The 114,578-nt window shown below is 68.7% G+C and carries 92 protein-coding genes, 1 tRNA gene, 1 pseudogene and 1 riboswitch (2 of these 95 running past the window's edge); of the genes and pseudogenes, 44 read left to right on the top strand and 50 right to left on the bottom strand.

Features of this window, described 5'->3' with window-relative positions:
* The 3 genes in view from QT382_RS12790 to glnE are tightly spaced (each overlapping or abutting the next) and all read right to left on the bottom strand, a layout consistent with a single transcriptional unit that may run on beyond the window.
* Window positions 1–401 carry the 5' portion of a glutathione S-transferase family protein gene (locus tag QT382_RS12790; RefSeq protein ID WP_289254410.1) on the bottom strand. It extends 262 nt beyond the left edge of the window, so 401 of the gene's 663 nt are visible here — the first part of the coding sequence; its start codon is at window positions 399–401; its stop codon lies beyond the left edge, outside the window.
* Complete coding sequence (locus tag QT382_RS12785; RefSeq protein ID WP_289254409.1) at window positions 398–964, bottom strand: rhomboid family protein; 567 nt, start codon at window positions 962–964, stop codon at window positions 398–400. The genes QT382_RS12790 and QT382_RS12785 overlap by 4 nt, the downstream gene beginning before the upstream one ends.
* Window positions 943–3,687 (bottom strand): bifunctional [glutamate--ammonia ligase]-adenylyl-L-tyrosine phosphorylase/[glutamate--ammonia-ligase] adenylyltransferase, encoded by a 2,745-nt coding sequence (gene glnE / locus QT382_RS12780; protein ID WP_289254408.1) that lies wholly within the window; start codon window positions 3,685–3,687, stop codon window positions 943–945. Before glnE ends, QT382_RS12785 begins: the two co-directional genes overlap by 22 nt.
* A gap of 120 nt (window positions 3,688–3,807) precedes the next feature.
* Here glnE and QT382_RS12775 point away from each other — a divergent pair, with 120 nt between their 5' ends.
* From QT382_RS12775 to QT382_RS12760, 4 genes are read left to right on the top strand one after another with little or no spacing between them, the layout of a single operon-like run.
* On the top strand, window positions 3,808–7,887 hold the full coding sequence (locus QT382_RS12775; RefSeq protein ID WP_289254407.1) for a YhdP family protein: 4,080 nt from the start codon (window positions 3,808–3,810) through the stop codon (window positions 7,885–7,887).
* Window positions 7,884–8,702, top strand: coding sequence for a carbon-nitrogen hydrolase family protein (locus QT382_RS12770; RefSeq protein WP_289254406.1), 819 nt, complete (start codon window positions 7,884–7,886; stop codon window positions 8,700–8,702). The genes QT382_RS12775 and QT382_RS12770 overlap by 4 nt, the downstream gene beginning before the upstream one ends.
* 15 nt (window positions 8,703–8,717) lie before the next feature.
* Window positions 8,718–9,290 carry a hypothetical protein gene (locus QT382_RS12765; RefSeq protein WP_289254405.1) on the top strand — a complete coding sequence of 191 codons (573 nt, stop codon included), beginning with the start codon at window positions 8,718–8,720 and terminating at the stop codon, window positions 9,288–9,290.
* 4 nt (window positions 9,291–9,294) lie between these two features.
* A complete protein-coding gene (locus QT382_RS12760; RefSeq protein WP_289254404.1) occupies window positions 9,295–10,257 on the top strand; it encodes a M14 family metallopeptidase in 963 nt (320 codons plus the stop codon).
* Between the two features lie 100 nt (window positions 10,258–10,357).
* Here the strand turns inward: QT382_RS12760 and QT382_RS12755 are convergent, their stop codons facing one another.
* The 3 genes from QT382_RS12755 to metX all read right to left on the bottom strand — a co-directional run bounded on the left by QT382_RS12755 (window position 10,358) and on the right by metX (window position 12,521).
* Complete coding sequence (locus QT382_RS12755) at window positions 10,358–10,726, bottom strand: VOC family protein (protein WP_289254403.1); 369 nt, start codon at window positions 10,724–10,726, stop codon at window positions 10,358–10,360.
* Window positions 10,727–10,803: 77 nt separating this feature from the next.
* Window positions 10,804–11,388, bottom strand: coding sequence for a methionine biosynthesis protein MetW (gene metW / locus QT382_RS12750; RefSeq protein ID WP_289254402.1), 585 nt, complete (start codon window positions 11,386–11,388; stop codon window positions 10,804–10,806).
* A complete protein-coding gene (gene metX, locus QT382_RS12745; protein WP_289254401.1) occupies window positions 11,385–12,521 on the bottom strand; it encodes a homoserine O-succinyltransferase MetX in 1,137 nt (378 codons plus the stop codon). The genes metW and metX overlap by 4 nt, the downstream gene beginning before the upstream one ends.
* Window positions 12,522–12,567: 46 nt before the next feature.
* Window positions 12,568–12,643, bottom strand: a riboswitch (SAM riboswitch).
* Window positions 12,644–12,695: 52 nt separating this feature from the next.
* On the opposite strand from metX, the gene QT382_RS12740 reads away from it, so the two are divergent.
* The 4 genes and pseudogenes from QT382_RS12740 to QT382_RS12725 all read left to right on the top strand — a co-directional run bounded on the left by QT382_RS12740 (window position 12,696) and on the right by QT382_RS12725 (window position 16,169).
* A complete protein-coding gene (locus tag QT382_RS12740) occupies window positions 12,696–13,325 on the top strand; it encodes a TetR/AcrR family transcriptional regulator (protein ID WP_289254400.1) in 630 nt (209 codons plus the stop codon).
* 2 nt (window positions 13,326–13,327) lie between these two features.
* A complete protein-coding gene (locus QT382_RS12735; protein WP_289254399.1) occupies window positions 13,328–14,278 on the top strand; it encodes an HlyD family secretion protein in 951 nt (316 codons plus the stop codon).
* Window positions 14,275–14,958: pseudogene (locus tag QT382_RS12730) on the top strand (ABC transporter ATP-binding protein); the annotation flags it as partial. The gene QT382_RS12735 and the pseudogene QT382_RS12730, both read left to right, overlap by 4 nt.
* A 77-nt stretch (window positions 14,959–15,035) precedes the next feature.
* Window positions 15,036–16,169, top strand: a complete 1,134-nt coding sequence (locus tag QT382_RS12725; protein WP_289254397.1) for an ABC transporter permease — start codon at window positions 15,036–15,038, stop codon at window positions 16,167–16,169.
* On the opposite strand, the gene QT382_RS12720 is transcribed toward QT382_RS12725, so the two are convergent.
* Together QT382_RS12720 and sppA are read right to left on the bottom strand one after the other, a co-directional pair.
* Window positions 16,166–18,295, bottom strand: coding sequence for a prolyl oligopeptidase family serine peptidase (locus tag QT382_RS12720; protein WP_289254396.1), 2,130 nt, complete (start codon window positions 18,293–18,295; stop codon window positions 16,166–16,168). The genes QT382_RS12725 and QT382_RS12720 overlap by 4 nt on opposite strands.
* Before the next feature lie 22 nt (window positions 18,296–18,317).
* Window positions 18,318–20,180 (bottom strand): signal peptide peptidase SppA, encoded by a 1,863-nt coding sequence (gene sppA, locus QT382_RS12715; RefSeq protein WP_289254395.1) that lies wholly within the window; start codon window positions 20,178–20,180, stop codon window positions 18,318–18,320.
* 119 nt (window positions 20,181–20,299) lie between these two features.
* On the opposite strand from sppA, the gene QT382_RS12710 reads away from it, so the two are divergent.
* Both QT382_RS12710 and QT382_RS12705 read left to right on the top strand, forming a co-directional pair.
* The gene (locus QT382_RS12710) at window positions 20,300–21,946 is read left to right on the top strand and encodes an FMN-binding glutamate synthase family protein (RefSeq protein WP_289254394.1); all 1,647 of its coding nucleotides are present in this window, start codon (window positions 20,300–20,302) and stop codon (window positions 21,944–21,946) included.
* 101 nt (window positions 21,947–22,047) lie between these two features.
* Complete coding sequence (locus tag QT382_RS12705; RefSeq protein ID WP_289254393.1) at window positions 22,048–22,710, top strand: response regulator; 663 nt, start codon at window positions 22,048–22,050, stop codon at window positions 22,708–22,710.
* A gap of 21 nt (window positions 22,711–22,731) precedes the next feature.
* On the opposite strand, the gene QT382_RS12700 is transcribed toward QT382_RS12705, so the two are convergent.
* From QT382_RS12700 to QT382_RS12685, 4 genes are all read right to left on the bottom strand, one after another.
* Complete coding sequence (locus QT382_RS12700) at window positions 22,732–23,361, bottom strand: glutathione S-transferase family protein (RefSeq protein WP_289254392.1); 630 nt, start codon at window positions 23,359–23,361, stop codon at window positions 22,732–22,734.
* Between the two features lie 175 nt (window positions 23,362–23,536).
* Window positions 23,537–24,820: an amidohydrolase family protein gene (locus QT382_RS12695; RefSeq protein ID WP_289254391.1), complete on the bottom strand. Its 1,284-nt coding sequence runs from the start codon at window positions 24,818–24,820 to the stop codon at window positions 23,537–23,539.
* 1 nt (window position 24,821) lies between these two features.
* Window positions 24,822–25,361 (bottom strand): cytochrome b, encoded by a 540-nt coding sequence (locus QT382_RS12690; protein WP_289254390.1) that lies wholly within the window; start codon window positions 25,359–25,361, stop codon window positions 24,822–24,824.
* A gap of 22 nt (window positions 25,362–25,383) precedes the next feature.
* A complete protein-coding gene (locus tag QT382_RS12685; RefSeq protein ID WP_289254389.1) occupies window positions 25,384–26,124 on the bottom strand; it encodes a substrate-binding periplasmic protein in 741 nt (246 codons plus the stop codon).
* Between the two features lie 139 nt (window positions 26,125–26,263).
* Here QT382_RS12685 and purB point away from each other — a divergent pair, with 139 nt between their 5' ends.
* Together purB and QT382_RS12675 are read left to right on the top strand one after the other, a co-directional pair.
* Window positions 26,264–27,631, top strand: coding sequence for an adenylosuccinate lyase (gene purB / locus QT382_RS12680; protein WP_289254388.1), 1,368 nt, complete (start codon window positions 26,264–26,266; stop codon window positions 27,629–27,631).
* Between the two features lie 81 nt (window positions 27,632–27,712).
* Window positions 27,713–28,954, top strand: coding sequence for a DUF418 domain-containing protein (locus tag QT382_RS12675; protein ID WP_289254387.1), 1,242 nt, complete (start codon window positions 27,713–27,715; stop codon window positions 28,952–28,954).
* Here the strand turns inward: QT382_RS12675 and QT382_RS12670 are convergent, their stop codons facing one another.
* Window positions 28,955–29,632: a YciI family protein gene (locus QT382_RS12670; protein WP_289254386.1), complete on the bottom strand. Its 678-nt coding sequence runs from the start codon at window positions 29,630–29,632 to the stop codon at window positions 28,955–28,957.
* The gene (locus QT382_RS12665) at window positions 29,610–30,185 is read right to left on the bottom strand and encodes a GNAT family N-acetyltransferase (RefSeq protein ID WP_289254385.1); all 576 of its coding nucleotides are present in this window, start codon (window positions 30,183–30,185) and stop codon (window positions 29,610–29,612) included. Before QT382_RS12665 ends, QT382_RS12670 begins: the two co-directional genes overlap by 23 nt.
* Before the next feature lie 72 nt (window positions 30,186–30,257).
* On the opposite strand from QT382_RS12665, the gene pyrF reads away from it, so the two are divergent.
* From pyrF to ypfH, 3 genes are all read left to right on the top strand, one after another.
* Window positions 30,258–31,079 (top strand): orotidine-5'-phosphate decarboxylase, encoded by an 822-nt coding sequence (gene pyrF / locus QT382_RS12660; RefSeq protein ID WP_289254384.1) that lies wholly within the window; start codon window positions 30,258–30,260, stop codon window positions 31,077–31,079.
* Between the two features lie 158 nt (window positions 31,080–31,237).
* Window positions 31,238–34,519 (top strand): PAS domain-containing hybrid sensor histidine kinase/response regulator, encoded by a 3,282-nt coding sequence (locus QT382_RS12655; protein ID WP_289254383.1) that lies wholly within the window; start codon window positions 31,238–31,240, stop codon window positions 34,517–34,519.
* Between the two features lie 20 nt (window positions 34,520–34,539).
* Complete coding sequence (ypfH, locus tag QT382_RS12650) at window positions 34,540–35,271, top strand: esterase (RefSeq protein ID WP_289254382.1); 732 nt, start codon at window positions 34,540–34,542, stop codon at window positions 35,269–35,271.
* A 22-nt stretch (window positions 35,272–35,293) separates the two neighbouring features.
* On the opposite strand, the gene QT382_RS12645 is transcribed toward ypfH, so the two are convergent.
* Entirely contained in the window at window positions 35,294–37,000 is a 1,707-nt protein-coding gene (locus tag QT382_RS12645) for a M14 family metallopeptidase (RefSeq protein WP_289254381.1), read from the bottom strand.
* 99 nt (window positions 37,001–37,099) lie between these two features.
* Window positions 37,100–38,284, bottom strand: a complete 1,185-nt coding sequence (locus tag QT382_RS12640; RefSeq protein WP_289254380.1) for an FAD-dependent monooxygenase — start codon at window positions 38,282–38,284, stop codon at window positions 37,100–37,102.
* A 61-nt stretch (window positions 38,285–38,345) separates the two neighbouring features.
* Here QT382_RS12640 and QT382_RS12635 point away from each other — a divergent pair, with 61 nt between their 5' ends.
* Together QT382_RS12635 and QT382_RS12630 are read left to right on the top strand one after the other, a co-directional pair.
* Entirely contained in the window at window positions 38,346–39,326 is a 981-nt protein-coding gene (locus tag QT382_RS12635; RefSeq protein ID WP_289254379.1) for a potassium channel beta subunit family protein, read from the top strand.
* Between the two features lie 75 nt (window positions 39,327–39,401).
* On the top strand, window positions 39,402–42,482 hold the full coding sequence (locus QT382_RS12630; protein WP_289254378.1) for a ligand-binding sensor domain-containing diguanylate cyclase: 3,081 nt from the start codon (window positions 39,402–39,404) through the stop codon (window positions 42,480–42,482).
* A 6-nt stretch (window positions 42,483–42,488) separates the two neighbouring features.
* Here the strand turns inward: QT382_RS12630 and QT382_RS12625 are convergent, their stop codons facing one another.
* From QT382_RS12625 to QT382_RS12580, 10 genes are read right to left on the bottom strand one after another with little or no spacing between them, the layout of a single operon-like run.
* The gene (locus tag QT382_RS12625) at window positions 42,489–43,715 is read right to left on the bottom strand and encodes an EAL domain-containing response regulator (protein ID WP_289254377.1); all 1,227 of its coding nucleotides are present in this window, start codon (window positions 43,713–43,715) and stop codon (window positions 42,489–42,491) included.
* Window positions 43,712–44,803, bottom strand: coding sequence for a protein-glutamate methylesterase/protein-glutamine glutaminase (locus tag QT382_RS12620; RefSeq protein ID WP_289254376.1), 1,092 nt, complete (start codon window positions 44,801–44,803; stop codon window positions 43,712–43,714). The genes QT382_RS12625 and QT382_RS12620 overlap by 4 nt, the downstream gene beginning before the upstream one ends.
* On the bottom strand, window positions 44,800–45,315 hold the full coding sequence (locus QT382_RS12615; RefSeq protein ID WP_289254375.1) for a chemotaxis protein CheD: 516 nt from the start codon (window positions 45,313–45,315) through the stop codon (window positions 44,800–44,802). Before QT382_RS12615 ends, QT382_RS12620 begins: the two co-directional genes overlap by 4 nt.
* A gap of 14 nt (window positions 45,316–45,329) precedes the next feature.
* Entirely contained in the window at window positions 45,330–46,133 is an 804-nt protein-coding gene (locus QT382_RS12610; protein ID WP_289254374.1) for a CheR family methyltransferase, read from the bottom strand.
* Between the two features lie 18 nt (window positions 46,134–46,151).
* A complete protein-coding gene (locus QT382_RS12605; protein WP_289254373.1) occupies window positions 46,152–46,682 on the bottom strand; it encodes a chemotaxis protein CheW in 531 nt (176 codons plus the stop codon).
* 15 nt (window positions 46,683–46,697) lie between these two features.
* On the bottom strand, window positions 46,698–48,353 hold the full coding sequence (locus QT382_RS12600; RefSeq protein ID WP_289254372.1) for a methyl-accepting chemotaxis protein: 1,656 nt from the start codon (window positions 48,351–48,353) through the stop codon (window positions 46,698–46,700).
* Between the two features lie 39 nt (window positions 48,354–48,392).
* The gene (locus tag QT382_RS12595; protein ID WP_289254371.1) at window positions 48,393–50,588 is read right to left on the bottom strand and encodes a chemotaxis protein CheA; all 2,196 of its coding nucleotides are present in this window, start codon (window positions 50,586–50,588) and stop codon (window positions 48,393–48,395) included.
* A gap of 22 nt (window positions 50,589–50,610) precedes the next feature.
* Window positions 50,611–50,901, bottom strand: coding sequence for an STAS domain-containing protein (locus QT382_RS12590; protein WP_289254370.1), 291 nt, complete (start codon window positions 50,899–50,901; stop codon window positions 50,611–50,613).
* Window positions 50,902–50,911: 10 nt separating this feature from the next.
* A complete protein-coding gene (locus QT382_RS12585; protein WP_289254369.1) occupies window positions 50,912–51,280 on the bottom strand; it encodes a response regulator in 369 nt (122 codons plus the stop codon).
* 17 nt (window positions 51,281–51,297) lie between these two features.
* Window positions 51,298–52,446 (bottom strand): methyl-accepting chemotaxis protein, encoded by a 1,149-nt coding sequence (locus tag QT382_RS12580; RefSeq protein ID WP_289254368.1) that lies wholly within the window; start codon window positions 52,444–52,446, stop codon window positions 51,298–51,300.
* 328 nt (window positions 52,447–52,774) lie between these two features.
* Here QT382_RS12580 and QT382_RS12575 point away from each other — a divergent pair, with 328 nt between their 5' ends.
* Entirely contained in the window at window positions 52,775–55,936 is a 3,162-nt protein-coding gene (locus QT382_RS12575; protein ID WP_289254367.1) for a ligand-binding sensor domain-containing diguanylate cyclase, read from the top strand.
* Here QT382_RS12575 and murU read toward each other — a convergent pair whose 3' ends face one another.
* Both murU and QT382_RS12565 read right to left on the bottom strand, forming a co-directional pair.
* Window positions 55,937–56,626 carry an N-acetylmuramate alpha-1-phosphate uridylyltransferase MurU gene (gene murU / locus QT382_RS12570; RefSeq protein WP_289254366.1) on the bottom strand — a complete coding sequence of 230 codons (690 nt, stop codon included), beginning with the start codon at window positions 56,624–56,626 and terminating at the stop codon, window positions 55,937–55,939.
* 27 nt (window positions 56,627–56,653) lie between these two features.
* Complete coding sequence (locus QT382_RS12565; RefSeq protein WP_289254365.1) at window positions 56,654–57,241, bottom strand: hemerythrin domain-containing protein; 588 nt, start codon at window positions 57,239–57,241, stop codon at window positions 56,654–56,656.
* Window positions 57,242–57,353: 112 nt separating this feature from the next.
* Between QT382_RS12565 and tkt the strand changes: the two genes are divergently transcribed.
* The 3 genes from tkt to QT382_RS12550 all read left to right on the top strand — a co-directional run bounded on the left by tkt (window position 57,354) and on the right by QT382_RS12550 (window position 62,633).
* Window positions 57,354–59,411: a transketolase gene (gene tkt, locus QT382_RS12560; protein ID WP_289254364.1), complete on the top strand. Its 2,058-nt coding sequence runs from the start codon at window positions 57,354–57,356 to the stop codon at window positions 59,409–59,411.
* A 60-nt stretch (window positions 59,412–59,471) separates the two neighbouring features.
* Window positions 59,472–60,470: a type I glyceraldehyde-3-phosphate dehydrogenase gene (gene gap, locus QT382_RS12555; RefSeq protein WP_289254363.1), complete on the top strand. Its 999-nt coding sequence runs from the start codon at window positions 59,472–59,474 to the stop codon at window positions 60,468–60,470.
* A 150-nt stretch (window positions 60,471–60,620) separates the two neighbouring features.
* Window positions 60,621–62,633 (top strand): S8 family serine peptidase, encoded by a 2,013-nt coding sequence (locus QT382_RS12550; protein ID WP_289254362.1) that lies wholly within the window; start codon window positions 60,621–60,623, stop codon window positions 62,631–62,633.
* A gap of 16 nt (window positions 62,634–62,649) precedes the next feature.
* Here the strand turns inward: QT382_RS12550 and QT382_RS12545 are convergent, their stop codons facing one another.
* From QT382_RS12545 to QT382_RS12535, 3 genes are read right to left on the bottom strand one after another with little or no spacing between them, the layout of a single operon-like run.
* Entirely contained in the window at window positions 62,650–63,360 is a 711-nt protein-coding gene (locus tag QT382_RS12545) for a hypothetical protein (RefSeq protein ID WP_289254361.1), read from the bottom strand.
* A complete protein-coding gene (locus QT382_RS12540) occupies window positions 63,360–64,229 on the bottom strand; it encodes a biotin--[acetyl-CoA-carboxylase] ligase (protein WP_289254360.1) in 870 nt (289 codons plus the stop codon). The genes QT382_RS12545 and QT382_RS12540 overlap by 1 nt, the downstream gene beginning before the upstream one ends.
* A gap of 23 nt (window positions 64,230–64,252) precedes the next feature.
* Entirely contained in the window at window positions 64,253–64,726 is a 474-nt protein-coding gene (locus QT382_RS12535) for an SET domain-containing protein (RefSeq protein WP_289254359.1), read from the bottom strand.
* Window positions 64,727–64,849: 123 nt separating this feature from the next.
* Between QT382_RS12535 and QT382_RS12530 the strand changes: the two genes are divergently transcribed.
* The 4 genes from QT382_RS12530 (at window position 64,850) to QT382_RS12515 (ending at window position 71,705) form a co-directional block, all read left to right on the top strand.
* The gene (locus QT382_RS12530) at window positions 64,850–67,462 is read left to right on the top strand and encodes a DNA topoisomerase III (protein WP_289254358.1); all 2,613 of its coding nucleotides are present in this window, start codon (window positions 64,850–64,852) and stop codon (window positions 67,460–67,462) included.
* A 47-nt stretch (window positions 67,463–67,509) separates the two neighbouring features.
* Window positions 67,510–69,360, top strand: coding sequence for an ATP-binding protein (locus QT382_RS12525; protein ID WP_289254357.1), 1,851 nt, complete (start codon window positions 67,510–67,512; stop codon window positions 69,358–69,360).
* A 10-nt stretch (window positions 69,361–69,370) separates the two neighbouring features.
* Window positions 69,371–70,354: an AEC family transporter gene (locus tag QT382_RS12520; protein ID WP_289254356.1), complete on the top strand. Its 984-nt coding sequence runs from the start codon at window positions 69,371–69,373 to the stop codon at window positions 70,352–70,354.
* A gap of 67 nt (window positions 70,355–70,421) precedes the next feature.
* The gene (locus QT382_RS12515; protein ID WP_289254355.1) at window positions 70,422–71,705 is read left to right on the top strand and encodes a glutamate-5-semialdehyde dehydrogenase; all 1,284 of its coding nucleotides are present in this window, start codon (window positions 70,422–70,424) and stop codon (window positions 71,703–71,705) included.
* A gap of 24 nt (window positions 71,706–71,729) precedes the next feature.
* Here the strand turns inward: QT382_RS12515 and QT382_RS12510 are convergent, their stop codons facing one another.
* Window positions 71,730–74,855, bottom strand: coding sequence for a M30 family zinc metallopeptidase (locus tag QT382_RS12510; RefSeq protein ID WP_289254354.1), 3,126 nt, complete (start codon window positions 74,853–74,855; stop codon window positions 71,730–71,732).
* Window positions 74,856–75,163: 308 nt separating this feature from the next.
* Here QT382_RS12510 and queC point away from each other — a divergent pair, with 308 nt between their 5' ends.
* Window positions 75,164–75,910 carry a 7-cyano-7-deazaguanine synthase QueC gene (gene queC / locus QT382_RS12505; RefSeq protein WP_289254353.1) on the top strand — a complete coding sequence of 249 codons (747 nt, stop codon included), beginning with the start codon at window positions 75,164–75,166 and terminating at the stop codon, window positions 75,908–75,910.
* Window positions 75,910–76,449 carry a LemA family protein gene (locus QT382_RS12500; RefSeq protein ID WP_289254352.1) on the top strand — a complete coding sequence of 180 codons (540 nt, stop codon included), beginning with the start codon at window positions 75,910–75,912 and terminating at the stop codon, window positions 76,447–76,449. Before queC ends, QT382_RS12500 begins: the two co-directional genes overlap by 1 nt.
* A 1-nt stretch (window position 76,450) precedes the next feature.
* Here QT382_RS12500 and QT382_RS12495 read toward each other — a convergent pair whose 3' ends face one another.
* Both QT382_RS12495 and folE read right to left on the bottom strand, forming a co-directional pair.
* Window positions 76,451–76,873 carry a BLUF domain-containing protein gene (locus QT382_RS12495; protein ID WP_289254351.1) on the bottom strand — a complete coding sequence of 141 codons (423 nt, stop codon included), beginning with the start codon at window positions 76,871–76,873 and terminating at the stop codon, window positions 76,451–76,453.
* Between the two features lie 29 nt (window positions 76,874–76,902).
* A complete protein-coding gene (folE, locus tag QT382_RS12490) occupies window positions 76,903–77,613 on the bottom strand; it encodes a GTP cyclohydrolase I (protein ID WP_289254350.1) in 711 nt (236 codons plus the stop codon).
* A gap of 134 nt (window positions 77,614–77,747) precedes the next feature.
* Between folE and rsmB the strand changes: the two genes are divergently transcribed.
* The 7 genes from rsmB to QT382_RS12455 all read left to right on the top strand — a co-directional run bounded on the left by rsmB (window position 77,748) and on the right by QT382_RS12455 (window position 85,055).
* Complete coding sequence (gene rsmB, locus QT382_RS12485; RefSeq protein WP_353957270.1) at window positions 77,748–79,061, top strand: 16S rRNA (cytosine(967)-C(5))-methyltransferase RsmB; 1,314 nt, start codon at window positions 77,748–77,750, stop codon at window positions 79,059–79,061.
* Window positions 79,062–79,076: 15 nt separating this feature from the next.
* Window positions 79,077–79,664 (top strand): DUF4390 domain-containing protein, encoded by a 588-nt coding sequence (locus QT382_RS12480; protein ID WP_289254348.1) that lies wholly within the window; start codon window positions 79,077–79,079, stop codon window positions 79,662–79,664.
* A complete protein-coding gene (locus QT382_RS12475) occupies window positions 79,661–81,940 on the top strand; it encodes a sensor histidine kinase (RefSeq protein WP_289254347.1) in 2,280 nt (759 codons plus the stop codon). Before QT382_RS12480 ends, QT382_RS12475 begins: the two co-directional genes overlap by 4 nt.
* Window positions 81,941–81,952: 12 nt before the next feature.
* The gene (locus QT382_RS12470; RefSeq protein ID WP_289254346.1) at window positions 81,953–82,660 is read left to right on the top strand and encodes a response regulator; all 708 of its coding nucleotides are present in this window, start codon (window positions 81,953–81,955) and stop codon (window positions 82,658–82,660) included.
* 98 nt (window positions 82,661–82,758) lie between these two features.
* Window positions 82,759–82,834 (top strand) — tRNA-Phe (locus tag QT382_RS12465).
* A 269-nt stretch (window positions 82,835–83,103) separates the two neighbouring features.
* Window positions 83,104–83,442, top strand: coding sequence for a hypothetical protein (locus QT382_RS12460; protein ID WP_289254345.1), 339 nt, complete (start codon window positions 83,104–83,106; stop codon window positions 83,440–83,442).
* A 176-nt stretch (window positions 83,443–83,618) separates the two neighbouring features.
* Window positions 83,619–85,055 (top strand): hypothetical protein, encoded by a 1,437-nt coding sequence (locus tag QT382_RS12455; protein ID WP_289254344.1) that lies wholly within the window; start codon window positions 83,619–83,621, stop codon window positions 85,053–85,055.
* Window positions 85,056–85,089: 34 nt separating this feature from the next.
* Here the strand turns inward: QT382_RS12455 and QT382_RS12450 are convergent, their stop codons facing one another.
* The 6 genes from QT382_RS12450 to QT382_RS12425 form a co-directional block, all read right to left on the bottom strand.
* Window positions 85,090–86,028, bottom strand: a complete 939-nt coding sequence (locus QT382_RS12450; protein WP_289254343.1) for an alpha/beta hydrolase — start codon at window positions 86,026–86,028, stop codon at window positions 85,090–85,092.
* Window positions 86,029–86,116: 88 nt separating this feature from the next.
* Window positions 86,117–86,821, bottom strand: a complete 705-nt coding sequence (locus QT382_RS12445; RefSeq protein ID WP_289254342.1) for a haloacid dehalogenase type II — start codon at window positions 86,819–86,821, stop codon at window positions 86,117–86,119.
* A gap of 19 nt (window positions 86,822–86,840) precedes the next feature.
* Window positions 86,841–88,952 carry a penicillin-binding protein 1C gene (gene pbpC, locus QT382_RS12440; RefSeq protein ID WP_289254727.1) on the bottom strand — a complete coding sequence of 704 codons (2,112 nt, stop codon included), beginning with the start codon at window positions 88,950–88,952 and terminating at the stop codon, window positions 86,841–86,843.
* Between the two features lie 5 nt (window positions 88,953–88,957).
* The gene (locus QT382_RS12435) at window positions 88,958–94,660 is read right to left on the bottom strand and encodes an alpha-2-macroglobulin family protein (protein ID WP_289254341.1); all 5,703 of its coding nucleotides are present in this window, start codon (window positions 94,658–94,660) and stop codon (window positions 88,958–88,960) included.
* A gap of 87 nt (window positions 94,661–94,747) precedes the next feature.
* Window positions 94,748–95,398: a hypothetical protein gene (locus QT382_RS12430; RefSeq protein ID WP_289254340.1), complete on the bottom strand. Its 651-nt coding sequence runs from the start codon at window positions 95,396–95,398 to the stop codon at window positions 94,748–94,750.
* A gap of 78 nt (window positions 95,399–95,476) precedes the next feature.
* Window positions 95,477–95,713 (bottom strand): hypothetical protein, encoded by a 237-nt coding sequence (locus QT382_RS12425; RefSeq protein ID WP_289254339.1) that lies wholly within the window; start codon window positions 95,711–95,713, stop codon window positions 95,477–95,479.
* Between the two features lie 4 nt (window positions 95,714–95,717).
* Here QT382_RS12425 and QT382_RS12420 point away from each other — a divergent pair, with 4 nt between their 5' ends.
* Window positions 95,718–96,026: a DUF427 domain-containing protein gene (locus QT382_RS12420; protein ID WP_502929870.1), complete on the top strand. Its 309-nt coding sequence runs from the start codon at window positions 95,718–95,720 to the stop codon at window positions 96,024–96,026.
* On the opposite strand, the gene mltA is transcribed toward QT382_RS12420, so the two are convergent.
* On the bottom strand, window positions 96,016–97,149 hold the full coding sequence (gene mltA, locus QT382_RS12415; protein WP_289254337.1) for a murein transglycosylase A: 1,134 nt from the start codon (window positions 97,147–97,149) through the stop codon (window positions 96,016–96,018). The two genes, QT382_RS12420 and mltA, sit on opposite strands and share 11 nt — an antisense overlap.
* Between mltA and QT382_RS12410 the strand changes: the two genes are divergently transcribed.
* A complete protein-coding gene (locus QT382_RS12410) occupies window positions 97,148–97,279 on the top strand; it encodes a hypothetical protein (RefSeq protein WP_289254336.1) in 132 nt (43 codons plus the stop codon). The genes mltA and QT382_RS12410 overlap by 2 nt on opposite strands.
* A 4-nt stretch (window positions 97,280–97,283) precedes the next feature.
* Here QT382_RS12410 and tlpB read toward each other — a convergent pair whose 3' ends face one another.
* Together tlpB and apaG are read right to left on the bottom strand one after the other, a co-directional pair.
* Complete coding sequence (tlpB, locus tag QT382_RS12405; protein ID WP_289254335.1) at window positions 97,284–99,287, bottom strand: transporter-like protein TlpB; 2,004 nt, start codon at window positions 99,285–99,287, stop codon at window positions 97,284–97,286.
* Window positions 99,288–99,304: 17 nt separating this feature from the next.
* Window positions 99,305–99,679 carry a Co2+/Mg2+ efflux facilitator ApaG/CorD gene (apaG, locus tag QT382_RS12400; protein WP_289254334.1) on the bottom strand — a complete coding sequence of 125 codons (375 nt, stop codon included), beginning with the start codon at window positions 99,677–99,679 and terminating at the stop codon, window positions 99,305–99,307.
* Between the two features lie 47 nt (window positions 99,680–99,726).
* On the opposite strand from apaG, the gene QT382_RS12395 reads away from it, so the two are divergent.
* From QT382_RS12395 to rpe, 4 genes are read left to right on the top strand one after another with little or no spacing between them, the layout of a single operon-like run.
* The gene (locus QT382_RS12395; RefSeq protein ID WP_289254333.1) at window positions 99,727–100,479 is read left to right on the top strand and encodes a substrate-binding periplasmic protein; all 753 of its coding nucleotides are present in this window, start codon (window positions 99,727–99,729) and stop codon (window positions 100,477–100,479) included.
* Between the two features lie 6 nt (window positions 100,480–100,485).
* A complete protein-coding gene (locus QT382_RS12390) occupies window positions 100,486–100,866 on the top strand; it encodes a hypothetical protein (RefSeq protein WP_289254332.1) in 381 nt (126 codons plus the stop codon).
* Between the two features lie 20 nt (window positions 100,867–100,886).
* A complete protein-coding gene (locus tag QT382_RS12385) occupies window positions 100,887–101,504 on the top strand; it encodes a DNA-3-methyladenine glycosylase I (protein WP_289254331.1) in 618 nt (205 codons plus the stop codon).
* Window positions 101,505–101,541: 37 nt separating this feature from the next.
* Window positions 101,542–102,219: a ribulose-phosphate 3-epimerase gene (gene rpe / locus QT382_RS12380; protein ID WP_289254330.1), complete on the top strand. Its 678-nt coding sequence runs from the start codon at window positions 101,542–101,544 to the stop codon at window positions 102,217–102,219.
* On the opposite strand, the gene QT382_RS12375 is transcribed toward rpe, so the two are convergent.
* The 5 genes from QT382_RS12375 to QT382_RS12355 form a co-directional block, all read right to left on the bottom strand.
* The gene (locus QT382_RS12375; protein ID WP_289254329.1) at window positions 102,220–103,692 is read right to left on the bottom strand and encodes an amino acid permease; all 1,473 of its coding nucleotides are present in this window, start codon (window positions 103,690–103,692) and stop codon (window positions 102,220–102,222) included.
* Between the two features lie 99 nt (window positions 103,693–103,791).
* Window positions 103,792–106,911, bottom strand: coding sequence for an efflux RND transporter permease subunit (locus tag QT382_RS12370; protein ID WP_289254328.1), 3,120 nt, complete (start codon window positions 106,909–106,911; stop codon window positions 103,792–103,794).
* Entirely contained in the window at window positions 106,908–108,137 is a 1,230-nt protein-coding gene (locus QT382_RS12365) for an efflux RND transporter periplasmic adaptor subunit (protein ID WP_289254327.1), read from the bottom strand. Before QT382_RS12365 ends, QT382_RS12370 begins: the two co-directional genes overlap by 4 nt.
* A 120-nt stretch (window positions 108,138–108,257) precedes the next feature.
* Window positions 108,258–109,172: a pseudouridine-5'-phosphate glycosidase gene (locus QT382_RS12360; protein ID WP_289254326.1), complete on the bottom strand. Its 915-nt coding sequence runs from the start codon at window positions 109,170–109,172 to the stop codon at window positions 108,258–108,260.
* An 11-nt stretch (window positions 109,173–109,183) separates the two neighbouring features.
* The gene (locus QT382_RS12355) at window positions 109,184–110,266 is read right to left on the bottom strand and encodes a carbohydrate kinase family protein (protein WP_289254325.1); all 1,083 of its coding nucleotides are present in this window, start codon (window positions 110,264–110,266) and stop codon (window positions 109,184–109,186) included.
* A gap of 77 nt (window positions 110,267–110,343) precedes the next feature.
* Here QT382_RS12355 and QT382_RS12350 point away from each other — a divergent pair, with 77 nt between their 5' ends.
* On the top strand, window positions 110,344–111,231 hold the full coding sequence (locus QT382_RS12350; RefSeq protein WP_289254324.1) for a DUF3034 family protein: 888 nt from the start codon (window positions 110,344–110,346) through the stop codon (window positions 111,229–111,231).
* A 12-nt stretch (window positions 111,232–111,243) separates the two neighbouring features.
* Complete coding sequence (locus QT382_RS12345) at window positions 111,244–111,666, top strand: group I truncated hemoglobin (RefSeq protein WP_289254323.1); 423 nt, start codon at window positions 111,244–111,246, stop codon at window positions 111,664–111,666.
* Here QT382_RS12345 and QT382_RS12340 read toward each other — a convergent pair whose 3' ends face one another.
* Window positions 111,667–112,692 (bottom strand): transporter, encoded by a 1,026-nt coding sequence (locus QT382_RS12340; protein WP_289254322.1) that lies wholly within the window; start codon window positions 112,690–112,692, stop codon window positions 111,667–111,669. It lies immediately after the preceding gene.
* A gap of 80 nt (window positions 112,693–112,772) precedes the next feature.
* Window positions 112,773–113,207, bottom strand: coding sequence for a hypothetical protein (locus tag QT382_RS21090; RefSeq protein ID WP_353957269.1), 435 nt, complete (start codon window positions 113,205–113,207; stop codon window positions 112,773–112,775).
* 189 nt (window positions 113,208–113,396) lie between these two features.
* Between QT382_RS21090 and speB the strand changes: the two genes are divergently transcribed.
* Entirely contained in the window at window positions 113,397–114,359 is a 963-nt protein-coding gene (gene speB / locus QT382_RS12330) for an agmatinase (protein ID WP_289254321.1), read from the top strand.
* A gap of 8 nt (window positions 114,360–114,367) precedes the next feature.
* Window positions 114,368–114,578, top strand: partial view of an aldehyde dehydrogenase family protein gene (locus QT382_RS12325; RefSeq protein ID WP_289254320.1) — the 5' portion only. 1,253 nt of this gene lie beyond the right edge of the window; 211 of the gene's 1,464 nt are visible here — the first part of the coding sequence; the start codon lies at window positions 114,368–114,370; its stop codon lies beyond the right edge, outside the window.

Genomic DNA, 114,578 nt, shown 5'->3' with positions numbered 1-114,578 from the left:
TTCTTGGTGAGGACCTTGCGGACGCGCTGCTGATTGCTTTCGCTGCAGCTGCCGCCGAAGAAGGCCTGGCCGTAGAGCTCGCGGCCCACCAGCTCCAGGTGCAGCTCGACGAAGGTGACCAGCTCGCGCACCTTGGCGGCTTCGAAGGCGTCGACCGGCAGCAGGCGCGGTTCGGGCTGGATCTGCTCCAGGTATTCGCAGATCACCTCGCTCTCGCACAGCGGGCGGCCGTCTTCCAGGCGGATGAAGGGAATCTTGGCCAGCGGCGAGGCTTCCAGCACCTCGGGCGCGCCCGAGAAGGTCTTGACCAGCTCCTCGCGGAACGGCAGCCCCTTCTCCAGCAGCACCAGCTTGACCTTGTTGTAGTAGTTGGACAGCGACATGCCGTACAGCGTGATCATGGGTCTTGTCTCCTGGAAGTTCGAAGCGGCCAGTATCGCGTGAGCAGGGCCAGGCTGGCGCCGATCAGGCTGCCGGCGAGATGGGCAAAGGGGACGGGGGCGAAGCCCCAGCCCGGGTCAAAGGCCGGTGGGGCGAAGGGCTGCTCCAGCAGCAATTTGGCCCCCAGGCCGGCCAGCAGGACGGCGCCGATCAGGCGCTCACGCCCGGTCCTGGCCAGCAGGCTCACGGCGATGAGGGCGGCGCCGCCATGCAGCCAGCCGGAAAGCCCGGCAAAGCGCTCCAGCGGCGGCCCCAGCAACAAGGCGAACTGAGCCAGCGGCCAGGCCAGCAGCCACGCGAGCGCCTCGGCGGTGCCCATCCGGGCCCGCCAGCCCAGCCAGCCGAGCACGGCGCAGCCGGCCAGGTTGGCCAGCAGATGGCGTTCGTTCAGATGCACCAGGGCGGCCAGCGGCGAAGCCACCGGCGGCCTGAGCGTCAAGGGGAACAGGACCAGCGCCGCAAGGGCGGCGAGGCCAGCCAGCAGCGGCCAGGCCTGCTCCGTCAGCCGAAGACCGCGCGCCACAGCGCCAGCACCGCCTCACGGTGGGCGGCCAGGCCCTTGTCGGTGAGCAAGGCTTCCTCGACCTGCGTCGGCTGCTCATTCAGCCGCGCCCGGTGCTGGACCCGGCGCAGCTCGCGGTAGGCATCGGCGGCGGCGGCGCCCACTCCGACCGGCAGCAGGCCGGCGTCCTCTGCGCGCTGCAGCAGGGCGATGGCGCCCTTGTTGTCCAGCAGCTCAGGATGCTGGCCGGCCTGGGCCAGGATGAGGAACTGCAAGGCAAACTCGGCGTCCATCATGCCGCCGGGGCTGTGCTTGACGTCGAACAGCCCGGCCTTGACCGGCCGTGCCTCGCGCACCTTCTCGCGCATGGCCTGCACCTCCTGTCGCAGCGCTGCGTGGTCGCGCGGCGCGGTCAGCACCGTGCGGCGCACGGCCTCGAAGCGCTCGGCCAGGTCTGCATCACCGGCGCAGAAGCGCGCCCGCGTGATGGCCTGGTGTTCCCAGGTCCAGGCGGTGTTGCTGCCACGGCCTTCCTGGTAGTTGGCGAAGCTGGACAGCGAGGTGACCAGCAGGCCCGAATTGCCGTTGGGCCGCAGCGCCGTGTCTATGTCGAACAGCTCGCCGGCCGCGGTGCGCAGCGTCAGCCAGGTGATCAGCTTGCGGACAAAGGCGCCGTAGATCTCGGGCGCGTTCTCGTCCTCGTCGTCGAACAGGAAGACCACGTCCAGGTCGCCGCCATAGCCCAGCTCCTTGCCGCCCAGCTTGCCGTAGGCGATGACGGCCAGCCGCGGCGCCGGCCGGTGGGCCTGCTTGAGCCGGGCCCAGGCCCAGTTGATCGCGCATTGCAGAGTGGCATCGGCGAGCGCTGACAGCTCGTCGGCCACCTGCTCGACCGTGATCTGGCCTTCCACGTCGCGCACCAGGGTGCGGAACACCTCGGCATGGTGGGAGCGGCGCAGCGTGTCCAGCAACGCTTCCTCGTCGGCCTCGCCGTGGCGGGCCCAGGCAGCATGGCGTTCTTCCAGGTCGGCGACGAAGGCCGTGCCGTCGAAGCGCTCGTTCAGCACCCGGTTGTCGGCCAGCTCGTCGATCACGCCAGGATGCAGCATCAGGTAGCGCATCGGCCAGCGCGCCAGGCCCAGCAGCGAAAGCAGACGGGCCTGGACCGTGGGCCGTTCCACCAGCAGGGCCAGATAGCTTTCGCGGCGCAAGAGCGGCTCGACCCAGTCGACGAAGCGTATCGCCGCCTCCAGCGTGCTCTTGCCTTCCTTGACCGCCGAGGCGGCGCGGCCGACCAGCTTGGCCAGGCGCAGCCGCGATTCCTCGCGCAGGTTCTGCACCCGCGGCTGCTTGGCCCAGCGGCGCACCGCCTCGGCCAGCTCGGGCTGCAGTTTCTCCAGGAATTCCTCGGCATCGATCGGCAGCGGCGGCCCGCCGCAGCTCTTGCAGCCGTTGCTGCTGCCGGGCTGGGGCGCCTGGCCGTCGTGCAGCAGGGCGTCGAATTCGGTGGCGACCAGTTCGCGCACCTCGCACAGCCGGTCCAGCAGCTCGCAGGCGTCGGCCCGGCAGGCCAGCTGCAGGCTGCTGGCGATCCAACCCAGGTCCTCGTCGCCGGCCGGCAGCGCATGGGTCTGCTGGTCGTCCAGATACTGAATGCGGTGCTCGACCTGGCGCAGGAAGCGGTAGCCCTCGGCCAGCTTCTCGGCCGTGGCCGGTTTCATCAGGCCGCGCGCCGCCAGGCTGCGCAGCGCCTTGACCGTCGAGCGGGTGCGGATCTCGGGGAACTGGCCACCGCGCACCACCTGCAAGAGCTGGACGGTGAACTCGATCTCGCGTATGCCGCCGCGCGACAGCTTGACGTCATTGGCCCGCTCGGGCCGGCCAGCGGCGCGTTTGCTGGCTTCGTCGCGGATCTTGCGGTGCAGCTGGCGCAGGCCTTCGAACACGCCGTAGTCCAGGTAGCGCCGGTAGACGAAGGGTGTCACCAGCTGGCGCAGCGCCTGGGCGCGCTGCAGGGCCTCGGGGGTCAGCGGTGCGACCACGCGGCTCTTGAGCCAGGCGAAGCGCTCCCATTCGCGGCCCTGGACCAGGAAGTATTCCTCCAGCATGGCCAGGCTCACTACCGGCGGTCCCGAATTGCCGTTGGGCCGCAGCGCCAGGTCGACGCGGAACACCTGACCGTCCTCGGTCAACTCGCCTATCAAGGCATAGAGCCGGCGCGCCAACAGCGCGAAGTATTCGTGGGCGGTGATCGCGTTGGGGCCGTCGGTCTGGCCCTCGTCGTCGTAGACGTAGATCAGGTCGATGTCGGACGAGACATTCAGCTCGCGGCCGCCCAGCTTGCCCATGCCGACGACCCAGAACTCGATGCGCTCGCCGGCCTCGTTGCGCGGCACGCCGTTGATCGCGTCCTGCTCGATGCGGGCCTGTTCCAGGGCCAGGCACAACGTGGTCTCGGCCAGCAGGGTCATCACCTCGGTGATGTCCTTGACCGCCGCAGCCTGCTCGACGTCGAGCACGGCCAGCCGCTCCAGCACCAGGTGACGGGCCACGCGCATGGCCGAGGCCAGGTTTCTGCCGCCCTGCTGCAGGGCGGCGACCAGGCCCTGGATCTCGGTCCGTCCGGGCAGGCCGGGCGCCAGCAGGTCCAGCTCGGCCGCATAGCGGCGCCGGATGCGCTGGACGAAGCGGCTGTGCTCGGCGCGAGCCGCTGTCGTGATGAGGGAGGAGGAGGCCTCGGTCATTGCTTGATCTGCGCTGTGCTAGATTTGCTGCGCCCCCAGGGAGCCGCACCGCCCGGAGGCGGACATGCGGCGACCCGGCGTGAGCCGGGGCAGATCGCGGCTCCAGGGCGAGCTTTTTTCATGCCAGTGCCAGCAACCCTTTCCGCCGCCGCCAAGAACGCCGTCCTGCGCCCCTACCGCATCATGCTGCGGCTGCTGCGCTGGGCCTTGCGTCTGGTGATGCTGGCCTGGGTCCTGGTCCTGCTGAGCTGGTTGCTTCTGCACTGGGCAATTTTGCCGTACGTCGACGATTGGCGCCCTTCGGTAGAACGCCAAGCCTCGCACGCTCTGGGCCTGGACGTGCGCATAGGCCGCATCGAGGTGCGCTCCGGGGGCTGGATTCCGGCCGTCGAGCTCAGCGATGTGCGGTTGCTGGACCGGGCGCAGCACGAGGCCTTGCGCCTGCCGCGCGTGGTGGCGGCGCTGTCGGCCCGCTCCTTCCTGACCCTGTCGCCCCGCTTCGAGCAGCTGCTGATAGACAGCCCGGAGCTGGAAGTGCGCCGCGACGCCCAGGGCCGCGTCTTCGTGGCCGGCTTCGACCTGAAGCCCGACCAGCAGGCCGAGGCCGGCGGCGACCTGGCCGACTGGTTCTTCTCCCAGCATGAGTTCGTCATCCTCAAGGGCCGAGTGCGCTGGGTGGACGAGGTACGCAAGGCCGCGCCGCTGGCGCTCTCGGACCTGAACCTGGTGCTGCGCAACGGCCTGCGCCGCCACGACCTGCGCCTCGACGCCACGCCGCCGGCCGAGTTCGGCGAGCGCTTCAGCCTGCGCGGCCGTTTCACCCAGTCGCTGCTGAAGCGGGCCGGCGAGATCCGCCACTGGAGCGGCCAGCTCTATGCCGAGCTGCCGCGGGCCGACGTGAGCCAGCTGCGCCGCCATATCGACCTGCCGTTCGAGCTGAGTGCCGGCGATGGTGCGCTGCGCGCCTGGATAGATATCCGCAACGGCCTGCCCGAGAAGGCCACGGCCGACATCGGCCTGCGCCAGGTGGCCTTGCGCCTGGCGGCCGAAGCACCGGTACTGGATCTCGAACGCATAGAAGGCCGGCTCAGCCTGGCGCGCGGCAAGGACCTGGTCACGCTGTCGGCCCAGCAGCTGGGCTTCGAGGCCGCCGACGGCCTCAGCTGGCCGCGCTCCGATTGGTCGGTCACGCTGCGCCAGCCCGGCGGCGTGGGCCTGGACATCGATTTCGGCAAGCTCGACGGCGGTGCGCTGTCGGCCCAGCGCCTGGACTTCGCCCTGATGGCCCAGATCGCCGAGCGCGCACCGCTCTCCAGCGAGCAGCGCGAATGGCTGAACGAGCTGGCGCCGCGCGGCGTGCTCAGCGACATGGCGCTGAGCTGGGAAGGCCCGTTGGCCGCTCCGCGCAACTACCGCGCCAAGGCCAAGGTCGAGGGCCTGCTGCTGAATGCCCTCGCTCATGAGGGCGGTGGCATAGGCCGGCCCGGCGTGCGGGGTGCCAGTGCCGAGATCGAGGCCAGCGAGCGTGGCGGCGAGGCCCGCTTCAAGCTGGCCGATGGCGAGCTGGAGCTGCCGGGCCTGTTCGAGGAACCGGTGATTCCGCTGCAGCGCCTGGCCGGTACCTTGAAGTGGTCGGTCGAGCCGCGCGCCGGCAAGCCACCGCAGCTGGACTTCCGGCTGGCCAACCTGCAATTGGCCAACAGCGACCTGCGCGGCGAGTTCGACCTGCAGTGGCGCAGCGGCGCGGGCGAGGGCCGCGGCAAGGGCGGTCGATTCCCCGGTCTGCTGAAGCTGACGGGCAAGGTCGACAAGGCGCCGGCGACGCGAGTCGCGCGCTATCTGCCGCAGGTGATGGACCCGTTCACTCGCGTCTACCTGCGCGATGCGCTGCGCGCCGGCGAGGCCCGCGCGGTCACGGTGCGGCTCAACGGCGACCTGGCCGAGTTCCCGTTCGATTCGCCGCAGAGCAACGGCCAGTTCCGCATCACCGCCACGGCCCAGGACGTGGAACTGGCTTACGTGCCCAGCCATCCGGCCACCGAAACCCAGCCGGCCTATGTCTCGCCCTGGCCGGTGATGGAGCAGCTCAACGCCCAGGTCGTGATCGACCGCGGCAGCCTGCAGATCAAGAACGGCGCGACCCGGGTGCTGGGCTTCGAGCTCAGCGGCGTCAATGGCGGCATCAAGGACCTGATGCACCACAAGCCGGTGCTGGAGCTCGAAGGCGGCGGCCGCGGCTCGGTCGAATCGCTCCTGCATTTCATGAAGGCCAGCCCGGTCTCCACCTGGACCGGCCATGGCCTGGACAACGCCACCGGCACCGGCCAGGCCAGCCTCAAGCTGGGCCTGCAGCTGCCGCTGGCCGAGATCGCCCGCAGCACGGTCAAGGGCCAGGTGCTGCTGGCCGGCAACGACCTGAAGCTCACGCCCGATGTGCCGCTGCTGGCCAATGCGCGGGCCCGGGTCGATTTCGACCACAAGGGCATGCAGATCAGCAATGGCGCGGCCCGCGTGGCCGGTGGCGAGGCGCAGTTCGAAGGCGGCAGCCAGAGTGACGGCAGCCTGCGATTCACCGGCCAGGGCGTGGCCAGCGCCGAGGGCCTGCGCCGCTCGCCCGAACTCGGCATCGCCTCCAAGCTGGCCGGCGCGCTGCAAGGCCAGGCGGCCTACAAGCTGCAACTTGGCCTGGTCAAGGGCCATACCGAGCTGGAACTCACCAGCACGCTGCAGGGCATGGTCTCCGAGCTGCCGGCGCCGCTGAAGAAGGATGCCGAGGCAGCGCTGCCGCTGCTGCTGCGCATCAGCCTGATCGACGCCAGGCATGACGAGCTGCGGGTCGAGCTGGGCCAGACTCTCGTGCAGGCCCATTACCAGCGCGAGTTCGGCGAGGCCGGGACTAGGGTCCAGCGCGGCAGCCTGTCGGTGCTCGACAACCTGGGCGAGCTGCCCGACAGCGGCGTGCGGGCCACGGCCAATCTGGCGGCGGTCAATGTGGATGCCTGGAGCAATGTGGTCCAGCGCCTGTTCAATATCCAGGCCGGCGAGGGCACGGGCGATGGCGGCGGCTACCTGCCGGCCAACATCAGCCTGCGGGCGCAGTCGCTGCAGGTGGCTGGCCGGCCGCTCAGCCGCGTCATCGCCGGCATTTCGCTGGCGCCCGACCAGCAGACCTGGCGCGCCACGCTGGATGCCCAGCAGCTCAGCGGCTATGTGGAGCTGCGCCCGCCCCGTGCACCGCAGCCCGGCACCGTCTATGCGCGGCTGGCCCGGCTCTCGCTGCCGAAGAGCGAGGTCGACAGCGTCAGCCAGATGCTGGACCAGGCGCCCAGCAGCGTGCCGGCGCTGGACATCGTGGTGGACGACTTCGAGCTGCGCGGCAAGAAGCTGGGCCGCCTCGAAGTGCAGGCCCGCCACCAGGGCCCGAGCCGCGAATGGAAGCTGGAGAAGCTGCAGATCCGCCACCCGGATGCCCTGCTCAATGCCACCGGCACCTGGGCCGCCCAGCCGGGCCAGGCCCAGCGACGCGCCGAGATGGACTGGAAGCTGGAGGTGGCCGACGCCGGCCAGCTGCTGGAGAGCCTGGGCCATGGCAAGGTGCTGCGCGACGGCAAGGGCCTGCTGTCGGGCCAGATCGGCTGGTCCGGCTCGCCGCTGAGCCCCGACTACCCCAGCATGTCGGGCCAACTCAAGCTGCACCTGGATGCCGGCCAGTTCCTCAAGGCCGACCCCGGCGTGGCGCGCCTGCTGGGTGTGCTGAGCCTGCAGTCGCTGCCGCGCCGCTTCCTGCTGGACTTCCGCGACGTGTTCCAGGAGGGCTTCGCCTTCGATGGCGTCGAGGGCGACATCAGCATCACCAAGGGCGTGGCCCACAGCAAGAACCTGCGCATGCGCGGCGTGCAGGCCATCGTGGCGATGGAGGGCGAAGCCGACCTCGCGGCCGAGACCCAGAACCTGCGCATCGTCGTGCTGCCCGAGGTCAATGCCGGTGGCGCTTCGCTGGCCTATGCGGCGGTCAACCCGGCTGTGGGCCTGGCCACCTTCCTGGCCCAGTTGCTGCTGCGTCGGCCGATGACCGAGGCCGGCACGCGTGAATTCCTGGTCACCGGCACCTGGGAGGACCCCAAGGTCGAGAAGGTCGAGAAGGCCGAGCCCAAGTCCCAGAATGCGCCGGAGCCAGCCGCCTCGGGAGCCTCGAAATGAAGATTGCCGCCGTCCAGCTGGTTTCCAGCCCCGACCTGCACCACAACCTGGCCCGCGCCCGCCACTGGCTGGAGCAGGCCGCCGCCGGTGGGGCCCAGCTAGCCCTGCTGCCCGAGTACTTCTGCCTGATGGGCCAGCAGGACGACGACAAGCTGCGCATCGCCGAGACTTTCGGCGACACGAGCGCGCCCATCCAGGCCATGCTCTCGAAGACCGCGCGCGAGCTGGGCCTGTGGCTGATAGGCGGCACGCTGCCGCTGCGCACGCCCAATCCGGCCAAGGTGCGCAACAGCTGCCTGGTCTATGGCCCCGAGGGCCAGCTGGCGGCGCGCTACGACAAGATCCATCTGTTCCGCTTCCAGACCGAGCGCGAGGCCTATGACGAGGGCCGGGTGCTGGAGGCCGGCAACGAGCCGGTGGCGGTGCAGGCCGGTCCGCTGCGCGTGGGCCTGAGCATCTGCTACGACCTGCGCTTTGCCGAGCTCTATCGAGCCCTGAGCTTCACGCCGGGCCAGCCGCCCTGCGAGCTGATCAGCGTGCCGGCGGCCTTCACCTACACCACCGGCGAGAAGCACTGGGAGCTGCTGCTGCGGGCACGAGCGGTCGAAATGCAGGCCTTTGTCCTGGCTTCGGCCCAGGGAGGCCGGCATGAGAATGGGCGTCGCACCTGGGGCCACAGCATGATCGTCGACCCCTGGGGCGAGGTGCTGGACGTGCTTCCCGAAGGCGAGGGCCTGGTCCAGGCCGAGCTGGACCTGCAGCGGCTGGCCGCTGTGCGCAGCCAGCTGCCGGCCTTGCAGCACCGACGACTCTGAACGAGGTGTAAGGCCATGGCTGCTTCTTCTGTGCGTAGATCCGGAATCCTGCTGCTCGCGGCGCTGGCGCTGCTGGCCGGCTGCGGCACGCCCTCGGAGCCGCTGACCATGGGCCTCACGCCCGCCGATGCCCTGCAGATGCGCTCCTGGGTGCCGGATGCGCTGCGCCAGAACGTGAGCCTGGGCCCGGTGAGCGGCGGCCAGGCCACCAACCGCTGGTGGGGCTCCAAGGTCAGCAGCCAGGCGCTGGAGCAGGCCTTCGAGGACTCGCTGCGCTCGGTCGGCATGTTCCCGCAGACCCGCGAGGCCGGCCGCTACCAGCTGGACATCAAGCTCACCGACCTGGATCAGCCCATGGTCTCGCTGGACACCACGGTGCGCCTGGCCATCAGCTATACGCTGATAGACCGCACGAGCAAGGCGGCGCTCTACCAGCGCACCTTGCGCAATGCCGCCACGGTGGAGCTGACCGACAAGCTGATGCCGGTCGAGCGCCTGCGCCTGGCCAACGAGGCCGCGATTCGCGACAGCATCAGGCAGGTGCTGCGCGACCTGGTGGCCCTGAACCTGAACGCGCCGGCGCGCTGAGCCAATGAGCGAGCAAGCGCTGGAGCTCAGCCCGCCCGACATCTCGCGCTGGCGCGAGGGCGGCAGCGGGGTCGACTACGTTCATGTGTTCGACTCGGGCCGGCCCGGCAAGACCGTGATGGTGCAGGCCCTGACCCATGGCAACGAGCTGTGCGGCGCGATTGCACTCGACTGGCTGCTGGCCGAGCACAGCCGGCAAGAACTGACCCCGGCTAGCGGCCGGCTGATCCTCAGCTTCGCCAACGTTGCGGCCTACCGGCGTTTCGACCCGCTGCGGCCCAATGCCTCGCGCTGCGTGGACGAGGACCTGAACCGGGTCTGGGACGACGCCCAGCTGTTCGGCGAGCGCGACTCGCTGGAACTGCGCCGGGCGCGCGAGCTGCAGCCCTTCGTCGATGCGGCCGACTGGCTGCTGGACATCCATTCCATGCAGGACGCCTGCCGGCCGCTGATGGTCTGCGGCCTGCTGGACAAGGGCGCCGAGTTCGCACGCCAGCTGGGCATGCCGGGCGACCTGCTGATCGACACCGGCCACCCTTCCGGCCTGCGCATGCGCGACCGCGGCGGCTTCGGAGACCCGCAAAGCCCCAAGAACGCCCTGCTGATCGAATGCGGCCAGCATTGGGAGCGTTCCTCGGCCGAGGTGGCCATCGACTCGGTGGTGCGCTTCCTGCGGCTGACCGGCGTGGTAAACGAGGCCTGGGCCGGCCCGCGCCTGCGCCTGCCGCTGCCCGAGGTCCAGCACCTGGTGAGGGTGGACGAGGCGGTGACCGCGCGCTCGTCCGGCTTCCACTTCCTGTTCCCGGTCCACGGCCTGCAGGTCATAGACCAGGCCGGCACCGCCTTCGCCCAGGACGGCGAGCAGGTGTTTCGCACCCGCTATGAGCGGACGGTGCTGGTGATGCCATCGACCCAGCATGGGAGGCCGGGGAACACGATGGTGAGGCTGGGGCGATTTGAAGACTGAGCAGAGCCCAGTACTGCCATGACCCCAGCTTGGCCGCGCGAGACGCGGCCAGGCGTTCATGAGGCGTCGGACAGTCCTCAGGACTGTCCTCGGTCCTCATTCACCCCATAAAGAAGACGTTGAGCTTGTTGCCGTCCAGGTCGCGGAAATAGCCGGCATAGAAGCCTTCGCCGCGGGGGCCGGCGGCGCCTTCGTCCTTGGCACCCAGCGACAGGGCCTTGGCATGGACGCGGTCGACCTTCTCCTTGCTGTCGACCACCAGGGCGATCATCACGCCGTTGCCTACCGTGGCCGGGTTGCCGTCGAAGGGCAGGCCCACGCCCAGGGCCGGCTTGTCCCAGGCCACGCCCCAGGCGATGCTGCGGCCGAAGTCCATCATGCGTTTGATGCCGATCTCGCCCAGCAGGGCGTCGTAGAAGGCGGCGGCGCGCGGCAGGTCGTTGGTGCCGACCATGGCGTATCCGATCATGGCTGTCTCCTTGCGAAATGACTCGAGGCGGCCATTTCAGCACGCCTTGGACGGCGCGCCAAAACGCAAGAGCCCTGTCATCCGCGGTCGAACTTGAACACCGCCATGCTGGCCAGCAGGTTGGGCAGGGTCCTCACGACGCGGCCGTCCTGGATGCCGAAGCTGTCGCGCACCTGCAGGCCGCATTTGCCGGCCAGCACCTGGAAGTCGGCATAGGTGCCGACGCGGATGTTGGGCGTGTCGTACCACTGGTAGGGCAGGACGCGGGTCACCGGCATGCGGCCCATCAGCACCTGCAGCCGGTTGGGCCAGTGCGCGAAGTTGGGGAAGCTGACGATGCCGCTGCGGCCCACGCGGGCGGTCTCGCGCAGCATGGCCTCGGTGTTCCGCAGATGCTGCAGCGTTTCCAGCTGCAGGACCACGTCGAAGCTCTGGTCCTCGAAGATGGACAGGCCTTCTTCCAGGTTCAGCTGGATCGCGTTGACGCCGCGCTTGACGCATTCCAGCAGATTGGCGTCATCCAGTTCCACGCCATAGCCGGTGCAGCCGCGATGCTTCTGCAGATAGGCCAGCAGCTCGCCGGTGCCGCAGCCCAGGTCCAGCACGCGCGAGCCCTCGGGCACCAGGGCTGCGATGTTCTCCATCACTCCGGCGGCGCTCATGCGAATTCCCCTGCGATGCGGTTGAAGTAGGCGCGCAGCATGCCGTGGTAGCGCGGGTCCTCGAGCAGGAAGGCGTCGTGGCCGTGCGGGGCATCGATCTCCGCATAGGACACGTCGAGCTTGTTGTCGAGCAGGGCCTTGACGATTTCGCGCGAGCGGGCCGGCGAGAAGCGCCAGTCGGTGGTGAAGCTGGCGAGCAGGTACTTGCAGCGGGCCGCGGCAAAGGTGCGGCTCAGGTCGCCGCCATGCTCACGGGCCGGGTCGAAGTAGTCCAGCGCCCGCGTGATCAAGAGATAGGTGTTGGCGTCGAAGTACTCGCTGAACTTGTCGCCCTGGTGGCGCAGATAGCTCTCGATCTGGAACTCGATCTCCTGGGTCGAATAACCCAGCTCGGCGGCGCGCAGCTCGCGGCCGAACTTCTGCTCCATCACGTCGTCGCTGAGGTAGGTGATGTGGCCGATCATGCGGGCCACGCGCAGGCCGCGCTTGGGCACGACGCCATGCTCGTAGTAGTGGCCGTCGTGGAATTCGGGGTCGGTGACGATGGCACGCCGCGCCACCTCGTTGAAGGCGATGTTCTGCGCCGACAGATTCGGCGCGGTCGCAATGGCAATGCAGTGGCGCATGCGCTCCGGATAGCGCAGCGACCAGTCCAGCGCCTGCATGCCGCCCAGCGAGCCGCCCAGTACGGCGGCCAGCTGGGCGATGCCCAGCCGGTCCAGCACGCGGGCCTGGGCATCGACCCAGTCCTGCACCGTGACCACCGGGAAGTCGGCGCCATAGGCGCGGCCCGTGGCCGGATTGACATGCATGGGGCCGGTCGAGCCGAAGCAGGAGCCCGGGTTGTTGATGCCGATGACGAAGAAGCGGTTGGTGTCCAGCGGCTTGCCGGGGCCAATCAGGTTGTCCCACCAGCCTTCGCTCCTGTCCTGGCCCTCGTAGCTGCCGGCCACATGGTGGCTGGCATTGAGGGCATGGCAGACCAGCACCGCGTTCGAGCGGTCGGCGTTGAGCTGGCCATAGGTCTCGTAGTGCAGCTCGTAGGGTCCTAGCTGCGCACCGCTACGCAGCCGAAGCGGCTCCTCGAACTGCATGCGCTGCGGCTGGACGAAGCCGACGCTTTGCGGGGTCATGTTCACGCCTTCCAAAAAGAAAAAACCGGTGCCGCTGACAAGACGGAACACCGGAGGGCGCCCCTGTTTAGCGGAATTTTTAGAGCGCCCGCAATCCGGAACAAATCGGCGCTGTGGGCGGCATTGTAGCCGCCTGCCTTGCAATTACTAAACGACTGTTCAATAATCGCCGCCATGCCACGCCCCTCTCAAGCCCAGGACCAGGCCCTGCTCGCCGCAGGCCGCGAGCTCTATGCCGAGCTCGGCTGTGCCGGCCTGTCGGTGCGGCGCCTGGCCGAGGCGGCCGGCGTCAACCCGGCCATGGTCCATTACCACTTCGGCAGCAAGGACGGCTTCCTGCGCACGCTCCTGCAGCAGATGTACGAGGACATGTATGCCGGCCTGAGCCACGAGGTCGAGGGTCCCGGCGACCCGCTGGACAAATTACAGGCCGCGCTGCGCAGCCTGGCCCGCTTCGTGCGCAGCCACCGGCCGGTGATCGCCCGCATCTGGGCCGATGCCCAGGCCGGCGAGTTGGTGGCCCAGGAGTTCATGCGCGCCAATGCGCCGCGCCACCTGGGCCTGCTGATGGAACTCACCCAGGCCGCGGAAAAGGCCGGCCAGCTGCGCAAGGTGCCGCCGCTGCAGCGCTTCGTCTTCCTGATGGGTTCTGTGGTCGCGCCGCTGGTGATTGCCGGCGGCGTGCAGGTGCTGGGCGTGCTGCCGCCGGTCGTGGCCGAGGGCATGCAGGAGCAGGCGCTGTCCGACGCCGCCATCGATCAACGGATTGCGTGGGCGATTGCCTCGCTGCGCAAGGAGTCCTGAGCATGAAGACGACTGTCTTGATTCTTTCGCCGCTGCTGCTGGCGCTGGCCGCCTGCAGCCCACCGCCGCAGACCGGCTGGTCCGGCTACGCCGAGGGCGAGACCCTCTACCTGGCCGCCCCGGTGGCCGGCCGGCTCAGCGAGCTGGCGGTGCACAGCGGCGACACGGTGCAGGCCGAGCAGGCCTTGTTCAAGCTGGAAGACAGCCTGGAGCGCGCCGCCGATGCCGAGGCCCAGGCGCGCGAGCGCAGCGCTGCGGCCCAGGCCCGCAACGGCGACAAGGGTCGGCGCCGCGAGGAGCTGGCCATCACCGAAGCCCAATTGCGCCAGGCCCGCGCGCAGGCCGAGCTGGCCCGCAGCGAGCTGGCACGCCAGCAGCAGTTGCTGGCCCAAGGCTTTGTGCAGAAGGCGCGGGTCGACGATGCCGTCTTGCAGTCGCGCCAGGCCGATGCCCGCGTGGCCGAACTGGACGCCGCCGTGCAGACCGCCCGCCTGCCGGCCCGCGACGACGAGCGCGCGGCCGCCCAGGCCCTGGCCCAGGCGGCAGCCCAGGGCCGCGCCCAGACCGACTGGCGTCTGCAGCAGAAGGCCCAGCGCGCGCCCCAGGCCGGCCTGGTCACCGATGTGTTCTACCGGCCCGGCGAATGGGTCAATGCCGGCGCGCCGGTACTGTCCCTGCTGCCGGCCTCGCAGCGCAAGGCGCGCTTCTTCGTGCCCGAGGCCCAGCTGGGTGCCATCAAGGCCGGCCAGCTGGTGCAGCTGCGCTGCGATGGCTGCGGCGCACCGATTGCCGCGCGCATCAGCTACATCGCGCCGCAGGCCGAGTTCACGCCGCCGGTGATCTATTCCAATGCCCAGCGCGCCAAGCTGGTCTTCATGGTCGAGGCGCGGCCGGAGAAGGCCGAGGACGCGCTGCGACTGCATCCGGGCCAGCCGCTGGATGTTCAGCCGTGACGGCCGCACTAGCCATTGATGTGCGGGGCCTCAGCAAGCGCTTTGGCGGCCGTGCCGTGGTGGACCAGGTCGACATGCAGGTCGGCCGCGGCCGCATCGTCGGCTTCCTCGGCCCCAACGGCAGCGGCAAGACCACGACCATGCGCATGCTCTGCGGCCTGCTCACGCCCGATGCCGGCGAAGGGCTCTGCCTGGGCCTGGACTTCCGCCGCGACGCGCTGCAGCTGAAGCGCCAGGTCGGCTACATGACGCAGAAGTTCGGCCTCTACGAGGATTTGTCGATACGCCAGAACCTGGACTTCGTGGCGCGGCTGTTCGAGCTGCCCGCGCGGCGCAAGGCCGTGGATGCGGCGCTTGAGCGGCTGGGCCTGGCGACGCGGGCCGAGCAACTGGCCGGTTCGCTCTCCGGCGGCTGGAAGCAGCGTCTTGCCCTCGCGGCTTGCCTGCTGCACGAGCCGCAACTGCTGTTGCTGGACGAGCCCACGGCCGGCGTCGATCCCAAGGCCAGGCGCGAGTTCTGGGACCAGCTGCACCGCCTCGCGGCCGAAGACGGCATCACGGTGCTGGTCGCCACCCACTACATGGACGAGGCCGAGCGCTGTGACGAGCTGGTCTTCATCGCCTACGGCGAGGTGCTGGCCCAGGGCACACAGCAAGAGGTCCTCGCGGCCGCCGGCGTCAACGAAGGTGAAGGCAATCTCGAAGACGCCTTCATCAAGCTGATCGCGAAGGCCCGCGACAACTTCGAGGCGGCACCATGAAAGCCTTCTCGCTGGCCCGCACCGCGGCCATCTTCATCAAGGAATGCCAGCAGATGCTGCGCGACCGCCTGACCTTCGCGATGGCGGTGGGTGTGCCCATCATGCAGCTGCTGCTGTTCGGCTATGCGATCAACACCGACCCCAAGGGCCTGCCCACGGCCGTGGTCTCGCAGGACCAGGGCCCGCTGGGCCGCAGCGTGGTCACGGCCCTGCAGAACAGCGGCTATTTCAAATTGGTGGCCAGCGGCATCAGCGAGCAGGAGGCCGATGCGCTGATGGCGCGCGGCGAGCTGCAGTTCGTGGTGCAGATTCCCGGTGACTTCACGCGCCGCGTGCTGCGTGGCGAGAGGCCGCCGCTGCTGGTCTCGGCCGATGCCACCGACCCGTCGGCCTCGGGCAACGCCATCGCCGCACTGCAGCAGCTCTCGAGCACGGCGCTGCGTCGCGAGCTGCGCGGGCCGGCGGCTTCGCTGCAGCCCAGCGCTGCGCCGTTCGAGCTGCGCATCCACCGCCGCTACAACCCCGAGGGCCTGTCCCGCTACAACATCGTGCCCGGACTGATAGGCACCATCCTCACCATGACCATGGTGATGCTGACCTCGCTGGCCATGACCCGCGAACGCGAGCGCGGCACCATGGAAAACCTGCTGGCCACGCCGGTGCGGCCCTTCGAGGTCATGGTCGGCAAGATCCTGCCCTATGTGGCCCTGGGCTATGTGCAGCTGGGCGTGATCATGGGCGCGGCCTGGCTGCTGTTTGCCGTACCCATGCTGGGCAGCCTGACGCTCCTGATGGCCCTGATAGGCGTGTTCATGCTGGCCAATCTGGGCGTGGGCTTCACCTTCTCCACCCTGGCCCGCAACCAGCTGCAGGCCATGCAGATGACCTTCTTCTTCTTCCTGCCCTCGATGCTGCTGTCGGGCTTCATGTTCCCGTTCCGCGGCATGCCGGAATGGGCGCAGCACCTGGGCGAGGCGCTGCCGCTGACGCATTTCCTGCGCATAGTGCGCGGCATCATGCTCAAGGGCAGCGGCGCGGGCGAGCTGTGGGGCGAGGTCTGGCCCATGCTGGCCTTCCTCGCCGTCGCGGGAGCGATAGCGCTGAAGCGCTACCGGCAGACCCTCGATTAAGGAGCGGCCATCCCCAGCTGCTGCAGCAAGAAGCTGAAGGTATCCGTCTGCAGCTTGATGGTCTCGTCCAGCGAGGAGCCCATGCCATGGCCGCTGGCGCTGCTGGTGCGCAAGAGGATGGGCTGGCCGGCCGGATTGGCGGCCTGCAGGCGCGCCGTCATCTTGCGCGACTGGGCCGGATTGACGCGGCCGTCGTGGTCACCGGTGGTGAACAGCACGGCCGGGTACTTGGTGCCGTCCATGACCCGGTGGAAGGGCGAGTAGGCGTACAGCGCCTCGAACTGCGCCTTGTCCTTGACTGTGCCGAACTCGGTGACGTTGAAGGCGCCGTTGGGGTCCAGCTCGATGCGCATCATGTCGTAGATGCCCACCGACGCATGCACCGCGCGGAACAGCTCGGGCCGCTGCGTCAGCGCCGCGCCCATCAGCAAGCCGCCATTGCTGCCGCCCTGGATGGCGAGCTTGGCCGGCGAGCTGTAGCCGCGCGCAATCACGTGTTCGGCCGCGGCAATGAAGTCGTCGAAGACGTTCTGCTTCTTGGTCAGGTTGCCGGCCAGGTGCCAGGCCTCGCCGTACTCGCCGCCGCCGCGCAGGTTGGCGATCACGTAGACGCCGCCGCGCTCCAGCCAGAGCTTGCGCGTGACCGAGAAGCCCGGCGTCTGGCTGATGTTGTAGCCGCCATAGCCATTGAGGATGGTCGGGTTGCTGCCGTCCAGCTTCAGGCCATTGCGGTGGATGATGTTGACGGGCACCTTGGTGCCGTCCTTGGAGGTGGCGAACTCGCGCTTGACCTCGATGTCTGAGAAGTCCACCGGCGTGGTGCTGGCCATGGCCGTCTTCACCGGCTTGCCTTCGGCGTTCAGGCGCCACCAGGCGGCGGGCTCGGTGTAGCTCTGCAGGAGGGCCAGCACTTCGCCCTTGGCGCCGCCCTTCAGGCTGCTCACGCTGCTGACCGGCGGCAGCTCGATGTCGCGCACCGCCAGCGTCTTCAGATCGACCACGCTGAGCTTGGAAGGCCCGCCCAGCAAGGCCGAGACGAAGAGCTTGCCGCCGTTGACTTCCATGTGCTGCAAGGTGCCTTCGGTCTCCGGCAGCAGCACTTGCGCGTCCTTCAATTGCGGCTTCGCGAGCGGAATGCGGACGATCTTGCCGCGCGGCGCGCCCTTGTTCGACAGCAGGTAGAGCCAGCCGTCATTGCCGAATTCGGCCGCCTTGATGTTGTCTTCGTAAGCTGCCAGGCGCTGCCAGGCACCCTTGTTGCCACGGAGGTAGAAGGCGTGCTCGCCGCCGTCGCCATTGGCCACCACGGCCAGCTGCTCGCCACTCTTGGCCACGCTCAGCACCGTGGCGCCAATGCGCGGGAAGTCCTTGCCGATCACATAGCGGTCGGCGCTCAAGGGCTGGCCCAGCTTGTGCTGCCAGACCTCTTGATGGAAATGCAGCTCGGCCTCGGCGCGCTCGCCCGGCGCCGGGTAGCGCGTGTAGTAGAGGCTCTTGCCATCCGGCGACCAGGCCACCGAGCCTCCGCCGGTCGGGTACTGAACGCGCGGAATCACCACGTCGACCTGCTTGCCGCTGGCCACCTCGATCAGGTGGATGGAGCCGTCCTCGCTGCCCTTCTCGGACAGCGACACCGCCACATGCTTGCCGTCGGGCGAGGGCACATAGAAGTCGATGGCCAGCGAGCCGTCAGCGGCGCGCGCGTTCGGGTCCAGCACCACATGCTCGCTGGCGAGCGCATCGGGCGAATCGAGGCGCACCAGCAGCGGCTGCTGCTTGGGCGGCTGCATCTTGATGGCAAACCACTTGCCGCCGGCCGTGTGCAGGCCGTAGTAGGCGCTGGAGCGCGAGTTCAGCAGCGTGCGGATGCGCTCCGCCAGCGCGGCGCGGCCGGGCACGGCGTCCAGCGCCGCGCGGCTCAGCTTGTTCTGCTCGGCCACCCAGGCCTTGACCTCGGGTTTCGTGAAGTCTTCCAGCCAGCGGTAGTCGTCGCTGATGGTGACGCCGTGATAGCTGTCCTGCACCGGCGTGCGTGGCGTGGCCGGATAGGGCTGGGCCTGGACGGACGAGAAGAGCACGGCGCACAGGGCGCCTGCCAGCAGAGAAAGCTGCGGCTTGTGGATCATCTGGAGGCTCCTGGAATCGGACTCAGGGGGCGGCGCAGAGGCAATGGACCACGGCCGTGTAGGGGCGGCGGCTGTCGCTGACTTGGCTGAGCCAGCTCAGGTCCTGCCAGGCCTGTTGCAGCGGCTCGGGCAGGACCGGCATTTGAGGCATATCGCCGAACGCCGCCTGGATGGCCGGGGCCGAGGCATCGGCCAGCGAGGCCAGCAGGCGGTCCAGGCGGCCCGGTTCGCGTTCCACGTAGATCAGGCGCGGCTGGACTTGCAGCTTGGCCAGCTCCGCGGCGGCCTTGAGCGCGTCGCCGAAGCTGCCGAGCTGGTCCACCAGGCCGCGCTCCAGCGCCTGCCTGCCGGTCCAGACCCGGCCCTGGGCCACGGCATCGATCTCCGCCACCTTCTTCTTGCGCGCGGCAGCGGCCCGGGTCGTGAATTCGTCGTAGACATGGTCGATGGACGACTGGACGATGGAGGCGAAGCGCGGGTCCAGCGCGCGGCTGGGGTCATAGCTGCGGGCCAGCCAGGTGGTGGTGGTGCCGCCGCTGTGCAGCGACAGCTTGTCCATCAGCTTCTCGGCCGTGGGCAGCATGCCGTACACACCAATCGAGCCGGTGATGGTGCCGGCATCGGCGATCACGCGGTCCGAGCTCATCGAGATCCAGTAGCCGCCCGAGGCCGCCACGTCGCCCATGGAGATCACCACCGGTTTGCCGGCCTTGCGGGTCAGCTCCAGCTCGCGGCGCACGACCTCGGAGGCGAAGGCGCTGCCGCCCGGCGAATTGACGCGCAGCACCAGGGCCTTGACCTGCTCGTCCTCGCGGGCCCGGCGTATCAGCTGGGCGGTGGAGTCGCCGCCTATGCGGCCGGCCTGGGCCTCGCCGTCGACGATGGAGCCCTCGGCCACCACCACGCCCAGGGCCGGCCCGTAGGGCAGCTGCGGCTTCAGCTGGCCCAGGTACTCGGCATAGCCTATGCGGCGGAAGCTGGTGCCGTCCTTGGCGCCCTTCTCGATCAGCAGGGCGCGCATCTCGTCACGGGTCCGGATGCCGTCGATCAGCTTCTGCTGCAAGGCCAGCTTGCAGGTGTCGCCCTTGAGCGCGGCCAGCTGCTGGGGCAGGGTCTCGATGTCGCGCGAGATCGTGCCCTTGTCGAGCTTGCGGGCGGCTTCGACGCCGTCGGTATAGCTCGTCCACAGCTCGCCATACAGGGCGGCGTCCGCCTCCTGCGTGGCCTTGCTGGGGGCATTGGTGAAATAGGGTTCGGCGGCGTTCTTGTAGCTGCCCACGCGCAGCACATTGGCCGAGATGCCCAGGCGGTCCAGGGCGTCCTTGTAGTAGAGGCGGTAGCCGCCGAAGCCCTCGACCTGCACCGTGCCCATCGGATGCATGTAGACCTCGCTGGCCTGGGCCGCCAGGTAGTAGGCGCGCTGGCTGTAGTGGTCGCCATAGGCATAGACCGGCTTCTTGCTCTCGGCGCGGAAGCGCTGGATCGCGCCGGACAGCTCATGCAGGCCGGCCATGCCGGCGCCGCTGAATTCGTCCAGGTCCAGCAGCACGGCGCTGATGCGTGCGTCCTTGGCGGCGCTGTCCAGCGCGGCCAGCACGTCGCGCAAGCGGGTCTGGCGCTTGGCCTTCTGGCCCTGCAGCTCGGCCACAGCCTGCGAGCGGGCCGAGCCCGAGAACTGCTCGACCAGCGGGCCGCGCAGGCTCAGCACCAGGGTGGTCTTGTCCTGCAAGGGCTTGGGGCCGCCGCGGAAAAGGGCGGTGACGGCGATGATCAGTATCAAGAGCCACAGCAGGTTCAGCACCACGCGACGCGAGCCGTCGAGCAGCCACCAGGCCTTGCCGAACAGCCAGGCGATGGGCGACCAGATCTTCTTGAGCAGGTTCATCGGCAAACGTCCCTTGAAATGACGGCGTCGATTGTGCAGCAGGGCATGGCTTGCCCCAGGGCACAAGGCCGGAGCGGCGGCATAGCATGAGGCAACGCCCAGGCGAAAGGTTGTGATCCATGCCCCGTTGGCTGCAAGCTGTCGACCACCATTTCCCGGTTCGCTACACCAGCTGGCTGCTCTGCGCCGCCGGCCTGGGCCTCAGCCTGGGCTGGCTGGCCTACACCCGCTACGGCCTGCCCCTGGTGCTGCTGTTCGGCGCCCTGACCTGGGTGGGCTGGTACGACATCCGCCAGACCAAGCGCTCCATCCTGCGCAACTACCCGGTCATCGGCCATCTGCGCTTCATGCTGGAGTACATCCGGCCCGAGATCCGCCAGTACTTCCTGGAGAGCGACAACGAGAGCGCGCCCTTCTCGCGCCAGCAGCGCTCCCTGGTCTACCAGCGCGCCAAGGGTGACCCCGACAAGCGGCCCTTCGGCACCCAGCTGGACGTGCTGGCCGGCGGCTATGAATGGATCAACCATTCGCTGTCGCCCACCCACCTGCCATCGCACGATTTCCGCGTGCTGATCGGCGAGGGCCGGGCCCAGCCCTATTCGGCCAGCGTGTTCAACATTTCCGCCATGAGCTTCGGCGCGCTCAGCGCCAATGCGATCCGGTCGCTGAACAGTGGTGCCCAGCGCGGCGGTTTTGCGCATGACACCGGCGAGGGCTCGATCAGCGTCCACCACCGGGCCCATGGCGGCGACCTGATCTGGGAGATTGGCTCGGGCTACTTCGGCTGCCGCAATGCCGACGGCACGTTCAACGCCGAGCGCTTCGAGGCCAATGCACGCGACCCGCAGGTCAAGCTGATCGAGATCAAGCTGAGCCAGGGCGCCAAGCCCGGCCATGGCGGCATGCTGCCGGGGGCCAAGGTCACGGCCGAGATCGCCGAGGCGCGCGGCGTGCCAGTCGGCGAGGACTGCATCTCGCCGGCCTCTCACAGCGCCTTCGGCACGCCCATCGAGCTGCTGCAGTTCGTCGAGAAGTTGAGCCAGCTCTCGGGCGGCAAGCCGGTGGGCTTCAAGCTCTGCATAGGCCATCCCTGGGAATGGTTCGCCATCGCCAAGGCCATGCAGCAGACCGGCCTGGCGCCTGACTTCATCGTCATCGACGGCGCCGAGGGCGGCACCGGCGCCGCGCCGCTGGAGTTCACCGACCATGTGGGCGCGCCGCTGCAGGAAGGCCTGCTGCTGGTCCACAACACCTTGGTCGGGCTGAACCTCCGCCACCGGGTCAAGCTGGGCTGCGCCGGCAAGGTGGTCAGCGCCTTCGACATCGCGCGCATGATGGCGCTAGGCGCCGACTGGTGCAATTCGGCGCGCGGCTTCATGTTCTCGCTGGGCTGCATCCAGGCCCAGGCCTGCCACACCGGCCACTGCCCGACCGGCGTCACGACCCAAGACCCGCTGCGCCAGCAGGCCCTGGTGGTGCCGGACAAGGCCGAGCGCGTGTTCCGCTACCACGACAACACGCTCAAGGCGCTGCAGGAGCTGGTGCAGGCGGCCGGCCTCTTGCACCCCGGCGACATCACGGCAGCCCACATCGTCCACCGGGTCAGCCGCCACGAGGTCAAGCTGCTGGCCAACCTGCTGCCCTTCGCCAAGCCCGGCGACCTGCTGGGCGGCGAGCTGCCGGGCAATGTGTTCAAGGTCTACTGGCCCATCGCGAGCCCGCACAGCTTCTCGGCCCAGGGGCCGGTGGGCTCGCCGCATTCCTGAGGCGGGAGGGCGGATCCCCGACCCACGGGGGCCCCGGTTCACGGGGTTGCCGCAGCGAGGGCGCTCGGGACAATGCGCTGCGCTATCCAGTTTTCAGCTACATGCCCTCCGTTTACCTGATCCGCCGTACCCACCAGTCGTTGATTCGCGCCGGCACGGCACTGGCTCAGGAAGGCCACTGGCAGCTGTGTGGCCAGACCGAGCAGGTGCGCGAAGCCGCCGGTCAGGTGCGCCTGCACCGGCCGGAGGTGCTGGCCTGCGACCTGCGCCTGCTGGACGGCAATGCCACCCGTTTGCTGCGCGAACTGCAGTCGCAGGACTGGCGGCCCCTGGTGCTGTTGCTGACCCCTGCGTCCGATGACCTGTTGCTGTTCGAGACCCTGCGCAGCGGCGGTGACGGCTACTGCATCGATACGGGTTCCGGCGCCACGCTCTCGACCGCGCTGGACCAACTGCATGCCGGCCGGGCCGCCATGTCGCCGATGATCGCTCGCCAGTTGCTGGCGGCCTTCGGGCTCACGCGCAGCCAGCTGCAGTTGGCGCAATGCGTGGCCTCGGGCCAGGACCTGTCGCCGGCCGCCGGCAACGAGTTGCTGAGCCAGGCCGACCAGCATCTCTTGAGCCTGGTGGCCGGTGGCCTCTTGACCGAAGAGATTGCCCAGCGCTGGCAGCTCGGCAGTGCCGAGGTCGAGATGCGCTTTGCCGGCCTGTACCGGCAACTGCACCGCCTGCCGCAGCAGGCCGCGGCGCTGCACAGCGCCTGAAGCGGGGGCTTCGCGCCGGCCTCAGGCGGCCGGCGGCTGGGTGTCCATGAAGCTCTGGCGGGTGCTCAGCTTGTCGTAGAGCTTGGCCAGGTTGGGATGGTCGCCACGCCAGTCGATCTGCGGGAAGCGCAGGTCCAGGTAGGCCAGGGCGCAGCCGACCGAGATGTCGGCCAGCGAGAAATGGTTGCCCGAGCACCAGGCGCGTTCGCCCAGGCCCTGGCCCATGGCGCGCAGGGCGCCGTAGACCTTGCCCATCTGCCTTTCGGTCCAGGCGGCGCTGCGCTGCGCCTCGCTGCGGCCGCCCCAGGTCTGCTCCAGCCGCGCCAGGATGGACGCGTCGAGCAGGCCGTCGGCCAGCGCTTCCCAGGTGCGCACCTCGGTGCGTTCGCGGCCGCGCTCGGGAATCAGCTTGCCCACCGGCGACAAGGTGTCCACATACTCGACGATGACGCGTGAATCGAATACCGCACCGGTGATCGAATCCTGGCCTTCCATGACCAGGCAGGGCACCTTGCCCAGCGGATTCATCTTGAGGATGGCGTCGTTGGCCCAGACGTCTTCCAGCACGAACTGGTAGTCGAGCTTCTTCTCCGCCATCACGATGCGGACCTTGCGGACGTAGGGACTGGTCAGGGAACCGATGAGCTTCATGTTCAGTGGCGCCGGGAAAGAAAGCTTCCCTGCGCAATGCGGCGCGATTCTAGCCACGCGGTCCGGCCACGATAGGGGAGGGCCGCGGCCCCGGTCAGTACTGGCAAATGCGGCTTGTCAGGCCTGCGGCCTTCGGACACACTTTCGCGCGGCTGGGGTCCGCCTTGTGCGAACCTCAGTTCGGCGCGCCGAAGCTCCAGTCGACGCGCTCCGGCCGCCCCGGCAGGCTCAGCCTGGCCTCGCTGCAGCTCATGCGGCTCAAGACCTGCCCCCTCCTGACCACCAGCAGGCGTGCCGCGCGCAGCCGAATCGCCTCCTCCGGCGAACGGGCCTGCAGCAGCACGAAGTCGGCCTGGCAGCCGGGCTCCAGTCCATAGCCTTCCAGGCCCAGGATTCGGGCCGCATTCACGGTCACGGCGTCGAAGCAAAGGCGCATCGCCTCGCGCGAGGTCATCTGCGCCACGTGCAGGCCCATGGCGGCTACTTCCAGCATGTCGGCGCTGCCCAGCGAATACCAGGGATCGAGCACGCAGTCATGGCCGAAGGCGACCTTGATGCCGGCCGCCGTCAGCTCCGGCACGCGGGTCATGCCGCGACGCTTCGGGTAGCTGTCGTGCCGGCCCTGCAGCGTGATGTTGATCAGCGGATTGGCCACGGCCGACAGCTCGCTCTCGGCCATCAGCGCGATCAGCTTGGATGCGTAGTAGTTGTCCATCGAGTGCATTGACGTCAGGTGCGAGCCGGTGACCCGGCCCTGCAGCCCGAGGCGCTGGGTCTCGAAGGCCAGGCTCTCGACGTGGCGCGACAAGGGATCGTCGCTTTCGTCGCAATGCATGTCCACGCGCAGGCCGCGCTCGGCCGCCAGCTCGCACAGCAGGCGCACGCTCTCGGCCCCTTGCGCCATGGTGCGTTCGTGGTGCGGGATTCCGCCGACCACGTCGACGCCCCGGTCCAGCGCCCGCTTCAGGTTTTCAAGCGCGCCGGGCGAGCGCAAGAGGCCGTCTTGCGGAAAGGCCACCAGCTGCAGATCCAGATAGGGCCGGACCTGCTCGCGCACCTGCAAGAGCGCCTCGACCGCCAGCAGCCGATCGTCGCAGACATCGACATGCGAGCGAATCGCCAGCAGGCCGCGGCCCACCGCCCAGTCGCAGTAGCGCAGCGCGCGTTCGACCACGGCCTCCTGCGTCAGCTGCGGCTTGAGCTCGCCCCACAGCTGAATGCCTTCCAGCAGCGTGCCGCTCTCGTTGACCCGCGGCAGGCCATGGCTGAGCGTCGCATCCAGATGGAAATGCGCATCGACGAAGGGCGGGCTGAGCAGCCAGTCGCCGCCGTCGAGGGTGACGCAGTCCTCGGGCGCCGCCAGTGCCGGGCCGATGGCGGCGATCCGACCGTTCTGGACCAGCAGATCCTGGCCCTGGCGACCGTCGGGCAGGCGGACGTTGCGGACCAGCATGGCCATCTCAGGCGCGTGAGCCCAGACCGGGCCACATGCGACGCAGCACGCCGTCCTTGACGATGCGGTGGTGCCAGACCGCCGCTGCCGCATGCAGCAAGGCCAGGGCCAGCATCAGGTTGGCGGCCAGCTCGTGAACCTCCTTCACGTCGTGGCGCAGCGCCTTGTTGTCCGGCGCGATGGAGGTGATCTTGTAGAGATTGAACAGGTTGTCGCCGCGCAGCAGCGTCAGCAGGAGGCCGGCGCCGACGGTCACCACCATCAGCAGGTAGAGCAGGTCATGCATGGCATGGGCCAGCCTGCCGGGCAGGCCGGGATCGGCGTTCGGTCGCTCGCTGCGACCACCAAAGCGCCAGTAGAGGCGGAACAGGACCACCAGACCCAGCACCACGCCGAAGCAGATGTGCAGGCTGCGCACCGTGATGCGCGGCGTGCCTCGCGGGAAGGCATCGATGGTCTGGCCCGCGACCCACAGGCACAGCACCAGCAGGGCGCTGATCCAGTGCAGGCGGATGCTGCGGCTGTCGTATTGGGTGGCTTGGTTCATGCGGGCAGCATAGCGCTTGCCCTCACTGGAACTGGTAGCGGGCGCGCAGCTCATCGACCAAGGCCTTGTGCGACTTCATGAAGGCATTGAATTCGTCGATCAGCTTGGGGTGCTTGTGCGAGGACAGGTACCAGTGGCCCGAGGCATGCGGCAGGTCGGGGTCGAACACCACCGGCGCCTCGGCGTACTTCTCGACATGGGTCCAGTAGTGCAGGGCGATACGGGTGTTCATGTACGCGCCGTCGACGCGACCGCGTATCAGCTTGTCGTAGAGCCGGTCGTACTGGTTCGACTCCTCCAGGCGCATCGCTCCCGAAGAGATCAGCTGCTGGTAGGGATAGGGCGTGAAGCCCAGCGGAATACCCAGCGTGCGGATGCGGTCGACGCCCTGGCCCTTGTTGCGGGGCAGGACCAGCACGCCGTCGGTGAACTCCAGCATCGGCGCATAGGCGATCTTGAGGCCCTTCTTCAGCACGGTGACCCAGTTCGGGTTGTCTGGAAAGGCCAGGTCCACCGTGCCCCGCACGAACTCGGTGTCGCGCCGCTTGAGCGGGTAGACCTTGTAGTCAAAGCGATAGCCGCGCGACTTGGCGAAGGCATCGAGGATCTCGCGGCCCAGGCCCGAATAGGCGCCGTTGCGGTACTGCGAGTAGGGCAGGAAGTTCTCGTAGTCCTCGACACCGATGGTGTAGACCTGCTCCTGCCCCAGGGCAGCCATGGGCACGGTGGCGAACCAGGCGAGCAAGACCATGAAGCGGCACATGCGGCGACTCCTGTGATGCAGTCACCGATGGTGAACCTTTGCCGGGGCCGGGCCAAGCCCCCTGGCCGGGCCCGCCCCGGCCCTGCCAGCCGGCTAAAATCCGCGGGTTTGCCCTGATCGGCCCCGGCCGCCACCGACCATGACGCTCTCTGCCCTGACCGCCCTCTCGCCGCTGGACGGCCGCTATGCCTCGCGTTTTGCCGCCCTGCGCCCGCTGCTCTCGGAGTTCGGCCTGATGCACCGCCGGGTGCAGGTCGAGGTCGAGTGGTTCATCGCCCTGTCGGATGCCGGCTTCGATGAATTCAAGCCGCTGTCCGAGGCCGCCCGCGGCCTGCTGCGGGGCCTCGTGACCCGCTTCTCGGAGCTGGATGCCCAGGCGATCAAGGACATCGAGAAGACCACCAACCACGACGTCAAGGCGGTCGAGTACTGGCTGAAGTCGCGCTTCGAATCGAATGCCGAGCTGAAGGCGGCCGGCGAGTTCGTGCACTTCGCCTGCACCAGCGAGGACATCAACAACACCAGCCATGGCCTGATGCTCAAGGCCGCCCGCCAGGACGTGGTCCTGCCCACGGTGGACCGCATCATTGCCAAGCTGACCGAGATGGCCCATGCCCTGGCCGCGACGCCGATGCTGAGCCGCACGCATGGCCAGACCGCCAGCCCCACGACGGTGGGCAAGGAAATCGCCAACGTGGTCGCGCGTCTGCGCAATGCCCGCGAGCGGATCGCCGCGGTCCAGCTGCTGGCCAAGATGAACGGCGCGGTCGGCAATTTCAATGCCCATCTGAGCGCCTGGCCCGAGTTCGACTGGGAGGCCTTCTCCAAGTCGGTGATCGAGAACCAGCTGGGCTTGAGCTTCAACCCCTACACCATCCAGATCGAGCCGCATGACTACATGGCCGAGCTGTTTGATGCGATCACCCGCACCAACACCATCCTGATCGACTGGTCGCGCGACGTCTGGGGCTATGTGTCGCTGGGCTACTTCAAGCAGCGCACCAAGGCCGGCGAGATCGGCAGCTCGACCATGCCGCACAAGGTCAACCCGATCGACTTCGAGAACGCCGAGGGCAACTTCGGCCTGGCCAATGCGGTGCTGAGCCACCTGAGCCAGAAGCTGCCCGTCAGCCGCTGGCAGCGTGACCTGACCGACTCCACCGTGCTGCGCAATATGGGCGTGGCCATCGGCTATGCGGTGCTGGGCTACGACTCGCTGCTCAAGGGCCTGGACAAGCTGGAGGTCAACGAGGCCGCCCTGGCCGACGACCTCGATGCGGCCTGGGAGGTGCTGGCCGAGCCGATCCAGACCGTGATGCGCCGCTATGCCTTACCCAACCCCTACGAGCGCCTGAAGGAACTGACCCGCGGCAAGGCCATCACCCGCGAGGCGATCCAGCAGTTCATCAACGGACTGGAACTGCCCGAGGCCGAGAAGGCCAGGTTGCTGGCGATGACGCCGGGCAGCTACACCGGCAAGGCCGCCGAGCTGGCCCAGCGGATCTGATCCCTACGCAGAACCGGGATTGCGGCGCCCAGGCGCCGCTGCTAGTTTCTGCCTGTCGCCATCGGCGACCTGGAGGCAGCCATGACGACGAGCAGCCATCCCACCCGGGCCGAGGAGCGCATCCAGACGCTGGACATCGTGCGCGGATTCGCGCTGCTGGGCATCTTCATCATGAACATGCCTGGCTTCTCGACGTCTTTCTACGCCGAGGCCAACGGCTCCCGGCTCTGGAGCGACCCGCTGAACCACTATGCGGAGCTGGTCCGCGACATGCTGTTCTCGGGCAAGTTCAACAGCATGTTCAGCCTGCTGTTCGGCCTCGGCTTCACGCTGCAGCTGGGCCGCATGATGGCCGACGATCCGCAGCACGCCACCGGGCTCTACGTGCGGCGCCTGCTGGTGCTGGCAGCCTTCGCGCTGCTGCATGTGATGGTGTTCTGGAACGGCGACGTGCTGCACATCTATGTGGTGCTGGGCTTCTGCCTGCTGGGCCTGCGCCATCTGTCGAACCGGGCCATCGTCGGCCTGATCATCGCCACCCTGGTGTACCCGCCGGTGTCCGGCCTGATCCGCCTGGCGGTCATGCCGCCCGAGGTCGTGGCCCAGCTGGTGGCCGACGCCCAGGCCTGGGAGAAGAGCAACAACCTCGCCTATGGCCACGGCAGCTTCGCCGTCGCGGCGGGCGAGCACACGCGCGAGTTCGTCCACACCTACGGCACGCGCTGGCAGCTGTGGGGCACGTTCGGCTTCTATGTGCAGATGACCACCACGATGCTGATCGGCTTCCTGATCGGCCGCAACGGCTGGGTGCGTCGCATCCCCGAGCTGATGCCGAAGATCAGGACGCTGCAGTGGTGGGCGCTGGGCCTTGGCCTGGCCTGCTCGCTGGGCTTCGGCATCATCGGCGAGTTCACGCGCACGCCGGGCCCCTCGCCGCTGAAGATCCTGCGCGGCCTCTGCTACATCTTTTCCCGCCTCGGCCTGATGAGCTTCTATGTGCTGAGCATCGTGCGCCTGGCCCAGCTGCCGGCCTGGCAGCGCCGCTTTGCGCCCATGGCCGCGGCCGGCCGCATGCCGCTCACCAACTACCTGTTGCAGACGCTGATGGCCACCAGTCTGTTCTACGGCTGGGGCCTGGGCCTCTGGGGCCAGGTCGGCCCGGCGGCCGAGCTGCTGCTGGCGCCGGTCCTGTTCTTCTGCGTGCAGGTGCCGCTGTCCATGGCCTGGCTGCGCCGCCATGACTACGGCCCGCTCGAGTACGTCTGGCGCTTGCTGACCTACGGCCGCAGGCCGGGCTCTGCCGTGGCGGTCGAGCGGGCCTAGTCAGTTCAGCACGCCCTTGCCGAGGTACTGGGCCCAGATGTCCAGGCTGACGCTCTTGTCGGCCACGCCCGGGTAGTTCGCCAGCGCCGCCTGCAGCGCGTCGCTGTCGGTGGTCTTGGCGAACAGCACCTCGGCGACCGGGCCGGTTTCCAGCGTGTACCAGGCGCCGAAACGGCCGCCGTCCAGGCCCTGCTGCAGCAGGGCGCGGCGCTGCTTCTGGACCTCGGCGCCGGCCTTGTCGTCGCGGCCTATCAGGATGATGCGGGCTTCCTCGATGACGCCTGGATCGACGGCCAGCGTGACCAGGGCCTTGTTCGGCCGGGCCACGGCGGCATTGACCGTCATGTAGCCCTCGCGCACGTACTCGTCCGGCTGGAAATAGTCCTGCAGCGCCTCGCGCGTCTCGGCCCGGCAGACCACGATGCCGCGCTTGAGGCGGGCCGGGTCGCGCATGGGCCCGGCGGCGAACAGCTTGCCGGCGCCCCACAGTCGCACGAAGTTGTCCAGATGGCCCTTCTGCATCTTCTGCACCGCCTCCTTGTCCGGCGGCGTGGGCTTGCCGGTCTCCAGGAAGATGAAGTACCAGGGGCGCATGTCCTGCTGGGCCAGGGCGCCCAGCGGCAGCGCTGTCAGCGAAGCGATCAGGGCCTGGAACTCACGACGTCGTATGGCAGTCATCAAGGCTCTCCTTGTCGTTGCTTGTTGTCTCGGGCGAAACATCCCAGCGGAACACGGCGGTCTGGCGCTCCTCGCCGTCCAGCACCCGGGTCTCCACATAGTGCAGGCCTATGCCCTCGAGCACCCGGGCCGAGGCGCGATTGTCGGGCGAGGTGATGCCCAGCACGGTGCCCATGCCCAGCTTGTCGCGGGCATGGGCCAGGCAGGCCCGGGCCGCCTCCAGCGCATAGCCCTGGCCCCAGGCCCGCGGCACGAAGGCATAGCCGATGTCGGGTTCGGGCAGCGAGTCGCGCTTGACCAGGCCGCACATGCCCAGCAAGGCGCCGTCGGCGCTGCGCTCCACGGCCCAGAAGCCGTAGCCCAGCTCGCGGTAGGCCTTGGCCATGCGGTTCTCTATGAAGCCGCGGGCGTCGTCCAGCGTGCGCACCTGGCGGTCACCTATGTTCTGCAGGAACGAGGGCTCGTTCAGCAGCTCCAGGATGAAGGCCGCATCCTCGTCGCGCTCGGCCTCGAAGCGGCGCAGCCGCAGTCGCTCGGTAGTCAACACCCACATGCTCGCGTGTCTCCCGGGTCAGGTTGGCAAAAGCAGGACAATACGGCAGCTCGAACCAGCCCGTCCTTCGTCATGAATTTTGTCCAGCAAATCCACGCCGCCGCCGCCCTCAACAATTCGCTGCTGTGCGTGGGCCTGGACCCGGAGCCGTCCAGGTTCCCGGGCGCCTGGAAGGGCGATGCCGGCCGCATCTACGACTTCTGCAGCGCCATCGTCGACGCGACCAAGGACCTGGTGATCGCCTTCAAGCCGCAGATCGCCTACTTCGCCGCCCAGCGCGCCGAGGATCAGCTGGAACGCCTGATGGCCCACATGAAGCGGGTCGCGCCCTCGGTGCCCGTCATCCTGGACGCCAAGCGTGGTGACATCGGCTCGACCGCCGAGCAATATGCCCGCGAGGCCTTCGAGCGCTACCAGGCCGATGCGGTCACCCTGTCGCCCTTCATGGGCTTCGACTCGATCGAGCCGTATCTGCGCTACCCGGACAAGGGCGCCATCCTGCTGTGCCGCACCTCCAACACCGGCGGCAACGACTGGCAGATGCAGCACCTGGCCGATGTGCTGGGCCAGCCGCGGCTGTACGAGCACCTGGCCCGCCTGGCCCAGACCGAGTGGAACCGCAACGGCCAGCTCGGCCTGGTGGTCGGCGCCACCTTCCCGGGCGAGATCGAGCGGGTGCGCGAGCTGGCGCCGACGCTGCCGCTGCTGATCCCGGGCGTGGGCGCCCAGGGCGGCGACGCCGCCGCCACGGTCAGGGCCGGCTGGCGCAGCGACGGCCCCATCATCGTCAACAGCTCGCGGGCCGTGCTCTATGCCAGCAGCGGTGAGGACTTTGCGGCTGCCGCTCGCCATGTGGCGATGCAAACGCGCGACGCGTTGAACGCTGCCCGCTGAGGCGCTGCCGAGCACAATTTCTCGCTAGTCGGGGCCGGCGCGGCAAAGTCCGCGCTTTTCGTGCCGCGCTTTGCGTTTCTGCCGGGGTGTGCCGGCGGCTTCTGGTTCAGACTCGCGTTTCGTTCGTGCCTCGACTCTGAGGCCAGGAGCCTACGCGCGTGAGCCAAACCCTTGATGACCTGAGCAGCCTGGTCGGCCATGAACCGGACCAGGCGGCCCGCCTGAGCGCGCTGGAGCGCAGCGTGCAGTGGCGCTCGGTGCGCATGCTGGCCGGCGGCTGCTCCACGGTCAGCCTGCTGGTGGCCGGCATCCTGGTCCTGAGCCGCAACCCGGCCGAGCCGCTGGCCGGCTGGCTGTTGCCGCTGCTGGCCGGTCTGCTGGCCTGCTTCGGTTTCGGCGGCCTGTGGAAGCTGCCCAAGAAGCATGGCCGGGCCTTCGTGCTGGCCGTGATGACCGGCGTGATGCTGCTGACGGTCAGCATCGCCTTCGTCCGCCAGATCGGCCTGAACTCGATCTCGCTGGGCACGCTGGGCCTGATGGTGGCCATGGCCACGGCCATGCATGGCCTGAGGTCCGGACTGATGATGTTCGGCGTGGCGGCCGGCGGCCTGGGCCTGCTGGCCTGGTCGCAGCTCGAGGGCCTGGTCAGCTTCGCCCGCTCCAGCACCTCGGTGCCGGTGCAGCTGGCCGCCCATGCCATGGTGCTGCTGACCGCGCTGATCGTGGGCCTGTCCACCATGCGCATGGTGCGCCGCTCGATCCGCGAGGCCAACGAGCGCAATGGCCGCTTCCGTCATCTGCTGTCGATGGCGGCCGACTGGTACTGGGAGATGGACCGCGAGTTCCGCTTCACCCACCTGGCCGAGGACAAGCCCGGCTCCTCCGGCATGGACCTGAACTCCCGGCTGGGCAAGACGCCCTGGGAGCTGGAGGGCCTGGGCCTGTCGGACGAAGAACTCGACGCCCATCGCGCCGACCTGGAATCGCACCGTTCCTTCCATGGCCTGGTGGCGCGGCGGCGCGGCGGCGATGGTCGCAACCGCTTCGTCTCGATCAGCGGCGAGCCGCGCTTCGACCCCGAGGGCAACTTTCGCGGCTACTGGGGCGTGGGCCGCGACGTGACCAGCGAGGTCCAGGCCGAGCAGGCCATCCAGGCCACCGAGACCCGCTACCGCGAGCTGTTCCGCCGTTCGCCCAGCCCGCTGGTGCTGCACCGCTGGGGCCGGGTGCTGGATGCCAACCCGGCGGCCATGGCCATGTTCGGCTACACCCAGCGCTCCAGCATGATCGGCCAGGATCTGTTCGCCCACTACGAACCGGGCGAGGACGAACGGGCCCGGCAGCGCTCGGCCAAGATCGAGAGCATGCCGGTGGGCGCCATGCTGCCGCAGGCCGAGTTCCGGCTGCGCACGCTGTCGCGCCGTCGCCGCCAGGTCCAGGTGACCACGGTGCGGGTCGACGCCATCGGCGGTCCGGCCACGCTGAGCTTCTTCATCGACCAGACCGAGACCTCGCGCGCCCAGGAGGCGCTGCGCCGCTCCGAGGCCCTGCTGTCGCACCTGGTGGCCACCAGCCCCGACGTGATCACGCTGACCGAGATGGCCACCGGCCGCTATGCCATGGTCAACAAGACCTTCGAGCAGATCAGCGGCTATGCGACCGAGGAGGTGCTGGGCCGCACCTCCGAGGAACTGGGCATCTGGCACGACATGGAAGACCGCGACCGCGTGGTCGCGGCCGTGCGAGAACACGGGCGCGTCAACGAGATGCCGGTGACTTTCCGTACCAAGGAGGGTGCGCCGGTGTCCATGGTGATGTCGGCCGCGCCCTTCGAGATGGAGGGCCAGACCTACCTGGTGATCAATGCCCGCGACGTCTCGGACACCGAGCGCAACCGCCTGATCCACGCTGCCATCCTGGAGAACGCCTCCATAGGCGTTGCCCTGACCCGCGAACAGCATTTCGTGCTGGCCAATCCTGTCGTCGAGGCCATGTTCGGCTGGCCCGGTGGCGCCCTGGTCGGACAGCATGGCAGCGTGGTCTGGCCCTCGCAGGACGACTGGAAGATGGTCGGTGCCGAGCTCGGTCCGCGCCTGGCAGCGGGCGAGCAGGTCGAGGCCGAGCGGCCCATGAAGCGCCGCGACGGCTCGACCTTCCTGTGCCGTCTGCTGGCCCGTGCGGTCGACCTCAACCATCCCAGCCGCGGCGGCACGATCTGGATCCTGGAAGACGTGACCGAGCGACGCCGCGTCGAGGCCGCGTTGGCCCATGCCAAGGATGAGGCCCAGGCCGCCAACCGCGCCAAGAGCGCCTTCCTGGCCAACACCAGCCACGAGATCCGCACGCCGCTGAATGGCCTGGTCGGCCTGGCGCGCATGCTGCAGCAGCCCGACATGCCGGACGACACGCGCCGCCAGTATCTGGACCAGATGCTGGACAGCGCCGAAAGCCTGTCGGGCCTGATCTCCGACATCCTGGACCTGTCCAAGATCGAGGCCGGCCGCCTGACGCTGGAAGCCCTGCCCTTTGCGCTGCGAGACATGCTGGGCACCATGCGCCTCGCGTATCTCACGCTGGCGCAGGCGCGCGGCCTGTCGTTCCAGATCGAGGTCGATGCCAGCGTGCCGGCCTGGGTGGTCGGCGACCCGGTGCGCACCCGCCAGATCCTGTCCAACTACCTGACCAACGCGATCAAGTTCACCGACAGCGGCTCGGTCGCGGTGCGGGTGCGTGCGCTGAGCCCAGAGCGGGTACGCATCGAGGTGCAGGACACCGGCCCCGGCATCGCGCCCGAGCTGCGCGCGCGGCTGTTCCAGCCTTTTACCCAGGCCGACGAATCGACCACGCGGCGCTACGGCGGCACCGGCCTAGGCCTGTCGATCTGCCGCGAGCTGGCCGAGCTGATGGGCGGCCAGGTCGGCGTGGACAGCGAATACGGCCAGGGCTCGACCTTCTGGGCCGAGCTGGACCTGCCGGCCGCGCCCACGCCGATCAGCACCCAGCTGCGCGAAGCGCGCAGCCACGAGGAGCTGGAGGGCCTGCGCGTGCTGATGGTCGAGGACAACCCGGTCAACATGATGATTGCCGTGGCCCTGCTGGAGCAGTGGGGGCTGGAGGTCTCGCAGGCCAGCGACGGCAGCCAGGCCATCGAGGCAATCAACGCCGCCGCCACCCTGGGCAAGCCCTATGACGCGGTGCTGATGGACGTGCAGATGCCGGTGATGAGCGGCCATGAGGCCACGCGCATCGTGCGGCGCCGCTTCAGCGCCGCCGAGCTGCCCATCGTGGCCCTGACCGCCGCCGCCCTGATCTCCGAGCGCGACGAGGCCCTGGCCGCCGGCATGAACGACTTCCTGACCAAGCCCATCGATGCGCTGCGGCTGCGCCAGGTTCTCGTGCGGCTGATAGGCCACAAGGACAACGACAAGCAGCGGAGCTGACGAGGCGACAATCGGCGGCCATGAGTGCCGACCACGAAGTTCCTCCCCAGCGCTCGAAGGCCCTGGCCCTGCTGCCCAGCGACGCCAAGCCCGAGTTGTTGTTCCTGCTGTTCCATGGGGCTGGCGCCGATGCTGCCCAGATGCGGCCCCTGGCCAAGGCCCTGCACGAGCAGTACCCGCGTGCCGCCGTGCTGTCGCTGAACGGGCCCGAGGCCTTCGACGCCATCCCTGGCGGCGGCAGCGGCTGGCAGTGGTACTCGCTGGCCGGTGCCAACGACGAGAACCATGGACGCCGCGTGGCCGATGCGCTGCCGGCCTTCATCGCCAGCATCCGTGCCTGGGCCGAGCAGTTCGAGCTGCCCTGGCCGCGCGTGGCCCTGGCCGGCTTCTCGCAAGGCGCCGTGATGGCGCTGGAAGCGGTGCAGGCCGAGCTGGAGCTGGCCGGCCGCGTGCTGGCCTTCGGCGGCGGCTATGCGACGCTGCCCGAGCATGCGCCGGTCGATGTCTCCATCCACATCCTGCATGGCCTCGAAGACCCGGTGCTGCCCAGCGAGGACCAGGTCGATGCCGCCAAGCGCCTGGTGCAGCTGGGCGCCGACGTGACCGCCGACCTGCTGCCCGGCATAGGCCACGAACTGCATCCCGAGCTGGTCAAGCGGGCCCTGGAGCAGCTGCAGAGCTTCGTGCCGGCGCGCGTTTGGCGCGAGGCCATGCAGGCGGCGCAGGAGCTGGAGAAGGATCCCGACGCCTAGGGCCTGCGGCCGATGGCGCTCCTCAATCGAGCACCACGTCCGTCCGCACCGTGCCCGCGCGCTCGGCGCTGGCGGTCAGGGTGAGACGGGTACCGACGGGAGCCCGCAGCACCCATTCGGCCACGGCACGGTCGGCCGTGACGTCGCGGGTGGGCAGGAAGGCCAGCTGGGTCTGCCGCGGCGCATGGCCTTCCAGCTGCGGGCCTTCCAGCCTTTCCTTGCCGCTGACCAGGCCCACGGCCGGATCGCCGGCCGGCAGGTGGATCTCGAACATCACGCCGCGCACGATCTTGCGTTCCAGCGCCCGCTTGGTCACATAGGCCGGCAGGTAGCCGCTGTTGGCCACGGCCATGCGCACCCGCCAGGTGTCGGGGCCCAGGGCGCGGACCTCGGTGCGTATCAGTTCCAGCTTGGGCAGGCTCAGCGCGATCTGGGTCATCCAGGCCGGGAAGCGCGCCGCCTCGCGTTCGCGCAGCGTGGCCGGCGGATTGCGCCAGTAGTTCATCTTGTCCCAGCCACCGATTTCGACGGCGCCCAGCTGCGGATGCTGGAACGGCCGCCACTCGACGTGGGCCTGGCCGTCGCACTGCTCGTCGCTCCACTTGATCAGCTTGAGGTCGTCCTCGGCCGGATGGTCGCGGTACCAGTCGATCCACTTGCAGTTCTCGATGCCGGCCTCGCGGGCCGGCGACCACAGCTCCACCACCCAGAACAGGGCGCCCAGGTGCTCGTAGAGCCAGTCCTGGGTGCCGCTGATCACTTCCTTGGGGTGGTAGCGGAAGTCGTGCCAGATGCTGATGGCCGGATAGCCGGTGGCCTTCTCGCCCAGGGCCGAGAAGCGCTGGTAGGACCACAGGTCCTCGGGAATCATCTCCTCGTCGGGCGTCGTGCCCATGGGCCGCAGGATCACGCCGCTGTGGGTGTGGAAGCTGATGGCCGCGCCGATGTTGGGATGGCTGGTGATGAAGTCCACCATGGCCCGCACCTCGGGCTCGCTGGTCGGGTAGGGGCCGGCGCCCAGCTGCTTGTATTCCTGGCGCCAGTCGCTGGGGAAGTTGCGGTTCAGGTCCAGGCCTTCGCGGTCGCGGTTGACCACCACGGTCAGGCCATCGTGGTTCTTGACGAAGCCCTCGGGCATCAGGCGGAAGTATTCGCCGCCGAACTCGCCCGGCTCGCGCGGCACCATCAGGCGCGGGTCCTGCGGATGCTTCTTGTAGCCGCCATGCGGATCGGCGATGCGCATGCTGAGGATGCGGCCGTCGCCGTCCACGTCCTCGATGGTCAGGCCCTCGACCGGCTCCTCGTCGTAGGGGTAGGGCCGGGTCGAGCTGCGGATGTGGCGCGGCCGGTCGGCCAGGGCCAGCTCGGCGCCGTCGGGGTTGAGGCGCGGCACCATGTAGACGGTGCGGGTGTCCAGCAGCTGCGTGATGGCAGCGTCGTTGCCATGGTCGCGCAGCAGCTGGTGCAGGTAGTACAGGCAGGTGGTCGAGGCGGTCAGCTCGGCGGCGTGGATATTGCCGTCCAGCCAGAAGGCCGGCTTGTCCACGTCGGCGCCGGTGGCGGTGTTGGTCAGCACCAGCAGCCAGATGTCGCGGCCCTCGAAGCTCTTGCCGATCGAGCGCACCGAGACCAGGTTGGGCCGGGCTTCGGCGTACTCGAACAGCAGCTGGGTCAGCGCGTCGTAGCGGTAGAACTCGTTGAAGCGCGGGGTGGGCAGGGCTGCGGGCATGGATGGCTTTGCGGTCGCCCCGGTGGGGCCATGGCGGCCATGCTAACGGAGCGCCCTGACGAGGGAGAGCGGGCCTACCCTGGCGCCAACGCGACCGGCTCAGCGCCGCCCGAACATCATCTGCCTTGCCAGTGCATTCTTCAGCGGCGGCAGATGCTGCAGCGCGGCCAGGCCCAGGGCGCGGGCCGCGGGCAGCCCCGGCCAGCGCCAGCTGAAGGTTCGGGCCAGGAAGTCGGTGGTCACGATGGTGGACCAGCGGTCGGGCGCGCGCTGCCATTCGACGCTGCGCAAGGCCTTGTCCACATCGGCCTCGCGGCGCAGCGCATCGACCAGGCTCCAGGCATCGCGCAGTCCCAGGTTCAGGCCCTGGCCGGCGACCGGGTGCAGAGTCTGGGCGGCATTGCCTATGCGTATCGTGCGGCCCTCGACCAGGGTGCGTTCTGCATTGAGGCCCAGCGGGAAGCACTTGAGCGGGCTGATCGCCTGCAGGCCACCTACCTCGTCGGCCAGCAGCGTGTTGATCACGGTCAGCCTTTGCGCGTCGCTCAGCGTGGCCACCTCGTCCTCGTCCTTGGGCAGGCACCAGACCAGGGCCGCGCGGCGCTTGCCCTCGCGCGGTTTCAACGGCAGCAGGGCCAGCGGGCCATTTCGGGTGAAGCGCTCGTAGGCGACGCCGGCCGGGCTGCTGTCGGCCAAGGTGACCGTGCCGACCCAGGCGTTCTGCTTGTAATCATGAGTCAATGACTTGCGCGCCTGGTCGGCGAACACGCCGCCCTCGGCGATGACGGCCAGGTCGAAGCGCTCGGCGATGCCGGCATCGACCTCGACCTCCTGGTCCACCGGCTTGACCGCCGCCACCGGCGCGCCGAAACGGGTGATCAGGCGTTCGGGTTCGGCCGCGGCGGCCGCCATCCAGGCGGCCTGCAGCGGCGCGACCAGCTGGCCGTAGTGCAGCACCGCGCCGAGCTGCTCCACGCCCTGTTCGGCGGCGGTGATACGCACCGGCGGCAGGCCCTGCGGCGTCGGCGGCGCCTGGCTGACATGGACTTGCAGGATGGGCTCGGCATCCAGGGCCGGCCAGGCCTTGAGCCGCTGCAGCAGCTGCAGGCTGCCCAGGCTCAGCGCGAGGGTGCGCGGATCGCCCGCCACATCGCGTTCGACCGGGCGGGCGTCGAACAGGCTGATGCTGGCGTTGGGCAGGCTGCGCGCCGCATGCAGGGCCAGGGTCAGGCCGGCGGGGCCGGCGCCGATCACGGCCAGGCGAAGCGGCGGGGTATTGCTCATGCGAAAGACTATAGCCGTCGCTCTGCGCTACGCTGCGCGCTTCTCAAGAGGCAGTACCACCATGCAATACCGTCGTCTGGGCCGCAGCGGCCTGCAAGTTTCCGAGCTCTCGCTGGGCTCCTGGGTCACGTACCACAACCAGGTCGATCTGAAGGCCGCCAAGGAGATGCTGGCTGCCGCCTTTGACCAGGGCGTCAACTTCTTCGACAACGCCGAGGTCTATGCGCTGGGCAAGAGCGAAGAGGTGATGGGCGCGGCCTTCAAGGAGCTGGGCTGGGGTCGCCACCGCTACATCGTCTCGACCAAGTTCTTCTGGGGCATAGACCGCGAAGGCGTGACCACCAATTTCAAGGACACGCTGAACCGCAAGTACCTGATGCAAGCCATCGACGGCTCGCTCAAGCGCTTGCAGCTGGACTTCGTCGACCTGATCTACTGCCACCGTCCCGACCCGCATACGCCGATCGAGGAGACGGTCTGGGCGATGAGCGACATCGTCAGCCAGGGCAAGGCCCTGTACTGGGGCACCAGCGAATGGAGCGCCTCGGACATCCGCGCCGCCTGGGAGATTGCCGAGCGCCACCACCTGCACAAGCCGGTGGTCGAACAGCCGCAGTACCACCTGTTCCATCGCCAGCGGGTCGAGCAGGAATATGCGCGGCTCTACGAAGACATCGGCCTCGGCCTGACCACCTGGAGCCCGCTGGCCTCGGGCCTCCTGACCGGCAAGTACCGCAACGGCATTCCCGAAGGCAGCCGCGGCTCGCTGGAGAACATGGCCTTCCTGCGCGAGAACCTGACCAGCAGCGCCAAGAACGAGGCTGTGGCCAAGCTCGAGAAGATCGCGGCCGAACTGGGTGGCAACGTCGCCCAGCTGGCCATTGCCTGGGCCAACCACAACCCCCGTGTCTCGACCGTGATCCTCGGCGCCAGCAAGCTCTCGCAGCTGCAGGACAACCTGGGCGCCCTGGCGCTGAGCCCAAGGCTGACGCCCGAAGTGCTCGCCCGCATCGACGAGATCTGCAAGCCGCTCGCGGCCTAGCTGAGTGCCGGCATCCCACCCGTTGGTGGGGCGTCAGACGCACTGCGCCGGCAAGCCTGCGCTTAGCATCGGCGCATGCGAGCTTGCCTTCTTTGCCTGCTGCTGACCGGCCTGCTCGCGGCCGCTCCGGTCCGAGCCCAGGCCCCCGTCCCCAACCAGGCCCAACCCCATTTCGAGTCCGTTGGCGCTGACTCGATTCCGCGCGGGGTCGTGCCCTCCATGGCGCAGGACAGCGCCGGCTTCTTCTGGATCGCCACCGGCGACGGCCTGGTGCGCTTCGACGGCTACCACTTCCAGGCCCAGCAGCTGGCCGAGGGGCCGGCCGCCGAGCGCAACCTGGGCTGGATCCGCCAGCTGCTGGCCGGCCGCGACGGGCGGGTCTGGATAGGCACGGAAACGCGCGGCCTGGCGGTGTACGACCCGACCAGCGACCGGATCCAGCTGGTCCGGCCCGAGGGCGGGCCGCCGGCCAGCGCCCTTCCGACGATCCGTGCACTGGCACAGGACCGCGACGGGGCGATCTGGATCGGCAGCGTCGGTGGCGGCCTGCAACGCTATGAACCGGATGGCGGCAGCTACAGCCGCGTGCAGCTGCCCGATCCACGGGTGGAGGCCTTGCTGGTCGATCGACAGGGCCGGCTCTGGATCGGCAGCTGGCGTGGCCTGCTGCGACTGGATCCGGGCAATCGGCTGGCAATGGCCGTCCTGACCGACGAGCTCGAAGGCCGGCGCATCACCGCCCTGCATCAGGCCGCCGACGGCCGGATCTGGATTGGCAGCCAGCATGGCGACCTGCTGGTGCTGGACCCCGAGACCGGGCACCACCGGCGCCTCGGGGACAGGCCCGACCCCAGGATTGCCAGCGCCGAGGCGGTCAGCAGCTTCGCCGACGTTCCCGAGGGCCATGTCTGGGTCGGTCGGGCCTCGGGCATCGACGTGCACCAGGCCGGCGGCGCTGCGGCGCTGCTGCAACGCCTGCGCCCCGAACCGGGACGCGACGGCGCACTCAAGTCGCGCCAGGTCACTCAGCTGCTGCGCGACCGGGCCGGATGGATCTGGGTCAGCGGCTACGGCCTCGGCCTGCAGCGCTACAACCCGGGCAGTGGCGCCATCAGCGTCCTGCTGCCGCGCAGCCAGCCGGGAGCTGCCGACGTCAACGTCGATGTCCGCCATGTGCTGCCGCTGGCCAGCGGCGAGGTCTGGCTGGCCACCGAAGGCGGCGGGATCGCCGTGCTGGATTCGGGCTTGCGGCAGGTCGCCAGCTTGCGAGTCCGGCCTCAGCCCGGGGTCGACCAGCCGCAGGTCTGGGCGATGGCCCAGGCACCCGACGGCACGCTCTGGCTGGGCGCCGGTTCGGAGCTGCACCAGTACGACCGGGGCCGGCACCTGCTGCGCGTGGTCGCCCACGGCGGCGGCATGACGCGGCGCCTGCATGTGTCGGCCGACGGCACGGTCTGGGCCGGCACCGAGGACGGCCTGTACCGGCTGAGGCCGGGCGCTGCGCAGGCCCAGCGCATGGGGCTGATGGGGGGGCGTGTCCTGCCGGGCGAGGTGCACACCATTGCGGAGGCGCCCGACCACAGCCTCTGGATAGGCTGCATGCCGGGCCTGTACCGGCTGGCGGCCGATGGCGAGGCGCTTCAGCAGGTCGCCTCGCCGGCCGGGGCGGGTCTCGGCAACCCGGTGGTGCTGGGACTGCTGTTCGACCGGCGCGGCAGGTTCTGGGTCGATACCGCGGTGGCGGGCCTGCATCGCGCCGAGGACTGGCGCAGCGGCGAGCTCCGCTTCACCCGCATCAGCGAGCGCCATGGCGTGGTCGGGCGGCCGTTCGGCGCCAATCTGCTGGAGGACGAGCGAGGACGCATCTGGACCCACATGTATGTCTACGACCCCGACGCCGACCGCATGGACGAGCTCAGCGCGGCCGACGGGGTCAGCTTCGGCACCGGTTGGTTCCAGTCCTTCGGCAAGCATCCCGACGGCCGCCTGCTGTTCGGCGGCAGTCGCGGCCTGCTGGTGGTGCGGCCCGAGCGTTTCGAGCCTTCGACCGACCAGCCGCCGCTGGTCGTGTCAGAGCTGCGCATCAATGGTCAGCCGCAGCCGGCTGCGCCCTTGCTGCAGGGCCTGCGGCTGGAGCCTGGACAGCGCAGCTTCAGCATTGCCTTCGCGGCGCTGGACCTGAGCGAACCCCACCGCAATCGCTATGCCTACCAGCTGCAGGGCTTTGATCCCGACTGGATCGCCACCGGCGCCGATTTCCGCGTGGCCAGCTACAGCAATCTGGCGCCGGGTCGCTACCTGCTGAAGCTGCGCGGCAGCAATCGCAGCGGGCTGTGGAGCCCGCGCGAGCTGGCCATCCCGGTCGAGGTGCTGCCGGCCTGGTGGCAACGCTGGTGGGCCAAGCTGGGCCTGGCCGTCCTGGGGCTGGCCGTGCTCGCGGCCATCGTGCAATGGCGCACCCGCCAGTTGCGCCGACAGCAGCAGCAGCTTGAACTCAAGGTGCGCGATCGCACCGTGGAACTCGAGCAGGCCAGCCTGACCGACCCCCTGACCGGCCTGCACAATCGCCGCTTCCTGGCCCAGCACATCGCCACCGACGTGGCCCTGGCGCGGCGCCGCTACCAGGACTGGAGGCCCGACCAGCCGCCGCCGCTCGAGGCCGACCTGATCTTCCTGCTGGTCGACATCGATCATTTCAAGTCGATCAACGATAGACATGGCCATGCCGCCGGCGACGCCGTGCTGCGCCAGATGCGCGAACGCCTGCTGTCGGTCTGCCGCGAAAGCGACTACCTGGTGCGCTGGGGCGGCGAGGAATTCCTGCTGGTGGCTCGTGGCAGTTCGCGTGCCCATGCCGGCGATCTGGCCGAGCGGGCTCGCCGGGCGGTGGCGGAACGGCCCTTCGACCTGTCCGATGGCCAGGCGCTCGTCGTCCACGCTTCTGCCGGTTTCGCCTGCTTCCCGCCGGACCTCGCCCATCCGGCCGCCCACAGCTGGGAGGCGACCGTCAATCTCGCCGATGCGGCGCTGTACGACGCCAAGGCCCGGGGGCGCAATGCCTGGACCGGCGTGCTGCGCGCCGAGGGCGGCCAGGCCGGTCGTTCGGCCGCGACCTGGCTCTCGTCAGGCGAGCTGGCGGTGCTGCGTTCGACCTGAGCCTGCTCAGTCGCCGCCGCTGCCGTCCGCCAGGCCGCGCAGCCGTGCGCGGTTCGCGCGGGCCCAGGGGATCAGCTCCTCGGCCGGCATGGGCCGCGCGACCAGATAGCCCTGGGCCACGTCGCAGCCCAACTCGCGCAGCAGCTGCCAGTCGGCCACGGTCTCCACGCCCTCGGCCACGGTGGCAATGCCCAGACGCCGCCCCATGTCCAGCGAGCTGACCAGGATGGCCCGGCGGTTGGCGCGCTCGGCCGCGCCGTCCACGAAGATGCGGTCGATCTTCAGCTCGGTGAACGGGCTGCGCGACAGGGTCTGCATCGATGAATAACCGATGCCGTAGTCGTCCATGGACAGGCCGAAACCCTTGAGCCCCAGCCGTGCCAGATTGGCCAGCGCCTGGCTGCTCATGATCATGGTTTCGGTGACCTCCCAGGTCAGCGAGCGTGGCGGCACCTCGTAGGCCTGGACCAGGGCCATCAGCCGGTCGACGAAGCCCTGGTCGGCCAGGTCGTCGGCCGAGAGGTTCAGCGACAGCGTCAGCGAAGGCAGGGCGCGCTGCCATTCGCGCAGCCAGCGCAAGGAGTTCTCGACCATGACCAGCGTGAACTGGGCCATCAGCGGCGAGCCCTCGACCACCGGGATGAAGGCGCCGGGCGGTACCAGGCCGCGCTCCGGATGGCGCCAGCGGGCCAGGGCCTCGACGCCCTTGACCAGGCCGCTGGCCACCGCCACCTTGGGCTGGACGAAGGGCAGGAACTGGTTGGCCTCCAGGCCGGCGCGGATCTCGTCCAGGCAGACCTCGGCGGCGGCCGGTCCGCTGCGGCGCTGCGGCTTCTGCTCGGCGCCGAGCAGCATGCGCGAGAGCGCCTCCGGCGTCACCGGCTTGGTCAAGGTGCCCAGCAGGTGCAGGCTGCTGCTCTCGGCGGTCAGGCTCTCGACCGTCTCCAGCAGACGCGGGTCACGCGCACTCATCGCAATCAGGTTGTCCACGTCGCTGCGCTCGGCCAGGCGGCCTATCAGTTCGATGCCGTCCATGCCCGGCATGTCGATGTCGGTCAGCACCAGGTAGACGGACTGGTCGGGATGCTGGTCCAGCACGCGCAGCGCATCGAGGCCGTCGCTGGCCTGCAGCACGGTGCCGAAATGCAGCTGCTGCATCAGGTTGACCAGGTGGTTGCGCTGCACCTGGCTGTCTTCAACGACGAGAACCACGCGGTCATGCAGCTCCGTCATCGCAGGCCTCCCTTGCTGGAGACCGCCTGGATCTCGCGCTCAATCGCTGACAGCGGCACGATCTTGTCCACGCCGCCGCGCTTGATCGCCTCCTTGGGCATGCCGAACACCACGCAGCTGGCCTCGTCCTGGGCCACGGTGAGGGCGCCGGCCTGGTGCATCTCGAGCAGGCCGGCTGCGCCGTCGTCGCCCATGCCGGTCATGATGATGCCCAGCGCATTGGCGCCGGCACAGCGCGCCACCGAGCGGAACAGCACGTCGACCGAGGGCCGGTGACGGTTGACCACCGGGCCGTCCACCACCTCGACGAAATACTGGGCCCCATTGCGCTTGAGCAGCATGTGCTTGCCGCCCGGCGCTATCAGGGCCCGGCCCGGCGCGACCCGGTCGCCATGGACCGCTTCCTTGACCGTGATCTCGCAGATCTGGTCGAGTCGCGCGGCAAAGGCCGCGGTGAACTTCTCGGGCATGTGCTGCACGATGACGATGCCGGGGCTGACGCGGGGCAGGGCCGTCAGGACTTCCTCCAGCGCCTGGGTGCCGCCGGTCGAGGTGCCTATGGCCACGACCTTCTCGGTGGTCTGCGCCATCGCGCGAGCCTCGCTGGCCGGAGGCAGGATGACGTCGGCCGTGTTCTTGGTACGGGCCTGCGGCGGCGGCGCCGTGGCGCGCGCGGCCAGGCGGCTGACATTGGCGCCGGCGGCGCTGCGCACGGCGGAGATCAGCTCGGAGGCGTTGGACTGCAGGAAGTTCTTCAGGTCCAGCTTGGGCTTGGTGACGATGGCAACGGCGCCGGCCGACAAGGCTTCCATCGTGGTCTGTGCGCCCTTCTCGGTCAGCGTGGAGCAGATCACCACGGGCGTGGGCCGTTCGGCCATCAGCTTGCGCAGGAAGGTGATGCCGTCCATGCGCGGCATTTCCACGTCCAGCACGATCACGTCGGGCCACTGGGTCTTCATCCGCTCTATGGCCATCAGCGGGTCGGAGACCGCATGCAGCAGCTCGATGCCGGGCGCGCGGTCCAGCAGGCCGCCGAGCACCTGGCGCACCACCGCCGAATCGTCGACCACCATGACCTTGATCGTCATGACGCGTACTCCCTGGCCATGCGCTGCCCGTCCTCCGGCTTGCCGTGTCGGACCCAGACCTCGCCGTTGCGCACATGGAAGACTATGCGCCGGTGGCCGGCATCGAACAGGCTTTCGGAAACGATGCGTATCCGGCGCTTCATCAACATGGCCTTGGCGGCTTCGCCGTTCTTGCGGCCTATGTCGGCCACGGGCCGACCCGGGCGCGGCTCGAACATTGCACCGCCGCCGAAGACCTTGGCCTCGCAGTCCTCGGCGCGGGCGCCCAGCTGGCGCAAGTCTTCCAGCATCAGCTCCAGCGAGTCCTCGGCATAGCGGCCGTTGGGCGGCAGCCCCCGGTCCAGGTTGGAGCCTGGCAGCACGAAGTGCGACATCGCCCCCACCCGCAGCTGCGGCTGCCAGAGGGTGACCGAGACGCAGGAGCCCAGCAGCGTGCCTATGCGCAGCCGCGCATCGCCGGCTGCATGCTCGCCGGGCAGCAGGTAGACCTTGATGACGCTGGATTCGGGCATGCAGGGGCTCCGGCTCAGCGGCGTTGGTAGATCGAGGGCCGCAGGGCGACCACGTCGTCGCTGACGTCGTTCAGCGTCTCGGAATGACCGACCAGCAGCAGGCCGTCCTCGCGCAGCTGAGGCAGCAGCCGGGCCACGACGCGGCGCTTGGTGTCGGTGCTGAAGTAGATCATCACGTTGCGCAGGAAGATCAGGTCGAAGTTGCCGATGGCGGGCAGCGGCCGGTCCAGGTTGATCTGCATGAAGTTGACCCGCTGGCGCAGCCCTCGTTCGACCAGCATGGTGCCGGCATGCTCACCCGTGCCCTTGAGGCAGAAGCGCTTGCGCAGCTCCAGCGGAATCTGCGTGGTGCGGCTTTCAGGATAGTGGCCTATGCGGGCCCGCTTCAGCACCTTGGTGGAGATGTCCGAGGCCAGCAGCTCCCAGGGCAGGTCGGCCTGCAGCTCGGCCAGCACCATGGCGATGCTGTAGGGCTCCTCGCCGGTGGAGCAGGCGGCGCTCCAGACGCGCAGCGGACGGCGCTGCTTGCGGGCGGCTTCGGCGCGCTCGCGCAGCAGCTCGAAGTGGCGCTGCTCGCGGAAGAAGTAGGTCTCGTTGGTGGTCAGCAGGTCGATGGCCTGCTGGATTTCTTCCGGATTGCTCTGGCTGGCCAGCAGGCTGAGGTATTCGGAGTAGCTCTGCAGCCGGTGGTGGCGCAGCCGCTTCTCCAGCCGCCCGCTGACCAGGGCCTTCTTGGACGGACCCAGGGTGATGCCGGCCGCCTCGAAGATGAAGCCCTGGAAGCGTGCGAACTCCTGGTCGCTGATCTCGATCACCATCGGTTCGCCGTGCTCCTGTCAGGCCTGCGCGAGGCGCACCAGCTGCTCGCTCTGCAGGGCGCCGAGTTCTTCCATCGACAGGACCTGCTGCACATCCAGCAGGATGACGAAGCGCCCCAGCACCTTGCCTATGCCGGCGACGAAGCTGCTGGCGATCTTGAGGCCGAAGGACGGCGGCGGCTCGATGTCGCTGCCGGCAATCTCCTGCACCGAGCTGACCGAGTCGACCACCACGCCAATGACCTGCTGCTCGCCCTCGTTCTCGATCTCGACGATCACGATGCAGGAGCGCCGGCCTATGGTGCTGGGCGGCTTGCCGAAGCGCACCGCCAGGTCCATTACCGGCACGACCGAGCCGCGCAGGTTGATCACGCCGCGTATCGTGGCCGGCATCATGGGCACGGGCGTGACGCCGCCGTACTCGATGATCTCCTTGATCGAGAGAATGCCTATGCCATAGGTCTCGTCGCCGAGCGCGAACAGCAGGTACTGGGCGGACCCGGCCATGCCGGCCAGGCCCGGACGGGTAGCGAGGGCGTTGTTGCTCATCGCAGGCTCCGCGGCTCAGTACTTGGTGAACATGGATTCGTCGGGCTCGACGTCGCTGAACGCCGACTTGCCATCGCTGGCCGAGGGTGCATGGGCCGCAGCCCGTCGGCCGCGCGAGCCGCCGCCGCTGCTTCGGCGCGGCGCCGCCATGCTGCGGGCAGCGCTGCCGGACACGCGGAAGAAGGAAATGATGGTCTGCAGTTCCTCGGCCTGGCTGGACATCTCCTCGGCCGTGGCGGCCAGTTCCTCGGAGCCGGCGGCGTTCTGCTGCGTGGTCTGGCTGAGCTGGCTGACGGCCGAGTTGATCTGGCTGACGCCCGAGCTCTGCTCTTCGCTGGCGGCGGTGATCTCCTGCACCAGGTCCGAGGTCTTCTTGATGTTGGGCACGATCTCGTCCAGCAGGTGGCCGGCGCGCTCGGCCAGTTCCACGCTGTTGGTCGCGACCTCGCCGATCTCCTGGGCCGCGACCTGGCTGCGCTCGGCCAGCTTGCGCACCTCGGCGGCCACGACCGCAAAGCCCTTGCCATGCTCGCCGGCGCGGGCCGCCTCGATGGCGGCGTTCAGGGCCAGCAGGTTGGTCTGGTAGGCGATGTCGTCGATGATGACGATCTTCTTGGCGATCTGCTTCATCGCCGACACCGTGGACTTGACCGCCTCGCCGCCCTCGGCGGCCTCGGTGGCGGCCTTGGAGGCCATGGCGTCGGTGACCTTGGCGTTCTCGGTGTTCTGGGCGATGGAGGCGGTCATCTGCTCGACCGAGGCGCTGGTCTCCTCGACGCCGGCCGCCTGCTCGCTGGTGGCCTGCGACAGCGACTGGGCCGTGGCGCTGACCTGCTCGGCCGCGCCGGTGATGCCCTCGGCGCCATTGCTGACCTCGGACACGACCTGCGACAGCTTCTCGACCATGACCTTCATGGCCGCCAGCAGGCTCTTGTGGTCACCCGGCTTGGTCTGGATGTCCACGGTCAGGTTGCCGGCCGCCACCTCGCGCACCATGTCGGCCGCATAGTCGGGCTCGCCGCCGAGCTGGGCCAGCAGGTTGCGGATGATGAAGAAGGCCAGCAGAACGCCGATGGCCAGGCCGCCGACGATCAGGCCGATGTTGAGCTTGGTGGTCGATTCCGACTGGGCCACGGCGCCCTTGAACTCTTCCTCGGCCACGTTCTCCTGCAGCTCCTGCAGCTTGCCCAGCGCGGCTCGCGCGGTGCGGAACTGCTCGTCGGCCGCCTGCATGGTGGCCAGGGCCCCGGCGTTGTCGCCGGCCTTGTGGGCGGCCATCACCTTGCCGCCGGTCTCGCGGAAGGCGTTGTAGGCCGGCACGAAGTCGTCGGCCAGCTTCTTTTCCTCCGGCGTCAGATAGGTCGCCAGATAGGCCTTGATGTTCTTGTCGTAGTTGCCATCCTCGCGCGTGATGCGCTGGAGCAGCGGTTCGGCCTCGGCCGCGCTGGTGGCACGCGCCAGCTTGAGCAGGTTGACCCGAACCTGGTAGGCGGCGTCCATGATCTTGCTCAGCTGCACCAGCGCGACCGTCCGGTCCTCGTAGACCGTCTTCAGCTTGGCATTGCTGAAGTCCATGCCGCGCAGGCCGGCGAATCCGATCAGCAGCATCGCGATGGCCATCACGGCCACCAGGATGCTCAGGCGCCAGGCCACAGTCAGTTTGTTCAGCATTCGAGGTCTCCTAGCTTCTTGGTTGGCTCGCTCAACGCCTCAATGGGCCTTGGGTTCGTGGGTCAGGGTCTTGGCATGGTGGCGGTGGCCGGTCTGGTGCAGCAGGGCTGCGATGTCCAGGATCAGGGCCACGGCGCCGGTGCCCAGGATGGTCGAGCCGCTGATGCACTTGACCTGCTGGAACACCTTGCTGAGCGGCTTGATCACCGTCTGGAACTCGCCCAGCAGCGCGTCCACCACCAGGCCGGCGCGCTGGCCGGCGTGGTGGATCACGACCACGCTCTGGCGCCGCACCGGCGCGGCCTCGATCTCGAAGAAGTCGCGCAGCTTCACCAGCGGCAGCACCTCGCCGCGCAGATTGCAGTAGTCGTGGCCGGGCTCGGTGCTGAATTCGATGCACTCGTGGATCATGTCCAGCGGCACGACGAAGACCGAGTCGCCGACCTTGACCATGAAGCCGTCGATGATGGCCAGGGTCAGCGGCAGGCGCACGCTGACCGTGGTGCCGGCGCCCTCCTGGCTGCTGATGCCCACGCTGCCGCGCAGGGCCTGGATATTGCGCTTGACCACGTCCATGCCCACGCCGCGGCCCGACAGGTTGGTGATGGCCTCGGCGGTGGAGAAGCCCGGCTCGAAGATCAGCTCGAACACCTCGGAATCGCTCAGCTGCTCGCCCGGCTCGACCAGGCCGCGCTCGATGGCCTTGGCCAGGATGCGCTCGCGCTTGAGGCCGCCGCCGTCGTCGCTGACCTCGATGACGATGCTGCCCGAGTCGTGGAAGGCGTTGAGGCTGACCGTGCCGCGCGGCGGCTTGCCGCGGGCGTCGCGGATCTCGGCCGGCTCTATGCCGTGGTCCATGGCATTGCGCACCAGGTGCATCAGCGGGTCGCCGATCTTTTCGACCACGGTCTTGTCCAGCTCGGTGTCCTCGCCGCTGACCGACAGGGCGATGTCCTTGCCCAGCTCGCGCGCCACGTCGTGAACCACGCGCTGGAACTTGCCGAAGGTGGCGCCGATCTTGACCATGCGCAGCTGCAGGGCGCTGTCGCGCACCTCCTGCACCAGGCCGGTCAGTCGCGAAGTGGCCTCGATCAGCTCGCCGTCCTGGCGCTGGCGGGCCAGCAGGTCGGTGCTGGCGCCGGCAATGATCAGCTCGCCGACCAGGGTGATCAGCTGGTCCAGCCGGTCGGCGTCGATGCGGATCGAGCGGGCCTCGCCGCCGGCCTTGCCTTCGCGGCCCTTGTTTTCGCTGGCCTGCTTCTGCTTGTTCAGTGCCGCCTCGACCACGGCCGGCTGCACCGCCTGGCTGTCCACAAGGATCTTGCCCAGCGGTGGCGGCGGAGCTTCGGGCTGGTCGTCCTGGGCTTCGGCCTGCAGGTTCAGTGCCACGTCCAGCTCGCGCTCGGTGACGCTGCCGCAGGCGACCAGGATCTCGCCCAGCCGGGCCGGCTTCTCGGGCAACTCGTTGATCAGGGCCACGAACTCGGCGATGCGGCTGCGCGGCGGCACGATGCGCAGCGCGCAGTCGTCGCGCACGAACTCGAACACGCCCTCGATGGTGGCCTTGTCGGTGCTGCTGGCGAAAGCGATCTCGAAGCCCAGGTAGCAGGACTCGGGATCCATCTGGGCCGGCTCGGTGGGCAGGGCGTCGGGCAGGGTGGCGATGCCCACGACGCGGCCCAGCGTGCCCAGGTAGCGGATGAAGGACAGCGGGTCCATGCCGTTGCGCAGCACGTCGGCGCCGAAGCGCAGCGAGATATGCCAGTGGTCGGCCGCATCCTCGTCGCGGGCGATGCGCTCGACCTGGGCCTCGCCCGGCAGGTTCAGCGATACGGCGCCGTCGTCGTGTTTCAGGTAGCGACCCAGCTGGTTGACCAGCAGCGTGGACTGGGCCTGCTGCTCGGCACCGTCGAGCTGGCCGGCCGCGATGGCCTCGACCATCTCGTTCAGATGGTCGCAGCAGGACAGCAGCAGCACGACCAGCTCGTCGTCGATCTGCACCTTGCCGTCGCGGACTTCGTCCAGCACGCTCTCGGCCACATGGGTGAAGGCGACCACATGGTCCAGGCCGAACAGGCCCGAGCTGCCCTTGATCGTGTGGGCGGCGCGAAAGATCGCATTGATCGCCTCGCCGTGCTCGCCATGCTGGTCGAGGTTGAGGAGTGCGTTCTCCATGTCGGCGAGCAGCTCGCGGCTCTCGGCGATGAAGGTCTGCAGGGCGGCGTCAAGATCCATGGGGCGTGGCTTCCGGCGGATTTCAGACGTTCTGCGGGATCACCAGCGGATCCCCGAAGAAGGCGGCGACGTTGAGCAGCTCGAATACCTCGACCACGGCCGGGCTGTGCGACAGCAGGTGCAGCTCGTGGCGGCGCTGCACGGCCAGCTGCTTGAGCAGCATCAGCAGCTGCAGGCCGGCGGAATCGAGCTCGCTGACCTGGGACAGGTCCAGCTCCAGCATGCCGCCGCAGTCGTCCAGGGCGCGCAGCAGCTCGTCCTTGAGCTCGGCCGCGCGGTAGATGGTCAGCTCGCCGCTGAGGGTCTTGAGCATGGCGCGGTCCTCAGGGCAGGACCAGCTTCTGCACCGCGCCCAGCATCACCTCGGGCCGGAAGGGCTTGACCACCCAGGCCTTGGCGCCGGCGGCCTGGCCCTCGGCCTTCTTGCCCTCGGCCGACTCGGTGGTGAGCATGATGACCGGCGTGAACTTGTAGGCCGGCATCTGCTTGACCGCCTTCAGGAAGGTGATGCCGTCCATGTTGGGCATGTTGACGTCGCTGATGATCAGGTGGACCTTCTGTCCGGTCAGCTTGGCCAGTGCGTCGCGGCCGTCGCAGCCCTCGATCACGTCGTAGCCGGCGCCACGCAGCGCGATGCCAACGACCTGGCGCAGCGACGCCGAGTCATCGACGACCATGATGGTCTTTGCCATATTCGATTGCTCTCTGTTCAGAAGAAGGTGATTTCGTCGGCCGGCTGCGGCTGCGGAGCCGAGGCCTTGCCCTTGTGGACGGCACGTTCGTCGGCCATCGCATAGGTCTTCTCAAGTTCGGCCAGCAGGCCGCGCGCATCGACCGGGTCCAGCCGCCTGTGCAGCTCGTAGTGCAGCTGGCTGCCGGCCAGGGTCGACTGCAGCTGCTCGATGTTGTGCTTCACGTGGCTCATCACCTGGCTGATGCGGTCCTGGAACTGCAGGTGGACCAGGGCTTCGCTGATCTCGCCCTGCAGGTAGTCGCGGCTGCTCTTGAGCTCCTCGGTGTTGGCGACGAGGGCGTTGGTGGTCTGGCGCAGCTCGTCGAGCACGGTGCTGATCGAGGCCTCGGACTGCTGGATCGAGCGTTGCTCTTGCGCGGCCGACTGCTCGGCAGCGCCGCAGGTGGCCACGATGGCGCTGCTGATGGTCGAGACCTTGTCGGCGATGCGCTTGCCGGTCTCGGCCGAACGGTTGGACAGCATGCGGACCTCGGCCGCCACCACGGCGAAGCTGCGACCCTGCTCGCCGGCCCGGGCCGCCTCGATGGCGGCATTGATCGCCAGCAGATTGGTCTGCTGGGCGATCAGGGCGACCTCGGTCGCCATGTCCTGCAGCTCGATGGTGAAGCGCTCCAGCTCCTTGATCTTGGCCAGCATCGCGGCCTTGTCCTGCATGGCCGCCTTCAGCGAGGCGACGACCTCGCCCAGCTGCTGCTCGCCATGGGCGAACACCGCCACCAGGCCGCCGCTGCCGCCGGCCCCGGCATCGCTGATGCGCGCGGTCTGGTGCAGCTGCTCGACGATGCCGCCGAAGCGCTGGGCCAGGGCCGCGACCGCGGTTTCCATCTGGGCGCGCGAGTTCTCGATGTGGCCGCTCCAGACCGGCAGCAATTGTTCGCCCAGCTGCTGCTGGCCTTGCAGGTAGTCCTGCACCTGGCCAGACAGTTCGTCGGGGCCTGAGCGATTCATGCGCCAGACCAGCGCGCCGCCGGCCAGTAGCAGGGCGCCGGCGATCCAGCCGAACATCCCGAAGCCATTGCCATAGAGGCAGGCCAGGGCGCCCAGGGCGCCAAGCCCCAGCGGGGCGAACTTGGTCCAGCGGCTGTCTTGCGCTGCAACGGTCACGGCAGTACTCCCTGAGGGGCCAGCCCTCACTGCGTCGTTACAAAATGGGACAAAGGTAAGCGAGCTTACGGCGCATCGAATGGAATTAGTTCACAAATTTTCGAGCTTTCTTGCGATGTGAGTCAGCAAAGTGCGGTACGCGGCACCCAACGTCGAAGCCTGGTGCTGGCGGTATCCACGAACCCTCAGGGATCGCCCTGATGGTGGCCCAAGTCCTGGTGGCTGGCTCGCTCCGATCAAGACATCGCTTGTTCAATTTGCGCCACGCTTGCCGCGGTGTCCTCGCCCCGGTGCGAGCTGCGCTCGGGGCTCGGCTAGGATGTTTGCAATGCGCCGTCTCCTTGCCATCGTCGTCAGTCTGGCCTTGAGTTGCGTGGGCGGGCCGGTTGCGGCCGACTTGCCGGTCGAGCCGCGCTTCGAGTCGGTGGGCCAGGCCAGCGCCATCCCGTCGGGTGTGGTCGCCGCGCTGGCGCAGGACAAGTTCGGCTTTTTCTGGATTGGCACAGGCGCGGGCCTGGTGCGCTACGACGGCTACAGCTTCAGGGTGCAGTTGCGCACCGAGGGCGAGAAGGCCGGCAAGGGCCTGGGATTTGTACGGGCCCTGTTTCCGGCCGAGGACGGCCGGCTCTGGATCGGCACTGAATCAGACGGCCTGGCCGTCTACGACCCGGCGACCGAGCGGGTGCAGGTGTTTCGCAGCGAGGCCGACAAGAGCGACAGCCTGGCGCCGGGCACGATTCGCGCGCTGGCCGAGGATCGCCAGGGCGGCATCTGGGTCGGCACCATCGGCGGTGGCCTGGACCGTTTCGATCCGGCGAGCAGCCGCTTCGAGCACCACCGGGCTGGCGCGGGCGGACTGCCCGACGACCGGGTGCAGGCGCTGCTCGTCGATCGCGGCGGTTCGCTCTGGGTTGGCAGCTGGAAGGGCCTGTCGGTACGCAGGCCCGGCAAGCAGGGTTTCGAGAACGTGCTGTCGGCGCCTGGCGAGCCGCTGCACGACCGCATCGTTTACGCACTGCACCAGGCCGAGGACGGTCGCCTCTGGATAGGCACGCAGCAAGGACAGCTGCTGGTGCTGGACCCTGCCACCGGTCAGGCCCAGCAACTGGATCGGGAAGGAGAACGGGGCACCGTGGCCTCATTCGTGCGGGCCAGCGATTCGGAGCTTTGGGTGGGCCGCACCGGCGGCATCGAGGTGCGTGGCAATGACGGCCGGCTGCTGCGGGTGCTGCGCCACAGCCCGCGCAACCCGGCCAGCCTTGCCGGCAACGAGGTCCGCGCACTGTTGCGCGACCGCTCGGGCTGGCTCTGGGTAGGCGGGTATGGTGGCGGCCTGCAGCGGCATGACCCGGGCAATCGCAGCATCTGGGTACAGCGCGAGGCCGAGGGCCATGGCGGCGTTTTCGACGATCCCAATGTCCGCAGCGTGGCCCAGCTCAGCGATGGCGAGACCTGGGTCGGCACGACCGAAAAGGGCGTAGCCATCTTCGACCGGGAAATGCGCCTGGCGCGTTCGCTGCTGCCGGCGCCGGGCCGGGCCGGCGGTCTTCCCAATGGCCGCGTCGGCGCCATTGCACAGACCAGCGACGGCGTGGTCTGGCTGGGCAGCGATGCCGGCGTCCACCAGCTGAATGCGGCACGTACCCAGGTGGTGATGACGCTCAAGCCGGGCCAGGGCCGCGTTCGACGCATGTTTGCCGGCAGCGACGGCCGGCTGTGGATCGCGACCCAGGACGGGCTCTACCTCTACGAGCGCGGCGCCACCCAGCTCAAGCGCCTGTCGATGGCCGGCGGACGCATGCTCAGCGGCGACGTCAATGCGTTGACCGAGGCGGCCGACGGCGGCCTTTGGGTGGGTACCGAGAACGGCTTGTTCCGCGTGGCGCCGGGCGGGGTCGAGCTGCTGCCCGTGCAGGCGCGCGCCGGCCAGGAGCTTTCGCATGTCTCGGTGGTGGGCCTGCTGGTCGACCGCCAGCAGCGGCTGTGGGTCGACACGGCCATAGGCCTGCACAAGATGCTGGAATGGGACGGCCGCCTGGCCGCCTTCGACCGTATCAGCGAGCATCACGGCATAGGCGGCCGTGCCTTCGGCGCCAACCTGATGCAGGACAACCGGGGCCGCATCTGGACCCAGCACCACATCTACGACCCCTTGAAGGATCAGGTCTATGAACTGACCGGCGCCGATGGCGTGGATATCGGCACCGGCTGGTTCCGCGCCTACAGCGCCACGCGTGACGGCCGCATGCTGTTCGGCGGCAGCCGCGGCCTGCTTGTTGTCAATCCCGACCTGTTCGACGGCTGGAACTTCCAGCCACCGGTGGTGCTGGCCGAACTGCGCGTGGATGGCCGGCGCCAGGGCCTGGGACAGGCGGCTTCCGGCCTCTCGCTCAAGCCCGGCCAGCGCAGCTTCAGTGCGGAATTCGCCGCGCTGGACTACAGCGATCCGGCTCGCTGCCGCTACCGCTACAAGCTCGAGGGCTATGACAACGACTGGGTCAACACCGGGGCCGATTTCCGGGTGGCCAGCTACAGCAACCTCAGCCCGGGGCAATACCTGCTCAAGGTGCGCGCCACCAACCGCAGCGGGGCCTGGAGCCCGCAGGAGCTGATGCTGCAGGTCGAGGTCCTGCCCAACTGGTGGCAGACCTGGTGGGCCAATGCCGTCTTTGCGGTGTTGGCCCTGCTGGCCCTGCTGGGCGTGATCCAGCTGCGCACCGGCTACCTGCGCCGCCGCCAGCAGGTGCTGCAGGACATGGTGCGCAACCGCACGGCCGAGCTGGAAACGCTGTCGGCCACGCTGCAGGTCAAGAGCGCGGCGCTGGAGGAGTCGAGCCTGACCGACCCGCTGACCGGCCTGCGCAACCGCCGCTTCCTCACCCAGCACATCGAGTCCGACGTGTCGCTGACGCTGCGGCGTTACGAAGACGTTGCCCATGGCCATTCGCCCCCGCAGGACGGCGACCTGATCTTCTTCCTGGTCGACATCGACCACTTCAAGTCGGTCAACGACGAATATGGCCATGCCGGCGGCGACGCCGTGCTGGTGCAGATGCGCGAGCGGCTGCAGCCGGTGTTCCGCGAGGCCGACTACCTGGTGCGCTGGGGCGGCGAGGAGTTCCTGATCGTGGCCCGCGCGGCTTCACGCGAGCATGCGATGGAGCTGGCCGAGCGGGCCCGCGCCATGGTCTCGGACACGCCCTTCAAGCTGCCCGGCGGTGCGCTGATCTCGCGCAGCTGCTCGGTCGGCTTCGCGGTGTTCCCGCTGTCCAAGTCGCGGCCAAGGGCCGTGGACTGGGCCGGCGTCGTGACGCTGGCCGACGGCGCGCTCTACGCCGCCAAGCGGGCCGGCCGCAATCGCTGGGTCGGCGTGCTGGGCATAGACGAGGCCCTGCAGGTCGCCGAGATGCAACGCCGCGCGCGCGCCTCGGCCAGTGACTGGCTGGAAGATCCGGCGATCAAGGTCGTCCGCAGCCAGCCCCAGGCTTGATCAGGCATTCAGTTCGGCCAATTGCTTCGGCGTGCCCACGTTGACCCAGGGCCCACCGTAGAGCTCGGCCGTGACGCGGCCCTGGGCGATGCCATGGTCCAGCGCCTTGCGCATGCGGGCCCGTTCGCCGCTGCGAATCACCTCGAACAGGGCCGGCCGGTACAGGCCGATGTTGGCGAAGACCTGGAGCGGCCCGCCATCGGCACGGGCATGGCCGCCGGCATCGATGGCGAAGTCGCCCTGCGGATGCAGGGTCTGGGTGGGCACCATCCACAGATGGGCCAGTCGGTCGGAGGCGAGAAATTCGGCGGCCACCTGGGCCCTGAATTCGAAGCCGGGCATGTAAATGTCACCCGACACGGCCCAGAAGGCCTGCTCGCCCTCGGCACACAGTTGCGGCAGGGCGGTGGCAATGCCGCCGCCGGTCTCCAGCGCGCCGCCGTAGGCCTGCTGCTCGAAGCTGTAGTGCAGGCGCAGGCCCCAGCGGCGGCCGTCACCGAGCTGCGCGGGGAACTGCTCTTCCAGCCAGGCGCAGTTGACGACGATGTCGCGCACGCCGGCCCGGGCCAGGGCCTCGATGTGCCACTCGATCAGCGGCTTGCCGTGCACTTTCAGCAGCGGCTTGGGGGTGGTGTCGGTCAGCGGCCGCAGACGCTCGCCACGCCCGGCCGCGAGGATGATGGCTCGCATGGGCCGGCAGTGTAGTGAGTCATCGCCTCACTGCAGCGGCTCGCCCAGTCCCAGCGGCGCCGGCAGCACCTGGACGATGCGTTCGAACAGCGCCTGATAGATCTGCTCCGGCGCATGACCGGTCAGCGGGTCGCGATTGGCGGCAAAGGCTTCGTCCAGGTCCTGCCAGTCGGCCGCGGTCAGCATCTTCACGGCCAGCGGCAGGATTTCGCGCTCCTCGATTTCCATGTGGCGCAGGTAGCCGTGCACATAGCGCTGAACCTGCTTTTCGAAGGCCTCGCGCTGCGGCTCGCCCAGCATCTCGAAGGCGAGCAGACCATGCTCCAGGTCGCGGATCGCGCGCTCGCCGCGGGCGTGATCGTCTTCCAGCCGGTCCAGCGTGTCGCGGATCTCCGGTGCGCGGGCACGCAGCTTGGGGAACAGCAGCTCGCTTTCCTTGGGGTGGTGCAGCTTCTCGGGAAACTCGTCCACGTAGAACAGCATGGCGCGCAGCGCCGCGAAGTCCGGCAGCGTGCCGCGCCGCCGGTGCTCGGCCAGCAGCAGGGGGATGGAGCGCAGCATCGCGGCGAGCGCCCGGTGCTCGTCGCGGATCACGCGCAGCGTCAGCGGATTCATGACTCAAGGGTGCCGGCATCGTCGTCATCAGGCTTTGCTCTGCATCAAGCCGGGGCCTCGAACCGGGGTGCCCGTAAAATGCCGGGTTTTCCCCCAACCAGCCCCGAACACCATGGCCGAGAAAGCTGCAGTCGTCCGCAATACCTCCCAGATGGCCAACGCCATCCGCGCACTGGCCATGGACGCCGTGCAGCAAGCCAATTCCGGCCACCCGGGTGCCCCCATGGGCATGGCCGAGATCTCGGTCGCGCTGTGGAGCCGCCACCTGCGTCACAACCCGGCCAATCCGCATTGGGCCGACCGCGACCGCTTCGTGCTGTCCAACGGCCATGGCTCGATGCTGATCTATGCCCTGCTGCACCTGACCGGCTACGACCTGCCGATCGGCGAGCTGAAGGGCTTCCGCACGCTGCACAGCAAGACCCCGGGCCATCCGGAAGTCGGCATCACCCCGGGCGTCGAGACCACCACCGGTCCGCTGGGCCAGGGCATCACCAATGCCGTGGGCCTGGCCCTGGCCGAGAAGCTGCTGGCCAAGGAATTCAACCGCGAAGACCACGCCATCGTCGACCATCACACCTACGCCTTCCTGGGCGACGGCTGCCTGATGGAAGGCATCAGCCACGAGGCCTGCGCCCTGGCCGGCGCCTGGAAGCTGAACAAGCTGATCGCCATCTACGACGACAACGGCATCTCCATTGATGGCCAGGTCCAGCCCTGGTTCATCGACAACACGGCCCAGCGCTTCCAGGCCTATGGCTGGAACGTGATCGGCCCGGTGGACGGCCACGACGTCAATGCCGTCGACGCTGCCATCGCCAAGGCCAAGATGAGCGAGACCAAGCCCACGCTGATCATCGCGAAGACCACCATCGGCAAGGGCAGCCCCAACCGCGCCGGCACGGCCAAGGCCCATGGCGAGGCCCTGGGCGCCGACGAGATCAAGCTGACCCGTGAGGCCCTGGGCTGGGAGCATGAGCCCTTCGTCGTGCCCGAGGCGGTGTACGACGCCTGGGATGCCAAGACCGAGGGCGCCAACCTGGAAGCCGACTGGGACACCCAGTTCGACGCCTATGCCGAGGCCTTCCCCGAGCTGGCTGCCGAGTTCCAGCGCCGCATGGCCGGCGTGCTGCCGGCCAACTTCGCGCAGACCGCTGTTGACGCCGTGGTCAAGGCCCATGGCGAAGCCCAGACCGTGGCCAGCCGCAAGGCCAGCCAGCTGGCGCTGGAAACCTTCACCGCCGCGCTGCCGGAACTGCTGGGCGGCTCGGCCGACCTGACCGGTTCCAACCTGACCAACACCAAGTCGACCCCGGCCCTGCGCTTCGAAGCCAATGGTGCCTCCAACGGCGGCCGCCACATCAACTACGGCGTGCGCGAGTTCGGCATGGCCGCCATCATGAACGGCATCGCCCTGCATGGCGGCTACATCCCCTACGGCGGCACCTTCCTGACCTTCAGCGACTACAGCCGCAACGCCATCCGCATGGCTGCGCTGATGAAGCAGCGCGTGATCCATGTGTTCACGCACGACTCCATCGGCCTGGGTGAAGACGGCCCGACCCACCAGTCGATCGAGCATGTGGCCTCGCTGCGCCTGATCCCGGGCCTGGATGTCTGGCGTCCGGCCGACACCACCGAAACCGTGGTCGCCTGGACCATGGCCATCGGCAACCCCACCCGTCCTTCGGTGCTGGCCCTGAGCCGCCAGAACCTGCCCTATGCGCCCAAGACTGCCGTGGACGAAATCGCCAAGGGCGGCTACGTGCTGGCCGAGCCGGCCGAGGTCGGCCTGAGCAAGAAGGCGCAAGCCGTCATCATCGCCACCGGCTCCGAAGTGCAGTTGGCCCTGCATGCCCAGCAGCAGCTGGCCAAGGATGGCATCGCGGTGCGTGTGGTCTCGATGCCGTCGACGACGGTGTTCGACCGCCAGGACAAGGCCTACAAGCAGGAAGTCCTGCCCGCCGGCCTGCCGCGCATCGCCGTCGAGATGGGCGTGACCGACTACTGGTGGAAGTACGGCTGCGCCGCCGTGGTCGGCATCGATACCTATGGCGAATCGGCGCCCGCGCCGGTGCTGTTCAAGCATTTCGGATTTACGCCCGAGAATGTGGCCGACACCGTTCGCGTCGCGCTGGGCGTGGCGCGCCTCGACCAGGCCAAGCGCTGAATTCCAAGGGGTGTCACTGGCGCCCCTTTTTTCTTTCCAACATCTTCTGAGGAGCTTTCAATGACGATCAAGATCGGTATCAACGGCTTCGGCCGCATCGGCCGCATGGTGTTCCGTGCCGCCATCGCCAACTTCAAGGACGTGGAAGTCGTAGCCATCAACGACCTGCTGGAGCCCGACTACCTGGCCTACATGCTCAAGTACGACAGCGTGCACGGCAAGTTCGACGGCGAAGTCTCGGTCGACGGCAATACCCTGATCGTCAACGGCCAGCGCATCCGCCTGACCGCCGTCAAGGACCCGGCCGAGCTGAAGTGGAATGAAGTCGGCGCCGACATCGTCGTCGAGGCCACCGGCCTGTTCCTGGACAAGGCCAGCGGCGAGAAGCACCTGGCCGCCGGCGCCAAGAAGGTCGTTTTCTCGGCCCCGTCCAAGGACGACACGCCGATGTTCGTCTACGGCGTCAACCACAAGACCTACGCCGGCCAGGCCATCATCTCGAACGCCTCGTGCACGACCAACTGCCTGGCCCCGCTGGCCAAGGTGCTGAACGACAAGTGGGGCATCAAGCGCGGCCTGATGACCACGGTGCACGCGGCCACCGCGACGCAGAAGACCGTCGACGGCCCGAGCAACAAGGACTGGCGCGGCGGCCGCGGCATCCTCGAGAACATCATCCCCTCGAGCACCGGCGCGGCCAAGGCCGTCGGCGTGGTGATCCCCGAGCTGAACAAGAAGCTGACCGGCATGAGCTTCCGCGTGCCGACCAGCGATGTGTCGGTCGTTGACCTGACCGTCGAGCTGAACAGCCCGGCCACCTACGCCGAAATCTGCGCCGAGATGAAGGCACAAAGCGAAGGCGCGCTCAAGGGCGTGCTCGGCTACACGACCGACAAGGTCGTCGCCACCGACTTCCGTGGCGATTCGCGCACCTCGATCTTCGACGCCGAAGCCGGCATCGCCCTGGACTCCACCTTCGTCAAGCTGGTCTCCTGGTACGACAACGAATGGGGCTATTCGAACAAGGTGCTGGAGATGGTGCGCGTTGTCGCCGCCTGATCCACGGCCACTGCCGACAGCTGAAGGGCCTCGCGCGAGCGGGGCCCTTTTTCTTTGTCGGCGGGCAGGGAAAGCCTTGACGCTTCTTCACAGTTGCCGCGACGGCCGGCTCCTACACTGGCGCCAGCAGAAGCACTTGCGAGGCTGTCGATGTTCCGTTTCTCCAGGATCTGCCGGCTGGCGGGTCTGAGCCTGGCCCTGCTGGCAACGACGAGCCAGGCCGCTCAAGAAGAAAGCAGCAATGCGCGCGTGATCGTGCGCTTCAAGGCCCAGGCGCCCAGCGTGCGCGCCAAGATCATGGCGGCCGGCACGGCAGCCGGCGAGGCGCGCCATATTGCCCAGACCCGTGCCACCGGCCTCGGCATGCGCATAGGCCGGCAGCTGGCCGCGCTGCGCAGCCTGGACGAACGCACCCATGTGATCCTGGCCGACGGCGTGGACTCGGCCACGCTGGCCCGCCGCCTGGCCCAGGACAGCGAAGTGGAACTGGTGGCCGTGGACCACCGGCGCCGCCACACGGCGACCACGCCCAATGACCCGCTCTATGCCGTCGGCAATGGCGGCCTGCCGGCGGTCGGCCAGTGGTACCTGAAGGCGCCGGCCGGCGAGGTGGTCTCCAGCATCAATGCCCCTGCCGCCTGGGACCTGACGACGGGCAAGGCCTCGGTCGTCGTGGCCGTGCTGGATACCGGCGTGCGCTACGACCATCCCGACCTGGCCGGCAAGCTGCTCCCCGGCTACGACATGGTGGGCTACAGCAGCTCCTCGACGGTTGCCCTGGCCACGGCCAACGACGGCGACCTGCACGACAGCGATGCCAGCGACCCCGGCGACTGGGTGACCCAGGCGGACATCAACAGCGGGCGGCTCGGCGCCTGCAGCAGCGACGACGTTGGCAACAGCTCCTGGCATGGCACGCGGGTCTCGGGCCTGATCGCCGCTGCCAGCAACAACGGCCTGGGCATCGCCGGGGTCAGCTGGTCCAGCCCCATCCTGCCGGTGCGGGTGCTCGGCAAGTGCGGCGGCTACGACTCCGACATCATTGCCGGCATGAAATGGGCGGTGGGCATCAGCCTGCCCGGCGTGCCGGTCAATCCGAATCCGGCACGGGTGCTCAACCTCAGCCTGGGCGGCGCCGGCAGTTGCTCGGCCGCCGACAGCACCGGCCGGCTCTACCGCGAGGTGATCAGCGACGTGACGGCCCGCAATGCCGTCGTCGTGGTCGCCGCCGGCAACACCGCGGGGCAGCCGGTCAACATTCCCGGCAACTGCCCTGGCGCGGTCGCGGTGGCCGCGCTGCGCCATGCGGGCAGCAAGGTCGGCTTCTCCAGCCTGGGTCCCGAGGTGACGATCAGCGCGCCGGGCGGCAACTGCGTCAACACCGGCGCCGGCGAGCCCTGCCTCTATCCGATGTTGAGCACCACCAACACCGGCGCGACCACGCCACGGACCGCGGAGAACGCCTACACCGACGGCGCGGCTTCGGTGGGCACCAGCTTCTCGGCACCGCTGGTCTCGGGCACCCTGGCCCTGATGATGTCCGCGCGGCCGAGCCTCACCCCAAGCGAGGCGATTGCGGCCCTGCGTGCCAGTGCGCGGCCCTTCGTCAGCACCGGTGCGACGGCCGGCACCGGCCAATGCGTGGCGCCGACCAGCAGCGACCAGCTCGAGTGCTACTGCAACACCAGCTTCTGCGGCGCCGGCATGCTGGACGCGGCCGCGGCGGTGCGGGCCGTGACCACGTCCATCAGCGTGGGCATCCAGACAAGCAGCACGCCCACGGCCGGCCAGAGCCTCGGCCTGACGGCCACCGCCAGCGGCCTGCCGACCGGCCGTGCCGTGGCCGGCTATGCCTGGGCACTGGTCGATGGCGGCGGCATCGTCACGGGTTTCAGCTCGGCCAGCAATCTGCAGACGGTGACGCTGACGCCCTCGGCGGCCGGCACTTTCGTGGTCCGGGTCACGGTGACGGACGACCAGGGCAATGTCTATCCGGCCAGTGATGCCAGCTTCGTGGTGGCGGCCGCGCCGGTGACCAGCAACCCGCCGGTCACCTCGGGTGGCGGTGGTGGCGGTGGAGGCGGTGGCACGACGAGTCCGCTGTGGCTGCTGGGCCTGGTGGCGGCGGGGCTGTTGCTCGGTCGGCGGCAAGCAGCCGCCTGAGCGTCGGCGCGGGAACTCAGCGGCTGGCGGCGCTGGCAGCACTCGCCGGGTTGCTCGCCGCGGCAGCCGCCGCCGTGGGCGTGCAAGCGATCAGGCCGGGACCGCCGAACTCGCGGGCGGCCAGCGTGCGCAGCTGGGCCTGCAGGGCGCCGTCGGCGGCCTCGAAGCGCAGCGTGCTGCTGGGTGGGGCCGCCTGCAATTGCAGGACACGCAGACCCTTGAGGGCCCGCTGCGAGAACGACTCCAGCGCGGCCTCGGCGGCCTTCTGGGTGGGATGGCGGCTCAGCAGCAGGCTGGGCTGCTCGTCCGGAAATCCGGGTAGCGGCTCGTACGCGACCTTCAGGCGCTTGTAGGTTTCTTCCTTGCGCTCGCGGAAATCCTTGGTGCCCAGCTTGATGGTCGCCACGCCCCATTGGCCCGCGGCCTCGGCCTTGCTCAGCTCGTAGCTGGCCGCGGCGATGCCGGCGCGCTCCAGCGAAGCCTGCACCCGCTGCAGCGCCTCGTCGCCTTGCACCGGGCCTATCTCCACGCAGGCGGTCAGCTGCAGCGCGGCGGCGGCCTGCGGGTTCAGCAGGTTCAGGCGCTCGGCGTTCTGGGCCCGTTGCAGCCGCTCGGGCTCGCGCTGACCGATGGCCCGAACGCCGGTGATGCCATCCAGCCAGCCCTGGGTCCAGGAAAAGAACAGTGCATTGACGACCAGCAGCAGGGCGAGGAGGGCACGCAGCATCAGTTGGGGTCCTTGGAAGACTCGGAAGGCGCAAAGCGGACCGTGACCTCGCCGCCGCTGACCACGGTGGGCGCGCCGCTGCCGGTCTGCAGCAGCAGCTCGCCCTGGGCATTGACGCCGGCACCCAGGCCTTCAAGGGTTCCGGCGGTGATCAGCTGGCCGCGCAGCAGGTCGCGGCGCTGGTAGGCAGCCAGCCAGGGCACCAGGCCCTGGGTCGCGTAGCCGGCCAGCAGCGCAATCAGCGGCCGGGCCACGAGTGCCAGGGCGCGCGGCGCGTCAACGCCAGGGTAGAGCTCGTCCAGGCTGGCATAGCCGGTGGCGAAGCCATGGCCCTCGGCCGGCTTGCCTTCGGCCAGCACGTTGAGGCCCACGCCGACGATGACCATGCGGCTGGCGCCGGCCGGCACGGTCTCGATCAGGATGCCGCCCAGCTTGCGGCCGTCCAGCCAGAGGTCGTTGGGCCACTTGAGACCCAGGTGCAGCGCGCCTTCGCGCGGCGATTCCAGCGCATCGGCGAGCACCGTGCCCACGGCCAGCGAGAGGCCGGCCGAAGCCTCCAGCGCCATGGGAATGGCCACGGAAAAGGTCAGCGAGGCGCCGGGGCTGGCCACCCAGTTGCGGCCCATGCGGCCGCGGCCCTGAGTCTGGTGCTCGGCCACCAGCAGGCAGGGCTGCAGGTCGTGGCTGCGGCGCGCCTGGCCGCGGTTGCCCTGTTCTTCCTGGCTGTGGCGCAGCCGCTCCAGCAGTTCGGTGTTGGTCGAGCCGCAACGGGCCAGCACTTCGATGGACAGGCCGGGCAGCAGCGGTTCCAGTTCCTGCCAGAGCGCCTCGGCGCCCCAGTTCAGGTGTCCGTTCGAAGGATTGTTCATGGCTTGGGCCTTGCAGAGGGCGCTCAGCGCTTGGGCGCCAGCATCGTGCCACGGCAAACCGGGCTGCCGCAATGGCAGGCGAACTGCTTCTTCAGCTTGGGCGTATAGCGCTCATCGATCACGAGGCCATAGTCGTAGAACAGCTCCTCGCCCGGCAGGATGTCGCGCAGCGCCTTGATGAAGACCCGGCCCTCCGGCGTCTCCTCGGCTTCGCAGTTGGGGTCGCAGCTGTGGTTGATCCAGCGCGAGCTGTTGCCACCGTGCAGGGCGTCGATGACGTTGCCGCCCTCGATGTGGAAGTAGAAGGTATGGTCCGGCTGCTTGGGATCGTGCGGATGGCGGCGCAAGGCCTCGGGCCAGTCGATCAGTTCGCCGGTGTACTCGATGATGCGGTCGCCGGCCTCGATGTCGAGCGCTGCGTAGACGCCGCGGCCGTGGACTCCCGATTGCCGGACCTGGATGCGTCGGCTGGAATTCTTGGCGGCGGCTTGCGTCATCGAGTCTTGTGGTTACATTGAATTCATGGGTGTGCGTGCGCGTGGGCGCGCGTACGCGAGGCCGGATTGTAGGCAGGCCCTGGTGCCGACCCCGGCGCCTGTTGTAGAAGAAATGAAAGACAGATGAGCAAGTCCCTGATCATTGCCGAGAAGCCCAGCGTGGCCCAGGACCTGGTGCGCGCGCTGACCGCGAGCTCGGGCAAGTTCGAGAAACACGACGAGTACTTCGAGAACGACAGCTATGTGGTCAGCTCGGCCGTGGGTCACCTGGTCGAGATCAAGGCGCCGGAGGAATTCGACGTCAAGCGCGGCAAGTGGAGCTTTGCCCACCTGCCGGTGATCCCGCCGCATTTCGACCTGAACCCGATAGACAAGAGCAAGGGCCGGCTCAATGCCCTGGTCAAGCTGATCAAGCGCAAGGACGTCACGAACCTTATCAATGCCTGTGACGCGGGCCGCGAGGGTGAGCTGATCTTCCGCCTGATTCTTCAATATGCGCAGCCCGCCAAGGGCAAGCTGGACAAGCCGGTGCAGCGCCTGTGGCTGCAGAGCATGACGCCGGCCGCGATCCGCGAGGGCTTCGACAAGCTGCGCAGCGATGCGCAGATGCTGCCGCTGGCCGATGCCGCGCGTTGCCGCTCCGAGGCCGACTGGCTGGTGGGCATCAACGGCACGCGGGCCATGACCGCCTTCAACTCGCGCGACGGCGGCTTCTTCCTGACCACCGTGGGCCGGGTGCAGACGCCGACGCTGTCCATCGTGGTGGAGCGCGAAGAGAAGATCCGCAAGCATGTGTACCGCGACTACTGGGAGGTGCGCGGCACCTTTGACGCCGAAGCCGGCCAGTACGAGGGCAAGTGGTTCGACCCGTCCTGGAAAAAGGACGAGAACGATGCCGAGCGCAAGGCTGACCGCCTCTGGACCCGCGCCGAGGCCGACGCCATCGCTGCCGCGGTCAAGGCCCAGCCGGCCACGGTCACCGAGGAAAGCAAGCCCAGCACGCAGGCCAGCCCCGGCCTCTACGACCTGACCACGCTGCAGCGCGAGGCCAACTCGCGCTTCGGTTTCTCGGCCAAGACCACGCTGTCGCTGGCCCAGGCGCTGTACGAGAAGCACAAGGCCCTGACCTACCCGCGTACCGACTCGCGCTACCTGCCCGAGGACTACCTGGCCGTGGCCCAGCAGACGGCCCAGATGCTGGCCGACGAGGGCGGCCCGCTGGCGGTCCATGCCAAGCTGGCGCTGAAGTCCGGCTACATCAAGCCGACCAAGAAGGTGTTCGACAACGCCAAGGTCTCGGACCACTTCGCCATCATCCCGACCCTGCAGTCGCCCAAGGGCCTGACCGAGATCGAGGCCAAGCTCTACGACCTGGTGGTCAAGCGCTTCCTGGCCGTGTTCTTCCCGCCGGCCGAGTTCCAGGTCACGACCCGCATCTCCACCGTCAAGGCCAGTGGCAAGGAATTCAAGTTCCAGACCAACGGCAAGGTGCTGGTCAAGCCGGGCTGGCAGGCGATCTACGGCAAGGAAGCCGAGGACGAGAACAGCGTAGAGGGCGGCAGCGGTGCCAGCCTGGTGCCGGTCAAGGCCGGCGAGGTGGTGCGGACCGAGAGCGTGGACGTCAAGGGCCTGCAGACCAAGCCGCCGGCCCGCTACAGCGAAGCCACGCTGCTGTCGGCGATGGAAGGCGCGGGCAAGCTGGTCGAGGACGACGAGCTGCGCGAGGCCATGGCCGAGAAGGGCCTGGGAACGCCGGCCACGCGGGCCGCCATCATCGAAGGCCTGCTGACCGAGAAATACATGCTGCGCGAAGGCCGCGAGCTGATCCCCACGGCCAAGGCCTTCCAGCTGATGACGCTCTTGCGCGGCCTGGGCGTGGACGAGCTGACCAAGCCCGAGCTGACCGGCAACTGGGAATACCAGCTGGCCGAGATGGAGAAGGGCCGCCTCAAGCGCGACGCCTTCATGGCCGAGATCGCGGCCATGACCGAGAAGGTGGTGCGCAAGGCCAAGGAATACGACCGCGACACCATCCCCGGCGACTACGCCACCTTGAAGACGGCCTGCCCCAAGTGCGGTGGTGTGGTGAAGGAGAACTACCGCCGCTTCACCTGCACCGGCAAATCCGGCGACGCCGAGGGCTGCGGCTTCTCCATCGGCAAGATCCCCGGCGGCCGCAGCTTCGAGCTGCACGAGGTGGAGCAGTTCCTTCGCGACAAAAAGATCGGCCCGCTGGAGGGCTTCCGCTCCAAGGCCGGCTGGCCTTTCACGGCCGAGCTGGCCCTGGTCTACGACGAGGAGATCGCCAACTGGAAGCTGGAGTTCGATTTCGGCGAGGACGCCAAGAAGGCCGAGGGTGACGGCGAGCCGGTGGACTTCAGCGGCCAGAGCTCGCTGGGCGCCTGCCCCAAGTGCCAGGGCCAGGTCTATGAGCACGGCAGCAACTATGTCTGCGAGCACTCGGTCGGGGCCAAGGTCAGCTGCGACTTCAAGAGCGGCAAGATCATTCTTCAGCAGCCGATCGAGACCGCCCAGGTGCACAAGCTGCTGAGCGAGGGCAAGACCGACCTGCTGGAGAACTTCGTGTCCAACAAGACGCGCCGCAAGTTCAAGGCCTTCCTGGTCTGGGACAAGAAGGCCGGCAAGGTGGGCTTCGAGTTCGAGCCTCGTGCCGCCAAGACGGCGGCCAAGGCGGCGCCGGCCAAGAAGGCCGCCGCCAAGAAGGCAAGCAAGTAGGGCGGCGGGCCCGCACAATGCCCGCCAAAGAGTTCAGGGAGTAGCGTTTGAGCCTGGCATCCAAGAGCAGTAGCCTGCAGACGAGACTGACCGCCGCCATCGCCGTGGCCGCCGCGGTGCTGGTGACGGCCCTGGGCTGGTACTGGACCGAACGCGAGGAGCGCGAACTCACGCAGGCGCTGCAGCGCCGCCAGGCCCGCATGGCCGAACTGGCGGCCCGCGGCTTCGCCGGGCCGATCTGGAACCTGGACACTGGCGCCATCGCCAATCTGCTCGACGCCGTGATGGCCGAGCCCGAGGTCCATGCCATCGAGCTGAATGCGGTCGGTGTCGATGCCGAGCCGACCAAGCGCACGCGCAGCCAGGAGGCGGTGCGGCCGCTGACGGTGGAGTTCGACATCGTCCACCAGGCCGCGCCCCAGGCTCCAGCCGCCAAGGTCGGCAGCGGCAAGCTGGTCTACACGCGCCAGTACGTGGGCGAGGCCGTGGCGCAGTCGCGGCGCTTCGTCGGCACGCTGCTGGCGGCCGTGCTGCTGGCGGTCACGGCCACCAGCGCCTGGCTGATACGCCGCCTGGTCAAGCTGCCGGTCTCGCGCCTGGGTGCGGTGGCCCAGCGCGTGGCCGACGGCGAGCTGGGCGTCACCACACCGGTCGAGCGGCGCGACGAGATAGGCGTGCTGACCGAACAGTTCAACGCCATGAGCCTGCAGCTGCAGCGCTCGGCCGAGGTGCTGCGCGCCAGCGAAGAGCGCTACCGCAGCCTGTTCGAGAACGCCACCATGGGCATCTTCCAGTGCGATGCTCGCGGCCGCCTTCTGCGGCTCAATCGCGCCCTGGCGCAGATGCTGGGCTATGCCCGGCCCGAGCAGGTGCTGGTCCATGGTCACAGCCTGCGCCGCCTGGCCCGCATCGAGCCGCCCGAGTACCGCCGCCTCGGGGCCGCCCTGCAGCGCCACCGGGTGCTGACCCAGGTCCCGCTGCTGATCACCACGCATGATGGTCAGCAACGCTGGGTCGAGCTCAGTGCCAACATCGTGCCCGACGCCGCCGGCCCGCGCATCGAGGGCATGCTCAGCGACATCAGCGAACGCCGTGCCGCCGAACAGGAGCTGACCCGCCACCGCGACCACCTGGAAGAACTGGTGGCCGAGCGCACCGCCGAGCTGAGCCAGGCCAAGCTGCGCGCCGAAGCGGCCAGCCAGAGCAAGAGCCGCTTCCTGGCCACGATGAGCCATGAGTTCCGCACGCCGCTGAACGCCATCCTCGGCTTCTCGCAGCTGTTGCAGATGGATGCCAGCCTCAATGCCGGCCAGGTCGGCAAGATCAACCTGATCCGCGATTCGGGCGAGCATCTCCTGAGCCTGATCAGCGACGTGCTGGACATGGCCAGCATCGAGGCCGGCCGCGTGCGCCTGCAAAGCGAGGCCCTGGATCTGCGCGCGCTGATGGAAGTGGCCTGCGACGCGGTGCGCGTGCGGGCCGACGAGAAGCAGCTGGGCCTGAAGCTGGACCTGCATGCCGAGCTGCCCAGCCGGGTGCGCGCCGATGGCCAGCGCCTGCGCCAGGTGCTGCTGAACCTGCTGTCCAACGGTGTCAAGTTCAGCGATGCCGGCGAGGTGCGCCTGGCCTGCGAGCCGCTGTGGCAGGGCGAGGGCCGGGTGCGGCTGCGCTTCGAGGTCAGCGACACCGGCATTGGCATTCCGCCGGCCGAGCTGGAGCGGCTGTTCAAGCCCTTCGAACAGGTCTCCGACCTCAGCCGCCGTCTGGGCGGCACCGGTCTGGGTCTGTCGATCAGCCAGCAGCTGGTGCGCCTGATGGGCGGCCAGATCGCTGTGCAGAGCGAGCCCGGCCGGGGCAGCTGCTTCTCCTTCGAGCTGGAAGTGCCGGTCGCCGCCTGAGGCAGTCTCGATGTCCTGGCTGGTGTTCTACAAGCTGCTGGCCATCTTCGTGGCCGTGGCCATAGGCTGGTTCGTGGGCCGCATGCGCTGGCTGGGCGAGGCCGACGCCGGCGGCAGCGGCGGCGATCCGGCCCGGGTGCTGTCCAACGCGGCCTTCTACATCTTTGTTCCGGCCCTGCTGTTCCGCACCACGGCGCGGGTCGACCTGGCCCACCTGCCCTGGGGCACGCTGCTGGCCTTCTTCATCCCGGTGCTGGGCCTGATGCTGGCGGTCTACACGGTCCAGCGCTGGCGCGGCCGGGGCACGGCGGCCACGCCTTCTACCCAGGCCATCACCACGGTGTTCGGCAACACCTTGCAGATCGGCGTTCCGGTGGCGGCCGGCATGTTCGGCGAGGCCGGCCTGGCCATCCACATCACCGTGGTCAGCCTGCATGCGCTGACGCTCTTGACCGTGCTGACCCTGCTGGTCGAACTGGACCTGGCGCGCGAGCGCTCGCGCGATGCACCGGCCGGCCTGGGCGCCACCCTGGTGACCACGCTGAAGAACACGGTCATCCATCCGGTCGTGCTGCCGGTGGTGGCCGGCCTGGTCTTCAATGCCCTGGGCCTGAAGCTGCCGGCGGTGCTGGACGAAGTGCTTTCCATGCTGGGCACGGCGGTGGTGCCGCTGTGCCTGACGCTGATTGGCATGTCGCTGGCCTATTACGGTTGGCCGGCGGGTTGGCGCGGCATGGTCGGCCTGGTGATGCTCAAGCTGCTGTTGCTGCCGGCCCTGGTGCTGGGCCTGGCGCGCTGGGGCTTCGGCCTGAGCGGCCAGCCGCTGGCCGTGGTGGTGATGCTGGGTGCTCTGCCGGTGGGCTCGAACGCGCTGATCTTCGCGCAGCGCTACCGCACGCAGGAGGGCGAGACCACGGCCGCCATCGTGCTCTCCACCGTGCTGTACGTGCTGACGGCGCCGCTCTGGCTGGCCCTGCTGGCGGCGCTGGGCTGAAGCAGGAGAAGCCCCGGTTCGGCCCTGCCGAAGCCCTGCCGGAGGACCCTCGGTGACAATCGCCGGCATGAGCCGTACGCCTGCTGACGACATCGCTGCCTACATGGATCGCCTGGGGGCCGCCGCCCGGGCTGCCGCCACGCAGATGGCCGCCGCCTCGACGGCTGGCAAGAACCAGGCCCTGCTGGCCCTGGCCCGCCGCCTGCGCGAGTCCGGAGCGCAGCTGGCCGAGGCCAATGCCAGGGACCTGCAAGCCGCCGCGGGCCTGGACGCACCGCTGCGCGACCGTCTCAGGCTCGATGCCAAGACCCTGGCCACGGTGGCCGAGGGCTGCGAGCAGATCGCCGCCATGCCGGATCCGGTCGGCGAGATCACCGGCGTCAAGCGTCGGCCCTCGGGCATCTCGGTCGGCCAGATGCGCGTGCCCCTGGGCGTGTTCGGCATGATCTACGAGAGCCGGCCCAACGTGACCATCGAGGCGGCCTCGCTGGCAATCAAGAGCGGCAATGCCTGCATCCTGCGCGGCGGCTCCGAGGCCATCCATTCGAACCGGGCGTTGGCCCAGTTGGTCGGCGATGCCTTGCATGAAGCCGGCTTGCCGCGCGAGGCCGTGCAATTGGTGGCGACCACGGACCGCGCCGCCGTCGGCCGCTTGATCGCCATGCCCCAGTTCGTCGATGTGATCATTCCGCGCGGCGGCAAGGGCCTGATCGAGCGCATCAGCGCCGAGGCCAGGGTGCCGGTGATCAAGCACCTGGACGGCAATTGCCACAGCTATGTGGACGCCGAGGTCGACCTGGACCTGGCGGTCCAGGTGGTGGACAACGCCAAGACCCAGAAATACAGCCCCTGCAATGCGACCGAGTCTCTGCTGGTGCATGCGGCCCAGGCGGCGGCCTTCCTGCCGCGAATCGGCGCGGTGTTTGCGGCCAAGGGCGTGGAGATGCGCGGCTGCCCGCGCACGCTGGCCCTGCTCGGTCCCTTGCAAGGCGCCCGGCTGGCGCCGGCCACCGAGGCCGACTGGGACACGGAATACCTGGCGCCCATCATCAGCATCAAGCTGGTGGACTCGCTGGACGAGGCCATTGCCCACATCAACCGCCATGGCTCGCACCACACGGATGCGATCCTGACCACCAATCACCCCAACGCGATGCGCTTTCTGCGCGAGGTCGATTCGGCCAGCGTGATGGTCAACGCCAGCACCCGTTTCGCCGATGGCTTCGAATACGGCCTGGGTGCCGAGATCGGCATCTCCACCGACAAGTTCCACGCCCGCGGCCCGGTCGGCCTGGAAGGCCTGACTTCGATGAAGTGGGTAGTGCTGGGGCAGGGCGAGGTCAGGGCTTGAAACCTGCGCCCGGCCCGCGGCGCATCACCTGATCACGATCTGCAGCACATGCCCCGGGGGCACCATGATGCCCTTGCGGCGGTAGCGGCCGCCGGCGGCCTCGGTCGTGCTCTCCCATTGGTAGACATGGCTGCCGGCATTCAGCTGCCAGGGCGGCAGCAATTGCTCGCGCAGGCTGATCCCCAGCGTCTTGAGATCGATGGCCGGCAGATCCACTTCGCTGCCGACATAGGCCGGCATGCCCAGGCCGGCGCCGTCGGCCGGGTTGAACGGTCCGATCAGGCTGGCATTCATGGCGCCATAGTGGTCTGACAGGCTGGTGCCGGAGAGCAGGAACACCTGATCGTCCAGGCAGCGCAGGCTGCCCTGGGTCTGGCCCTCGTCGGGGCAGTTGAAGGTCAGGCCTCTCAGCAGGCCGGCGCCCAGACGCCGGTCCAGATAGCCGGCGAGGCTGCCACCGATGCTGTAGTCCGCACCGCCACCACCGAGGTAGGTTCCTGGCACGACATAGGACTGGTAGTTGGCCATGCGCATGGCCAGGGCGGCATAGCGGCTGCCGTCGGCCTTGGTGATCAGGGCCGAGGACACCAGGTCCTCGGCCATCATGGCCGTGGTCTCCTCCAGCCAGGACTCGTGCCGCTCCCAGCCGTTGAGGATCCAGCGCTGGTAGTTGTTGATCTGGTGCATGAACTCATGAATCAGCGAAGACTTGATGAAGTTCAGGTCGGACTTCAGGAAGCGGGCGTTGACCACCATCAGCACCGCCTCGTTGCTGGTGGGCCAGAAGTCCTTGCGGGCCAGGTCGCCGCTGTAGACATAGGCGCCCCAATAGCTATTGGGACCCGGATCGGCCAGCAGGATCTGCACCGGCTGCAGGGCCGCGTCGCTGATGATGTCCACGCGCTCATGCAGGCCGAAGACTTCCGCGCCCAGCAGTTGCTGCAGTTTCTGGAATCCCCCTTGCTCGCCACAGACCATGGGCAGCAGGTCCCGCTCGATCTGGCCGGTGTCCATCAACTCGTTGCTGTGGACCTGCTCATCGAGCCAGAACAGGATTTGTCGCCCGCCGGTCAGGCCGCAGCTGGCCGCCAGGCGGCTCTTGTAGACGCCGGTGGCGCCGAGGTTCTGCCAGTCGCGGCTGCTGCCGATCGCGGGAACTGGCAGTGCCTGCCGCGCAACCGCACTCTGGATGGTGCGCCGGCCGGTTCTGGCCTGCGCCTTGCTGGCGGACCCCGGCAAGGCCAGCGCCACGGCGCGATCCAGGGCCCGGTGGGCGGCATGGGCTTCATCGCGCTTGAGCAGGGACGAGTTCAGCGACAAGGTCCGGTCGGCCTGGTAGGTCTGGGCCTGGGCCTGGGCCGCGGGCATGGGCCGCGGCGCCACGCCCTCGGATTGGCCCAACTCGGCCCTGCCACCGCTCAGAGCACTGGCATTGCTCAGGCTGACCAGGACCTCGCGTCCCGCCGGCACACCGGCGATGTCGATGTTGGCCACCTGTGGATGCGGCTGCTCGTTGACCAGCAGCCAGCGGCCCAGGCCCTTGCCGGCGTAGCTGTCGGCCGCCAGGGCCGGGCAGGGCTCTTCCTTGCAAGGCGCCGGTGGGATGTTGCTCAGGCGGCTGGCGACCACGGTGACAGAAAAGGTCTGGCGGGCAATGCGCTGCGTGACGGTATCCCTGGCCACGACCTGGGCCTGGTAGACCCCGGGGTAGGCATAGCGATGCGTCACCGAGTCGCCGGTCGTGCTGGTGCCGTCGCCGAACTTCCACTCGTGCACGATCTCGTGGCCGACGTAGGAGGTGGATTCGGCCCGCAGCTGAATCTCTTCGCCAGGCACCAAGGGGCTGAGCGTGGCCACCAGCTTGGGCGGGTACAGCATCGCCTGATCGGCCGAGATGGCGCGAACCGTGACGGTGGCGAAGTCCGGCGCGTCATCGAAGCTCAGCGAGATCACATAGTCGCCCGGGCGATCCGGCGTCAGCTTGGCGACCGGGTCTCCCCATGGGCCCGCATCGATCACGGCACTGCTGCCCTTGGGCGCCTGGACCAGGGTCCAGATATGGCGCGTACCGATGATGGGCTGGCCATCAATGCCTCGATTGCCACTCGCGTCCAGGGTCACCAACTGGCCCACGTTGACCGTGCCGGGCGCCTGGATACTGCCGACCGCCTTGTTGGCGACGACCTGGAGACCCACCATCGCGCCGCTGACCTGCAGGTCGGAGCTGGTCGGCGTCAGCTCGATCAGGTAGTAGCCAACGACGTCCGGGGTCAGGACCACCGTCGGACCGTTGCCTATGTGCCGGCTGAGGCGGCTGTCCGGCGGTGAGGACACCAGCGTCCACCGGTAGTCCAGCTTGGCGCCCTCGAGCGAACCCAAGGCACGGGTCGTCAGAGTCACCGGCTGGCCCACGACCTTGTTGCAACCCATGACCTGGCCGCAAACGTAGGTGGGGTAGATCGTCACACTGGGCGCTGCCGTGGCCGAGAGTGTCCTGATGCTGCGGCTGACCGTGCCACCTTGATGCGCCTCGACCTGGACCTGGTATTGGCCGGCCACATCGGCGTTCAGGCTGACTTCCTGTCCCCAGCTGCCGCTGAGCTGGGCCCGGCTGCCGCTCGGTCCCTGCAGCAGGGTCCAGCGGTAGGAGGTCAGTCCTTCGCCAGTGGCCGTGGTCGGCACAGCCTGCAGCAGGGTCGACTGGCCCAGTTGCAGGCGGTCGGCCGAGGCCGAGGTCTGTATCAGCGGCCCGTTCACCGCTTCCACCACGGCTTGCCGCTGCACGCTTTGGCCGTCGGCGCTGGTGACGGTCCACTGCACGACGTAGCGACCGGCGAGATCGGTGCGGAGCAGCTGGCTGCTGCTTTGGGTCTGGCCCAGGGCCGCCTGGCTGCCCGAGGGCCGCTCCAGCAGCAGCCACTCCATCTTGTCGGGGAGGGCGCTGTCCGTTGCCAGGCTGCCCGAGAGCTGCAGGCTCTCTCCGGGGCGAACCTGGGCGGGGGCGTTCAGCTGGATGGAAAGCAGCTTCTTCGGTGCTTGAGCCGGGCCGGGCTGATCGCCCCCGGCGCCGCCGCCGCACGCTGAAAGCAATGCAACGGACAAAAGGCCGACCCATAGCCAGCGCTGCGCGCTGGTCGCTTGTCTCAGCATGAAGCTACTCCCTGCCGCCCTGGATGGTCTTGTTGCGCAGCCGCCCGGTCTGGCCAGGGGCGCCGCCCCCGCAGGTGCGGCGCGGTGGGCGCTGAGATTGTCTGGGTGACCCGCCCAACCGGTGGGGCGGCCAGGATCGGTGTTTTCCCTTTGGATGTGCGACTGGCGATGCAAGCCGCTCCGCTGGCCGCCGATGCGACTGTTGTTTCGTTCTCATCGGAATTCCGCTGCCCGGGCGCAGCGGCCCCTAACATTCGGTCCTGGCAGCGATGAGCCTGCCCTTGATCCCGCATCCGTAGTCCTTCTGCATGAGCACCCTTCCCAACCACACGCCCCCGCAAGCCAACCGCGGCCGCAAGGCCCTAGTGCTGTTCTCCGGCGGCCAGGACTCCAGCACCTGCCTGGCCTGGGCGCTGGAGCGCTATGCCGAGGTCGAGACCCTGGGCTTCGACTATGGCCAGCGCCATGCTGTCGAGCTGCTGTGCCGGCGCGAGGTGCTGCACGAGCTGCGCAGCCGCTTTCCGCAATGGGCGCCCAAGCTGGGCGAGGACCATGTGCTGGACCTGTCGCTGCTGGGCCAGATCTCGGAGACCGCGCTGACCGCCGAGCGCGAGATCGAGATGCAGGCCAACGGCCTGCCCAATACCTTCGTGCCGGGCCGCAACCTGCTGTTCCTCACCTTCGCCGCCACGCTGGCCTACCGGCGCGGCGCCTCGGTGCTGGTGGGCGGCATGTGCGAGACCGACTACTCGGGCTATCCGGACTGCCGCGACAACACGCTCAAGGCCTTGCAGGTGGCACTGAGCCTGGGCCTGGATCAGCCCATGACGCTGGAGACGCCGCTGATGTTCATCACCAAGGCCGAGACCTGGGCCTTGTCGGAACAGCTGGGCGGCGCGGCCTTGAACGAGCTGATCGTCGAGCACACCCACACCTGCTACCTGGGTGAGCGCAAGACCCGCCATGCCTGGGGCTACGGCTGCGGCCAATGCCCCGCCTGCGAGTTACGGGCGCGCGGCCATGCCGAGTTCCTGGCGGCGCGGGGCGGCAACTGATGTTCGGCTACGTCGTCTGGTTGCTGCTGGCCCTGCTGGTGTTCTGGGCCATCGGGGCCTACAACCGGCTGATGCGGCTGCGCGGGGCCATCGCCAAGGCCTTCGCGGCGCTGGACGAGCATCTGACCCGGCGCGCCGCGATCTGCGACCAGCTCTGCGAGCTGATGCGGCCGCTGCTGCCGACCGAGCAGTCGACCTTCGACACCCTGGCCGCGGCCCAGTCCGAGGCGCAGCTGCTGGCCGCCCAGGTGCGGGCCAAGCCCTATGCGGCCGACCCGGTGGCCAGCCTGGCGGTGGCGGCCGCCGTCCATGCCGCTGCGCTGACGCGGCTGAAGTCGCTGCTGGAGCACCATGCCGAACTGCGCGAGCATGCCGAGCTCTACGGCCTGCAGGACGAGCTCAAGATGGTCGAGCGCCAGCGCGACTTCAACCGCCAGGTCTTCAACCAGGCGGTCAAGCAGTACAACGAGGCGGTGCGCGAATTCCCGACGCGCCTGCTGACAGGCTTCTACGGATTCACCGAAGCCCGCTCGCTATGACTCAGCTGCAGACGATGGCGCCGGTGCTGACGAGCTCGTGGAAGAGCGCCATCAGCGCCTTGCCGCTGGTCGCGTAGGGATCCAGCTTCGTGGTCGCGCAGTACTTGAGCACCAGGGCCGGGTTCAGCCTCTGCAGGTTGACCGAGCCCATGGTCCAGCCGGCGAAATGGCGCTCGGCGATTTCCTCGTAGCTCAAGAGGATCACGTCCTTGTGGCGGGCGTCGGCCACGATGTGCTTGTAGCGGGCGTTGACCGCCTCGCGGCCGCCCTCCAGCACCTGGATGAAGATGCCGTCGCTGTAGCAGAGCAGGCCGGTCAGGCCCTCGGCCGGGTTGTGTTCGCGCGACTGCTTGAGGATGGAGGCCAGTTCGGCCTCGCCCATGGGCGTGGCGGCGCGGCTGGCGTAGAGAAGGCGGACGAGCATGGCGGTGGCGCTCCGATGACGACGACGGTCTATTGCTTGCCGGACAGCAGCGAAAGGAATTCGCGGCGCAGATTGGGGTCCTTCAGGAAGGCCCCGCGCATCACGCTGTTGGTCATCTTGGACTCGCTGTCCTTGACGCCGCGCCAATGCATGCAGAAATGGTCGGCCTCCATCACGATGGCCAGGCCGTCGGGCTGGACCCGCTCCTGCAGCTCGTTGGCCAGCATGGTCACGGCCTCTTCCTGGATCTGCGGCCGGCTCATGATCCAGTCGGTCAGCCGGGCGTACTTGGACAGGCCGATCAGGTTGGAATGCTCGTTGGGCAGCAGGCCTATCCAGACCTTGCCGAGGATGGGGCAGAGGTGGTGCGAGCAGGCGCTGCGCACCTTGATAGGGCCCACGATCATCAGCTCGTTGAGCCGGCTGACATTGGGGAACTCGGTGACCGGCGGCGCCTCGGCATAGCGGCCGGCGAAGACCTCGCGCACGAACATCTTGGCCACGCGCCTGGCGGTCTCCTGGGTGTTGTGGTCGCTCTCGGTGTCAATCACCAGGCTGCGCAGCACGTCCTGCAGCTTGGCTGCCACCTCGGCCTGCAGCTCGTCCAGCTCGCCCTCGCGGATGAAGCCGGCGATGTTGTCGTTGGCATGGTGGCGGCAGCCGGCACCGACCAGGCGGTAGCGGATGCGCTCGGAGGCGCTCAGGCCGGAGGGCGTGTCGTCTGCGGTAGCGCCGGTCATGGGGGAGGTCTTGTCAGTCATGATGCAGCGGCGATTGTGGCTGCTTGCGCCGCATCCCGCCCAGGAGACTAGGGAATGACCCCTACACTGCGGCCGTGTCCGCCCCCGCCTCCTCCCCCTCCCTTGCCCCGCCGTTGCAGCGCCTCCTGAACCAGGTGGCCGATGCCGTCCAGGGCGTACGCGCCGGCCAGTCGCTGAACGAGCTGCTGGCCCGCTGCCCGGCCGAGCTGCGGCCCGGCACGCAGGCGCTGAGCTTCCATGTGCTGCGCCACCTGGGCGGGGCCGAGGCGGTGCGCAAGCTGCTGGCGCCCAAGGCGCCGCCGGCCAAGGTCGATGCCCTGCTGCTGAGCGCCCTGGCCCTGCTGTGGCCGGTGGCCGAACCGGCCTATGCCGACCACACGGTGGTGGACCAGGCGGTCTCGGCCATGCGCAAGCGCTCGGGCCAATCGGCCGGCTTTCTCAATGCGGTGCTTAGGCGCTTCCTGCGCGAGCGCGAGGCCCTGGTGGCCCAGGCCGGGCGCGACCCGGCGGCCGCCTTCAACCACCCGGCCTGGTGGCTCAAGCGCCTGCAGGCCGACTGGCCGGAGCAGTGGCAGGCCATCCTGGCCGCCAACAATCGCCAGCCGCCCATGAGCCTGCGGGTCCATGCTGGCCGGGGCTCGGCCGAGGACTATCTGAAGCGCCTGGCCGAGGCTGGGCTGGCGGGCCGGGCCCTGGGCCCGCGCGCCACGCAGGCCGTGGTGCTGGATCGGCCGGCGCCGGTCTCGCAGCTGCCCGGCTTTGCGCAGGGCGACGTTTCGGTGCAGGACGTGGCGGCCCAACTGGCCGCGCCGCTGCTGCTGGCGGATCGCGCCGGCTTGCCGCCCCTGCCGGCCAAGCCGCGCTTGCTGGACGCCTGCTCGGCCCCCGGCGGCAAGACCTCGCATCTGCTGGAGCTCAGCCCCGCGGCCGAGTTGCTGGCCCTGGATGCCGATGCGGATCGGCTGGCGCGCGTGAAGGACAACCTGGCCCGCCTCTCCCAGCAGGCCGAGCTGAAGGCGGCGGACGGCCGCCAGACCGAAGCCTGGTGGGATGGCCGGCCCTTCGACGCCATCCTGCTCGATGCGCCCTGCAGCGCCTCGGGCATCGTGCGCCGCCATCCCGATGTGCGCTGGCTGCGCCGCGCCGGCGACATCGCCCAGCTGGCGGCGATCCAGTCGGAATTGCTGGACGCGCTCTGGCCCTTGCTCAAGCCGGGAGGAAGGCTGGTTTACGCCACCTGTTCGGTCTTTAGGGCCGAAGGCCAGGACCAGGTCGATGCATTTTTGCAACGCCACCCCGACGCCCGGGCGGTTCCGGTGGACGGCTTCACAGGTCACCTGCTGCCCCTCGCTGACAATGAAGACCAGCCGGGCGGGCCCTCGACGATCGATGGTTTCTTCTACGCCTTGCTGACCAAGCAACCCTAGAGAGCCAGACCGATCTTGCGCCGGCGTACGTTTGTCACCGCTGCCTGCTCCGCTGTCGCCGCCACCCTGATGGGCCTGGCGGCGCCGGCCCTGGCCGATGGCATCGAGCTGGCCAGTCTGAAGACCGAAAAGGCCGAGGAGGCCCTGGAACTGAGCTACAGCGCCCGCTTCGAGCTGCCCCGCTCGGTCGAAGAGGCGCTGATGAAGGGCGTGCCCATCTATTTCAGCGCCGAAGCCACCGTGTTCCGCAACCGCTGGTACTGGCGCGACGCCCGAGTGGCCCGCGTCACCCGCAGCTGGCGGCTGACCTGGCAGGCGCTGACCCGGCAGTACCGGCTCAGCACCGGCGGCCTGAACCAGAGCTTCTCCACGCTGACCGAGGCCCTGGCCACGGTGCGCGGGGTGGCCGGCTGGCGCGTGGCCGAGCTGCGCGAGCTTGAAGACGACGGCCGCTACTACCTGGAGTTCAGCTTCAAGCTCGACACCAGCCAGCTGCCCAAGCCCATGCAGATCGGCTTGGGCCTGCCCCAGGGCTGGAACCTGGGCGTCGAGCGGACCCTGGGCTTCAACGCCGACTTCACGCTGCGCCAGAGCACGCCATGACCCGTGCCGCTCGATGGGCCTGGGTCATCTCGCTGGTGACCATCACCGGCATCTGCGGTGTGCTGGCCTTCATGCTGTCGATTGGCGCGACCACGCCGCGCGGCTTCTTCGAGCGCCACTACGCCTGGCTGTTCTGGGTCAACGTGGCCGTGGCCGTGGTGCTGGTCACCGTGATCGGCGTGGCGGCGGTGCGGCTGTTCCTGCGGGTGCGCAGCGGCAAGTTCGGCAGCCGCCTGCTGCTCAAGCTGGCCGGCATCTTCGCCCTGGTGGGCGTGGTGCCGGGGCTGATGATCTACACCGTGTCCTACCAGTACGTGAACCGCAGCATCGACAGCTGGTTCGACGTGCGCCTGGCCAGCGCGCTGCAGTCGGGCCTGGAGCTGGGTGCCACCACGCTGGAAGGCATGGGCACGGAGCTGGGCGACAAGGTACGCGATGCGGCCGAACGCCTTGCCGACACCAATTTCTCGCAGCAGGTGCTGGCGCTGGAGCGCATCCGCGAACAGATGCGGGTGCGCACCCTGGCCCTGGTGGGCGCCAATGGTCAGATCCTGGCGGCCGTGGGCGGCGATGCCGGCACCCTGCTGCCCGAGCGGCCCGATGCGGCCCTGCTGCGCCGGGCCAAGAGCGAGGAGGTCGCCGTCAGCAAGCCCGAGGGCCTGGACGACGACAACGCGGTGCTGCAGGGCAAGGTCTATGTGCGTGCCCTGGCCTTCCTGCATGGCAGCGAACGCAGCCTGGGCGTGAGCAGCAGTTCCGAGCGCTACCTGATGGCGGTGCAGCGCCTGCCCACGGCCACCGTGGCCAATGCACTGGCGGTGCAGACCGCCCGTGGCGAATACGAGCAGCGCGCGCTGGAGAGCGGCGGCCTGCGCCGGGTCTACCTCGGCACGCTGACGCTGGTGCTGATCCTGGCGCTGTTCGCGGCCCTGCTGCTGGCGGTCACGCTCGGCAACCAGCTGGCCCGGCCGCTGCTGCTGCTGGCCGATGGCGTGCATCAGGTGGCCCAGGGCGACCTCTCGGCCAAGGCCGTGCTGAACACCCGCGACGAACTCGGCGGCCTGACCCGCGCCTTTGCCGACATGACCGAGCAGCTGGCCGAGGCCCGGGCCATGGTGGAGCGCGGCGTGGCCCAGCTGGAAAGCGCCCGCACCAATCTGCAGACCATCCTCGACAACCTGACCGCCGGCGTCATCGTGTTCGACGCCGACGGCAAGCTGGACACGGTCAACCCGGGTGCCACGCGCATCCTGCGCCAGCCCCTGTTCGCCTACCGTGGCCGCCGCATGAGCGACCTGCCGGCGCTGCAGGGCTTCGCCCAGTCGGTCGCCCAGCGCTTCGATGCACTGCGGGCCAATCCGGAAGACGGCGAGCGCGGCCAGTGGCAGGACTCCTTCGAGCTGCAGCTGGAGAGCGGCGAGATCCTGACGCTGCTGGTGCGCGGCGCGACGCTGCCGCACGAGGCGCGGCTGATGGTGTTCGACGACATCAGCGAGGTGGTCTCGGCCCAGCGCTCGGCCGCATGGAGCGAGGTGGCGCGGCGCCTGGCGCACGAGATCAAGAACCCGCTGACGCCTATCCAGCTCTCTGCCGAACGGCTGCAGCACAAGCTCGAGGCCAAGCTCGAAGGCACGGACCAGGCCATGCTGGTGCGCTCGGTCGGCACCATCGTCAACCAGGTGCAGGCGATGAAGCAGCTGGTCAACGAATTCCGTGACTACGCCCGGCTGCCGGCCGCCCAGCTCAAGCCGCTGGACCTGAATGCGCTGGTGGGCGAGGTGCTGATGCTCTATGGCCCGGCCCAGGAGTCGGGGCTGCTGCAAACCGATCTGGACCCGGACCCGCCGCAGATCATGGGTGATGCAACCCAGCTGCGCCAGGTGATACACAACCTGGTGCAGAACGCGCTGGACGCGGTCAGCGAGCGACCCGACGGCCATGTTCTGCTGCGCACGCAGAAGTCCTTCAACGACCAAGGTGGCATCCGCGCGCTGCGGCTGCAGCTGATCGACAACGGCCCGGGCTTCGCCGACAAGGTGCTCAAGCGCGCCTTCGAACCCTATGTGACGACCAAGACCAAGGGCACTGGGCTGGGCCTCGCGGTGGTCAAGAAGATCGCCGATGAACATGGCGCCCGCATCCGGCTTTCCAACGTCCACAAGGACGGGGACGAGGCCCAGGCGACGGTGGGCGCGCAAGTTTCGTTATCATTTTCAAATCTTGCGACTGCCGCACAGGGCCCCGCCGATCCCGGCGCGGCGACGCAGCCCCGCTAGAACTAGGCATCCATGGCAACTATTCTCGTAGTCGACGACGAACTGGGCATCCGCGCCCTCCTGTCCGAAATCCTCACCGACGAGGGTCACACCGTCGAGCTGGCCGAGAACGCCGCCCAGGCCCGCGCCCAGCGCGAAAAGGGCCGACCCGACCTCGTCCTGCTCGATATCTGGATGCCCGATGTGGACGGCATTACGCTGCTGAAGGAGTGGGGCAGCAGCGGCCAGCTCTCGATGCCGGTGATCATGATGAGCGGCCACGGCACCATAGACACGGCGGTCGAGGCCACCAAGTTCGGTGCCATCGCCTTCCTGGAAAAGCCGATCACGCTGCAGAAGCTGCTGCGTGCGGTGGAGCAGGCCCTGGTCAAGACCGCCCCGCGGCCGGCGCCTCCGCTGGGCGCTGCCAATCACAACCCATACGTCCGCCCCGAGATGAACGCCATGCCCATGAGCCTGCCGGTCTCGGGCAACAGCCTGCCGCTGGCCACGCTGCCGCCGGCCGGCCTGGCCTCGGAGCAGAGCTTCGAGCTCGACCGCCCGCTGCGCGAGGCACGCGACGCCTTCGAGAAGAGCTACTTCGAGTTCCACCTGGCCAAGGAAAACGGCTCCATGACCCGCGTGGCCGAAAAGACCGGCCTGGAGCGCACCCACCTGTACCGCAAGCTCAAGCAACTGGGTGTCGACCTCTCGCGCAACAAGCGCGGCGGCGGACTCTGATGTTGGCGCCGGCATTGGCCCGGCGGAATCCAGAAAATCCTGTGCTATAGTCGCGGTCTTCGCAAAACGGGCCCCGGCTCGAAAGGCGCAAGACACAAGGCCTGGTAGCTCAGTTGGTAGAGCAGCGGATTGAAAATCCGCGTGTCGGTGGTTCGATTCCGCCCCAGGCCACCAAGATTCGAGTCCTTGCCACTCAAGGACTCAGCCCAAGCGGCGACCTCCCCAAGAGGTCGCCGTTTTGCTTTGCGTGATCGGTTTCTGCGATCTTCCGGCAGGTGCCGCCTCGACGGGACTTGGTCCGACGTGGAACTGGCGGATCGCTCAATGATGCAGCGCCAACATCGCCGTGGTAGGTCAGCCGACCACGCCGCTTCTTGTGGAGGACCACGATGAAAGTGATGAAGACTGCCAGCGCTTCAATCTGTCTGTGCCTCGCTTCCCTCATGTCGGGTTGCGCAAGCCCGCCGCTTGCGACCCAGGTCGCAGCCACGGATCACGGGGCCTTCCCCGACCAGCACGAGGCCATCGTCAAGGGCTATTACCAGCGCGCGCTCCAGGATCGCGGCCAGGCCTTCTACGGCGAGATCAGCGAGCCGCGCAAGTACTCGGTCGACAGCACCAGCGAAGGCGCCACCCACGGTTACCTGGTGTGCGTGGCCTTGGCGGCGAGGAACACCAATGGCAACTACGACGGCTACAAGACCTATGGCCTCTTGATCAGGAACGGCGCCGTCGTTCATGCCGCCCGCTATGGTGTCTTCTACGCCAAGGAAATTTGCTAGGCCTTATTGGCACACAGAGGGCTCGCCATAGTGCCCTGCGGCCGACTCGCCGGTCGGCAAGGGAAATGACGAACTTGACGAAGGAGAGTGCTTCAGTAGCATTCGCCGGTCCGGCAGCGCAGTTCCATCACTGATCGGCAAAGGGATTGCGCGGCGAGTTCGTGGAGAAACTCTGCATGAGCAAGTTCGTAGTCGCGGCTATTGCCTGTATCTGCGGATCGACGGCTGTCGCTGGCGCGCTCACGCTGCCCACCACGCCGACCAGGTTTGCGATTGAATCGCTGATCGGGACCACCGACGTCACGCTGCCCACGGTCCGGTATCAAATGGGAGTTGCGCGGACCACGGCCCAGGACTTCACCGTGATCGTCAAGCCGACCACCGGCGCTACGTTCACCACGACCAGTTGCACCGCCGCTCTGCCGACCATCACCCTCGGCGGTGCCGCAACAGGCGCGTTCACGCCTACCATCAAGCGCTCCAGCGCGACCGAGTGCGCCTATGAAATCGACGTGACGACGGCCTTTTCGTCGCCCGCCGGAGCTGACGTCGTGTCGCTGAACTTTCCTGGCTTGGTGCTGGATACCCATACTCTGAATATCGAGGGCAACACCGCCGGTGTGACTATTGGCTTGTGGGACCTTGGCGAAACTGCCCGCATTGACAATTCGAGTGATGCGAGCGCGTCCGTTGCCGTGTCGGGCATGGCACTGACACTTACTTTCACTGCCGACAACGCCACCATCATTGACGTCAACAATGCCAACGGCCCGTTGTTTGGGTTCGTGGCCGGCGGCGCGGCGCCAGCCGACACGGCTTCAGTGGCCGCCGCCAAGTTCACAGTAAACAACAACACGGGTGGCCTGCCATACAAGAAGCCGGATGGCACGACCAACTGGGAGTTCACCGTTGACGGCACGGCAATCAACGTGACGCTAGAGGGCAACCTGCTGCAGTTGCACGCCACAGCGCCCGTTGCCGTGATTCCCGCTGTCGGCGCAGCACCAGAGGTGACGATCACCGCCATAGCTGGACTGCCTTGGTATGCAAGTTTTGCCTTGCTGCCCTCAAACTTCAACGCCGCCAACACGGCGCAGGACGTGACTGTGACGATGACCGCGGCCGGCAACGCCTCAATGGGCACGGGCCGCAGTTTCCTTATGACTGCCATTGGCGATGTCATCACCGGTGCCGATGAAAATCTGCTGCAAAACCGAAATAGGGGCTGGTGGTTCTGGAATTCCAACGGCATGCAGCTGATGTCGCCGTACTTTTCAACCGACCCGAGCGCCGGTGTCGTCAGTCGCTTCTTCCTTCAGAATTTGGGCCCAGCCACCACTTACAGCACACTTTGTCAGGCCGATCCTGGCGAAGTGCCAACTGGTTCATTTGCATTCGCCGGCACGCTGCCTCAAGGCCTGCTGGTGCTCGACCCCAGGGACATCTGCGTCTTTCCCAATGGTGTTCGCGGCTCTGTGACGTTCTATTTCCGCGCCGCAGCCGCCAACATCAAGGGCGTCTACGGCCTGAGCCTGAACGGCGGCACCACCAGCTTCCTGCCGATGCAGCGCCCCAACGGCAACAACAACACGTCGAACGGCAGTTCGTTCTGAGCCGGCCTTGGCAGGGTCTTGCGGCCCTGCCCGCCTAGCGCACCGCCCGCCTCAAAAAGCCCACCAGATAGTCCACCAAGCTCTCGCTCAGCGGCAGGCTGGGGTCGGCATAGGCCTTGAGGTCGCTGGCGGTGGCGGTCTTCAGTACGTGGTTCATGCCCGGAATGATCTTGAGTTCGGCGGCCGGCAGCGCCTGGGCCAGGCGCCTGGCGTCCTGGTCGACGCTGACCTGGATGTCGGTCTCGCCCTGCACGATGGCGACGGGCAGGCGCAGCTTGGCGATCTCGCGGGCCGGATCGACCTTGAACCAGGAGATCAGATAGGGCTGGACCGAGGCGCGGTACAGCGGCGCCAGCGGCCCTGGCACCTCGGCCACGGTCTCGCCGGCTGTCAGGGCCTGCAGGATGCGCTCGTTCTGCTCGGCCAGTGGTGGCGTCAAGCGGGTCTGGAGCTGGGCGCGCAGCACGGTGGCGGCATCGCGGCCGGCGCCTGCCAGCGAGACATACGCGTCGATGCGGGTCTGCTGGGCTGCCAGCAAACCGAGTGCGGCACCCTCGCTGTGGCCGATCACGGCGACCTGGCGGAAGCCCTGCTCGCGTCTCAGCCAGTCCGCCCAGGCGGCGGCATCCTCGGCGAAATGCTCGAAGCGCAGCTGGCTCTCGTCCAGCGGGCCCGTGGCGCTGGCGGCAATGCCGCGCTTGTCGTAGCGCAGGCTGGCAAAGCCGGCACGGGCCAGGCTCTCTGCCAGCAGGCGCAGGCTGTTGTTCTTGCCGGGCAGGGCGGGGCTGTTGCCATCGCGGTCTGTCGGGCCCGAGCCCGAGATCAGGAGCACGACCAGCGGACTGGCTTCTTGACCTGCAGGCGGCCGCAACAGCGTGCCTTGCAGCATGGCGCCCGGGCGCTCCAGGCTGGCGGGCGATTCGAGCGACTCGGGCTCGGCGGCCCTGGTGGCCGGAGCCGACAGCAGTGGCATCAACAGAAGGGCGGGGATCGTCAGGCCCAGTAGGCGTCGGCTAGACAGCACGATAGGTTCTCCAAGCAAGAAACTGAGGTCAGGCGGCTCACAGCTGGGAAGCCAGGTCGCGAAGATCGGCCGCCGTGTAGTCAACCGCCACCGTCGGGGCCGACTCGCCGCGGCCGGGGCCCGCCTCGTCGGGCCGCGCCACATGGGCGGTCCTGAGTCCAGCCGCAGAGGCCGCCTCCAGATCCGAGGAATGCGCCGCCACCATCATCACCTGCTCGCGATGCAGGTCCAGCGCCGCCACTGCGTGCAGGTAGACCGCAGCCTTGGGCTTGTAGTCGCGCGCCAGCTCGGCGCCGAGGATGGCGTCCCAGTGCCAGCCGTTGCGGCGCGCCAGGTCGACCATCAGCGAGATATTGCCGTTGGAGCAGGGCGCGATCAGGAAATGCCGGCGCAGCGCCTGCAGGCCGGGGCCCACGTCGGGCCAGGCGTCCAGTCGATGCCAGGCCAGGTTGAGCTGCTGGCGCGTGGATTCGTCCAGGCCTTCCAGGCTGAGCCGTTCCAGCACGATGTCCAGGTTGCGGCGGTGCAGACGGTCCAGCTTCTGGAAGGCAAGCCGGCCGCTGCGCACTTCTTCCATGGCGCCCTGGTATTCGCCGCGCCAGGCGTCGGCGAAGCCCTCCCAGTCCAGCTCATGGCCCAGCGGCTGCAGCAGCTGTCGCGCCTCGCGGGCGATGCTGCTGCGCCAGTCCACCAGGGTGCCGAAGACGTCGAAGATCAGCGCGCGTATTGGTGCTTGGCTCATGCGAATCGCTCCTTGTCGTTCAGCGACGGGGCGGTGCCAGGCTGGCGCCGCGCACCTCGAAGGCCACCGTCTGCAAGACCTGGCCCCGGGTGTCCAGCAGGGCCAGCTGGTGGCGGCCGGGCATGGGCGCCCAGCGCATCTTGGTGCCACGGCCCAGCAGCTTGCCATCGAGTTTCCACTGGCCGGCCTCGCCTTCGAACACGATGCGCTGCGCGGCCGGCGGAATGTCGGGGTCCAGGGCGTAGATGGCGCCGTCGCGCGGATTGGCGATGCCGCGCAGCGGCTGCTCGGCCGGCGCAACCCGGGCCAGCTCGGTACCGCGGACGAACCATTCCTGGCGCGCCGGCTCGGCCTGCGCGCCCTCGAAGCGCACCAGCTGCTGCGACAGCAGACCGGCCGGTGGCTGCGGCGCGCGGGAGACCCGCTCGCGCTGCAGCTCGCGCATCAGCCGGGCCCAGACCGGTGCCGCGCCGCTGACACCCGAGACCTGGTGCATGGCCTCGCCGCCGGCATTGCCGACCCAGACGCCCACCGTGTAGCGGTCGCTGAAACCCAGGCACCAGTTGTCCCGCATGTCCTTGCTGGTGCCGGTCTTGACCGCGGCCCAGCCGCCGGTGGCCAGCAGACTGTCCAGGCCGAAGGTGAGGGCGCGGGCGTTGTTGTCGGCCAGGATGTCGCTGACCACGAAGCTGCTGGCGGCATCGGCCACACGGCGCGCCGGCATCACAGCGCTGCCCGGCAGCCGCACCGGGCGGTAGAGGCCGCCGTTGGCCAGCGCGCGGTAGGCGTTGGCAAGCCTGATCAGGCTGACCTCGGCGCTGCCCAGGGCCAGCGAGGCGCCGTAGTAGCTGCCGCCTTGCGGCAGGTCCAGGCCCAAGGCATTGAGCCGCGCGGCCAGCGGGTCGGCGCCCAGCATCGCGCCCACGCGCACGGCCGGGATGTTGAGGCTGTTGCCCAGGGCGGCCCGGGTCGAGACCCAGCCGCGGTAGCCGCGGTCGTAGTTCTGCGGCAGGTAGAGGCCAGCGGCGGTGCTGATCTGGGCCGGTGAATCGTCCAGCAGGCTGGCCGCGGTGATCAGCTTCTTCTCCAGCGCCAGCTGGTAGACGAAGGGCTTGAGCGTGGAGCCCGGCTGGCGGCGGGCCAGCACGCCATCGACCTCGGCCGCGTTCGACAGTTCGGCGCCGCTGGAGCCGACCCAGGCCAATATCTCGCCGCTGGCGTTGTCCAGCACCACGACGGCGCCGTCCTCGACATTGCGGCCCTGCAGCTCCAGCAGCTGCTGGCGCAGGGTCTGCAGGGCGAGGCGCTGCAGGCCGGCGTCCAGCGTGCTGCGCTGCTCGTTGGGTCCGTCCGGCTTGAGCGCGAGGCGGGCGTAGTGCGGCGCCAGCTGTTCGCCGGGCAGCGGTGGCGGCCGGCGGGCAAAGGCTGCGGCGGCCTGCAGCTCCAGGCCGGGGCAGTCGCTTGTCTTCTTCGCCTGCTGCTGGGCCAGCAGGGCGCAGGCACGTTGCGAGACGGCCGCCACCTTGGCGTTCGGTGCCCGCAGCAGCGAGGCCAGCAGGGCGGATTCGCGGGCATCCAGCGCGGCCGGGCTCTTGTCGAACAACAGCCGCGCCGCGGCCGGCACGCCGACCAGTTCGCCGCGCAGCGGCACGCGGTTCAGGTAGGCCTCGAGGATCTGCGCCTTGCTCCAGCTTCGCTCCAACTGCTGGGCGATGACGGCCTGGCCCAGCTTCTGCATCGCGCTGCGGCCCTGGCGCGGGCGGGCCAGCCCCTGGTCGATCAGGCCGGCCAGCTGCATGGTCAGCGTGGAGGCGCCGCGGGTGCGCTCGTTCCACAGATTGCCCCAGGCGCTGGCGGCGACCGCGCCCCAGTCCACGCCGCTGTGTTCGTAGAAATGCTTGTCCTCGCTGAGCAGCAGTGCATGCAGCAGGGCCGGCGAATAGTGCTGCAGCGGCACCCAGGCCAGCGTGCGGTGCTGCTTGTCCAGGCGCAGCGTCTGCAGGGGCTGGCCGTGGCGGTCCAGCAATTGCAGATCGGAGACCCGATGCGCGCCACGCACCTGCTCGAAGCTGGGCAGGGCGGCCGAGGCTTGACCCGCGGCCAGGGCCAGCGTCAGCAGCGCGTCGCGCAGGGGCTTCAAGGCGCGACCTCCAGCGCGGCGTTCGGGAACTCGCCGAAGCGGTCCGGCGCATACAGGGCTTCGACTCGCGTCACCGGCAGTTGGAAGCGGCCGGCGCTGTTCAGCCGTATCGTGTACTCGACCACATGCCGGCCGCGCGGCAGGTAGGCGTAATAGGCGCGCCAGGCCTCGAAGGCGCGCTCCTCGTAGGCCAGCCAGCCGCTGCCCTCGCGTTTCTCGCCCTGCGTTGCCATGGCGGAGTCGCGGCCCGAGCCGGTGCCCAGGTGGCTGGCGCCGGCCGGCACCGGGTCGTTGACGACGACCCAGCTCATGTCGGCCGCGGCCTCGATCTCGAGCCGCACCCGCATCAGGTCACCGCGACTCCAGCTCCCCTTGGTCTTCTGTTCGACGGCCTGCACGCTGCGCGTGATGCGGTAGCCGGCATTCAGCGGCGCGGTGACGGGGATGGCGGCCAGGCTCTGTATCGTCAGCCAGGGCTTGCCCGTGCCTTCCTGCTTCAGCTGCAGCGGCGCCGCCTGCTCCGGCCAGGCCAGCATCAGCGAGCCGCCGTCGGGCTGCTTGTTCCAGTCGAAAGCGCGCTGTTGCGAGCCCAGTGCTGCCAGGCTGCGGCCGGTGGTCTTGGCCGATTCGAAGCGGGCCGAGAACTTCTCCAGCGCCAGCACGCCCCAGAGATTGGCCACCGTGGTGGACCAGGCACCGCGCTGCTGGCGTGCCAGATTGCCCTGCACCAGGCGCGGCAGCTCGGTCTTCCAGGCCGGGTCGTCCAGCACCGCGAGTATCAGGCGCGAGGCATTGGCGTCCGGGCTTTCCATCAGCCACCACCAGGCGTCGCCGTCCTCGTTGACGAAGCGCAGCGTCGAGCCGGCGTAGTTGATGCGGCTGCGCAGCTGGGCCTGCGCTTCGGCCACTTTTGCCTCGCGCTGTGCCAGGTCCGGCAGGCGGCGGACCAGGTTGAGCCAGTCGATCAGGGTGGCGGTGGACCAGCTGTTGATGCGGCCGGCGTCCACCGTGGCCAGCAGGGCCGGCTTGGCGCGGCCGTAACGGGCCAGCGCTTCCAGCGCGGCGATGCGGCGCGCATCCTCGTCGACCCGCGGCGACCAGAAGCGGCGCTGGATGCGGCCCTCGACGAAGCCCGCCAGGCCGTCCAGCATGCGCTGCCTGGAAGCCTCTGGCAGGGGGCGGCCCGACTCGTGGGCCACGGCCAGCAGGTGGGCGGTCAGGCGGTCGCTGCCATGGGGTTCCCGGCTCGCATCGGGCGGGAAGTAGTTGGCCAGGCCGTCGCTGTCGAGGTAGGTGGGCAGCTTGGCCATCAGCGCCTGCCAGGCAGCGTCGTCATGCAGGGCCAGGGCCTTGGAGCTCTGCTGTTCCAGGCAGGTGTAGGGATAGGTCTCGAAGTAGCGCCTCAGGCCGGGCAGGGCACCCGACAGCCGCGGCTGCAGGCCAATCTGCAGGCCGCCGCGCTTGATGCCGTTGGAGGCCAACGCGTCGGCCGGCGCGGCGACCGGAATGCTCAGCGGCGCATCGAGCTGCTGCAGCGTGTTCTGCAGCACCCGCACCGGCACGGCGGTCTGCACCAGCTGGCTGAGCTTGATCCTGTCCTTCGCTGCACCGCCCTGCTCGACGGCCTCGCCCTCCCAGGCGATGCTGAAGGCACCGGCCGGCACCTCGACCGGCCAGCTCAGCTCGCGCGCCGCGCCGGCCGCGAGGCTCATTTCCTGCGTCGGCAGGTTCAGCGGGCTGCGCGCGATCTCGCCGTTGGCGGCATTGCTGTTGGCCGTGCCCTTGAGTGCGACCTTGAGCTTCATCTCGCGGCTGCTGGCGTTGCGGACCGTGATCTGGGCCTGCAGCTTGTCGCCCTCGCGCACCAGCGGCGGCAGGCCCGACAGCATTTGCAGGTCCTGGCTGACCCGCACCACGGCATGGCCGCTGCCGAAACGCTGGCTGCCGGCATCGGCCACGGCCACCAGGCGGAAGCTGGTCAGCGAGTCGTTCAGCGGCACCTCGATCTGGGCCTCGCCCTTGGCATCGAGGCGGATCTGCGGCTTCCAGAGCAGCAGCGTGTCGAACAGCTCGCGCGCCGACTTGCCGCCGCCGCCGCCCGCGGCGATGGCCTTGCGGCCGTAGTGGCGCCGGCCGACGATCTCGCCCTGGGCGGTCGAGGTCTCGACGCTCAGGGAGCGGTTGCGCAGCATGGCAGGTAGCAGGTCCCAGCTCGAGTTGTCGCGCAGGGCCAGCAGACCTTCGTCCACAGCGGCGAAGGCCAGCTCGGCCTCGGGCACCGGTTTGCCGTCCTGCGTGACCTTGATCCTGGCCTTGACCACCTGGCGCACGCCGTACTGCGGCTGGTCGCTGATCACCTCGACCTTGAGCGCATGGCGCGCCAGGCCCACCTCGAAGGCGGCGATGCCCAGCTTGTGGGCCGGCTTGCCCAGGTCGACCATGGCGGTCGGCGGCTGGTAGTCGCCGGAGGCGCGCCAGTCGCGCCACCACTGCGCCGGGCTGCGCCAGCCCCAGGTGAAGAAGGAATACCAGGGCACGTCGCGGATGCGGCCGCGCAGGGCCAGCACGCTGACGTAGACATTGGGCGACCAGTCGCGCGCCACCGGCAGCTCGATCACCGGATCGCGGCCGCGCAGCGTCATGAGCTTGGTTTCGACAATGCCTTCGCGTTCGATGGCCACCAGGGCCGTGGCCTCGCGGAAGGGCATGCGCACTTGCAGCCGCGCGGTCTCGCCGGGTTCGTAGCGCTTCTTCTCGGGGATCAGGTCGATGCGGTCGTCGTTGTCCTGGGCGAACCAGAGCTCGCCCTGGCGCGTCACCCAGATCGAGCTGGCGGCCTCGCTGGCATGGCCTTCGGCGTCCTGGGCGCGGGCGATCAGCTCCACCTGGCCCGGCGTGGTCAGCTTGGTTTCGCAGCTCAGCCGGCCCTGGGCATCGGTGCTGCCCGAGCAGAGCTCGCCCAGCTCCTTGAGCTCCAGCTTGTTGTCATAGGCATAGAAGCCGCCGACCATGCGCTTGCGGCTGGACAGCCATTGCTGCTGGCGCGCCCGCACGACGATCTTCTGGCCGGCCAGCGGCTTGCCGTCGAGATTCAGCGCCAAGGCCTGGAAGCGGAGCTGGTCGCCATTGCCGACCCAACTGGTGGCGCGCAGGCCGGTGATCACGCGGGCCGGCCACAGCGGCAGGCGGCGCGATACGGTCTGCTGCTCGCCGTTGGGGTCGCTGTAGCCAAGCTCGACCAGCAGCTCGCTGGGCCGCTGGATTGACGGCAGCTTGGCAATCGTCAGCTGCGCGGCGCCCTGGGCATCGGTGACGGCAGTCTGCTTGTCCACCACCAGTTTCGCTTCCCGCTGGCTGGCGTCGGGCTCATCGCCTTCGTCATCCATGCGGCGTTCGCTGCGCGGTGGCTCGAACGTGAAATCCTCGTAGCCGGCAAAGCCGCCTTCGCGTGGCCGCAGCAGGGCGCTGAGCTTGAGTGGCGCGCGGGCCATGGGGCCGCCGGCCATGAAGTTCAGCTGGGCGCCGAGCTTGATCTCCTTGGGCGCGGCGGGCAGCTGGGCCGGCGGGTTGAGCCGCGCATCGACCAGCGGCACGCGGAACTCCTCGACCCGGAAGCCGCCGCTGACCCAGCTGTGGTCGCCGCTGCCGCGCAGCTCGATGCGGTAGGTCCCCAGCTTGGCGGCCGGCGGTATCTGCCACTGGCTGGCGGCAAAGCGGCCCTGGCCCTGCCAGCTCAGCGGTTGCTCGTATTCCTCGCCGCTGCCTTCATGCGTGATGCGGAGCCTGGTGGGCAACTGCTCGGGCTTGGCCAGGGCCAGGCCCTGGCCGGTCTCCAGGCGGAAGAAATGCTTCATCGAGACCGTCTCGCCGGCGCGCAGCAGCGGGCGGTCGAGCACGCTGTGGGCCCGCACGCGGTCCTCGCCCCAGAAGGCGGTTGGCACATTGAAGCGCCAGCTCTCTATGCCGCGCTGCCAGCTGGTGAACAAAAAGGCCAGCTCGCCGCCGGCGCGGGCCGTGACGAACAGGCCCTGGTCGGCCGGGCACTGGTTGTCCCAGCCCCGATGCGGCAGGGACTGGGCTATGCGGGCCAGGCCCTGGGCATCGCTGCGGCCGCGCCAGACCGGCGTGCCATGGCAGTCCATCACGGCGATGTCGGCATTGGGGACGGGCTGGGCGCGGTCCAGCGTGGTCACCCAGGCCAGGCTGCTCTCGCGGCCCAGCTTGAAGTGCAGGCCCAGGTTGGTGACCAGCACGCTGGTGCGCACATACATGGGCGCGGCCGGCTCCAGCAGCGAATCGCCGAGGCGCTGCGAGCGCAGCTCCAGCACATGGAAGCCCGGCTCGGCGACCGGCACCCCAATGACTTCGAAGGGACGTGGGTCGCCGCCCTGCAGCTTGGGCAGGTCCAGGCGCCGGGCGGACTTGGCCTCCAGCATCGGCGCCTTGCGGCTCTCGTACTCGCGCTGGTCCAGCTTGCGGATACGGGCATAGGCCTTGAGCAGCTCGGCGTCGCTGCTGTCGAAGCGCTGCATCAGCAACTGGCCGCCCGGGGCGCCGGGACGCAGGTCGCCCTGCACATGGCGCAGCGTCAGCGGCACCAGGGCCGGGCCCTCGGCCTCGCGCTCGATGATGCCGAAGGTCCCGGCCGCGAACTTGGCGATGGGCGGGGCCACGCCGGTGCGCACGGTCAGCGGGAACATCGAGGCATTGGAGAGCGGCCGGCCCGAGGCGTCCTTGAGGCCGGCCGGCAGGATCAGCTGGAAGCTGGTGTTGTCCGGCAGCGGCGTGGGGAAGCTCAGGCGCTGCAGTTCGTCGCGGGACTCTTCGTCCTTGGGCGCCAGCGCGGCAATCTCGGCACCGCCGCCGGCCGGCTTCAGCCGCGCCTTCAGGGCCAGTGCGCGGTTCACCGGTTCGCTGAAGGACAGCGTCATCGGCAGGATGGGCATGCAGGGCGCGTCGGCCCGCTCGCGCTGGCAGCTGAAGTCGGCGATCAGCGGCTTGCGCACCTCGTACTGCAGCCGCTGCTCGGCACGGGTCTGCACCGCAGGATTGAGCGCGGCGGCAATGCCGCGGCCCCAGATGATGCGGATCTTGGCGCCGCTGGGCAGCGGGCGCTGGCAGGCCAGCAGCAGCCATTCGCCCTGGCGCGCTTGGGCGCCGTACAGGCGCTGGGTCTTGAGCGCCGCATCGCGAGCCGCGGCGCTCTGCACTTGCGCCGGAATGCGTTCGCCAATGCCCTCGGCCTCGCACCAGATCCTGCCCGGCAGGCTGGCCGGGTCGGGCGCGCCGCTGACGCGCAGCAGGAACTGCTGATCCTCCTCGATGCGGTCGCCGTTCCAGGGCCGCGAATCCAGCAGCTGGGGAGCGCCCAGCTGGAAACGGAACTCGCGTGGGCCGCTCCAGTCCGGCCCGCTCTTGAAATCAGGCTTGAGCGCGATCCGGCAGGCGGCGCCGGCCGGCAGCGGCTGGTTCAGCTCGAACAGCCATTCGCGCTCGCTGGCCCAGCGGCCGCTGCCCTTGGCCTCGACTGCGCCTTCGCAGCGCAGCTCGGCCGGATCGGCCTGGCGCAGGTCGCCCAGCGGCACGACCGCCTCCGTGAACTGCAGCCGCAGCTGCGTGGCCTGGGCCACCTCGCCGCTGGGACTGGCCGTGCTGACCGACACCGCCTGCGCGGCGCCCGTGGCCAGCAAGGCGGCCATGGCGAGCCAGCCTCTGATGCCGGCCCTGTTCTGCTCTTGATTCATCCGACTCTCCCCGGGATCGGGAGAGTCTAGGGCCTGCCTATGTCAGTCCGGCATCCAGAGCAGGGCCAGCGACAGGCCGGCGCGCAGGCTGGCTTCGCGCAGCGCGGTATCGGCTTTGGGCAGATGCAGCCGGCCCGCGGTCGTGTCTATGGCGGCTTGCGGCTTGCCGTCCTGCGCCAGCAGATAGCCGCTGGGCGTGCTGAGCGGCATCATGGTGCCGCTCAGCCGGTAGACGGCCAGCACCTGGAACTTGCGGCCGTCCTGCAGCGCCAGCTCGCCCATGGGCATGGGCTCCATGCGCGGTGCCGGCGGGTCGGTCAGGGTCAGCGAGGCCTGCGGGCTCAGCTCGCAGCGGATCTGCATGGGCTTGGTCGCCGTGACGCCCAGCAGCTTGATCTCGTGCCGGCTCAGCGAGCAGCGGCTCTCGCCCTCACCCAGCGTGTAGCGCAGCGCGGACTTGTCCTTGGCATAGACGTCGAACAGGTCCAGCCGGCTGGCGCTGCGCTCGTAGCGCAGCAGGCGGCCGTCGATCTGCAGCTCGCCCTTGCGCCAGCCGCCCAGCTTGCCGAGCGGCAGCGGCTCGGTGGCGTCGAGCAGGTCCTGCGGCAGCAGGGTCGAGGCGGGTTTGACCACGCCGGCGCAGCCGGCCAGCAGGGCAGCACTCAGGGCCAGCAGGGGAATCGTGTACTTCATGGCTTGGGGCGGTTGGAGGAGCGGCGATTCTGCGGATCGGTGCGGCGGCTCCCGGTGGTCATGCATGACTTGTGGCTCTCAGGCCTGCATGAGGTCGATCAGCTCCTTGACGAACTCCAGCGCCTCCTCCGGCGTGGCGAAGTAGTACTCGCCGCCAAGGTCGGCGATGTCGCCGTCGGGCCCGCGGTGCACCACCGACCAGCCCTCGGCCCCGCCGCCTATGGCCAGGATGCCGAAGGCGCCGGGCGCCAGTTCGCGGGCGGTGCCGGCGGTGACGAAGATGTCCTTGCCCTGGTGGCAGTGGTAACGTTTCAACTCTTTGGATCCGGCAAGAAAGAAGCGGCAAAAAATGAAGGCAATCTGGAACGGCGTCGTGATCGCCGAAAGCGCAGACACCGTCGTGGTCGATGGCGACCACTACTTCCCCGCCGAGTCGCTGAACAAGAACTACCTCAGCTTCAGCAACCACCGCTCCAGCAGCTGGAAGGGCCAGGCGCATTATCAGAGCCTGTTCGTCAACGGGGAGCTGAACCCGGACGCGGTCTGGAGCTACCCCGAGCCCACTGAAGCCGCCGCCGAGCTCAAGGGCCGCGTGGCCTTCTGGAAGGGCGTCCAGGTCATCGACTGACTGGAACGCCTCGGGGCCACAATGCCCAGTAGCGCAGCGGCTGCTTGATCTTCATCGCCGCCGCTTCGGCTTCGCTGCCCCAGCCAGTGAAGAAGTCGGCCCGCACCGCGCCGACGATGCCGCCTCCGGTGTCTTGCGCCATCACCAATCGGCGCGTGCCGGCATCGCCGCCGTCCATCCACAGGGCCGTGCCGTAGGGGATGGAGTTCTTGTCCACGGCCACCGAACGGCCCGGCGTCAGCGGTACGCCCTGGGCGCCGCGGGGACCGATACCGGCGTCGCGCAAGGGCTCCTCGCGGAAGAACACATAGCGGGCATTGGCCCACATCAGCTCGTTCAGCCGCTGCGGATTGCGCCTGGCCCAGTCGCGCACCGCGGACCGCGGCGCGGCCGGTCCGTCATTCCACTCACCGATCAGCACCAGCGAGCGGCCGAGCGGCGTCAAGGGCTGGTCGTTGTGGCCGGCAAAGGCCAGGCGCAGCCAGACCGGCTCGGTGCCTTCGGCATCGACCAGGCGGGCCCGGCCCGAGCCCTGCAGCTGCAGGATCTGCAGGTCGATGGCGTCTTCCAGGTAGACCAGGGTCTTGTAGCGCGAGGGCTCGCTCTCGATCTGCTGGCGCGTGAGGTAGGGCCGGCGCTGCATCAGGTCGGCTGGCGCGGCCAGCACCGGCACGGTGAAGCGCGCGTCCTTCTGGCGCCGCACCTGCAGCTCGGGCTCGAAGTAGCCGGTCAGTTGGCCCTGCGGCTCGCCGTCCAGACTCTCTATGCGCCAGGGCCGCAGCTCGCTCATCAGCCAGGCGGCGGTGGCCAGGTCGTCGCCGGCTTCGGCCAGCAGGGCGCGGGCGCAGACGGCCGACCAGCCGGCCGCGGGCTTTTCGCAGGAGCGCAAGAGCGCCGGCCACAGCTCGGAGGCGCGGTCGCTGCCCCAGCCGGGCAGCTCGGCCCAGTCGGACTCGACCCAGCGCGAGCGCTCGCGCAGCTGGACCGGGCGGTCGTTGCTTGCCACCGGTATCGGCGATTTCGGGATGGGCGGGAGCACCACCGGCGAGGAAGCGCAGCCGGCCAGCAGACCTAGAATGGCCGCCGCCATCCACCAAGCGTCGTAGCGCGTCTTTTTCTTCATGGGTATCGTCTTGCTGGAAGCGCTGGGCGCGCTGCTGCTGCTGGTCTTCATCGTCTGGTGGACCATGTTCTCGGGCCGCAAGGGCGGCGAACGACGCGACGAGAGCGACGACAGCAACGACAAGCCCTGAGCCATCACTCGCCCTTGGGCGGCAGGAAGAAGCTGCGCGGATCCTCGCGCAGCCGGCGCCAGATCGCGGCCTGCACCCGCGAGCGGTCGGCCACCTGGATGCCGCGGGCGCGCAGCGCCACCAGCAGGGCCAGCGCAAAGCTGACGCCCAGGTTCAAGAGGCCTATGAAGGCAATGGTCGGCAGGCACCACCAGAAGGCCGGCGTCCTGAAGATCTCCAGGCCCAGGGCACCGACGGCAGCGGTCAACTGTCCGGTGGAAAGCGTCACGTGCCGCACCTCGATGGGCAGGCCGAAGAAGGCGCAGAACACCGGCACCAGGCCCAGCATCAGGCCCAGCGAGACATTGGCCGCCAGGCCCGAGATATTGGACCGCCACCAGGCGGCCCAGCGCTGGGCCCGCGCGGCACCGAGCCGGGCGATGAAGCGCGGGTTCCAGGCGATGGCGCTGTCCAGCCGGTAGAACACGAACCAGTTCTCGACCCAGCCGGCGATCAGGCTGGCCAGGAACAGCAGCACGCCGGTGAAGGCGGCGAACAGCACCGAAGGCCCCAGCAGCTGCAGCGAATGCAGCACATAGGCCGCGTCCTTGGGCCCCACGGCCGGATGGCCGACCAGGCCCCAGGCCAGCCACTGCACGAGCAGCACCACCGGAATCACCGCCAGCAGATTGCCGGCGATGCCGGCGAACTGCGAGCGCAGCAGATGGGCCACCTCGTCGACAAAGCCCTGCAGGCCCTCGTCGCTGGCGATGTCGCGCAGCTTGTGGGCCATGGCCGGCGCCGTCATGGCCGGCTGCTTGGTGGCCACGGTCCAGTGCATCAGGTGGATCAGCACGAAGCTCAGCGCGTAGTTGGTGCCGGCGGCGAAGCCGGCCCAGAAGGCCGACAGCGTCAGCGCACCGAGAGCGAACTTGGCCAGCGTGGTGCCGCCTATCACCGCACCGCCGGCGGCCGCGCGGCGCAGCATGTCGCGGTACTCGTGCGCATCGCGGGTGATGTAGTGCTCGCCGGTCTCGGCGCTGCGCTCGGCCACCTTGCGGGCCAGCAGCGCGTAGTGGCGCGAGAACAGCGTGCGCAAGCTGCGCCGCTCGTGGACCACGCGCACCAGGCCGGCCACTAGCTTCAGGGTCTCGGCCGCCGGCGCCTCGGCCACCAGCAGGTCCAGCAGGGCCTCGATGCGGCGACAGCGTTCGATCAGCTGCTCGACCTCGAACATCAGGTCCACCGACACGCCCCAGGCCTCCAGGTGCTCGGGCACGCTGGCGGCCGCGGCGCGGCAGGCATCGAGCAGCACGCGCAGGTATTGAAGGGCCGGCAGCAGCGCCGCTCGGTCCTGGGCACGCAATGCCTCGGCGACTTTTTCCGCGGCAGCCGCGAGTTGAGCAAACGGTTGATGGGCCAGCAGCTCGGCGCTCATGCGCAGGCGCAGCGGCCCCGAGAGACCGGCCGCGCGCACCGCGCTGACGAGGATGGTCAGCGCCTGCAGCAGGGCTTCGCGGCCGTTGTCCAGGCGCGCGGCTTCGGCGAACAGCCTGCCCAGGCGTTCCAGCAGCGGCGCCTCCATGGCGAGCAGCCATTGCTCGTCCTCGGCTTCGGGGAACAGCAGGCCGAACAGCTCGCCCAGCTCGCGGGTCTCGACCGTGCCCGGCAGCAGGCGCAGCCGCACCCGGAGGCCGACCTCGCTCCACAGCGCCATCCGCGAAGCAAAGCCCACGTCGGCGAACAGGCCCACGGCATCAAGCTCCCGCCAGGTGGCGGCCAGCAGGGCCGAGACCTGCGCGGCATGCTCGGGATGGCGGTCCAGCACATTGAGCAGATGCGTCAGGCGCAGCAGCGGCAGCGGGCGTGAGCCGTCGGGGCGGGGCAGGCCATCGCCGCTGGCCTTCAGCGGCGCGTGGCGCAGCCATTCGAGCAACCGGGCCAGCCACAGATTGCGGCCCGCGAGCGAGGCCTTGGGGTCGGCCGCATTGAGCAGCGCGGTCAGGTCCCAGGCGCCTTGTCCTGCCATCCTGTGCGCGCCCCGGCTCAGTGCAGGCTGGCGCTGTCGGCCAGCAGGAACTCGGGCACCTCGGCCCAGAAGATCTCGGCCTGCTCGGTCACGCAGAGGTAGCGGCCCTTCATGCTGCCCTGCGGCGTGGCCAGCTGGGCCCAGCTGCTGTACTGGAACTGCTCGCCCGGCTGCAGGAAGGGCTGGTGGCCGACCACCGCCAGGCCGCGCACCTGCTGGACCTGGCCTTCGGTGTCGACGATGTCCCATTCACGGGCGATCAGCTGGGCGGCCACGTCGCCGCTGTTGCTGATGGTGATGGTGTAGCTGAAGGCCCAGCGGCCCTGCTCGGAGTCGGTGTGCTCGGGCAGCGGCTTGACCGTGACCGTGCAGCTGAATTCAGGGGACGACATCGGCCCATTCTAGGGTGCGGCTTTCAAAGCCCCGGTATGCTCGCGCCGTGTCGTACCGCCTGCTGTTCTCCCTCTTCGTGGCAGCCCTTCCGATGATGGGCGCGGACCTGCATGCCCAGGTGCTGCGAACCGTCCAGCAGAGCAATTCGCTGGCCAAGTATTCGCCGCAGGACAAGGCCCGGCCGGGCATCTGCATGGAGATCCTGCGGGCGGTGGAGCAACAGGATCCGGGCCTGCGCTTCAGCGGCCTGGACCAGCAGGTGCCGTTGCGCCGAGTCGAGCTGATGCTGGGCCAGGGCGAGGTCGATGTGTTTTTCTGCCTGCTGCGATCCGCCCAGCGCGAGAAGCAGTGGCGTTATCTGCCGGTGCCGCTGTACCGCATCCAGCATGTGGTGGCCATGCGCCACGGCCCGGGCCCGGAGCCGCGCGAGCTGTCCGACCTGGTGGCGGCCAGCCGCCGCAAGCCGGTGGTCGTGACCCGCGGCACGGTGCTCGCGGCCTCGCTGCTGGAGGCCGGCGTACAGCTGGCCGAGGCGGCGTCCGACCACGAGGCCCTGCAGATGCTGATGCTGGGCCGCACCGACATGGTCTACGGCCAGGACCTGAACCTGCTGCGCAACATCCGCGAGTCGGGCCTGCAGGACAAGGTGCGTGTGGCCTCCACCGTGTTCAATGCCGAGAACCAGTACCTGGCCGTGGCCAACCAGGTGCCGGTCGAGACCGAGCAGCGCCTGCTGCTGGCGCTGACCAAGCTCTATGGCGACGGCCGGCTCAAGGCGATCAGCGAGCGCTACCGCTAGTCCGCGATGAAGGGCCGCCGCCTCACCTGGCTTGACCGGCTGAAAGCCTTCTGGCGCGCGCTGGCGCCGGGCCTGCATGACATCGAATGCACGACCGTGGCGCTGGACGAATGGCGCACCGAGCTGCGCTGGCGTGCGGCACCGCTGGTGTTCGACCGGCGTAGCAAGACGATCTGGGAGCGGCGCCGCCTGGTCGCCCGCTACGCCCAGGTGCAGGCGGTCGAGATCGAGCATCTGCGCGGCGACGATGCGCCCGACCATTGGCGGGTCAGCCTGGTGCACGAGAAAGGCCGCCTGCGGCTCGGCATGAGCCGCGACGATGCCGAGGCTTCGCTGGCGGCAGCGCGGGCCTCGGAACTCTGCGATGCGAAAGTGCGGCTGCGCTGAATGATGAGAAAGAACGGAGCATGAGCCTCAACGACAAGCTGTTCCATGCGCCCGGCGAGGCGCCCCGCTGCCACTGGTGCGCCGCCGCGGCCGACTGGCGGCCCTACCTGGACTACCACGACCGCGAATGGGGTTTCCCGGTGGCCGACGACCAGCGTCTGTTCGAGAAGCTGTGCCTGGAAGGCTTTCAGTCCGGCCTGTCGTGGCGGACCATCCTGGCCAAGCGCGAGGCCTTCCGCCAGGCCTTTGCCAGCTTCGATTTCAGGAAGGTGGCGCGCTTCGGTGAGGCCGATGTGGAGCGGCTGCTGCAGGACGCCGGCATCGTCCGCCACCGCGGCAAGATCGAAGCGGCGATCAACAATGCGCAGCGCGCGCTGGAGCTGGTCAAGGACGAGGGCTCGCTGGCCCGCTATCTGTGGCGCTTCGAGCCGCCGGCCACGGCGGATGTGCTGGGCCAGACCGAGACCGCGGCCTCCAGGGCCCTGTCCAAGGACTTGAAGAAGCGCGGCTGGAAGTTCGTCGGGCCGACCACCATGCATGCCTTCATGCAGTCCATGGGCATGGTCAATGACCATGCGGCCGGCTGCCGGGCCCGCGCCGAGGTCGAGACCGCTTTGCGCAAATTCAAGCGCCCATAAAATCGGCGGCTCATTTCTCCTCTCGCCCGAGCCCGCCATGAGCCACCGCATCGCCCCCAGCATCCTCTCCGCCGACTTTGCCCGCCTGGGCGAGGAGGTCCGCAACGTGCTGGCGGCCGGCGCCGACTGGATCCACTTCGACGTGATGGACAACCATTACGTGCCCAACCTGACCTTCGGGCCCATGGTCTGCGAGGCGCTGCGCAAGCATTCGGTCAAGCCCGACGGCACGCCGGCGCCTATCGACGTGCACCTGATGGTCGAGCCGGTGGACAGCCTGGCCCAGGCCTTCTGCAAGGCCGGCGCCGACCTGGTGAGCTTCCACCCGGAGGCCAGTCGCCATGTGGACCGCACCTTGCAGCTGATCAAGGCCGAAGGCAAGCAGGCCGGCCTGGTGTTCAACCCGGGCACGCCGCTGGACGTGCTGGACTGGGTGATCGACAAGGTCGACCTGGTGCTGATCATGAGCGTCAACCCCGGCTTCGGCGGCCAGAGCTTCATTCCCAGCGCCTTGAAGAAGCTGGAAGCGGCCCGCAAGATCATCGACAGGAGCGGCCGCGATATCCGCCTGGAGATCGACGGCGGCGTCAAGGTCGACAACATCCGCAGCATCGCCGACGCCGGTGCCGACACCTTCGTGGCCGGCTCGGCCATCTTCGGCAAGCCCGACTACAAGGCCGTCATCGACCAGATGCGCGCCGAGCTGGCGCGCTGATCAGTCCATCCTGAAGTTGCAGTCTTTCAGCGGCACGACCCGGGTCTTCTTGACCCATTTGTGGCCCAGGTACAGCAGCACGAAGGCGGGGATCGGCAGGTAGTTGCTGATGAAGTCGAACCAGCTGAACTGCTCGGCCTGGAACACCCAGGCATTGGCGCCGAACAGCACGACCAGGAACAGCACCAGGGCGGCCCAGGGGCCCCAGGGGTAGAACTTGGCGCGGAACTTCAGATCGCTCAATGGCCGGCCCTGGGCCACCCAGGCCTTGCGGAAGCGCAGGTGGCAGATCGCGATGCCCAGCCAGATCAGGAAGCCGGTCAGGCCCGAGGCGTTGTAGAGCAGCTGGTAGACCTTGGTCGCGCCGAACTCGCTGGCCAGGAAGGCCAGGGCGCCCACCAGGCCCGTGGCCCAGACCGCCGCCACCGGCACGCCGCGGCCGTTGAGCTGGCCGAACAGCCGGGGTGCCTTGCCGCTGTGCGCCATGGCGTACAGCATGCGCGAGGACACATAAAGCGAGGAATTGCCGGCCGACAGCACGGCCGACAGGATCACGAAGTTCATCAGATTGGCCGCATAGAAGCCAATCTTGGGCAGGTGCGAGATGACGATGGTGAACGGCGAATAGGCCACGTTCTCCTCGCCGCTGCGCAGCAGGTTGGGGTCGGTGAAGGGGATCAGGAAGCCGATCACCGCGATCGCGCCTATGTAGAACAGCAGGATGCGCCAGAACACCGAATGGATGGCCTTGGGCACGTTCCTGGCCGGGTCCTCGGTCTCGGCCGCCGCCAGGCCTACGCCCTCCGTGCCCTGGAACGAGAAGCCGGCGATCAGGAACACGCCCAGGATGGCCGCCAGGCCGCCCACGAAGGGCGCGCTCTTGCCGCTGGCCGCATCGGCCAGTTGCCAGTTCTTGAAGCCTATCGATTGCTGGTCGCCCAGCAAGCCGCAGATCATCAGCGCGCCCACGATCAGGAAGATGATGACCGTCGTGACCTTGATGCTGGCGAACCAGTACTCGGCCTCGGCATAGGCCTTGACCGACAGCAGGTTCAGCCCCATCAGCAGCACGAAGAAGCCCATGGCCCAGAGGCCGGCATTGCTGTCGGGGAACCAGAACTTGACGATCAGGCCACCGGCCACGAACTCGGCGGCCAGCGTGATCGACCAGCTGAACCAGTAGTTCCAGCCGAAGGCAAAGCCCAGCGAAGGATCGACGAAGCGCTCGGCATAGGCCTCGAAGGAGCCGGCGATGGGCAGCTGCGTGGCCATCTCGCCCAGCGATTGCATCATGCAGAACACGGCGATGCCCATGATGGCGTAGGCCAGCAGGGCGCCGCCCGGGCCGGCATTGGCAATGGCGCCGCCGCTAGCCAGGAACAGGCCGGTGCCGATGGCGCCGCCGATGGCGATCATGCTCAGCTGGCGGGCACCGATGCCACGCTTGAGTTCTTGCTGGGGGATGGCGTCCATCGGGGCCCTTTTGTGATGCTGTTCGCCCAAAGCGGGCCGGGCCGCCACTGTAGCGAAGTGGCGGCCCGGCCTGCCTGGGTGTTTACCTATTACGGATTTTCAATCGGCGGCCGCATGCGAGGTCATGTGCACTTCGGCCACCTCGCGAGTGTCCGGCCCCTTGCCGCTCCAGCGGTCCAGCGCCAGGTAGATCACCGGCGTGATGTAGAGCGTCACCGCCTGCGAAAGGATCAGGCCGCCGACCACCGCCAGGCCCAGCGGCTGGCGCAGCTCGGCGCCGGCGCCCAGGCCCAGGGCGATGGGCAGGGCGCCCATCAGGGCCGCCAGCGTGGTCATCATGATGGGCCGGAAGCGCAGGATGCAGGCCTCGCGGATCGCCGCGGCCGGGCTCATGCCGCCGTTGCGCTGAGCATCCAGCGCGAAGTCGATCATCATGATGGCGTTCTTCTTGACGATGCCGATCAGCATCACGATGCCAATGGTCGCGATGATGGTCAGGTCCATGCCGAACAGCTGCAGCGTGATCAGGGCGCCCACGGCGGCCGAGGGCAGGCCGGCCAGGATGGTGATCGGGTGGATGTAGCTCTCGTACAGCACGCCCAGCAGAACATAGATCACAGCCAGTGCCAGGCCTATCAGCAAGAGCTGGCCGGACTGCGAGTCCTGGAACACCGCCGCATCGCCGCCGTAGCTGGTGATGATGGAAGCGGGCAGGGCTATGTCCTTGCAGTAGGCCTCGATGGCCTTGGTCGCCTCGCCCAGCGGCGCGTCGGGCGCCAGGTTGAAGGACAGCGTGATCGCCTGCAATTGGCCCTGGTGGTTGATCGAGGTCGGGCCCAGTCCGCGCTGCACCGTCGCGAAGGCGCTCAGCGGCACCAGGGCACCGTTGCGGCCGCGCAGGTAGATCTTGTCGAAGGCGTCCTCGCTGCGGCGGTCGGCGTCGCTGGCCTCCATCAGCACCTGGTAGGTGTTGCTCTCGGCAAAGATGCTGGACACCTGGCGCTCGCCGAACGCGTCGTACAGCACCGAGCGCAGGTCCTGCATCTGCACGCCCAGCAGCGTGGCGCGTTCACGGTCTATCACCAGGTTGGCCTGCAGGCCGCGCAGCTGCGAATCGCTGGTCACGTCGCGGAACAGCTTGGTGTTCTCGCGCAGCTTGGCCTGCAGCTTGCTGGACCAGGCATTGAGCTCGCCGGCCGCCACCGCCTGCAGCGTGAACTGGTAGCGGCTCTTGCTCTGGCGGCCGCCCAGCTGCAGGTTCTGCACCGGCCGCAGAAAGACCTGCAGGCCGGGCACGGCGCGCAGGTCCTTGCGCAGGCTCTCGACCACCTTGGCCATCGGTGGCCGCTCCTTGCGGGGCTTCAGGTTGATGAACAGTCGGCCGGTGTTGGTGGCGCCCGAGGCCGTCGGTCCGCCGCCCACGCCGGCGGCCACGCTCAGCACGGCCGGGTTGGCCTTGACGATGGCCGCCGCCTGCTCCTGCAACACGGCCATGGTGTTGAACGAGGTGTCCTCGGCCGCCTCGGTGCTGGCCTGGATCTGGCCTATGTCCTCTTCGGGGAAGAAGCCCTTGGGGATGGCCATGTAGAAATAGACCGTGCCCACGAAGCTGGCGATGGCCACGGCCAGCACCACATGGCGCCGCTTGAGCGCCCAGTCCAGGCTGCGGCCGTAGGCGTCCTGCACGCGCTTGAAGGCGTTCTCGAACACCTGGCCCAGCCTGCTTTCCTGCGTGTGGTGGTGCGGCTTGAGGAAGCGGCTGCACAGCATGGGCACCAGGGTCAGCGAGACCATGGCCGAGACCAGGATGGACAGCGAGACCACCACCGCGAACTCGTGGAACAGCAGGCCGATCACGCCGGGCATGAAGAAGATCGGGATCAGGACCGCCACCAGCGAGATCGAGATCGACAGGATGGTGAAGGTCATCTCGCGCGCGCCGCGCACGGCCGCCTCGAAGGGCTTGGCGCCATCCTCGATGTGGCGGTAGATGTTCTCCAGCATCACGATGGCGTCGTCCACCACCAGGCCCACGGCCAGGGTGATGCCCAGGAGCGAGATGTTGTCCAGGCTGTAGCCCAGCGCATAGAGCAGGGTCAGCGCGCCTATCAGCGAGATCGGCAGCGACAGCGCCGGGATGGTGGTGGCCGCCACGCGGCGCAGGAAGATGAAGATCACCATCACCACCAGCACCACGGTCAGGGCCAGCGTGAAGTAGACGTCGTGCAGCGACTCGCGCACCGAGACCGAGCGGTCGTTCAGCAAGTTCATCTGCACCGAGGCCGGCATCTGGGCCTGGAAGCGCGGCAGCATGGCCTTGGCGGCATCCACCACCTTGACCGTGTTGGCATCGGGCTGGCGCTGCACGGCCAGCACGATGGAGCGCTCGCCGTTGAACAGGCTGAAGGCCTTGGTGGTCTCGATGCTGTCCTGGACTTCGGCCACGTCGCGCAGGAACACCGGTGCGCCATTGCGCGAGGCCACGACCAGGCCGCCGAACTCGCGCGCATTGCGCAGCTGCTTGTTGGCCTGGATGGTCAGCGTCTGGCGGTCGCCGTCCAGCACGCCCACCGGCGTGTTGGCATTGGCGCTGCGCACCGCGGCCTGCAGTTCTTCCAGCGTGAGGTTGCGCTGGGCCAGCAGGTCGTTGCGGACCTTGATGCGCACCGCATAGCGCTTCTGGCCAAAGATCGAGACCTGGGCCACGCCGTCGATGGTGGACAGCGCCGGGATGATCAGGTTCTCGGCAAAGTCGTTCAGCTCGGTGATGTTGATGGACGGCGAGGTCAGCGCCACCAGCAACACCGGTGCATCGGCCGGATTGACCTTGCGGTAGGACGGCGGCGAGGTCATCTCCACCGGCAGCGCGCGCAGCGAGCGGAACAGCGCCGCCTGCACGTCCACCGCCGCGGCGTCGATGTTGCGCGAGGGGTCGAACTCCAGCGTCACATTGGTCGAGCCCAGGCCCGAGCTGGACGAGATGGTCGCCAGCCCGGCGATGGTGGAGAACTGCTTCTCCAGCGGCAGGGCCACGGACGAGGCCATGGTCTCGGGGCTGGCGCCCGGCAGCGTGGCCTGGACGTTGATGACCGGCGTGTTGTAGGACGGCAGGGCAGCGACCGGGATCCTGCTCCAGGCCGCCAGGCCGGCGATCACCACCGAGATGTTCAGCAGCACGGTCATCACCGGCCGCCGGATGAACAATTCTGTCCAATTCATTTGGAAGCACCCGAAGCTGCAGCCACCGGTGCGGCTGGATTCAGCGCCGCCTGCTGGGTCTTCAGCGGCGTGCCCGGCCGCAGATTCTGCTTGCCGTCCAGCACCACCTGCTCGCCGGCCTGCAGGCCTTCGACCACCACCAGGTCGCCGAAGGGGTAGCGGGTCTGCACCGTCTTCTGCACCGCCGTCTTGTCCTCGGCCACCACATAGACCGAGCGCTCGTTGCCGCGCTGGATGATGGCGGCCTGGGGCACGACCACGGCGTCCTTGAGCGTGCGCAGCACCATCTTCACCCGCACATACTGGCCCGGCCAGAGCAGGTGCTTGTCGTTGCCGAAGTCGGCGCGCAGCTTGAGCGTGCCGGTGCTCGGATCGACCAGGTTGTCGACGAAGCTGACCCGGCCCTTGAGCGCATCGGCGTCTTTGCCGGCCTTGCCGCCGGCCGGGATCACCTGCGCTTCCAGGCCCTCGGCCTTGCTGCCGCGGGTGGCGGCCAGCACCGCATTGAGCTGGGTCTCGGGCACGACGAAGCTGACGCCTATCGGGTCCAGCTGGGCAATGCTGACCAGCGGCGTGGCGCTGGCATTGGCCTGCACCAGGGCGCCGGGCACGGCATTGACCATGCCGGCGCGGCCGGCGAAGGGCGCGCGCAGCTCGTTGTAGCTGAGCTGGACCTGGGCGGCCTGGATCGCCGCCTCGTCGGACTGCACCAGCGCGCGCTGGGCCTCGACATTGGCCAGCGCCGTGTCCACCGCGTTCTGGGCCACGAAGCCCTGGGCCTTGAGGTCCTCGGCACGCTTGAGCTGGCGCTCGGCATCGGCCAGCTGGGCGCGGTCGCGGGCCAGCTGGGCGCGGGCCTTCTCCAGGTTGGCGCGGTCGGCGCGGTCGTCGAAGCGGAACAGGGCCTGGCCCTTGCGCACCATCTCGCCGTCCTTGATCAGGCGCTCGCGCACCGTGCTGGTGGTCTGGGCCCGCAGGTCTACCGTGGCCAGGGCCGCGACCGTGCCGCTGGCCTCGATGCTGACCGGCACGTCCAGGGTCTTGGCCTTCCACACGCCCACCAGTTGGGGCGGAACTGCCTTGGCCGAGCCCGAGGCACCCGCCGCCGGTGCCGATGCGCCGGAGGCCGTGCCCTCCACGCCGTTGGCCCGGGTCTGTGTCCACCACCAGCCGACGCCGGCCACGGCGATCACGATCAGGGACAGGACCAGGGGCTTGCTGCGCATGCGAAGGCTTTCTTGTCTAGGGAACGACGGAACCGGGCAAGTAGCTTAGTTTCCGTCGTGACACCGAATATTGCGCGCCGGTGAAGCGCGGGGTTTCTTGGCCGCGCATTTGACGACAGATCAGCGCGGGTTCTGCAGAGCCAGGGCGAGCTGCGCCCCGACCCGGGCATTGTTCTTCACCAGGGCGATATTGGTGGCCAGGCTGCGGCCTTCGGTCAAGCTTTTGATCCGGGCCAGCAGGAAGGGCGTGACCGCCTTGCCGGTGACGCCCTGGGCCGCGGCCTCCTCGAGCGCGCGGGCCGTGATGCCGTCGATCTCGGCCTTGGGCATGGCTTCGTCGGCCGGCACCGGGTTGCTCACCACCACGCCGCCGGCCAGGCCCAGGCCCCATTTGGCGCGCAGGAAGGCGGCCTGCTCGGCGGCCGTGTCCAGGCGGAAGTCGCCCTTGAAGCCGCTGTCCGGCGTGTAGAAGGCGGCGAAGTTGTCCTGGCCCACCGTGACGACCGGCACCCCTTGCGTCTCCAGATACTCCAGCGTCAGGCCTATGTCGAGGATGCTCTTGGCCCCTGCGCAGACCACGGCCACCGAGCTGCGGGCCAGCTCCTGCAGGTCGGCCGAGATGTCGAACGAGGTCTCGGCGCCGCGGTGCACGCCGCCGATGCCGCCGGTGACGAAGACCTGGATGCCGGCCAGCTGGGCGCAGATCATGGTCGCGGCCACGGTGGTGGCGCCGACCTTGCCGCTCGCGATCGCATAGGGCAGGTCGCGGCGGCTGAGCTTGAGCGCGTCGCTGGAGCGGCCGAGCAGCTCCAGCTCCTCGCTGGACAGGCCGATGCGGATCTTGCCGCCCAGCACGGCGATGGTCGCCGGCACGGCACCGGCGGCGCGGATGATGTCCTCGACCTCGCGGGCGGTCTGCACGTTCTGCGGATAAGGCATGCCGTGCGAAATGATCGTGGATTCCAGCGCCACGATGGGCTGGCCGGCGGCGCGGGCCGCGGCGACTTCGGGCGAATAGGCAAGGTAATCGTGCATGGTCGTCTTCTTCATTCCAGGGTGGTGGGCGACAGCTCAGGGTGGACCGTGGCCGTGGTTTGCAGGGTCAGGGCGGCCAGGGCCAGACCCTGCTTGCAGGCCGCCTTCAGGTCGTCGGGCTCGCGGTCCAGGCCATGGCAGAGACCGGCCGCAAAGGCGTCGCCGGCGCCGGTCACATCCTGCACCTTGACCCGCGGCGCGGCGAGGCGGGCCAGGCGGCCATCGGCGCGGCTGTAGAGCACGCCTTCGCCGCCCAGGGTCACGACCAGCTCGCGCAGGCCGCGCTCGCGCAAGCGGGCCAGCGCCCGCTGGCGGTGCTCGTCGGTCCCAAGCGGCTGGCCGGCCAGCGCTTCCAGCTCGCCCAGGTTGAGCACCAGGCAGGACAGGCCGCGCAGGTCCTCGGGCAGCCGGGCCATCTTGGGTTCGGAGACGGCCACCAGCACCAGCGGCCGGCCCTCGGCATGCGCTTCCTCAAGCAGCAGGGCCAGGCTGTCGGCCGGCAAGTTGAGGTCTGCCACGCTCATCCGGGCCTGGGCGCGCTGGGCGGCCGTGCGGCGCAGGAAGTCGGGCGTCAGCTGCTCGGCCAGCTCCATCTGGGCCAGGGCCACCAGCATCTGGCCGTCGGCATCCAGCACCGCGGTGTAGCTGCCGGTCGAGGCCTCGGCCAGTTGCAGCGAGCCCTGGGTGTCCACGCCGGCCTGTTGCGCCTGGGCCAGCAGGCTGCTGCCGGTGGCATCCAGGCCGACGGCGGTCAAGAGCTGCACCGGCAGGCCCAGGCGGGCCAGGTTCTCGGCGATGTTGCGGGCCACGCCGCCCGGGCTTTCGCGCACCAGGCGGGCCGGATTGCTGGTTCCCGGCCGTATCGGTGACAGGCTGCACAGCTTGCGGTCGATATTTGTGCCGCCTATGCACAACAGCGGCGAGCGCTGCGGCAGGATGTAGGCGCGGCCCAGCAGTTGCCGCTCGCGGGTCAGCGCGGCAATATGGCCGGCCACCGCCGAGCGCGACAGGCCCAGGCTTTCGGCCAGGTCCTGCTGGCTGACGAAGGGGTTGCTGCGTATCAGTTCCAGCAGCTGCTGTTTCTTGCTCGACATGGCGGCGATTGTGCCGCCAATCTAACAATTGTTTTTCAACAGGGACATTTGTCCTTGCGGATTCAGGGAGTAAAAGAATGCGCATCCGACATGCTCTGGCCGTGCTCGGCCTGGTCCTCGCGGCGCCGGCGTTTGCCGGCGGCGGCAAGCTGCTGCTGACCGGCGGGGTGTCCACGGTCGAGGGCGCGGCCGGCGGCGGCTTGAGCCCCTGGGCCCTGACCGGCAGCTATGCCGCCCCCGGCGAATGGGGCGCCACCGCCCATGCCACCCGGGTCAGCACCCAGGACTATTCGCTCAATACCTATGGCGCCCTGCTGGCCTGGGACGACAGGCTGGAGTTCTCGCTGGCCCACCAGAGCTTTGATACCGGCGCCACCGGCACGGCCCTGGGCCTGCCGGGACTCAAGCTCAAGCAGGACATCTTCGGTGCCAAGCTGCGCCTGGCGGGCGATGCCATCGTCGACAGCGATTCGGCCATGCCCCAGATCGCCATTGGCTTCGAGCACAAGCGTGCCGACGCGGGTGGCCTGGCCGGCACGCTGGCCTCGCTGGGTGCGGCCAAGAGTGGCACCGACCTGTACATCAGTGCCACCAAGCTGCTGCTGCGCGAAGGCCTGCTCCTGAACCTGACGCTGCGCGCCACCAAGGCCAACCAGATGGGCCTGCTGGGCTTCGGCGGCACGGCCAGTTCCAGCTTGAGCCTGCAGCCCGAGGTCTCGGTGGCCTGGCTCCTCAATCGCACGCTGGCGATTGGTGCCGAGTTCCGCGCCAAGCCCGACAAGCTCAACCCCAGCGCCCTGGGCGCCGGCCTGCGCGAGGACGACTGGAAGGACTTGTTCATCGCCTGGGCGCCGAGCAAGCAGTTCTCGCTGACCGCGGCCTGGGTGGACCTGGGGTCCATAGTCCCCGCCGTCAAACCGAAGCGCCAGACCGGCGCCTACCTGTCGGCCCAGCTGGCGTTTTGAGGGAGCAGCACCATGAACCGCATCCGCACCGCCCTGCTGGCCCTCATGCTGGCTTGCAGCGCGCCGAGCTTTGCCGGCGATGACAGCCTCTACCGTGCGCTGGGCGAGAAGCCCGGCATCGAGAAGCTGATGATGGATTTCAGTGCCCGGCTGAAGAAGGACCCGCGCATAGGCAGCTTCTTCAAGGACACCAATCCCAAGGCGCTGGCCGAGCAGCTGCGCGACCAGGTCTGCGAGCTCAGCGGCGGCCCCTGCAAGTACGAGGGCGCCAAGATGAAGCCGGCCCATGCCGACCTGGGCGTCAAGCGCGGCGACTTCAATGCCCTGGTCGAGGTGCTGCAGCAGAGCATGGATGACGCCGGCATTCCCTTCGCCACGCAGAACAAGCTGCTGGCCCTGCTGGCGCCCATGCACCGCGACATCGTGACCCGCTGATCAGTCCCGCCTTCGCACGCTGCGCCAGACCAGCCAGCCCAGCAGGGCCGTGATCAGGGCTATCAGCAGCAGCACCAGCCAGAAGCCGTGGGCATGCTCGGCCATGGGGATGCCGCCCACGTTCATGCCCATCAGGCCGGCGATCAGGTTGATAGGCAGGGCCAGCACGGTGACCATGGTCAGCGTGAACAGGCTGCGGTTGTTCTCCTCGGCCACGCGCGTGCCGGCCTCTTCCTGCAGGAGCTTGATGCGCTCCTGCAGCGAGGCGATGTCGCGCAGCACGACCGAGAAATCCTCGCTGGCCTGGCGCAGCCTTTCGGTGTCGGCCGGCGGCACCCAGGCGGGCGGATTGGCCAGCATCCGCATCAACGCGCTGGGTTCGGGCGCCAGCCAGCGCTGCAGTCTCACCATCAAGCGGCGAAGCTGGGACAGCTCGCCGCCATGGCGCAGAGCCTGGCCGGCCAGCACCGCGTCCTCGATGTCGTCAATGCGCTCGGTGGCGCGGCGCACGATCTTCAGAAGCTCCTCGGCCTGGTCGCGCAGCAGCTGATCCAGCAGGGCCACCGGCGAGGCCGGCTGCTCGCCGCGCTTGACCTCGGCGCGCAGCCGGTCCACCGAGCGCAGCGGCTGGCGCCTGCTGCTGAGCAGCAGGCCCTGGCGGACCAGGATCCACAGCGTGGCCAGGTCGTCGATGTCGAAGGAGAAATCGAAGCTGATGTCGTTGATGACCGCGAACAGGGCATCGCCTTCGCGCTCGATCCGCGAGGAGCGCGAGCCGGCGGCCAGGGCCTCGAAGAACTCCTCGGGCAGGCCCAGCTCGCGGCGCAGCCAGGGCTCGGCCCGGGCATGCGAGAGATTGATGTGCAGCCAGACATAGCCGCCGTCGGCGGTAGCGCCGCGCAGGCGGGCGGCGGCGGCTTCGGACGCCATCTCTTGCGCCGCCTGCCCCGGCAGGAACAGGTAGCCGCAGATCAGGCCGTTCTCGTCGGCGCCATAGCTGCCGCCGGCCCTGGACACATCGTTCATCGCGGCTCCGGCCTGGGAAGAAAGAAAACAGGGCGCCGATGCTAGCGGCCGCCCTTGGCGCCTTGATGACAGCGAGGGGCTCAGGCCTTGGCGCGCGGCTTGGCCGGTGCGGCCTTGCGGGCGACCGGCTTCTTGGCGGCGGCAGCCGGGGCGGCAGCCTTCTTCGGAACCGGCGCCTTCTTGACTGGCTTGGCCGGCTTGGCGGGCTTGACGGGTTTTTGATCGGCCGGCTTGGCCTCGGCCACCGGTTCGGCCTTGGGGCGGCCGGTCTTCAGGCTGGGCACGGCCTCCAGCGCCTTCAGCAGCGCCTTGTCGGCCAGGCCCTGCAGCGCGGCGATGCCGGCGCGCAGCAGCTCGCTCTTCTTGGCCGTGCGGCCCAGGCCGGTCAGGCGCTGCTTGAGCAGGTCGATGACCTCGTACTCGCCCTTGGGCATGGTGAAGCTGTCGCGCACCAGCTTGGGCTTGTCGGCCTTGGGCGGCTTTGCCGCGGCGGTGGCGGGCTTGGTCTTGGACATGACGGATCCTCTGTTCTGTGAAAACGGTATAAACAATATAAATCGTTTGAGGTCTGGATTTGATGACAGGCCCGGTCGCGATCCACGGGGTGCGTTACACCGACGGCTTTCAATGTGAACGTTGCGACAAGGGGATCAATAGCCTCGCAGCGCGCCCCTAAGCTCGGTCCACCGTCTGGAGTTCGAGTGATGCGGCCTGATACGAGCAAGAGTCTCAACCAGCCCCTGGGGGGCAATGAAATGCCGCGCTTCGGCGGCATCGCCACCATGATGCGTCTGCCGCTGGCCGCTGACACGCAGGGCCTGGACGCCTGCTTCGTGGGCGTGCCGCTGGACCTGGGCACCTCCAACCGCTCGGGGGCCCGCTTCGGGCCGCGGCAGATCCGCACCGAGTCGGTCCTGATCCGCCCCTACAACATGGCGACCCGGGCCGCGCCCTTCGATTCGCTGCAGGTGGCCGACATAGGCGACGTGGCGATCAACCCCTATGACCTGAAGGATTCGGTGCGCCTGATCGAGGAGGCCTACGACGCCATCGTGGCCAGCGGCTGCCGGCCCATCACGCTGGGCGGCGACCACACGATCGCCTGGCCCATCCTGCGCGCCCTGCATCGCCGCCATGGGCCGGTGGCCGTGGTCCATGTGGACGCCCATGCCGACGTCAACGACACCATGGGCGGCGAGAAGATCGCCCATGGCACGCCGTTCCGGCGCGCGGTCGAGGACGGGCTCTTGCAATGCGACCGGGTCACCCAGATCGGCCTGCGCGGCACCGGCTACCACGCCGACGATTTCGACTGGTGCCGCCAACAGGGCTTCACCGTGGTGCAGGCCGAGGCCTGCTGGAACCGCTCGCTGGAGCCGCTGATGGAGCAGGTGAGGGCGCGGGTCGGCGATGCGCCGGTCTATCTGAGCTTCGACATCGACGGGCTGGACCCTTCGTTCGCCCCCGGCACCGGCACGCCGGAGATTGCCGGCCTGACCGTGCAGCAGGGCCTGGAGATCATCCGCGGCCTGCGCGGGCTCAATCTGGTGGGCGCCGACATCGTCGAGGTCTCGCCGCCCTACGACCAGGCCGGCACCACGGCCCTGGTGGCCGCCAACCTGGCCTACGAGATGCTGTGCGTGATGCCCGGCGTGCAATACCGCTGATGCGCCGCATGTCCACCCCCGAGTCCGTTCAGAAACCGGTCCTGCCTTCGGCCTGCATCGAGGGTCAGCGCCTGAATTCCACCGCCATTCGCCTGCCCATCCATGCGGCGGCGAGCGGCGAAGTGATTGCCTGGCAACAGGTCGCGTCGCCCGATCAGATCGACCAGGCCGTGGCCAGCGCACGTGCCAGCCTGCCGGCCTGGCGCGACGCGCCGGTGG

The sequence above is a fragment of the Pelomonas sp. SE-A7 genome (assembly GCF_030345705.1).
In the GTDB taxonomy this organism is placed as follows: domain Bacteria; phylum Pseudomonadota; class Gammaproteobacteria; order Burkholderiales; family Burkholderiaceae_C; genus JAUASW01.
The sequence above is the reverse complement of the archived record's forward strand: the minus strand, read 5'-3'. Positions and strand labels throughout refer to the sequence as shown.

Coding starts and splice junctions, on each gene's coding strand:
- QT382_RS12510 (WP_289254354.1), bottom strand. CDS start 74,855: ATGCTGAGACAAGCGACCAGCGCGCAGCGCTGGCTATGGGTCGGCCTT.
- QT382_RS12690 (WP_289254390.1), bottom strand. CDS start 25,361: ATGAACCAAGCCACCCAATACGACAGCCGCAGCATCCGCCTGCACTGG.
- QT382_RS12640 (WP_289254380.1), bottom strand. CDS start 38,284: ATGAGCAATACCCCGCCGCTTCGCCTGGCCGTGATCGGCGCCGGCCCC.
- QT382_RS12375 (WP_289254329.1), bottom strand. CDS start 103,692: ATGGACGCCATCCCCCAGCAAGAACTCAAGCGTGGCATCGGTGCCCGC.
- gap (WP_289254363.1), top strand. CDS start 59,472: ATGACGATCAAGATCGGTATCAACGGCTTCGGCCGCATCGGCCGCATG.
- QT382_RS12430 (WP_289254340.1), bottom strand. CDS start 95,398: ATGAAGTACACGATTCCCCTGCTGGCCCTGAGTGCTGCCCTGCTGGCC.
- QT382_RS12600 (WP_289254372.1), bottom strand. CDS start 48,353: ATGCTGAACAAACTGACTGTGGCCTGGCGCCTGAGCATCCTGGTGGCC.
- QT382_RS12340 (WP_289254322.1), bottom strand. CDS start 112,692: ATGAACGATGTGTCCAGGGCCGGCGGCAGCTATGGCGCCGACGAGAAC.
- QT382_RS12500 (WP_289254352.1), top strand. CDS start 75,910: ATGTTCGGCTACGTCGTCTGGTTGCTGCTGGCCCTGCTGGTGTTCTGG.
- QT382_RS12545 (WP_289254361.1), bottom strand. CDS start 63,360: ATGCTGCGTGCCCTCCTCGCCCTGCTGCTGGTCGTCAATGCACTGTTC.
- QT382_RS12565 (WP_289254365.1), bottom strand. CDS start 57,241: ATGAATCCGCTGACGCTGCGCGTGATCCGCGACGAGCACCGGGCGCTC.
- QT382_RS12585 (WP_289254369.1), bottom strand. CDS start 51,280: ATGGCAAAGACCATCATGGTCGTCGATGACTCGGCGTCGCTGCGCCAG.
- QT382_RS12495 (WP_289254351.1), bottom strand. CDS start 76,873: ATGCTCGTCCGCCTTCTCTACGCCAGCCGCGCCGCCACGCCCATGGGC.
- QT382_RS12355 (WP_289254325.1), bottom strand. CDS start 110,266: ATGTCGAGCAAGAAACAGCAGCTGCTGGAACTGATACGCAGCAACCCC.
- QT382_RS12530 (WP_289254358.1), top strand. CDS start 64,850: ATGAGCAAGTCCCTGATCATTGCCGAGAAGCCCAGCGTGGCCCAGGAC.
- QT382_RS12675 (WP_289254387.1), top strand. CDS start 27,713: ATGACGACGAGCAGCCATCCCACCCGGGCCGAGGAGCGCATCCAGACG.
- QT382_RS12365 (WP_289254327.1), bottom strand. CDS start 108,137: ATGCGCAGCAAGCCCCTGGTCCTGTCCCTGATCGTGATCGCCGTGGCC.
- purB (WP_289254388.1), top strand. CDS start 26,264: ATGACGCTCTCTGCCCTGACCGCCCTCTCGCCGCTGGACGGCCGCTAT.
- speB (WP_289254321.1), top strand. CDS start 113,397: ATGCGGCCTGATACGAGCAAGAGTCTCAACCAGCCCCTGGGGGGCAAT.
- QT382_RS12645 (WP_289254381.1), bottom strand. CDS start 37,000: ATGCCCGCAGCCCTGCCCACCCCGCGCTTCAACGAGTTCTACCGCTAC.
- QT382_RS12350 (WP_289254324.1), top strand. CDS start 110,344: ATGCGCATCCGACATGCTCTGGCCGTGCTCGGCCTGGTCCTCGCGGCG.
- QT382_RS12370 (WP_289254328.1), bottom strand. CDS start 106,911: ATGAATTGGACAGAATTGTTCATCCGGCGGCCGGTGATGACCGTGCTG.
- QT382_RS12385 (WP_289254331.1), top strand. CDS start 100,887: ATGAGCCTCAACGACAAGCTGTTCCATGCGCCCGGCGAGGCGCCCCGC.
- QT382_RS12520 (WP_289254356.1), top strand. CDS start 69,371: ATGTCCTGGCTGGTGTTCTACAAGCTGCTGGCCATCTTCGTGGCCGTG.
- QT382_RS12705 (WP_289254393.1), top strand. CDS start 22,048: ATGCCCTCCGTTTACCTGATCCGCCGTACCCACCAGTCGTTGATTCGC.
- QT382_RS12515 (WP_289254355.1), top strand. CDS start 70,422: ATGAGCCGTACGCCTGCTGACGACATCGCTGCCTACATGGATCGCCTG.
- queC (WP_289254353.1), top strand. CDS start 75,164: ATGAGCACCCTTCCCAACCACACGCCCCCGCAAGCCAACCGCGGCCGC.
- QT382_RS12740 (WP_289254400.1), top strand. CDS start 12,696: ATGCCACGCCCCTCTCAAGCCCAGGACCAGGCCCTGCTCGCCGCAGGC.
- QT382_RS12765 (WP_289254405.1), top strand. CDS start 8,718: ATGGCTGCTTCTTCTGTGCGTAGATCCGGAATCCTGCTGCTCGCGGCG.
- QT382_RS12695 (WP_289254391.1), bottom strand. CDS start 24,820: ATGGCCATGCTGGTCCGCAACGTCCGCCTGCCCGACGGTCGCCAGGGC.
- glnE (WP_289254408.1), bottom strand. CDS start 3,687: ATGACCGAGGCCTCCTCCTCCCTCATCACGACAGCGGCTCGCGCCGAG.
- QT382_RS12590 (WP_289254370.1), bottom strand. CDS start 50,901: ATGCTCAAGACCCTCAGCGGCGAGCTGACCATCTACCGCGCGGCCGAG.
- QT382_RS12575 (WP_289254367.1), top strand. CDS start 52,775: ATGCGCCGTCTCCTTGCCATCGTCGTCAGTCTGGCCTTGAGTTGCGTG.
- sppA (WP_289254395.1), bottom strand. CDS start 20,180: ATGAACCTGCTCAAGAAGATCTGGTCGCCCATCGCCTGGCTGTTCGGC.
- apaG (WP_289254334.1), bottom strand. CDS start 99,679: ATGTCGTCCCCTGAATTCAGCTGCACGGTCACGGTCAAGCCGCTGCCC.
- QT382_RS12345 (WP_289254323.1), top strand. CDS start 111,244: ATGAACCGCATCCGCACCGCCCTGCTGGCCCTCATGCTGGCTTGCAGC.
- rpe (WP_289254330.1), top strand. CDS start 101,542: ATGAGCCACCGCATCGCCCCCAGCATCCTCTCCGCCGACTTTGCCCGC.
- QT382_RS12535 (WP_289254359.1), bottom strand. CDS start 64,726: ATGACGCAAGCCGCCGCCAAGAATTCCAGCCGACGCATCCAGGTCCGG.
- QT382_RS12760 (WP_289254404.1), top strand. CDS start 9,295: ATGAGCGAGCAAGCGCTGGAGCTCAGCCCGCCCGACATCTCGCGCTGG.
- QT382_RS12625 (WP_289254377.1), bottom strand. CDS start 43,715: ATGACGGAGCTGCATGACCGCGTGGTTCTCGTCGTTGAAGACAGCCAG.
- QT382_RS12460 (WP_289254345.1), top strand. CDS start 83,104: ATGTCGGGTTGCGCAAGCCCGCCGCTTGCGACCCAGGTCGCAGCCACG.
- tlpB (WP_289254335.1), bottom strand. CDS start 99,287: ATGGCAGGACAAGGCGCCTGGGACCTGACCGCGCTGCTCAATGCGGCC.
- QT382_RS12595 (WP_289254371.1), bottom strand. CDS start 50,588: ATGGATCTTGACGCCGCCCTGCAGACCTTCATCGCCGAGAGCCGCGAG.
- QT382_RS12635 (WP_289254379.1), top strand. CDS start 38,346: ATGCAATACCGTCGTCTGGGCCGCAGCGGCCTGCAAGTTTCCGAGCTC.
- QT382_RS12445 (WP_289254342.1), bottom strand. CDS start 86,821: ATGAGCCAAGCACCAATACGCGCGCTGATCTTCGACGTCTTCGGCACC.
- QT382_RS12435 (WP_289254341.1), bottom strand. CDS start 94,660: ATGGCCGCCTTGCTGGCCACGGGCGCCGCGCAGGCGGTGTCGGTCAGC.
- QT382_RS12390 (WP_289254332.1), top strand. CDS start 100,486: ATGAAGGGCCGCCGCCTCACCTGGCTTGACCGGCTGAAAGCCTTCTGG.
- QT382_RS21090 (WP_353957269.1), bottom strand. CDS start 113,207: ATGTCCAAGACCAAGCCCGCCACCGCCGCGGCAAAGCCGCCCAAGGCC.
- QT382_RS12470 (WP_289254346.1), top strand. CDS start 81,953: ATGGCAACTATTCTCGTAGTCGACGACGAACTGGGCATCCGCGCCCTC.
- QT382_RS12615 (WP_289254375.1), bottom strand. CDS start 45,315: ATGCCCGAATCCAGCGTCATCAAGGTCTACCTGCTGCCCGGCGAGCAT.
- QT382_RS12775 (WP_289254407.1), top strand. CDS start 3,808: ATGCCAGTGCCAGCAACCCTTTCCGCCGCCGCCAAGAACGCCGTCCTG.
- QT382_RS12620 (WP_289254376.1), bottom strand. CDS start 44,803: ATGACGATCAAGGTCATGGTGGTCGACGATTCGGCGGTGGTGCGCCAG.
- QT382_RS12450 (WP_289254343.1), bottom strand. CDS start 86,028: ATGCCACTGCTGTCGGCTCCGGCCACCAGGGCCGCCGAGCCCGAGTCG.
- tkt (WP_289254364.1), top strand. CDS start 57,354: ATGGCCGAGAAAGCTGCAGTCGTCCGCAATACCTCCCAGATGGCCAAC.
- QT382_RS12475 (WP_289254347.1), top strand. CDS start 79,661: ATGACCCGTGCCGCTCGATGGGCCTGGGTCATCTCGCTGGTGACCATC.
- QT382_RS12665 (WP_289254385.1), bottom strand. CDS start 30,185: ATGTGGGTGTTGACTACCGAGCGACTGCGGCTGCGCCGCTTCGAGGCC.
- QT382_RS12755 (WP_289254403.1), bottom strand. CDS start 10,726: ATGATCGGATACGCCATGGTCGGCACCAACGACCTGCCGCGCGCCGCC.
- QT382_RS12540 (WP_289254360.1), bottom strand. CDS start 64,229: ATGAACAATCCTTCGAACGGACACCTGAACTGGGGCGCCGAGGCGCTC.
- pyrF (WP_289254384.1), top strand. CDS start 30,258: ATGAATTTTGTCCAGCAAATCCACGCCGCCGCCGCCCTCAACAATTCG.
- QT382_RS12670 (WP_289254386.1), bottom strand. CDS start 29,632: ATGACTGCCATACGACGTCGTGAGTTCCAGGCCCTGATCGCTTCGCTG.
- QT382_RS12410 (WP_289254336.1), top strand. CDS start 97,148: ATGGGTATCGTCTTGCTGGAAGCGCTGGGCGCGCTGCTGCTGCTGGTC.
- ypfH (WP_289254382.1), top strand. CDS start 34,540: ATGAGTGCCGACCACGAAGTTCCTCCCCAGCGCTCGAAGGCCCTGGCC.
- QT382_RS12610 (WP_289254374.1), bottom strand. CDS start 46,133: ATGGTGATCGAGATCAGCGACCAGGAGTTCGCACGCTTCCAGGGCTTC.
- folE (WP_289254350.1), bottom strand. CDS start 77,613: ATGACCGGCGCTACCGCAGACGACACGCCCTCCGGCCTGAGCGCCTCC.
- QT382_RS12685 (WP_289254389.1), bottom strand. CDS start 26,124: ATGTGCCGCTTCATGGTCTTGCTCGCCTGGTTCGCCACCGTGCCCATG.
- QT382_RS12770 (WP_289254406.1), top strand. CDS start 7,884: ATGAAGATTGCCGCCGTCCAGCTGGTTTCCAGCCCCGACCTGCACCAC.
- QT382_RS12360 (WP_289254326.1), bottom strand. CDS start 109,172: ATGCACGATTACCTTGCCTATTCGCCCGAAGTCGCCGCGGCCCGCGCC.
- QT382_RS12720 (WP_289254396.1), bottom strand. CDS start 18,295: ATGATCCACAAGCCGCAGCTTTCTCTGCTGGCAGGCGCCCTGTGCGCC.
- QT382_RS12710 (WP_289254394.1), top strand. CDS start 20,300: ATGCCCCGTTGGCTGCAAGCTGTCGACCACCATTTCCCGGTTCGCTAC.
- metX (WP_289254401.1), bottom strand. CDS start 12,521: ATGACCCCGCAAAGCGTCGGCTTCGTCCAGCCGCAGCGCATGCAGTTC.
- QT382_RS12630 (WP_289254378.1), top strand. CDS start 39,402: ATGCGAGCTTGCCTTCTTTGCCTGCTGCTGACCGGCCTGCTCGCGGCC.
- mltA (WP_289254337.1), bottom strand. CDS start 97,149: ATGAAGAAAAAGACGCGCTACGACGCTTGGTGGATGGCGGCGGCCATT.
- QT382_RS12735 (WP_289254399.1), top strand. CDS start 13,328: ATGAAGACGACTGTCTTGATTCTTTCGCCGCTGCTGCTGGCGCTGGCC.
- murU (WP_289254366.1), bottom strand. CDS start 56,626: ATGCGAGCCATCATCCTCGCGGCCGGGCGTGGCGAGCGTCTGCGGCCG.
- QT382_RS12725 (WP_289254397.1), top strand. CDS start 15,036: ATGAAAGCCTTCTCGCTGGCCCGCACCGCGGCCATCTTCATCAAGGAA.
- metW (WP_289254402.1), bottom strand. CDS start 11,388: ATGAGCGCCGCCGGAGTGATGGAGAACATCGCAGCCCTGGTGCCCGAG.
- QT382_RS12700 (WP_289254392.1), bottom strand. CDS start 23,361: ATGAAGCTCATCGGTTCCCTGACCAGTCCCTACGTCCGCAAGGTCCGC.
- QT382_RS12605 (WP_289254373.1), bottom strand. CDS start 46,682: ATGAGCAACAACGCCCTCGCTACCCGTCCGGGCCTGGCCGGCATGGCC.
- QT382_RS12550 (WP_289254362.1), top strand. CDS start 60,621: ATGTTCCGTTTCTCCAGGATCTGCCGGCTGGCGGGTCTGAGCCTGGCC.
- QT382_RS12455 (WP_289254344.1), top strand. CDS start 83,619: ATGAGCAAGTTCGTAGTCGCGGCTATTGCCTGTATCTGCGGATCGACG.